Consider the following 112356-nt stretch of genomic DNA (forward strand, 5'->3'; position numbering starts at 1 on the left):
ACGGCCCCACGGGGCTCTCCGCCGGTGACGAGATTCGCGCGGTCAACGGCCAGACGGTCGCGACCGAGCGCGGCTTCTTCGACGCCGTCGGCGACGACGAACGAGTTACCCTGACGATCGAACCCGCGGACAGCGAAGAGCGGGTCGAACGGGAGGTGACGATCGGGGCTGCGGTCTCGGTCGTCGAAGACGAACCGCTCGAGGGCGAAACCGGCCCGACTGACGAGACGTTCGTCATCACCCGCTTCGACGGCGAGCGGGTGCACAGTTACGAGGATCTCGCACCCCTGCTGGCGGACACCGAGCCGGACCAGCAGGTCAACGTGACGGGCTACATCGGCGACGAACGGCAGACGCACACCGTCACCCTCGACGAGAACCCGCGGTCCGACAGCGGGTTCCTCGGGATTCAGCCGCATCCGGGGACGTCCGGCATCACCGTCAGCGACATCGGCGTCCAGCTCTATCCCGCCGACGAGTATCTGGGACTGCTCGGCGGGGACGGCGAGACGCGATTCGGCGGTATCACTGACACCTTCCTCGGAAAGATGGGGATCGCAATCATGTTGCCGGTGATCGGCGTCGGCGGCATCTTACCGTTTAACTTCGCCGGGTTCACCGGTGGAATCCAGAACTTCTACGAGGTGCAGGGCGCGCTCGGCGCGTTCGGGGACGGGTTCGTCTTCCTGCTGGCGAACCTCCTGTTCTGGACCGGCTGGATCAACATTCAGCTCGGCTTCTTCAACTGCATCCCGGCATTCCCGCTCGATGGCGGACACATCCTCCGAACGAGCACCGAGGCGATCGTTTCGCGACTGCCCGTCAATGCGACCCGGGGCATGGTTCGTCTGGTGACGACCACGGTCGGCGTGACGATGCTCGTCAGCTTCGTCATGATGCTGTTCGGACCGCAACTGTTCTCGGGCTGATCGGGACGCCTCAAATCCGCGCACCGAATCGCTCGAATCCGCTCGAGCGATGACCGAATCCCTCGAGTGCTGCGTCGAACGAGCGCGAACCGTCGTCGTCTCCTCAGTCTTCCAAATCGACGCCGTGGCGCTCGGAGAACTCTTCGGGCGTCTCCTCGAGGCGCTCGAACTCGGTCTCGAAGTAGTGTTCGTGGTGACGGACGACCTGTTCGACGACCCAGTGGCTGAACGCCTCGTCGAACCGCCACTCGCCGTCCATCTCGGGGATTTCGAACCGGTCGTCGGTCGAGAAGGCCGCGTAGACGTGGAAGAAGCCGAGAATGACGTCCGCGAAGTCTCGGGCCTTTTCCGACCCGGTTTCGCGGCGCTCCTCGAGTTCGCCGCGGCCGTCCTCGGTGAGTTCGAAGTACTTTCGATCGGGTTCGTCCTCGCGCTCGATGCGCTCGGCCCAGCCCTTCTCCTCGAACTTGTAGAGGATCGGATACACCGAGCCGTACGATGGCTCCCAGTGACCGCCGCTGATCTCGCGGATCTCCTTGAGGATCTCGTAGCCGTATCGAGGTTTCTCCTCGAGAAGCTCGAGCACGAGGTAGGCGATGAGTCCTTTCGGCGGCCCACTTTTCCGCATATACGTCGTGGATAAAACGGACGCACGTAAAGGGTTTCGGTCGCGCTCGAGACGGGCGGCTCAGGGCCTGGGACCCGAACAGCGGCGGTTCCCAGCCGATGGGTGAACGACGGGGTCAAGCCGATCGAAACCCGGTGCTTCTTAGCGCCCCCGTCCCAACCGACGGACATGGAACGACGACGACCGCCACAGACCGAAGAGGGCTGGTACGTCCTCCACGACTTCCGGTCGATCGACTGGGACGCCTGGCGAAACGCGCCCGAGCGACGGCGCTCGCAGGCGATCGAGGAAGGAATCGATTACCTCGCGTCCAGCGAGGCCGTCGACGATGCAGCCGAGGGCGAGTCGGCGACGTTCGCGGTGCTCGGCCACAAGGCCGACCTGCTCGTGCTCCACCTGCGACCGACGCTCGCCGATATCGACACGCTCGAGCGCCGGTTCGAACACACCGCGCTCGCCGAGTTCACCGAGCGGGCCGACTCCTACCTCTCGGTGACGGAGGTCTCGGGCTACATGTCCGAGGACTACTTCGACGAGGATGCGGAGGTCGAAGACACCGGTCTGGCGCGCTACATCGAGTCCCGGCTCACGCCGGAGATCCCCGACAGCGAGTTCCTGAGCTTCTATCCGATGGACAAACGTCGCGGCCCGGAGGACAACTGGTACGACCTGCCCTTCGACGAACGCGCGGAGCACCTGTCTTCGCACGGCGACATCGGTCGAGAGTACGCCGGCCGCGTCACGCAGATCATCTCCGGCAGCGTCGGTCTCGACGACTTCGAGTGGGGCGTGACGCTGTTCGCAGACGATCCGACCGACGTGAAGGAACTCCTCTACGAGATGCGCTTCGATCCCTCGAGTTCCCGCTTCGCCGAGTTCGGCCGATTTCTCTCGGCCCGGCGCTTCCCGCCCGAACACCTCGGTGCGTTCCTCGCGGGCCAGCCGGTTCCACAGGAGGGCGACACCGAGAGCGCCCACGGCGAGCACGGTCACCCACACGCCGAGAGCGACTCCGACGGCCAGCATCACGGAGACTCGAGTTCGGACGGCCACCACGACGGCTCCGGCGGTCCTCACGGCGACGATGGTGACGAGGACGAAGACGTTCGCAGCGAACTCGAGGAACTGGGCGTCTACGCGGGCCAGCCACACGGCGAGGACGTCCACGCGGTCGTGCTCTACTCCGCGGCCGATCCCGACGAACTGTTCGAGGAGGTCGACGGGCTGCGGGGGAACTTCGACCACTACGATACGCACGTGAAGACGGCCGTCTACGAGCCTCGAGATGGCGGCAATGACGCGGAGACCGCGATCGTCAGCCTCTGGGACACCGAACGCGCCGCGAACACGGCCGCCGGGTTCCTCGCAGATCTCCCCGATATCGTCCGGCAGGCCGGCGACGACGAGGGCGATTCCTGGGGCACGATGGGGATGTTCTACACGGTCAAGCCCGAGCATCGCGGTGACTTCACCGGCGCGTTCGAGGACGCCGCCGGCCTGCTCGCGGAGATGGACGGCCACCGCAAGACGGACCTGCTGATCAACCGCGAGGACGAGAACGACATGTTCATCGCCAGCCGCTGGGACTCCCGCGAGGACGCCATGCAGTTCTTCCGGAGCGACGCCTTCTCGGAGGCCGTCGAGTTCGGCCGCGACGTCCTCGTCGACCGACCGCGACACGTCTTCCTGGCCTGACGCTGCCGGCGCAGCCTCTCCGCGACGGGTCGCCAATCGCCCGTCACAGGAGCAGGTTACTCTCACCGGTAGCGACACGTGTTGGTAGGTCCCGTTCATAGATCAGTGCCATGAGCGCAACTCAGGAATCGACGGTACGATCTGCCTGGAACCGGTATCGGTCCGTCCCAATCGTCTACCGCATCGCGGTCGCGTTCGCCCTCGGGACTGCAGTCGGCGCGATCGTCGGTGAGCGAGCCGGCGTCCTCAACCCACTGGGCGACCTCTTCTTGCGCTTGCTCGAGATGCTGATCATCCCACTGATCGTCTTTACCCTGTTAGGCGGGATGCGCAAGCTGACACCGTCGAAACTCGGCAAGGTCGGTGGCCTCACCGTCGCTCTCTACGCCGCGACGACAGCGGTCGCGGCCGTGATCGGTCTCGCGGTCGCGAATCTGTTCAATCCGGGGACGGCCGTGGAGTTTACCGGTGGCGAGGCGCAGGAAGCACAGCCGCCGTCCGTCTCGGAAGTTGTCCTCGGCATCGTCCCGGAGAACCCGCTGGCGGCGATGGTCGAGGGAAATATCCTCGCGACGATCTTCGTCGTAATCGTCTTCGGACTGGCGCTAACGATGGTCCGCGAGTCGGCAACCGAGGATTCGATCGCGGGCGCAATCGACGGCTTCTTCGCATTCGTCGACGCCGGCACCGAGGCGCTGTTCAAGATCGTCTGGGGCGTCATGGAGTACGGCGTGATCGGCGTCTTCGCGCTGATGGCGGCCGCCATCGGCACTGAAGGGCTGGGCGCAATCGTCCAGCTCGGCGCGCTCGTTGCTGTCATCGCGGTCGGGGTCACGATTCACATGACGGTTACCTATCTCGGCGTAATGACCCTGGGCATCCTCGGGCAGTCACCGCTGGCGTTCCTGCGCGGCGCGAAAGACGCCATGGTGACGGCCTTTACGATCCGCTCCTCGAGTGGTACCCTACCGGTGACAATCGCTGACGCGGAGACAAATATGCGGATCGACGAGTCGGTCTATGGCTTCGGACTGCCCCTCGGCGCGACAATTAACATGGACGGGGCGGCGATCAGGCAGGCTGTGACGGTCGTCTTCGCCGCGAACATGGTCGGCGTCTCGTTGGGGCTAGCCGATCAGGTACTCGTCCTTGCGACTGTAATCCTGATCAGCATCGGCACAGCCGGCGTCCCCGGTGCCGGCCTGATCATGCTCACCGTCATCCTGAGCGCCGTCGGGCTTCCCCTCGAGATCGTCGGATTTGTCGCGGGCGTCGATCCGATCCTCGGCCGGATTGCAACGACGAACAACGTGACCGGCGATCTCGCCGTCGCATCGGTCGTCGGCAAGTGGACCGACGGAATCGATCTCTCCGGGGGCGTCTGGAGCGACGGTTCGAAGACGGATACCGACCAACCCGTCGCGGTAACCGACTGAACTTAGATCCGGTCCGACTCCGTCGGATCGTAGAAGAAGTAGGCCACGATCCCTGCCAGTCCGAACGCCAGCGTCACGAACGGCCACTTGCCGGGGTCGCGATCGGTCGCGAACGCGTGGACGGTGACGAAAATCGCGAACCCGATGTGGCCGACGAGTGTCGCGGCGAGAAACGCCTGAAATTCCATTACTGAGGGATTCGACGCGGCGATGAAAGCCGTTACGAAGCCATTCGGCGGAGCCACAACCAACAGCCGCAACAGTCGGTGCTGTGGCCGAGAAGGCGGCTCACCGTACTCGCGGTGAGTCGCCTGACCCGACGGAAGAGCAAGCTCTTCCGAGCGGCGAGGGACCAGAGGTCCCTCGAGCAGTCGGCGCGAAGCGCCGACGACCTCGCGGACGCAAAGCGTCCGCTCGACGGGGGAGGGCAGGCGGTTTACGAAACTCACCGCGAGCGAGTGAAACGAGCGAGCGGGCCGACGACCGATGTGGACGGCGCTCTCGAGCGCCGGGAACGGAGGGAGGAGTGCTTTTGATCGACCTTTTGCCGAGTGACGGCGCACCGTGCGGCAGCTACGCTGCCGTCGGTGCGAAACGAACGCAGTGCAAAAGGTCGGTGTTAGAAGTCGTGATCCGGATCGTCTTCGACCGTCCGCTTCATCGATTCGCGACGGGACTTGGCGTCGCGACCGGTCGCCTCGAGCAGGAAGCTGTTTTTGGCGTCGACAGCGTCGCCCGCGGCCTCGAGTTCGTCAGGGCCGAGTTCGGTGGGGTCGCGCTCGTAGAACTCGACGGCAAGTTTGTCCTTTTTGCCGGAGTACTCGATGGTGCCGACGACGACTTTCTCGAAGACGGGGTTGTCGGGCTCGCCGATCACGAAGAGGTCGTTGCCCTTGTACTCCTCGGTCCCCGTAATCGGGCCGAAGTAGTCAACGACGGTCGACTCCATGTCCGGGATTCGCTCCTCGAGATATTCACCGCGGCGCATCTTGTACTCCTTCATGGGTTGGGAGAAACACGGCGGACCGTTTACCTCTTTTCATAGGCAACGTTTCGGTCCGCTGACCGATTTCGGTGCTGGAACGGGCCGTTGAGACGGGTTACGGGGTGTTCAAACACGCTCGAGCGAGGACGCTGTCCGATCGACCTGTGGACGGGACCCGGTTAGCGAAGTAGCTGACGGCTCGTGGGGCGACTACTGGCGCTCGCGCTCGCTGAGATACCCCTTTCGACAGTCGGGGCAGATGTCGCCCGCACGCAGCGAACCGTGGTCGCCGGCGGCCACGTAGTCACACCGTGGACAGTAGAATTCGGTCGGCACGTCCGACGCTGGACCGCTGTCGCTTTCGGCGGGTGCCGAAACCGAGTTGGCCCGTTCGATTCCGGACCCCGGCTTCGACGCGGCGTCGGCAGCGGCGTCACCGCGGTCCGCGGCGGGGGCTTCCGCGGTCACCGATCGGGCGTCGCCCGCCGTGCCCGTCGGCGTGTCGTTCTCGAGGACGACCGCGTCGTCGTCGGGCGGGCTCAGATCGCGGCCGTCGTTCCCGGTGTTGGGGTCGACCTCGGCGTCGTTGTTCTCGGTGATGATCTCGCCGTCGCCATCATCGTCGTCGGGCCACTCCGTCGGATCTGCGTCCGCGCTGACAGGCGGGCCGACGTCGCTCGAGTCGGGCCACTCGCCGTGCCCGCGATCCCGATCCGCGGTTGGATCGTCGTCGTCCTCGAGGATCTCACCGTCGTCGGTGACGGGATCGCCGTTTTCGTCGGTTGGAAGCTCGATGTCGTCGGCTGCGTCGGCGCTGTCAGCGTCGACATCGGCGGTATCGGCCGCATCGGCGGCATCGGCGGCCGCGGCATCCGCCGGTTCGGTCGCGCTTCCGTCGGGTGAGTCGGAAGCGTCGGGCCCGGCGTCGACGAGTTCGGCGTCGTCAGACGCGGAATCGTCGGCGTCGATAAACGCGGCGTCCGAGTCGAGATCGGCGGCACTGTCGGCCACGGCGTCTCGTTCGAGGGGCGATTCAGCCGGCTGGGGGTCGTGATCGTCGGGAAGCGAGTCGGCGTCCGTCCCGGTGGAGAGGCTAGTCACTTCGGTGTTTTCGCTGATAACGTTGCGCTGCCCACAGCGGGAACACTCCTCGTACTCCTGGACGGTAACGACGACTTCACTGCCCCGTTCTTCGCGCTCGCGGTCGACATCGATGTCATCGAAGTCGTGCCCGAGCAGCGAACATCGCAGGACCATTGTCCCACCGTACCGACCCAGTCCATAAAAAACGTACTGCCTGTCAGTCATCGAACCGCGGTAATCAGTATATCCTGAGTGTCTCGTGAAATGAGAAGAGGACGACCGCTACCGGCCATCGCAGGCCGACCCTCGTAGTCGCCATCGGAACGACAAACGTCAAATCCCGGGTCGTCGAATGGGTAGACGGATGAGAGCAAAGCGGGAGTACCGGAACCGGGAGGGAACGGAGGTGGCGGTACTCGACGCGCTGGTCGATCGCACCGAGGACGGAATGACCGTCTTCGAACTCCGGGCGGCCGTCGAGGTCGATATCGACGAACTCGAGGAGGCCCTGTCGACGCTCAAGGCGGACGACCTGATCGACGTCGAATCGGGCTCCGAGACGGTGATCAAGCCCGCCGATCGGGTGGTACCCGACGAACCGACCGATGACGACGACGACCAGTCGTTCGGGGAGTGGCTGCGCGAGCGGATGCCTTTTTGAATCGAAACGCCTGATACGCTCAGGCCCGAGGGAGTACGCATGAGTATCATCGAGTCCATCCACGAGGACCACGGGGCGACGTTCGGCGAGCGCGCCGACCGCCGGATCGTCGAACACTACGGGCGGCCGGAACGAACCCACCGCGCGGTCCGCAACGGCGTCGGGCTGCTCGAGCAGGCCTACGGCGTGATCGTCGTGGAGGGCGACGACCGCGTCGAATACGTCGACAACGTCGTGTCGAATCGGGTCCCCGCGGAAGACGGGCAGGGCTGTTACGCGCTCGTGCTCGATCCCCAGGGCGGAATCGACGTGGAACTCTACATCTACAACGCGGGCGAGCGGCTGCTCCTCTTTACCCAGCCCGAGACAGCCGAACCGCTCGCCGAAGAGTGGTCCGAGAAGGTGTTCATTCAGGACGTCGAGATCAGGGTCGCAACCGATGAGTACGCTATCTTCGGAATTCACGGTCCCCATGCCACCGAGAAAATCGCGAGCGTGCTCAACGGGTCCGGCTCGCCGGACCAGCACTACTCCTTCGTCCGCGGCACGATGGGCGACGAAGGAGTCTCCGTCATCCGCACCGACGCGCTCACCGGCGAGGAGAGCTACGAGGTGATCTGCGCCGCCGCCGACGCCGAGGGCGTCCACGATACGCTGCTCAATCAGGGGCTCAATGCGGCTCCCTTCGGCTATCGGACCTTCGAGAGCCTCGCGCTCGAGGCCGGGTCGCCACTGTTCCACACCGAACTCGAGGGGACGCTGCCGAACGTGCTCGGCCTGCGCAACGCGCTGGACTTCGAGAAGGGCTGTTACGTGGGCCAGGAGGTCGTCTCCCGCGTCGAGAACCGGGGCCAGCCCAGCCGGCGACTCGTCGGACTGACGATCGGGAGCGAGGGCGGGGGCGAAGCAGTTCCCGAGTCGGGCGCAGCCGTCTTCGACGGCGACGCCTCGGTCGGCGAAGTGACTCGCGCGGGCGAGAGCCCGATGCTCGGGGACGTCATCGCGCTGGCGGTCGTCGACTACGATCTCGAGAGCGACGACCTGACGGTCCGGGTCGGCGGCGAGGAGGTAGCTGTGACTCGCACCGAACTGCCGTTCGTCGAGGGATCGGATCGGTCGGATCGGCTCCCCGAGTATCAGTAGTCCAGTAGCGGCGGTTCGTTCAGCGGTCGCTTCGTGCCCGCAGCGGCAGCAAAAACCAAGTCAGGCCCCTGGGTCTCTGATCTGGGGCAATCCAGCGGTCACCAGTCGACGGAGCAGAACGACGATCCCGTTCTCGAGACCGCGGGCGAAGATCGCCTGTTCTTTTGCGCTACCGGCGGCGCTGGGATAGTACGATCCGATCAGGAGTGTTTCGCGATCGACGAGGAGGATTCGACTGATCGCGACCTCGTCGTCGCTCTCGAGTCCGGTGAGCCAGTCGAGGCCGGTTTCGAATACGCGGGTGTTGGGGAGTTCCGCGCCGAGCGCGTCAGTAATCGCGTCCGTCTGCCCGCCCAGAATCATCGAGAGGTCCTTATCGACTGCCCGCTGTAAGCTGTCGAACATCGTCTCGGAGAGAATGTCCTCGTCGACGACGAGCAGCGCGATTTCGGACTCCGCCTCGTCGATGAGATCGATCGTTCGCGACTCGATCGCCTCGTGACCGGCGAGCGACCACACCTCCTGGACGTGTTCGTTCTCTTCGACGTCCTGAATTTCCGTGCTCTCGAGCGTTTCGATCCGGCTGTCGTACTTCTGTCGCAGGGTCTGCGTCGCCTCGGAGACGCCGACGGCGCGGTACACCTGCGGACTGGTGTGCTGTACTTCGACTAACCCCTGCGATTCCAGCACCCGGATGGCGTCGTACACCCTCGTTCGGGGCACCTGGGAAATCTCGTGTATTTCCTTTGCCGTTCCACTGGGGAGTTGGTTCAACGCCATAAAGCAGCGCGCTTCGTATTCCTGTAGCCCGAGGTCCTGCAACAGGCTAATCGCCTCTCTTGTAGTTTCGTTCTCTGTCATGGCCCAACCACGAGTCCGGATAACCGAACACGTAGGATAGCACGCGAGGATGGAAAAGGATTCGTGTCTTCCAACGCAGTCACTGGCGTCACGTTCGACTCCCTTCCTGCGAATTACAGTTTTCACTCAGATTATCACACAAGTTACTTGAGGACACGGCCGGAATGAGGAAGTGGCGAGCCCTGTTACGGCCCAACCACGACAGGGCTCGTCATTTACTACGAAATAGAACAGTACAGTCCTCGCTGGTTCCGCCAAATCGTACGGTCGGATGCGGACTAATTGTAAGTAGAAAGACAGCTATTCGCTCGTGACAATCGCGGCGATTCGATTCCTGTCAGTGAACGTGGTAGACAGAACCGACTCGAGTCGCAAGGGAGTACGAGATTACGCCGAATTCGGTGGAAGCTGTGCGTGTTCGAGCCAAAACGCTTCGAGTGCCGTGACGAGCGAGACGAACTCCTCGAGCGTTGGCGGCTTCGACACGTAGGCGTTGGCGTGGGTGCGATAACAGGTCACGATATTCTCGCTCCTGTTCGAACCCGTCAGAACGATCACCGGAAGCCGCCTGAGTTGTGGCGTGTCCTCGATCGTTTCCAGTACGTCGTGTCCGTCCCTCCCGGGGAGGTTCAAATCGAGAAGGACGAGATCCGGTCGAGGTGCTGAGTCGTACTGGCCCTGCCGCCGCAGGAAGTCCACAGTGTCGTCCCCGTCGTTGACGACATGCAGCGTCGTCTCCCGATCGGTCGCCGTAAACGCCTCTCGCGTGAGACGGATATCCCTCTCGTTATCTTCGACGTGGAGAACGTCTATCGGCTCGTCGGGGTACCGCTGGTGGGTAAAATTCGGCATGAGAGATCAGTAGGTCGTGGAAGAAACGATGGCTGTGGAAATCACACGCTATCGGCGGGCAATTCCTCCCGGTTGTCGCGTAGCAGTTCCAGTGTCGGCGCGATTTCCTCGAACCGATCGCCCGCTTCGACGGTGTTCGAACCCGGTTCCCAGTCGATCAAATCGTAGCTGTCTAACTTCGGCAGATGAACGTGATACTGCTCGATGCTGGCCGTTTCGCCGTCATCGGTCGTATCGGGTGGTGCGACGATATAGATCGGCGAGTCGTCTCGTAGATTTTGTTCCGCGAGGTCGAACAGTATTCGTCGTCGTTGCTCGTTCGCTAACGCATCAAATAATGTATCAGTAAGGTGCTGCATCAATACACGGTAATTGTCGATCTGTAGCTATGAAGCCCGCTCATTTTCACGATAATATGAGTTTTGATTAACTGAGTGACAGTCGGTCTCGGCGACGAACGACGGAGGCACGCCTGCGCAGCGAACGCGATACGCTCCCCCGGAAACCCGCTGAGAGCTACTGTTATGTATCGGGCCTCCATCGGTGTAGCCATGTCACGCGACGTCCTCGAGCGCGACCTGTTCGATCGGGCACCGGACGATCAAATCCGAGTGCTCGACGCCGACGGGACCGTCGTCGCACCCGAACTGGAACCCGACCTCGAGGCGGAGACCCTCCGCTCGATGTACCGGGATATGCGGTTCGCCCGGCGCTTCGACGAGCGAATGATCAGCCTCCAGCGGCAGGGTCGGCTGGGGACGTACTCCTCGCTGGCCGGCCAGGAAGGGTCGCAGATCGGCTCGACGTACGCGCTGGCCGACGACGACATGCTCTCCTTTCAGTACCGGGAACACGGCGCGCTGGCCGCGCGGGGGCTCCCCTGGGAATACCTACTGTACTGGATGGGCCACGAGGCCGGGAACGAAGCGCTGGCGGACATCGAGGTCTTTCCGCTGAACATCTCGATCGCCAGTCACCTCCCCCACGCGGTGGGCTGGTCGTGGGCGGCGAAACTGGGCGGCGACGAGCGCGTGGGCGTCGTCCACTTCGGCGACGGGTCGACCTCCGAGGGGGACTTCCACGAGGCGATGAACTTCGCCGGCGTGTTCGACACGCCGACGATCTTTTTCTGTAACAACAACCAGTGGGCCATTTCGGTCCCGCGCGAACGGCAGACCGCGAGCGCGACGATCGCCCAGAAGGCCCACGCCTACGGCCTCGAGGGCGTTCAGGTCGACGGCATGGACCCGCTGGCGACCTACGTCGTCACGGCGGCCGCGCGAGAAAACGCGCTCGAGGCCGACGGCGACCGGTTGCGGCCGACGCTGATCGAGGCGGTTCAGTACCGCTACGGCGCGCACACGACGGCGGACGATCCCAGCGTCTACCGGGACGACGAGGAGGTCGAGCGCTGGCGCGAGCGCGATCCGATCGACCGGTTCGAGGCGTATCTGCGGAACGAGGACGCCCTCGACGACGACCGGATTGCGACAATCGAGGCCGAGATCGAAGAGACGCTCGCGACGCTGGTCGAGCGCGCCGAAGCCGCTGATGGGGACCCCGGCGAGATGTTCGAGTACACCTACGCGGAGCCGACCCCGCGACTCGAGGACCAACGCGACTATCTGGCAGCCCTGCGGGAGACCCACGGTGACGAGGCGTTACTCGAGGACGAGTAAGTCCCATGAGAGACGTATAAAGCCGGGAGTGGGACAGGGGAACGACTATCCGGGTTTCGTGTCGAGGTGCAGTCGATATGCAACTCGAGCAGTCGTCACAGGGCGCGACAGCGGCCTGGAGCGGCACGGTGCCGAGTGCGGTCGACGTGCGCGTGCTCGGACTGGTCGTCGTGACGGCCGGCCTCGCAGCGTCAGTGAATGTCCCCTACGGCGGCCTCCCGATGGCGGCCGCCGCGTTCGTCCTGCTGGCGAGCGGCGGCGTTGCGCTTCACCTGCTCGGCGAGCGGAAACTCCGCCGAATTACCGACGGACTCGTCGAGAAGTGGGCCGCAGCGGGCGGACAGGTCGACGATGTCACCCGGTCGTCGAACGGGATGCAGACGGAGTGGCGCGTCCACACCCCCGACGGCGAGATCGTCATCGGCGGCATCGCACTCGTGCCGATCGCCCGGTTGGCCGTCGAGTGGCAGGGAATTGGAGACACGATGGCCGCCAGCGAGGCCGAAGCGGACATCGATCACCTCGCCGAGAGTCTCTACCGGGAAATCTTTGAGATCGGGGACGCGGCTCAGCAGGCGTAACACCGCGCTCTCGAAGTTCCTCCCGAGCGGTACTGGGAGCTTTTACTCGAACAGTTCCTCGTGGCGCTGGGCCAGGTTCGTGTAATCACCCGAGGCAAACTCCTCGAGGATCTCCGCCGCGTCGATCCCCGTCTCTGCGAGCGGTGTGATCTCCGCCGGAACGCCGCGGGCGAACGATTCGGGCGGGATCGAGTAGCCATCGGGGACGACGGTCCCCGCGGCGATGATACTCCCGCTGCCGATCGTGACGTCGGAATTGATCGTCGCATTGAATCCGATCAGCGCCCGTTCCTCGACGGTCGTCTCGTTGAGCACGGCGCCGTGTCCAACCATGACCTCGTCCCCGAGCCGTGACGCGTGAATCGTGGCGTTATCGCCGACGTGCGTTTCCCGACCGATGCGGACGGGACCGATGTCTCCTCGACAGACGACGCCGGGCCAGACGCTCGCGTCCGCTTCGACTCGGACGTCGCCGACGAGGGTCGCCTCGCTGCTCACCCGTGCCCCGTCGTCGATCGTCGGTCGCTCTCCCTCGAATCCGTAGCTTCTGCTGTCGACCATGGGTGAACGGACCACGATCGGACGGATAATACCGCATTCCGCCGCTCGTGACAGTTACTCTCGAGTCGAACACCTCCCGAACGAAATCGGAGGGAACGATCGCGCAGCTCGTGAGCCCAACTGATACCATTCAGAACCATTCAGTGGTTTGCAAGGCCATTGCTTATACCGTGTCGAACCGGACGGCTAGTCGAAGACAATGAGTCACTCAGAATCCCCCATCCGAGCGATGTTCGACGCGCAGCGAACCGCAGTCAAACAGAGCCAGCAGCTGTTCAAGCAGGGAATGGCCACGCAGCGAAACGTCGACACGATGGCCCTCACCGGGCTCAAAGGCCAGGAATCGCTCCAGCGCCAGCAACTCGAGCTCGCGCAGGCGGCGACCCACGGCTACCTCAGCGCGACGGCAGCGATGCTGCCGAGCGACGACGCTCCCGAAGCCCACCGGACCGTCGACGAGACCTTCGACCAGCTGAAATCGACTCACGCGGAGTTCTACGAGGCACTCGAGCGCGAACTCGAGCGAGACGTCGACTCCGCCAACGAGCTCTCCGAAGAGTTCGTCGATGCGCTCGACGAGCAGACCGACCAGTTCCTCGAGATCACGCAGTCCGTCGAGGACCAGACGGTCCAGAACGTCGACGAATTCTCGGGACAGCTCCGCGAGCAACTCGAACGAACCCAGGAGCTACAGGACCAACTCGAGGACCAGCTCGAGGAACAGACCGGCGGCGTCGAGGAACTCCTCGAGCAGCAGGCCGACCAGATCGAACAGTTCCAGCAGCAACTCGAAGCACAGACCGAGGCGGTCACTCAGCAGATCCCGGTTCAGGGGGCCGACGAGCCGCACACGAAGATCGAAACCGATCCGGAGCACACCCTCGAGGACGTCGAGGGAATCGACGCGGACGTCCGCGAACAGCTCTCGGAGGCTGGTATCTCGACGATAGACGATCTCACGCGTGCCGGTGCCGAGGCCGTCGCCGAGGCCGCCGATATCTCGGAGAACCAGGCCGAGGAGTGGATCGAGCAGGCCGAAGCCTAAACGCGGTACCACACGGACCTTCGGCCGTCCCTCACTGGTACGTGAGCGACAGTGCCGTGGATTCTTCGCAGCCTTTCTCGGACCGACAGCGGCTCCGTCCTCTGTGACGAGCAGCGGCTACGATCAGTCACGGTGCGACCGACGGAAATGGAACGTCGTTCAGGACTGGATCTTGTCGACGATCTCGCGAGCCTGCTCCTTCGCTTTGTCCTCGCCGACGTGTTTCTCGATCAGGACGCTGGTGACCTCCCAGTCGTCTTCCCCGTCGACCTTGCCGGTTCGGACTTCACTCCCTTCGGAGACCGACTCCGCCGGCTGCTCCGCCCAGTCGGGCGTCCGTATCTCGTCGTACCGATCCGGATCGCGAAACCGAACGTGGATATAGTCGTCTTCCGTCTCGACTTTGTTGATGTCAGGCGTGTCGGCCATACTCGATTCTCCGACAGCCAGACGGCTAAATCACGACCCTGAATGTGCCCCGAGTACCAGTCAGTCACCCGACACCCAGTTTCGCGATTCAGAACGTGGCGAATTGGCGGTGCTCGGCGTGGATACTATCCGAGACAACCCCCTACATGGGTCTATGCTCGTCCTCGGCGACGCCCACGCGTCCGACCCCGACCGGTGTGAGATCCTGCTCGAACTCTATCGAACCCTCGAGCCCGACCGGGTGCTCCAGCTCGGCGACCTCGAGCGATACGACCTGCCGGCTCCGACGTGGTTCATCGCGGGCAACAACGAGGACTTCGACATGATCGAAGCGCTGCGGACCGGTGAGCACCCCGCGGAAACGAACGACAACGTGCATCTCCTCGCGAGCACAGCGGCAACGGTCGACGGCCTGCGCGTGGCCGGCCTCTCGGGCAACTTCGCACCTACCAGGTACGATCTGCCGCGAGACGAACTCGTCGGCGAGCGCCGCCGCCACTTCACTCACGAGGACATTGACCGAGCCGCCGACCTCGAGGATATCGCCGTCTTCCTCACCCACGAGGCCCCGAACGGCCTGCTGTCCTACGGCTACGATCCCGGCTGCGAGTACGTCGACGAGCTGCTCGCAACGCTCTCGCCCGACCTCTGTCTGGTCGGCCACCACCACCGCCATCGCGAAGCCGAGATCGAAGGGACCAGGGTCGTGAGTCTCGCGCCCGCCTGGGAGCGATACTACACGCTCGAGCCCGAGACGCTCGCGCTCGAGAGCCACGAGCACGACCTGTCGGGAGGCGACTAAAATCAAGAGGAAAGAGAAGAACTGACGCCGACGGCGGCGACCGTCTCAGAACGTCTCGAGGTAGCGGTCGAGTTCCCAGTCGGAGACGTCGACGAGGTAGTCCTCGAATTCCTGGCGCTTGGCCTCGACGAACTTGGAACTGACGTGGTCGCCGAGCGCGTTGTAGATCGCTTCGTCCTCCTCGAGGGCGTCGACGGCCTCGCCGAGGTTCGCTGGCAGCGTCTCGATGCCGTACTCCTCGCGTTTCGCCTCGTCGAAGTCGTAGATGTTCTCGCGAACCGGGTCGGGACAATCGAGGTCCTTCTCGATGCCGTCGAGCCCGGCGTGGATCATGACGGCGAGTGCGAGGTAGGCGTTACAGGACGGATCCGGCGAGCGCAGTTCAACGCGCGAGGCCGTAGGCGTGCGCGCCGCCGGCTTGCGGATCAGTGACGAGCGGTTGCGGTCGGACCAGGCGACGTAGACGGGCGCCTCGTAGCCCGGCACCAGTCGCTTGTAGCTGTTGACCGTGGGGTTCGCGATCGCCGTGATCGCCGGCGCGTGCTCGAGGATCCCGGCGGTGAACGCGTGGGCTTCGTCGCTCAGGTTGAACTCGTCGTCGTCATCGTGGAACGCGTTCTCGCCGTCCTCGGTGAACAGGGAGAGGTGCGTGTGCATCCCCGAGCCGTTGATTCGCGGGATCGGCTTGGGCATGAACGTCGCGTGGAGGTCATGCTGGGCGGCGATCGCGCGGACGACGGTGCGGAAGGTGCCGACGTTGTCGGCCGTCGTCAGGGCGTCGTCGTAGGTGAAGTTGATCTCGTGTTGGCCTTCGGCGACCTCGTGGTGGCTCGCCTCCACCTCGAAGCCCATGTTCTCGAGGCCGTAGATGATGTCGCGGCGGACGTCGCTCGCGAGGTCTTTCGGCGCGAGATCGAAGTAGCCGCCGGCGTCGTTGGTTTTGGTCGTCGCGCGGCCGTCCTCGTCCTCCTCGAAGAGGAAGAACTCCGGTTCGGGCGCGGCGTTGACCGTGTAGCCCATCTCGTTGGCGCGCTCGAGGGCGTTCTTGAGAACGCGGCGCGGGTCGCCCTCGAAGGGCTCGCCGGTGGAGGTGTCGTAGACGTCACAGATCATTCGGGCGGCCGCACTCTCCTCCTTCTGGCGCCACGGGAGAACCGCGAAGGTGTCCGGATCGGGTTTGAGACGCATGTCCGATTCCTGAATACGTACGAAGCCTTCGATAGACGAACCGTCAAAGTAGATCCCCTCGGTAAAGGCCTTCTCGGCCTGGCGGGCCGGCACGGAGACGTTCTTGACTGTGCCCAGAATATCGGTAAACTGCAGTCGGAGAAAGTCGACGTCCTGCTCCTCGATTTCGTCCAATACCGCCTGTTCGACGTCAGTAAGGTTTCCGCTTGTCATTGTTCTCGTCGTCGTATCCTCAGATCCCACCTACTAAAACACTGCTGTTCCGTGCAAATCTTCGCTCTCTCCGGGTAAATTGTATATTCGTAAAGTTCTAAAGGCTCCAATGAGAGGGTAGATGTGATGACGTACGAAAATCTCGATGCAAAACTAGTGAATCTACTTCTCGGCGACGGCCGAGCCAGCCTGCGAAGCCTCGCCGAGGAGCTCGACGTCTCGGTGACGACCGTCTCGAATCACCTCTCCACGCTAGAGGACGACGGTGTCATCGAGGGCTATACGCCCCGCGTCGATTACGACGCGGTCGGATACGACGTGACCGCCATTATCCAGTTGCAGGTCGAAGGGAACGCGCTGCCCGACGTCACCGAGACGCTGCGCGACCACCGCCAGATGACCAGCGTCTACGAAGTCACCGGCGACTACGACGTGATCGCCATCGGCAAGTTCGAAGACACCGACGGCATGAACGACCAGATCAAGCAGTTGCTGACCGACCCCGACATCAAGGCCTCGAACACCAGCGTCGTCCTCAACGCAGTGAGCGAGAACGAGCAGTTCGATCTCGAGGTCGACGAGAACGAGTAATCGGACGGTCTTTTCGGATACTACGCGATCAAAGCAGTGGCAACACTGAATAAACGGTACCAGAGCAAACGTCGGCGAGCGAGCGGTGCGCGGTTCGGAACGAGCGGAGCGAGTGAGAACCGCGAGAACACGAACGGGAAACATAGCAACCCGTGAGCGGTTCGGAGAACCCGAACGACGCCGTTCACCGCGAGCGAACGTAGTGAGCGAGCGGGCCGACGACCGATGTGAAGAGCGCGAAGCGCTCGGAACGGAGGGAGGAGTGCTTTTATACTAAATTTTGCCGAGGGCCGCCTTCGGCGGCCCATAGAGCAAAATTTAGTTTTACATCATGCCGCCCATGCCACCGCCCATGCCGCCCATGCCGCCGGGGGCACCACCGGGGCCGCCGGCCTCGTCGTCGCCCTTGTCGGTCGACAGATCGCCAGCGGAGATGATGTCGTCGATTTTGAGCACGAGGTTGGCCGCTTCGGCGGCGGAGGTGACGGCCTGTTCCTTGGCGTGGGCCGGCTCGACGACACCGGACTCGAACGTGTCCTCGACGTCGCCCGAGAAGACGTTCAGGCCGGCCGTAATCTGGCCGTCGTCGTGGGCCGCACGCAGGTCGACCAGCGTGTCGATCGAGTCGAGGCCCGCGTTCCCGGCGAGCACGCGTGGGACGAGCTCGAGCGAGTCGGCGAAGGCCTCGACGGCCAGCTGCTCGCGGCCGGAGACGGAGTCAGCGTAGTCGCGCAGGCGCGAGGCGAGTTCGACCTCGATCGCACCGCCGCCCGCGAGGACGCGGCCGTCGGAGACGGTCTGTGCGACGACGTCGAGCGCGTCGTTGACGCCGCGCTCGAGTTCGTCGACGACGTGGTCGGTCGAGCCGCGCAGCAGGAGGGTGACGCCGTGGGCGTCGTCGCCCTCGACGTAGAACAGCTCGTCAGCGTCGTCGCGGGTGACGTCGCCGAAGCCGAGGTCCGCCTCGGTCGCGCTCTCGAGGTCGGAGACGATCGACGCGCCGACGACCTCCGAGAGGAATTCCAGATCGCTCTTCTTGGCGCGGCGGATGGCGAGGATGCCTTCCTTCGCGAGGTAGTGCTGGGCGAGGTCGTCGATGCCCTTCTGGCAGAAGACGACGTCCGCGTCGAGGTCGACGATGCGCTGGACCTTCTCCTTGAGCTGTTTCTCCTCGCGGTCGAGGAACTTCTGGAGCTGGCCGGGGTCGGTGACGGAGACCTCGGTGTCGACGTCGGCCTCTTCGACCTCGATGGCCTCGTTCAGCAGCAGGATGTCCGCGTCCGTCGCCTCGGTGGGCATGTTGTCGTGGACGGGGTCCTTGTCGATGATGCCGCCCTCGAGCAGCTCGGACTCGCCGGCGCTACGGCCGGTCTGGGTCTCGATGTTGAGGAACTCGAGGTCGACGACGTTGTCGCCGTTCTCGTCCTCGACGGTGACCTGGCGGATGGCCTCGACGATCAGCTGGGCGAGGTGCTCCTTGTTGACCTCGGTGCCCTTGCCGGTCATGGAGGTCTCGGCCGTCTTGCGGAGCAGTTCCTCGTCGTCGGTGTCGATCTCCGTTGCGATGTCGTCGATCTCCTCGCGGGCCTGCTCGCTCGCGAGGTGGAAGCCCTTGATGATCGCCGTCGGGTGGATGTCCTGCTCGAGGAGGTCCTCGGCGTTCTTGAGGAGTTCCCCGGCGATCGCGACGGCCGTCGTGGTGCCGTCGCCGGCCTCGTCTTCCTGCGTTTCAGCGACCTCGATGATCATCTCGGCCGTCGGGTTGTCGATGTCCATCTCCTTGAGGATGGTGACGCCGTCGTTGGTGATCGTTACCGATCCCATGGAGTCGACGAGCATCTTGTCCATTCCCTTCGGCCCGAGCGTCGAGCGGACCGCTTCAGCGACCGCACGGGCGGCGCTGATGTTGTAATCCTGCGCGTCCTTGTCCTTGACGCGCTGGGAGTCCTCGCTCATTACGATCATCGGCTGACCCTGCTGCATTCGCTGACTCATAGTCGAGCGGATGATTGTTTGTGATTCTATATAAGTCTTTTCCAATTCGGGTAAGCGACGACGCCGGCCAATCCAGTCATCAAACGAGAAAAAGCGCAGCAGTGCGGGACGATCCCTCCGGTTCGCTTCGACGAAATACGATCGTCACTCGTTCCCACTCGATCGGTGATACGGTGTTTTATATTAGTAGCGGGCCGGATCGACAGCGGCGATGTGCACGCTCACGATTCACTCGCTGATCTCGAGGAAGGGGACCGACGACCGAAATCGGTTTCGAGATGGGTCCGGTAATTGCTGCTTTGAACGGCTGAAACGGTCCTCGACACGGTATTGTCTGTCCATATAATCCTGACTCGGTTCCGAGTCAAGACAACAGAAGGGTTATGCCGGTAGTCACGTATTACCACTCGAGCAATGGACGAGTCCCCGTCCTTCCCCGAATCGTTCGACGACCCCCGGATCACCCCTCAGTTCTGCCGGCGGCTTACTGACTCGACCGGTGATCTCGTACTGCTGGGCGTCGTCCACGACCATCCCGCGAGCATCGCGCGCGTCGAGCGCGTCCTCCAGCGCGTCGAGCCGGAGACGCTCGCACTCGAGTTGCCAGCCGTTGCGATGCCGCTGTATCGCATCTATGCCCGCGACGGTGCCAGCGACGATCCGACGCCGCCGCGGTTCGGCGGCGAGATGAGCGCAGCGATCCGCGCCGCACCCGACGCCGACCCCGTCGGTATCGACGCGCCGAACTGGTCGTTCTGCCGACGGCTCGTCGCGCGGCTGATCGCCGACCGCGTCTCGCCCGCGACGGCCCGGCGCGTCATCTCGAGCGTCGGCGGCGCGACCCGCGAGGCGCTCGCCTGCCGGGTGGCCGCGACGCTGACCCACGCGACGTCGATGACTGTCGTCCCCGGCGAACAGGTCGAGTACGACATCGACCCCGAAGATCCGCCGGACCGACAGGCCGCCCACGAGCGATCCCACGTCGCCGGCGTTCAGGCGCTGCTGGGCAGCGTCGATACGGACGGCAGCGCGTTGTCCTATCGTGACGACACGCGCGAGGGATGTATGATCGATCGACTCGAGACCATTCGATCGGAGCCGGGCGACGCAGTCGCCGTCGTCGGCGTGGATCACCTCGATCGACTCGCGGCGGAGCTCTCGGGGTAAGCGAAGCCCAGCGGTTTTTCGTCCGCGATCTCGACGTGAGAACGGCGATAGTTCGGCAAGCGCGGTAGCGGCAGGTGGGTGTCGTGGGAGCGGCGAGCGGATATCGTGTCAGCGGCGCGCAGGCGGTTCGATCAGGATCTCGCCGTTGCCGCCGACCCGGACGTGGTAGCCGCTGACGACGAACGAGAGCGTGCCGCCGATCCGGGGCGTCCCGTCGTCGCGCGGTCGGAAGAGCGTGTTCAGAGCGTCGGGGTCGACGGTGTTGTACAGCGAGACGCGGCTGTCGGTCACGTCGACGCCCATACAGTCAGCCAGCGCGTGGATCACAGTCGTGCTCAGCGTCGCCGGACCGTCGGGATCGTGAGCGGCGCGATACAGGGGCGGAGAGCGAGTCTGCACGGCGGGGGGTGCGTATTCGTTCATTACTGTTCGTCCGCTCTAGCTCTCTGTCTGAAGATCAAAAGTGTAATAGTTATTATCGCCCGAACCAGTTGGGTCGAACGAGCACCATCGGTTAGTATCGGAGAATATCGCCCAGGCCTGAACGAACCGTACTTCGAGAGTCGCACTGATTCGGCCCGCTGTGCACCCAGAGACGGTCATCGGCCGGATCAGCGATTCGACCGTGTCGTCTCCGCCAGCAACGCTCACTTCCGGATTCCCGAGATACAGTTCCAGCAGTACGAGAACGCCGGATCGGCCTCGTTAGGCGCGCCACAGTGGGGACACCGAATCGTCTCCCCGTCGAACTCGAGGTCGTAGGAGTCGTGCTCCGGGTCGGCGTCGCCGATATCGTCGGCCGCGCGCGGGTACCGGTCGGGACCCGGTGAGGACTGGACGCGTGCACGATTCGGGTCGGCGAGCGACGGCGTTCGCTCGCCGCCGTCGTCGTCGTCGCCCCGGGCGTAAAGGTAGTACAGTAACAGGTGGAGCAGGGCAAACAGCACGATGTAGCCGATGAACCAACCCCAGAGCGCCATCGGTGTGTGATACGTTCTCGAGGCACTTGGATATTCCCCGAGTTCCGGCGCGAAGAGAGTCGCAAAAGCGGGACTGACAGGGCCGATTACAGGTCGCGCTCGAACTCGTCGAAGACCGCGAAGTCGTCAGGGAGGTCGTACTCGAGGTGGCGCTGCTCCTGTCGGTTAACGCCAGCGTCATCGACGGGCGTGGCGACGTCTTCCCAGCCGGGTTTGATCTTGACGCTCTGAGCGGGCATTCCGACGGCGATGTGGTGGGCGGGAATGTCGTGCTGGACGACGCCGCGTGCGCCCACGATGGCGTTCTCGCCGACTCTGTTCCCCGCCTGAACCATCGAGTCGTAGGTGAGTCGAACGTCGTCTTCGACGATCGTGTGATAGTTGCGGACCTCGGTCTGGTCGACGACGTCGTGATCGTGGCTGTAGATGTGGACGCCGTCGGAGATCGACACCCGATCGCCGATCGTGAGCGTCCCCCGATCGTCGAGATGGACGTCGTCGTGGACGACGGTGTTGTCGCCGATCGTGATGTTGTGCCCGTAGGTGAACGAGACACCTTTGAAGAAACGGCAGTCGTCCCCACACTCCGCGAAGAGGTGATCGGCGAGCATCCGCCGGAATCGCAACGCGAACTCGACGTTGTCCGCGATCGGCAGGCTGTCGAACTGTCGCCAGAGCCACTGGAGGTGCTTGGAGCGGCGGAACTTCTCCTCGTCCTTCTCTGCGTAGTACTCGCTCTCGAGGGTCGTGTTGCAGGGATCGTAGCTCTGGAGGCGGACGCGCTCGGCCGTGGAGACCGATTCGCCGTCCTGCCAGCGCTCGTAGGCCTCACGGTCGCCCGAGAGGTCGATCAGGACGTCTTCGACGACCGCACAGGTGTCCTCGTCGCTCGAGAGCCGCCGGTCGACCTCGTCGATGAACTCGCGCATCCCCGCTTCGGCCTCCTCGGGGAGTGACACGTACCGCTTTGTCATACTCCGAGGTTTTACCCGCAGCGTTGATAGTGGTTCGGTTGTCCGGCGGCGGTTGCCGGACCCGATGACGTGCGTGTTACCTGGATTCCCTGTCGGACTGCCAGCGGGCCAGGAGCAACGCGGGAAGCGCGAGCGCTCCGATAAACAGGAGGACGCCGACCACGACCGCACCGATCGTGACGCGGTCGCCGGGAAACTCGAACGTCCTCGCGGCGAGGAGTCCGAGGGGGACAATGACGACAAGGACCGCCAGCAGGAGCCGACTGGGGTCGCGGCCGCGAGAACGGGAATCGACCATACGGATACGTGTCAGCCGACACCCAAGAGCGATTCGACTCGCGAGCGCAGGGTCGACTCAGCGGCGCCAGTCCGACGGACGGATCCACTGTTTGATTCACGGACGCAGTCACGACCGAACGAGTTCGAACGGCGTCTCGAGCGTTCCGTTCACCCTAAGTTCCCCCGCTTCGAAGGAACGGGTATGCAACACAGCGAACTGGGCGACTCGAGCGTCGAGGTCAGCGAGGTCGGCTTCGGCGCGTGGGTCGTCGGGACCGATTGGTGGGGCGACCGCTCGGAAGAAGACGCCATCGAGATGGTCCAGTACGCCGTCGAGCAGGGAATTACCTACTTCGACACGGGCGACGTCTACGGTCACGGTAACAGCGAGGAATTACTCGGCGAGGCCCTCTCGGAGGTCCGCGACGAGGTCACGGTCGCCACCAAAGTCGGCTACGATTTCTACAACAACCCGCAGGCCGGCCACGGCGAACTCCCCAAAGAGATGGATCCGGAGTACCTGCGAGACGCCGTCCACAAGAGCCTCGAGCGCCTCGGAATGGACTCCGTCGACGTGCTCCAGCTCCACAACGCCGACGTCGACGAGATCACGCCGGACGTCCTCGAGGTGCTCGACGAACTCGAGGAGGAGGGCACGATCGACGCGACCGGCCTCGCACTCGGCCCCTCGATCGGCTGGCTCGCGGAAGGCGACCTCGCGATCGAGGAGGAGTTCGACGCCGTCCAACTGGTCTGGAACGTGCTCGAACAGGAGGTCGGCAACCACTTCCTCGAGACGATCGAACGGACGGGCTCGTCGACCAGCCTCATCCCCCGCGTTCCACACTCCTCGGGAATCCTCAACGAGCAGGTCACGCCCGATACCGAACTCGGCGAGGGCGACCACCGCGGCTTCCGGCCCGAGGAATGGTACGAGACCGGCTGGGAGAAACTCGACAAACTACGCTTTTTGCAACGAGACGGCGAGCGGACGATGGGACAGGCCTCGATCGCGTGGCTCCTGAGCCACGAGTCCGTCGCGACCGTGACGCCGACGTTCCGCACGAAAGCGGATATCGACGAGTGGGCGGCCGCCAGCGACGTGCCGAAACTCTCCGACGAGGAGATGACCCGCGTCGCGGAACTCTACGAGAACGACTTCGACATCGACCGTGACGACGGCATGGACTCGCTGCGCTCGTCCATCGGGGGCGACGATATCGAGTCGGCCGGCCTGGATAAGCTCGCGGCCGACTGATCGGACCATCCTCCGGTTCAAGCGGCATCGACGGCTGACCGATTTGCTTACTCTGATTCGGACGGAGTGTCCGTGAGCCTGAATTCGAACTCCAGTTTCCCGTCGGACTTCACGGTCACGCCGCCGAGCTCGTCCGACAGCTGCTCTCGCGCTCGAGAGCTCGGTTCGACGGTGACGGAGACGCTGTTGGTGTTCGCGTTGTACGTGATGTTTCCGACGGCGACGTCGAACTCGAAGAACTCCGGAATGTCCTCCCTGAGCTGCGTTTGCACGTCGTCGACGTCCGACCGGACGTCGGCCATCTCTTCGTTTAACGTGCTCATCCCCATTGGTAGCGGATAGCATACCTTAACGGTTCCCCCTGAACTGTCCGGAGTACCGGCGAGGCCTCGAGGCAACGGCGGCTCGCAGTCCGTATCGGCAACGACGGACGACAGCGACGGCACGCTCACGATCGGCCTCGAGCGTGCCGACGCGTTCGACCGGGATAACATCTACAGATTGATATATTCACGCGGCCGCAACGATCAGTCGAACTGCGATGCAACCCACTCGTTCCACGTCACCGTCCCGACGGTCCGGTCCGGGCAGATCGCCCCACCGGCTCGAAAAGCGGCGGCGGTCTTCCCGGGAATCGGGAGGCGGACGATCGGTCGGCGGAACCCCCTCGCGTCGCGGTAGGTCCGCGCGAGGTCACCGACGGTTCGCACCTCGGGACCGCCGATATCGGGCATGCGGCCGGCCGGCTCCGTCGTCGCGTGCTCGACAATTGCGCCCGCTGCTTCTCCCACAGCAATTGGCTGCAGTCGAATCCCCGTCGGCAGCGGCCAGATCGGGAGCCTCGACACGGCCTCGAGCAGCTCGCCGACGAACTCGTGGAACATCGTTATGCGGAGAATCGTCGACGGGACCTCGCTCGCTTCGACGGCCCGCTCGGCCGCCAGCTTGTGCTCGTAGTACGAGTACGGGATTTCGTCGATGCCGACGATGGAGACGTACACGACGTTCGACACGCCGGCGTCGGCGGCCGCCTCGAGCAGCCGTCGAGTACCGCGGACGTCGACGGCCTCGCTGTCGCCGCGGGGCGCGCTGGCCGCGTGGACGACCACGTCGATGTCCTCGACGGCCTCGCGGATCCCCGTTCCGTCGGCCAGATCCATCGCGATCCACTCCGTCTCATCATCGTCGCGGGTCGGCGGCGACCGACTCGCCGCGCGGATATCGTGTCCCGCATCAATCAGCCGAGGGGACAGCGCCGTTCCCAGCGTCCCGGTAGCCCCCGTGAGGAGCGTCCGACAGGTCATACCGTCGTGTATTCGGTCAGCGAAACTAAAGGTTCCGCGCCAGGTACCTCTGCAAGATTACGGCAACGAGGTCGAGCTCTCCCTTCGCGATCAGTGCTGGACGACTGATCGATACCGTCTATCGGCCTCTCACTTATATAGCCCCCTCTATATCTGGGTGAGTCCCATAACTCGAACGGGAGCGACAGTCTAGACGGGGACTACCGACTATACACATGAAACCGTACGAATTCACCTGTCCGGACTGTCGCCGAGAGATTCCAGTCACCGACTCGATACGCGAGGCAACGCTGGCGAACGGCTGTCCCATCTGTGGACGGTCAGTGGCCGAACGCAACTTCGCGAACTGATCGCGCCGTGATCGCCAGCGGTACGCGCGAATCGAGATTTTACGTGACGGCTCGAGCGGAGCGTCGGACAGTTTTCCCGTCCGTCGCTACTCGCATTCGTCCCTCTCGAGCGGAAACGGATCGGGCGCACATGGAAGCCGTCGTATTCATATAGCAGACGTACAGAGCCGTGACTATGTTACTCAGCGCGGTGAGGACCGAATGAGTTGGCAGCCCTCTCTGGAACGGATCGGCGAATTCACGAGCAAGTATTTCGTCCTCTGGGTTCTGATCGTCTCCCCGCTCGCGCTGTACGCGCCCGAGACGTTCACGCCGATCGCGCCCTACATCACGCCGCTCCTGGGGATCATCATGCTCGGCATGGGACTCACGTTGACGCCCGCGGATTTCCGTCGCATCCTCGAGCGGCCGCGGGACGTCTTCATCGGTGCGATGAGCCAGTGGATTCTGATGCCGACGATCGCCTACGCCCTCGTGGTCGCCCTCGGGTTACCGTGGGAGATCGGCATCGGACTGATCCTCGTCGGCGCGGCGCCGGGCGGGACCGCCTCGAACGTGATGACCTATCTCGGCCGCGGCGACGTCGCGCTCTCGGTGACGATCACGTCGGTGACGACGATCGCCGCGCCGCTGGTGATGCCGGCGTGGATCGTCCTGCTCGCGGGCGAGTCGATATCGGTCACGTTCGCCGAGATGGCGACGTCGATCGTCCAGGTCGTCTTGCTCCCGGTCATCGGCGGTCTCGTGTTGCGCCACGTGCTCGACGAGTACGCGCCGGCGGTCGCGCAGGCGGGACTATCGATCTTCCCCGCGATCAGCGTGATCGCCATCGTCGCTATCGTCGCGGCCGTCGTGGGGCTCAACGTCGAGACGATCCTCGCCGCGAGCGCCGTCGTCTTCCTCGCGGTCGTTCTGCACAACGGCCTCGGGCTGGGAGCCGGTTACGCCGTCGGCCGCGCGGCCGACATGGCCGAGGATCGGGCGCGAGCGTGCGCGTTCGAAGTCGGCCTGCAGAACAGTGGGCTGGCGGTCGCGCTCGCGACGGCTCACTTCAGCGCGAGCGCCGCGTTGATCCCGGCGCTGTTCAGCGTCTGGCACAACGTCTCCGGACCGGCGCTCGCGACGCTGTTCACATACCTCGACGGCGACGCGCCCATCGCGGACGAAGACCCAGCCGTCGCCTCCGACTGAGCCGCACGGCGTTCGTCGGGCTCCAGCGGCGACAGTATCGACCGCTAGCAATGATCCGCACAATTCCCTTATTCTCCTTTAACATCGCCGATGATAGCTTTTTACGACAGGACGATGTGCTACCTGTCATCATGACCGATACCACATACGTCCAGAAAGCGTGTGCGTACATCACTCGCGGAACCGGCGAGCTACTGGTCTTCGAGGGACCCGGACACGACGGCCTGCAGATCCCGAAGGGAACGCTCGAGGCGGGCGAATCACCGCGGGAAGCGCTGTTCAGGGAGGTCCTCGAGGAGAGCGGACTCGGGACGTTAAACGGAACACGGCACCTGACGACCGACGTCTGGACGCGCCGCGAGGAGCCACCGAAGCGCTACGTCCGGCACTTCTTCCACGCGACGGTCCACGAACCGCGCGACCGGTGGACCCACACCGTCACCGACGGCGGGGAAGAACACGGCGCCGAGTTCGAGTTCCGCTGGGTCCGGCCGCCGACCGCACGGGAGTTCGCCCTCGATCTCGACGAGTACGTCGGCCTGCTTCCGACCATCGCCGGTCCCGACACCGTCGCGAGCGCCTCCGACTGAGCTACCGACCGCTTGCTTCTGTTGCTCGAGTAGCGACCCCGACCGTGCGCGATTCCTGACTCGAGGGAGAAGAGAGGAGCCGGCAGGAACTGATCCAGCACGTGTGACTCCTCGCGGCAGCCAGAAGAGCTATACCGATTTCGTCGCGTTTCCGGGTATGACCCTCCACCGCCGAAAGTACCTCAGCGTCACCGCGGAAGCGCTCTTCCCGGGAACGTCCGTTCGCTACTCCTACCGAACCGGAAGCTCGCTGGCCACCGTCGTCGAGCGAACCGAGAGCCTCGTCACGTTCGTCGGCGAGGACTGCGACGGCCGATTCACGCGCAGTCAGATCGACCGGCTGTTCGCGGACGGCCGCCTCGAGATCGTCCTCGACGACGAAATCCATCTACCGGACGACCCGACTGAATAAGCAGCAGTCATCAGATGTCGCCACGCGAGAGAGCGGAGCGACCGAACGAATCGGCTGGGGAGGATGTGGCGATTCCCTGTTGCCACGGTAGCAGGCTGCTCTTGTCTAGTATGGCTTGTCTGAAAGCAGAGAAAGGAGAGACGCGATAGAATACCCTATTTCGAGAGTGCACGCTCGACGGCTTCGGCCACGTCCATCGCCTTTTCGGACAGTTCCTCGGAAACCAGTCCCTCGTCGACGGCGTCCTCGAGTTCGTCCGTGTCCACGATTTCGACCGTCCCGTCGCCCTGTCGGATCACGTCGACGTAGAGGTCGATATACCGAACGGTATCCGGAAACAGTTCGACGGGCGTACAGACGTTGACGTAGGTCCCCTTCGACGTCCCGTCGGCGGCCTTGTACGTCGTCGGATACCACCACCGGCCCTCGCGGAACTTCGTCACGGCGACGTCACCCGACTCCTTCGCGACGCCGAGCGCGTCGTAGCTGCCGCCGCCGCTCATGGCGCGCTTGAGGGTCACCTTCCCTTCGGGATCCCACTCGGTTACCTCGCCGCGACCCAGCGAGATGAGTCGGCCGTCGGGTTTCCCGTGGCCGATCTCGAGGCGGTCGCCCGCAGTCGGGCCGAACTGCCGGGCGACTGCGGCGAAGGGGAACTCGCCGCCGTCAGCGCCGTCGTCAGTTCCAGCGGACCCGCAGACTGCCTCCGCGAAGTCGACCGCCGCGCTGGCGGCCCGATCGGCCGCCTTCGTCCGGTGGTGGCCCGGCATTGTCGTCTCGACGCGCCGCCGAACGCCGTCCAGCGCGAACCGGGACTCGCGACCGAACCAGCACCACTCGGTCCGTCGAGGCGCGGCGAGGAGTCCCGGCTCACCGGGTTCATTCGGGGCGTCGGCGAGCGCGGCCTCGAGCGCCCGCGCTCGACCCGCGGCGTCCTCGAGGGCGGTTCCCATCGCCTCGAGGTCGGCGTCGGCCGCGGCGTGCTGCCAGCGGATGCCCCACCCGTCGGGTACGTCGACGGAGAGCAGATCGGTCATGCCGACCAGTTCCTCCGCCCGCTCGCCGCGCAGCGACGCCGAGACGCCGGTCCGGTCCCGCGAGAGGGTACAGAGCCCGCCCCCCACCTCGAGCGTCGGCCGCACGAGCGGCTGATCGTCGTCCCACGGCGGTGCGGGCTCGTGGACCTGTACCCGATACCGGTTTCCGGCGTCGACGTAGCCGTCGGCGTCATCGTACTTCAGAAAGCCGCGCCGACCGTCGCCGAGGTCGACGACCGCACCGCTGCCGCCGCCCGCCTCGAGCACTTCCGCATCGAAGACCGCACCGCGAGAGACGCCGTCCTCCCAGCGGAAGGTATCGATCGCGAGTTCCTTGAGTTCGTCTGCGACCGTCTCGACCGCATCCGGTACGCCCGACACCTCGACACCGAGTCGGTCCCGCGTCGTCTCGATCGAGACGGCGGCCGGCGCGGCGTCGAACGATCGCTCGAAGCGCTCCCGAATCGGCTCGGAGGCCTGCACGACCTCGCAGCCGGTCTCGCTCAGTAACTGGGTGACCGCCGTCGTGTAGATGCCGCGGACGCGAGCCGTCGTCATCGGCCGCCCTCCGTGACCGCTCGCCGCCCCGCCGTCGACCGTCGCCCGTCGATCCCTCGTCGCAGGTCGCGCTCGAGCGGTCCGAACCCTGCCTCGAACACGGGAATCACCGTAGCGTATCGCGGTCGGCTGCGAACCGCACCCGATCGTTGATCGTCGGCCCGAGTGAGAGTTCGACGTACCCTTCGTCCAAAATGCGCCCGTCTTCGACGTACACGCCCCACGTCTCGAACCGAAGCCAGCCGCGCATCTCGTCGGCGTGAGTCGTGAGGTCCGCGTAGTCGACGTCGTGCTCGGGGTAGTCGGAACTCGAGTGAGCCATCTCCATGTCGGAGTAGACGGTGTCGTGCTCGTCGAAGAACGCCTCGAGCGCCGCCGCGTCGTCTGCAACGGCTTCGGCGACCGCCTCCGAGGCGGCCCGGAGATCGTCGGTCTCGAGGCCGACGTCGCGAAGCGCTCGCTGAGTTCGCTGGTCGAAGTGCATAGCCGTCGGTTGGGCCGGGAGGCCTTTGATAATTCCGAGTCGGTCTTCCCGATGTCCGTAACGCGAAAGTCACGCAACGGATCTGGCTACGCAAGTACCCAAAATAAGCGGAATCTCTTCTCGACTACGATTACAGCACACCCTCACAGCCGGTAGAGGGAGAATCAGCGAACTAGTATAGAGCCACAACCGATAGCGGCGATCACATAGAAGACAGTTGCGAGCATCATATTCCCCCAGTACTGAACGAAGGCGGCAGTAACGAGTGCGATAGTGGACAGTGAAAGCGCTCGTTTCTTCGATCCACGTAGTGATACAACAGCGACGAAACAAACGAGTGATAGTACTAGTATAGTTTGTATATTCATCAATATTCGATTGGTTCTGATACTGTTCTCAATTTTGTTTCCCAGCACGGATCCATGTATTCTGTAACACAAAACAGTTCATTTATTTTAATCTGTTGAAATGACAGTGGGCGAAGCATACTTAGCGACGGACGGTGATTTGGGGATAATGAGTCAGGAGGCCGAGTACAACCCGCAGGAGGAACGGCTGGCGGGAAGTGCTGCCCGCTCCGAACCGCTGAGCGTCGAACGGGGCCTCGATGCCCTTCGCTCGAGTCCGGAGTTTCGCGGCCCCGTCGAACCGCTCGACGGTGTGGAGGCGAACGAACACATCGCGCTGTTCTACGAGTCCCGTGCCGAGCAGGTCGAAGCGATGGTCCCGTTCGTCCGGCAGGGGATAGAGCAGGACGAACGAGTCATGTACGTCATCGAGAAGCAGACAAAGGATGACGTCCTCGCGGCGTTGCGCGACGGCGGCGTCGACGTCGACGCCGCAACCGACTCCGGAGCGCTCACGTTCCATTCGGTCGACGAGACGTACCTCCGGAACGGCGCGTTCGATCCCGACGAGATGATCGACTTCTATCGGCAGACGATCGAGGAGGTGACGGCGGAGTATCCAGCGCTTCGGATCACCGCGAACACGCACTGGATCCTCGACGAGGAGACGACGGTCGAGGACTACATGGCGTACGAGAGCCGGGTGAACGAGCTCTTTCGGGGCGAGGACTGTATCGCGCTCTGTCAGTACGATCGCAAGGCGATCCCGCCCGAGATCCTCACGGATGTCGTCCGGACCCACCCCCACCTCATCTACGACGGGGCCCTCTGTCACAACTTCTACTACACGCCGCCACAGGAGTACTTCGGACCCGACGAACCGGCTCGCGACATCGATCGCATGTTGCAAACCCTCGTCGATAGAACCGAAGCGAAGGTTGAACTCAGCGACACCATCGACGAACTCGAGGAATCGAACGAACGGCTCAAGCGGTTCGCGTACATCGCATCGCACGACCTCCAGGAGCCGCTGCGGATGATCTCGAGTTTCCTGCAGTTGCTCGAGGACCAGTACGGAGACGAGCTCGACGAGGAGGCCCGGGAGTACATCGACTTCGCCGTCGACGGCTCCGATCGCATGCGCGAGATGGTCGACGGGCTGCTCACCTACTCGCGAATCGATACGAACGATGCCGAGTTTCGTCCGGTCGACTGTACCGACGTCCTCGACGATGTCGTCTCCGACCTCAAGCGACAGATCGAGGAGCGCGACGCGACGATCGTCGCCGACGAGCTCCCGACGGTCGTCGGTGACGCCACCCAGCTCGAACAGGTGTTTCACAACCTGGTCGCGAACGCAATCAAGTACACCGACGACGCGCCGCCGCACATCGAGATCGACGCGCAACGACAGGGCGACCGCTGCGTGTTCTCGGTCGCGGACGACGGGATCGGAATCGATCCGGCGTACAGGGATCAGATCTTCGAGGTCTTCAACCGACTCCACTCGAACGACGAGTACCAAGGGACGGGGATCGGGCTCGCACTGTGCCGAAAGATCGTCGACCATCACGGCGGCGATATCTGGGTCGACTCCGAACCGGGTGACGGAACGACGTTCTACTTTACCCTTCCCAGGGCCAAACAGTGACACGTTCGACGGAGAGCCCAGGGGTAGCACGTGTGACGGAGCGCGAGCGATGAGCCCCGATCACGGTGCTGATCCGTCGACTGTCCTGCTGATCGAGGATAACCCCGGTGACGTTCATTTGATGCGGGAGGGGCTCGAGAAAAGCAGCGTCGACAGCACCGTCACCGTCGTTACCGATGGGGAGGCAGCGCTCGACTACGTTAGCCAGTGTGATGTGTCCGACTCGGAGTCGATGCCCGACCTCGTGTTCCTCGACCTGAACCTCCCCAAGGCGAACGGGAGAACGGTCCTCGAAGCGATCGAGCGCGAGCCACGGCTGCGATCCGTCCCGGTGATCATTTGCTCGAGTTCGAAGTCCCCGGACGATATCCGCGAAACCGCCGAATTAGGGGCGGACGGCTATCACATCAAGCCGGTCGATCCGAACGAATACATTTCGTTGGTTCGAACGATCGCGGAGTCAGTCTCCGATACCGGGCGGATCCCGCCGGGAGAGCACTCCGCAGCCGACCCCGTCGAATGACCACACAGCTATCTAATCGCACAGCTACCCGCCCGACTACACAGTCGCTGTCCGGTCGATACGAGACTCGAGAATCGGTTTGATCGGTACCAGCGCGTCGCCGAATGCCGAACCTATACCGGGCAGGCGATCATACGCCCGCCCATGGAACGTAGGCGCGACCCGGTCGAACGGGCCGAGGAGCGGACCGGCGACGGCTCGGTCGACCTCTACGATGTGTCGACGTGGGAGCCGCGATCGATCCTCGACCTGCTCTCGTATACGCTCTACAACGCCGTTAGTTACGGTTTTCGTGCGCTCGTCTTGCTGGTCGCGATCGCGATCACCCTCGTCTTGCTCGTTTCGCCGGCCGCAATCGTCCTCGAGGATCCGTTCGTCGCCGTCTTCTTCGGGCTCTCGGTCGTCCCCGCGGGGATGCTCGCGGTGTACATCTGGCACGCGGACATCACGACGAGCGAACCGCTCTGGCTGCTCGTCGTGACCTTCCTGCTTGCGGTCCTGTTCGCGACGTTCGCGGCGCTCGTCAACTCGTACAGCCAGGCGCTACTCGGGATCAGCGGGGTTCTCTTTTTCTACCTGATCGTCGGCCCCGTCGAGGAGACGGTGAAGTTGCTCGCCGTTCAGGTGTTCGCCTACCGGAACGACAGTTTCAATGCCGTCATCGACGGCGCGGTGTACGGCGCCGTCGCCGGGTTGGGATTCGCCGCCATCGAAAACGCGCTCTACATCAGCCGCGTCATCGGCGAGGCGAACCCCGAGACCAACATTCTCGTCACCGCCAGCGGGATCGCAACGGTCCGTGCGCTCGCCGGGCCGGGCCACGTCATTTATTCGGCGATCGCTGGCTACTACCTCGGACTGGCGAAGTTCAACCGCGATTACGCCGGCCCGATCGTCCTCAAGGGGCTGCTCATCGCCGCGTTCGTCCACGGGACGTACAACGTCACGGTCGGGATCGTTCCCGGCCTCATCACCGCGGTCCTGCCGATCGGCTTCGGAATCGCGTTCGTCGGCTACGTGATCTGTTACGACCTCGCGATCGGCTACTACCTCTACCGAAAGATCGATCGCTACCGCCATACCTATCAGACCGTCACGAGCGATCGCGACGGCGACTCGCGGCCGGAACTGACCGAGTTCGAGCCGCCACAACGCTGACCGCGACTCGGCGTCGACCTCCCCGCAAGCGCCGGTTCCAGGGCTCAGCAGACGGCTACGAACGCACCGTCGAACGCGCTGGCGGGTGCAGGCAGCAGGGACTTCTCTCGAGCAGCGCAGCCCCAAGTCATGAGTGTGACGTTTACGGACGACGATATCGAGAAGACCGTCGAGAACGCCACCGGCGAGGTGATCGGGACCGTCACGGCGGTCGAGGGAGACACCGCCCGCGTCGAGCCCCGTGCCGGAATTATGGACTCGATCAAAGCCAGGCTCGGCTGGCGGCGAGGCGGCGGGGAGACCGTCGTGATCCACGAATCCGCGATCGACGAGATCTCGAGCGGGACGATTCGACTCGAGGCGGAGCGGGAGATGACAACCGAGCAGACAAGTGCCGATGGCGTTGGCTCGACGGAGCGCGATACCACTGAATCGACGGAAACCGACGCCGACGACACGGAACCGGATCGGGACACACACGTCGACGAGCCCGGTCATCCCGGCAGCATCGACGAAGCGGACGAAGCCGCTCTCGGAACGGAATCCGAACACGACACGGCCGCGGAACGAGATCGTGGAGACGAACTCGTCGAGGAGATCGGCGAGGTCGCGAAACGCGATACCGCCGACGAGACGGACGAAACGACGACGGAGAACGCAGCCGAGCGACCCGACGAATCGACCGCGGCCGATGGACTCGAGCGGACCGACACGTCCGAAATGGGAGCCGCAGCCGGAGAGGTCGAGAGAGCCAGGGAGTCCGAGACGCCCGGAGAAGCCAAAACGACCGGAGAGACCGATTCGACCGACGAATCGAGCATCGACGGCTCGGCCACGGACGAGTCGAACACCGACGAGCCGATGGACGCGTCTGGCGAGCGCCCCACGACCGCCGAGGTGAACGAACCCGAAGGACAGGATACCACCGGAACGAGCGGTGAAACCGAACCGCAGGAAACTGCCGAAGGAACGAACGGGGCTGGAACGCAACCCTCGCCCGACGCGATAAGCGGGACCGAATCGGCGGAATCGCCCGGTTCGATAGACAGAGCCGGCATCCAAGACGCGCCAGTAGGCGACACTGCGGAGCTGTCGGAAGACAGCCCTTCGGAGACAACAAAGACGGGTGAAACTGAACACACTGCGGAACCGACAGCCGAAGCCGGAACCGAGACCGAGGAGACGGATCTGGTCGACGAACTGGACACGGGGGCTGATCTCGAGTCGGCCGTCGACACCGAGTCCAACGGACCCGACGTAGATGCGGAAGCGAGCGCAACCGCGGAGACTGACGATATCGCTGACGAAATCGATCTCGGCACCGATCTCGAGTCGGCCACGGAGACGGCCGAAACCGGTGATCGCGAGACCGCTGGCGAAACGAGCGAGACCGAATCGATGGATCTGGCCGACGAACTGGACACAGGGGCCGATCTCGAGTCTGCCGCAGTGACCGATTCTCGTTCGGAGCGAGCGACGGATACGCGTCCGGAAACGGAACTCGACCCTAGCGTCGACATCAACTCGTCCGCCGCGGCGGATCCGCGTCCGGAAAACGAGCTGAATTCCGGCGCTGACGGAACGCCAGTGACCGCTGAGAGCCGCGATCCAGCCCTCGAGTTCGATCCCGGGGTCGACCTCAAGGCGGCGGTGGAGACGGATCAGCAATCGGAAGCCGGGATCGATCCCGAAACGGTCGCTGGCCCGGAAACTGACACCGAGACGGCTGCCCGCGAAATCGTCCCGGAAGACACTGCAGCGACGGAACGAGAAACTGTCGAAGCGTCGGACGAACGTCCGGCCGCCGAATCCGCTGCGGACAGTACCGACCGGACCCGAGAGCAGGGGCGGTCGAGTTCGCCACTGACCGCCATGCTCACCGCACAGCGAACGGCGATGACGCAGGGGCAGGCGATGGTCCAGCAGGGTCTCGCCGCCCAGCAACGCGCCGCTCGAGGCGCTGTCGAGTTCCCGCTAATCGTCCAGCGACAGGGGCTCGAGGCGATGCGAGTGGCCACTCAAAGCTACGTCGACGCCCTCACCGCGCTGCTGGAGACGGAAACCGGTACGTCCCGCGAGCAGCGTCAGTTGCTGGACGAAGCGGTTACCGAACTCGAGGAGACGCACACCCGGCTGGAAGACGAGGAACTCGCCGACGGGCTCGCGACCCACCTCGAGCAGCTCCGAGCGCTGCAGTCCCGGTTCGACGACCGAGCCGAAGCGGGAAGCGAGCAGGCCGCGCTCCTCCTCGAGCGACAGGTGGAACTGCTCGAGGAGTGCCAGCGGCGACTGGACGCGGCGGGCGAATAGACGACCCAGTTACTCGAAGCGGGCCTCAAGCAGCCGTTCGACGTACTTCGCGAGCACGTCGACCTCGAGGTGGATCGGGTCGCCGGGTGCTTTCTCCGAGAGCGTGGTCAGTTCGTAGGTCGTCGGAATGATCGCGACCGTCACCCGGCCGTTTGCGGTATCGAGGTCGGCGACGGTCAGACTGATTCCATCGAGCGTGATCGACCCTTTTTCGACGACGTAGCGGTCGTACCCCTCGGGGAGGTCGAACTCGAAGAACCAATCCTCTTCCACGGATTCGACGGTCGACACGGTCGCGACCGCGTCGACGTGCCCCTGGACGACGTGGCCGTCGAACCGGCCGTCGGCCGGCATCGCCCGCTCGAGGTTGACCGTTTCCCCCTCGGCAAGGTCGCCCAGGTAGGTCCGCTCGACGGTCTCAGTCGCGAGAAAGACCTCGAACCACTTTCCCTCCACAAAGCGTTCGACCGTGAGACACGCGCCGCTGACGCTGATACTCTGGCCGTGCTCGAGGCCCGTCGCGACCTCGTCGGCCCCGATCCGGAGCCGGAGGCCGTCGTCCGTTCGCTCTCGAGCGACGATTTCGCCGGTCTCCTCGACGATCCCCGTGAACATACTCGCAACTGACGGACGACGGGAGAAAGCCGTTCCGGGTCCGGTCGTCCGCTCGGCGTCCATCACGATCAGGCGCGACCGGTCGTCGCGTTTTTAGCGGTCGCCGCGCTATCTCGGTGTAATGGCCGGTATCATCGACACGATCAAACTCGCGGGCACGCTCGTTCTCGCCATCCCCGCCGCGCTCGCCGGACTCGACTTCCTGTTCCTTCAGGGGCAGACGGCGTTCGGCGTCGCCCTGATCGGACTCGCAATCGGGCTCGTCGTGATCCAGCACTGGCTGACGATGCCGACCGACATTCCCGAACTCGTGGCCAGCCGGGTCGTCGGGACGGTCACGAAAGAGCCGGAGGCCGACCCGGACGACGACCGGTAACGGAATCGATCACCTAGTTCTACGGTCCGCTCGTGTGGGTATGGATCAAGAGACAGCGGACGATAGAGAGGTGAGTGACGGCTATCGTGACAGGGTAGTGCATGGCACTTTGGACCGATGGACCACGTGCGGTGGCGCGCGCTGAGTCGCGGTGAATGCCAATGAACCGCGGCTCGAAGCTGCGCGTGGTCGTCGCGAGTAGTGCGAGACCTTCGGTCTCGCATACCATGCGAACGGGCCGCCGGCCCGTGAGCAGACGGAGCGAGTGACGGCTTGGAAGCCGCGGAGCGTCTTCCAGTGGATGAGCGAGTGCAACGAGCGAATCGGCTGGGGAGGAAGTGGCTATTCCCTGCTGCCGCCACGAGCAGGACGCTCGCCGTCGTCACGATCGATTCTCACACGTACCTGCATTCTGCCTCGAGTCGCGGTAGCAAACGTCCGCGACAGTTACTCAAGCAACGCGGTCGGCTCGAGCGACTGCGACGGAGATGCGAGCCAGTCGGGTCGCTCGCCCTCGTCGTTGATTGCCAGCACGTCGGCTATCCGAAGCCAGTTCTCGTCGTCGACGCGTGCGGCCACGTCGAGCCGAACCACGGTTCCGGACCCGACGTCCTCACCGCCGTCGATCGGCCGCTCGCGGGGCTCGAGCCCGACGCCCGAAACCCGCGTCTCGATCGCGGAGGCGTCGCCGAACCCGAACGAGCGCACCTCTGCCTCGAGGTCGGCCGCGACGGCGGTCACGGACTCCGGACCGGCGGTCAACATCGACCGAGCCGAGCGAAATGACTGGGTGACGGCGACGTGAACCCGCCGCTCCCGGCCGCCGTCGCTGTCGACGACCAGCGTCCGAACCAGCCCGCCGTAGTAGCCGGCCGGTCCGCGCGGTGCGGTCTCGATGACGATCGGTTCGCCGGGACGGAGCGGCTCCGCGTCGGCCCCGGCGCTCGAGCTGGTTGAGTTGGGATTGACTGCCGTATTACCGACCGGAAACGCACCCGCACCGACGACGGCCTCGTCGATGGCGCTCCGCAATCGAGCGGGTGTCAAAAACTCGGGCTCGGACCCTGCATCGGTGCTCGCAGCGGTTGCGAGCCGACCGTCGATCACCGTCGCGTCGGCCAGTATCGATGCCGCTCGCCGAATACCGGCACTCGCCGCCCGCTGGGCGGTCGCAATCTGCTCGCGCTCGCCGGCCGTCTTCGTCGCTCGCGCCCGCTCGAGGGCGTCGGTCGACGCCAGTTCGAAGCCCGCCTGCTCGATATAGAGCGCGGCGTCGTGTGGGACACGAGGCGGGGTCAGGATCGTCCCCGCGAGCCCGCGATCGACGAGCGCGGTAGCGAGGCGCTCGGCGGGATGACCGCCGGCCTCGTCGGCCGCCGAGCGGACGAGCCACTCCCGCTCGACGCCGTCGTACGCGACTGCGGTGACGTCAGCGGGCGGTGTCAGACAGCTATACTGGATTTCCGGATCCCGGTCGCTACCGACGTGGACGAACGCGCTCGCGTCGCGCTTCTCGAGCGCGTCGGAGAGAAGGGGCGCCGCGTGATCGCGTCGCTCGCGGGCGGACTCGACGGCGGGGTCAGATCGATGATCGCTCTCGAGGCTGCGTTCGTTCCCACCGGTCACGGCGCTTCGGCTTCAGCTTCGACCTCGGGTTCATCGGCCGCCGGTTCCTCGGCGGGTTCCTGGGCCTGCTCGATCAGTTCCTCGAGGGTCAAATCGGTCAGCTGATTCCTGAGCAGGACGTCGATCGGCAGCGTGGGCGCACCGTCGACGAGGTTCTCGAGGAGAACCAGCCGCTCGCGGGCTCGAGACATGCCGACGTAGAAGACGCGGCGTTCGTTGTCGGTCAGGACCGGAACGGGCGAGGTCGTCTTGGTGAACTCCTCGCAGTTGGGGATATCGGTCGGGTCGTCAACGGTGGCAACCATCTGCTCGACGACCTTCTCGGTGAGGTCGGTGCCGACGAAGACGTGGTCGGCCTCGCGACCCTTCGCGGAGTGGATCGTGCCGACGCGGACGCGGTCGGTGTCCATCCCCTGATACTCGCCGATCGCGAAGTACGAGCGGACGCTCTTCTTCTGGAAGTTGGTGACCTTCCGGAGCATGTCCGAGGCGGAGGCCGGACCGGGCATGAAGGGTGCGTGCTCTTCGATGACCTCGGCGGGGATCATGAGTTCCTCGAGGTCCTCGATGCCGGCTTCCTCCTGGCGCTCGTCGATCTCGTCGAAGAGGGCGTCGCGTTCGTTGGTGCCGAAGGCCGAATCCTGCAGCATGTCCGCGAGTCGGCGGGCCTGCAGCCCGGTTACGTCGTCGCCGGCGTCGATCGCTTCGACCGCGTAGACGTACTCCGTGAGTCGGTCGGTCCACATCCGCTGGTCGGTCAGCGAGGTGAAGGGGACGCCCTCGGTGATGAACTCGTCGATGAACTGGAACATCTGGTAGCGTGCCCGGAACAACACCATGATGGTGCCGTCGTCCTCGACGAGCGCCCGGCGTACCATCCGCACTACATCGAGCATCGACGCGTTTGTCCGGGCCTCGACGGCCCCGCCTTCCGTGCGCGGCTTGAGGTCCTTGTCCTGGCGCTGATCGATGTGGCGAATCTCCTTGTTGACCGCGTTGAGGACGTTCGACGGCAGCCGGTAGGAGTTCGGCAGGATGACGTCCTCGTCGACCTCCTCCTCAAGGAGGAGCGCGGGATCGGCTCCCTGCCAGGAGTAGACGACCTGGTCGTCGTCGCCGGCGATCAGGACCTGCTTCATGTGGGGTTTCCACTCCTGATAGACATCGTACTGCAGCGTGGTGATGTCCTGAAACTCGTCGATTACCAGGTAGTCGACGCTGGGCAGCAGCGAGCGTTGCTCGACTCGCTCGAGCATGTCCGCGAAGCCGATCTTTCCTTCGTCGCCCTTGTAGCTGCGCCAGGCGCGGATCGCTTCGGGAATGTCAATCCGGTCGTCGTCGCTGGGCCAGGTCGGGGTGTACTTGTTACCCTCCTGGGCGTTGTCGTCGATCTCGGGCGGGAGTCGGACTTCCTCGTCGTCCCACTGGAAGGGGACGTCGTACCAGTCCGAGACCTCGCGGCTGGTCCGCTGGAGCCACTGGCTCGTCGCGATGATCTTGTTCCCGATCGTCGTCGACCGGGCGGTCCGGCGGCCGGCACCCGAATACTCGTCCTCGTAATCGATGCCGTACTGGTCGCAAAACTCCTCTTTGTCGGATTCACCGATGACATCGGCCCGGGAGAGATCGAGCAGCTCGTAGGCCTTCGCGTGCATCGTACAGACGTTTCCCTGCAGGGCGCGCGGACTCTCGTCGAGGCGGCCGGCGAGGCGCTCTCGAATTTCCTGCGCTGCGGCTCGCGTGTACGAGACGACGAGAATGTCCCGAAAGGTGACGCCGTCCTGCTCGAGAATATCTTCGACGCGGTCGAGAAGGGCGGTCGTCTTCCCGCTTCCCGGACCGCCGAATAGGCGGGTAACCGTCGTGTCCGTCGTGGTCATTGTAGCTAAACAGGGGCGCAATACCTATAAGTGACGTGGGTTTTCTTCGACGGGACGGAGCGGTTATGGATCACGTGGCGAGCGGGCGTCTCGAACGTCAGCACCGTCGCGGATCTTATCCTGACAGTCCGGACAGACACGCGGGTCGTCGACGCCTCGCGGGGTAAACACCCGGGCGTATCGTTCGGTAACGAACCCACCGCAGTTCTGGCATTCCGGCATCGGTTTTCTCACTCTGGTATACTCAATAACAGGTCATAATTGTGTCGGATCTCGAGTGATGAAAAACGCGGGCGGGCGTGATGGTTCGTTCGAAAACGGTGACGGCGAGACCGAACGCGCGACCGAATTGAGGACGGTGGCAGGATTGAACGGCGGCGCACCGCAATCGGCTCGCTGGTAGAACGCGTGTGGCGGCGCTGAAAGTTGCGACGGTGTAAACGCGCCTTACAACGTCGGTTCCCACCCGCAGACGGTACAGGAGTTGGCGGACGTGTCGTGGAGACCGCCACACTCCGGACACTGCTTTTTGTTATACTCTTGGTCCCACCCTACTGGTTCGACCGAGTGACCGCGGTCGGACAGAAATTGATCGATGACGTCGTCACCGGCGTCATTGGGTGAGGTTGCCATAGGTGTGTGAACGCACACCACACTATTAAATCGTTGGGTCGATGCGGATCCTGCCACCTCTGCGAGACCACGCGTCGTGCCAGCGACCACAGAACGAGCGTCCCGCCAGCGGCCGCAGCTGTGAGAACCTAACCCACGACCTTTTCTCGCTCTCGGCCGAACGGTACCGTATGAGCGACCTGCGCCTCGATGCGACCCAGCTCGATCGTTACTCGAGACACGTCATCATGGACGAGATCGGCCCCGAGGGCCAACAGCGGCTCCTCGAGGGGAGCGTGCTGGTCGTCGGCGCCGGTGGACTCGGCTCGCCGGCGATCCAGTACCTCGCCGCGGCCGGCGTCGGCCGGTTGGGAATCGTCGATGACGATGTCGTCGAGCGCTCGAACCTGCAGCGCCAGATCGTCCACGGCGACGACGACGTCGGCCGCCCGAAAGTCGAGAGCGCCGCTGACTACGTCGACCAGCTGAATCCCGATATCGACGTCGAGACCCACGAAACGCGCGTCACGGCCGACACCGTCGCGGAGCTGGTCGCAGCGTACGACGTCGTCCTCGACGCCAGCGACAACTTCGCCACTCGATACCTGCTCAACGACCACTGCGTCCTCACCGAAACGCCGCTGTTCCACGGCGCGATCTACCGGTTCGAGGGGCAGATCACTTCCTTCACCAACGACCGCAGCGGGGACGACTCACCGCCGTGTTACCGCTGTGTCTTCCCCGAAGCACCCGAGCCCGGGACCGTCCCGGACTGCGCCACCACGGGCGTGCTCGGCGTCCTCCCCGGCACTGTCGGCTGCATCCAGGCGACTGAGGCCGTCAAGTATCTACTCGGGAAAGGCGACCTGCTCGAGGGCCGCCTCCTCATGTACGACGCGATGGGCATGAGCTTCGAGGAGGTTCCCGTCCAGCCGAACCCGGCGTGTCCGGTCTGTGGCGACGACCCCGAGATCGAGTCGGTCTCGGATGTGGCCTACGAGGGGACCTGCGAGATTTCGGCCGATTGAGGGGAGCGGGAACCGAACGGAGTGAGGGTCTCAGAACGAGGATAGCGCGGGGTCAAAGGTCGCGCTGACCACGCAGCGAGCTGTCTGCTCAAGCGCAGCCGGTGAGCGATGGGAGCCGTGTGCAGAGCGATACCGGCAGGCTACGGCGTGCCGACGTGCCGGCGTCGGGAGTGCAGATAGACGACCGACGAGAGCCAGAGCGCGACGACGAAGCCGTAGATACCGTCCCCCGACGGGTTCGCCGACTCCAGAACCGTCGCTACCAGAGAGACGAGCGCGTAAACGCCGAGCGGCGCGCCGACGTACACCCAGTAGTTGGGAACCCAGTCTCGTCTCGCTTCCTGAAGGATAACTGCGTCCTCGAAGAGCGCGACGACGGCGGCGACGGAGAACGGGACCAGCACGAACAGCGCCAGCACGGAAACAGCGAAACCGATGCCGCTGTCGGGTTGAACGGCGAACACGTAGAGCAACACCGCCGGAGCGAGGAGGATGTATGCGGCGACCCATCGCCACCAGCCGGAGACGTCACCGCCCGGGTCCGCGTCCGCCCGCGAACGGGCCCTGTCTCGAGTCCGATCGACTCGGGCGGCCACCCAGTCGCCGACGTACGCACCGATCGCCCCGGAGAGGGCGAAGAGGCCGACGACGATCGGAACCGCGACCGGGAGCGAGACGGCAGTGATCACGGCCCGCCATCCGGACAGGGACCGCGCGAGGTCGAGCATGTGAGCGATCGACCAGGGTACTGCAGGAAGGGATCCGACGACGCCGGCGACGACCCCAGCCCGGTGGCTCGCGGCCGGTCGCTTCCCGTATCGGTAGCCCTCGAGCGGGCCGACGTCACCGTTCTCGGCCGATCGATCGCCATAGCGGTAGCCGACGAGACACCCGGCAGCGAACACGGCCGTGCCCGAAAACGACGTCGGCGCGGACTCCCACGAGAGGGCGACGGTAAACGGAATCGTCGCGAGCCCGACGAGGACCGCCGTTCGAAACCGTTCGGCAGTCAGGTCCGCGAGGGTATTCCGAATCGGCGGCATTGTGGTTGTTGTATTGTCACTATTCGATGAGGAGTGAAAATGTTCCCGATCCGATTCGATGCTGACTTCGTGTGTTCTGGTTCGACGAGCGCGCGTGCACTCCCTCACTGACTGGGAGCGACGCGATGAACGCTCGAGCGGACGACGGCCGTCAGTTCCAGTGCGCCGGCGACGGCGAGACAGGAGAGGAAGGCGGTCGTCCCCAACTTGCCGCCCGCACCGACGAGGGCGGGTGCGACCACCACGAAGACGACCCCGCACAGAACGCCGGCACCTGCGACCTGTCCCGTGGTTTTCAATCGCTCGGCGCTCGACATCCCGACGAACGAGGCACAGAAGGCGACGGTGGCCAGCGTCGGCCCCAGTTCCGGCAGGATCGGCGTGAACGCGACGCCGGCGATCACTCCGACCGCGGCGGAGGCGACGACAGAGCTCAGCCCACCACGTGTGCGGAGCACGACGGTCACAACTGCAGCGACGACTGCAACGGCGACGGTCGCGGGAGCGAGTCGCCACTCGAGCGAGGTCCCGGCAGCGTAGTCGACGTCCGTCAGAAACACCGTCGCGATGCAGCCGAAGAGCGCGAGCGTGCCGTACTTGCCACCGAAGCCGTTGAACGATTCCGCCGTCGCGACGAACGCGAGCCCGGCGACCAGCCCCGCCAGCGCGACTCCCTCGAGTGACGGGAACACCGCCGGGGAGGCCATCCCGACGAACGAGCCACAGTACGCCGCACCGGCGACCCGACGGAGCGCGAGACCGGCGAACAGGCCGACAAGCGCGGAGGCCAGCACCGGGCCGAGGCCGGCGTGAACGCTCAGTCCGTACGTTACCACCGCTGCAGCCGCGACTGCGAGCGCGTCGACGGCGTCCGTACGATCGAATCCGGTCGCGTCGAACGCCCAGTCGGCCGTATCGAACTCCCAGAGGCGGTGGCACTCCATCGTGGCGACGAGGGTCCCCGCGAGAACGACCCCGAACTGGACGCTCAGCAGTCCGGGTGGAAGGTCGGTCGGCGCACGAACGGCACCGAAGAGCAACGCCGCGGGCGTCACTACTAACACGAGATATCCAGCGATCTGAGCCGGCCCGTACACGCCCCGACTCGCCCGGGGAGAACCGAGAGGATTTCGATTCGACAATCGGGAGTCGGCTGCCAGGTCGGCGTCGTGATACTCACGAGACGATCAGACGGCAGAGACGGCCGCGGTGGCGACTACCTCAGCTCCGCAACAGGCCGCCGTCGATCGGGATATCGGCCCCGTTGACGAAGCTCGCGTGCGGGCTCGAGAGAAAGGCCACGACATCGCCGAGCTCTCGCGGCTCGCCGAGGCGATCCATCGGAATGTCGCTCGCCAGTTCGGCTAACCCGGCCTCGTAGTCGTCGTAGGTCCCGCGCTCGATGCCGGCTTCGACGAGTTCCTCGATCCGGGCCGTCTCGATCGTCCCCGGCAGGACCGCGTTGGCCCGAATCTCGGGCGCGAACTCTCGAGAGACCGTCTTGACGAGGCCGATCACGCCCCGGCGCACCGAGTTCGAGAGCAGGAGGCCGTCCGCGACCTCACGGACCGTCCGCGAGGTGATGCAGGTGATCGTCCCGTGCTCGGACTCGAGCAAGTCCTCGTAGGCCGCCTCGATCGTCCAGACGACGCTCATCACCAGCAGATCGTAGGCCTGGTACCAGTCCTGTTCGTCGGTCTCGAGGAAGGTCGTACTCGGCGGGCCGCCCGAAGAGGTGACGAGGTGATCGAGGCCACCGAACGCGTCGACCGTCTCGCGGACCAGGTGGGAGACGTCGTCGGGATCCGTGAGGTCAGTTTGGACGGCCAGCACCTCGCCCGCTGCCGTCTCCGCGAGGTCGTCGCGGGCGTCCTCGAGTCGCGCCGCGTCGCGGCCACAGATCGCGACGTTCGCGCCTTCCTCAGCGAGCGCCTGCGCGCTCGCGAAGCCGAGGCCGCTCGAGGAGGCGGTTACCAGTGCGCTGTTTCCGTCGAGTTCGAAGTCCATACCCGAGTCGACGGCCGGGGCGTACAAATCTCTCGGGGAGTCGGCAGGCGACTGAGACCCAGCATCGCGAGAGATACTGGGTCGATCAGTACAAGCGAAAGAGCAACCGCTGCGGTCGGGTCGCATACGCTTCACCTGCAGACACCCAGTGAGAACGAGCGGCTGACCGCGGCTACGAGAGATGGGCGGTGACGTCGGTCGAGGAGACCATCCCGACGTAGTCGTCCTCGACGACCGGGAGGTGTTTGATCCCGTACGTGGTCATCATCGCAGCGATCTCCTCCATGTAGAGGTCCGGGGTGGCGGTTTCGACGTCGGTCGTCATCACGTCGGCGACCTGTGACTCCGTGATGTCCTGCCCGTCTGCGACGGCATCGAGCACGTCCGTACTGCTGATGATCGCCCGCGGTGAGGTCTGCACGACCAGTGCGTTGATATCCTTTTCACGCATCAGCTGTGCCGCTTCCATTACCGTTGCATCCTTCGAAATCGTCTCCAGCGGCGTGGACATTACGTCTTCGACGGTGACTCTATCGTCAGGACTCATACTGCTAGACACGGACACGGAGGGTATGATGTTTTCCGTCGAGTTGGCAGGTCGCGATTCGCTGAGGGGGATCCGTCCGACGAGCCGGTTCGAGGGGAGTTACATCGTGCTGACAGCCGATTCCGCTCCCTTCTGTCCGCGGATCACTGTCCCTGTCCAATTCTTCGGAGAGCCGGGTTCGTCTCCGTCCTCGAGGGGGTGAACGAGAGGTAGAAGACGCTGGAACCCATCGGTAGTGGTACATTGAAGCGGTATCCATCCATCCCGCGCATCGAGAATGCGCCCCGCGAGCTCTTCGATACGGGACATCTCTGGCTCCTCGAGAAAGTCGACGGAGCGAATTTTCGGTTTCAGCTGCAGCGGTCGGGACGCATCCAGTTCGGCGATCGGAACCGGTGGTATTCGGATCCGGACGCGATTCCCGAACCCTACCACCACGCCGTCCGCCACGTTCGAGACCAGCTCGATCGGGACGCGCTTCGACGTGCCGTCGACGACGTCGAGTCAATCGTCTTCTTCGGCGAGGCGATGCACCGGCACGCGATCGAGTACGAGTGGGACCGGACGCCGTCGGTCCTCGGATTCGATATCTGGGCGGCTGCGAAAGACGCGTTTTACCCGCCCGACACGGCCGAGCAGATCTTCGAGCGGGTCGGGCTCCAGCCCGTGAACGCCTTCGAGCGGGAGCGTCACACTCGAGATTTCGATCCCGAATCGTACACCGTCCCGCAGTCGAACTGGTACGACGGCCCCGCCGAAGGCGTCGTCATCCGGAACAAACAGGGACAGCGAGCGAAACTACTTCATCCCGACCATCGAGAAGTCGACGAGACGGTTCCGATCGACGGAACGGCTTCGGAGCTGGCCGCGACATATGTGACGCAGCGACGGATCGAAAACGTCGCAGCTAAACTCGAGGACCGCCAGCAGCCAGTGACCGTCGAGGCGGTCTACGAGCGCGTCCTCGAGGACATCGTTCGCGAGGAGCACGCGCGGCTCTCTCACGGGAACCAGACCGTCGATATGGAACCGTTTCGATCGGCGGTCGGGCGGGTAGTTCGGCAGTCTCTCGAAAAGCGGTACGAGTAGTCGCACGGGTTGCAGCGACGGGAGACGTCTCACTCCTGATGGCGGACGCGAACCATTCCCTCCGAGGTCACCCCGACGATCAGCGGCATCGCCACCTGTCGGCCGGAGACGGCCGACCCCGCGGCGTCGCTGACGACTTTCATCAGGTCCGGCGCGGTGTGATCGACTTTGACACCGGCCTCGTCGCAGGCGTCGTACACCATCTGTGGGACGTCGTAGAGGTCGGTTCCGGCGGGGACGCGAACCCGGACCGGGGCGCGAAGCGCCTCCGCGAAGGCGACCGTCTCGCGGGCTTTTTCCACGTTCTCGCGGGCGCTGGACTCGATCGAGGAGACGTTCGCCCGCGAGGTTCCCAGCGCCTCGGCTATATCGGCCTGTGAGACGTTCCGTTCGCGCAGCGCGAGCACCTGCGCCTGTCGGTGTGTTAACACGCTGGTCTCGGGATCGAACCCGATCTCCTCAAGGAGTTCCTCGACGTCGTCGATCACGGCGACTCCCCTCTCCCGAATCCGTAGCCTCGCGTGTGCATGCTACTAGCATCTAGTTTTCGGTAGGATGAAAGCTTCCCCGGTCTCGCCACCGGACTACTCCGTCTCGCCACCATACTGCGACGGTCGACACCGGACTATCACAGTCCGGTTCGGTCTCGGAAATTATCGGGTATCGGCTGCAAACGGAGCGAACCGCGGTGTCGGTCGCTAGTCGGCCGACTGGCTGGGAGCAACGTACTCGTCTTCGGTCGTCGTCTCGGTTACGGTCTGATATGCCTGTCGGACCAGCGAGCGGGCGAACCGACCGACGTTCGCGGGGCCGTCGTGCGGTCCCGGCGACCGGTAGGAGACGATCAGCGACCACATCACGGCGACGCCGAGCGAGCCGAACGCCGAGAAGCGCATTCCCATCGTCGCGTACGTGGCGGCGTAGATCGCACCGATCGTCATCGACGGTACGCTCGAGGCGAGGGGAATGTTCGCGGTCACGTCACGCACCGTCGGTGCGAGGAAGACGATCGAGAGGACGCTGCCGGCCAGGAAGATCAGATCTTGCCACATCATACTCAGTTCTAACTCGGGTACGAGTAAATACTTCTCGGTATCGGATCGGGGCTCGGTGTCTCGGTCGAACACCAGATATCGGTCGGGGACAGACGACGAGCGTGGATGGTTCCACATCCCCTGTTGCTACGGTAGGAGGACACTTCCTCTCGCTCAGTCCCATCAGAACCCACATCCATTCACGTGTCGAGCGAGGAAGCGCACGTGAAAGGCGACAGCGATCTCAGTACTCGAGGTCCCAGCGCTCTCCCTCGATCGCAGCGAGTTCATCCGAAACGCCCTCAGCGAGCCGATATTCGGCACCCTCCCGAACGACGGTTCCCTCGCGCTCTAAGTGCTCGAGGTGGGCGTACGACTCGCCGGGGCCGTGGAGGATGTGGATGCTGTCGAGTTCGCCGAACAGATCGGCGCTGACTGTCCACGTGTCACAGGGGCCGAGCCGGTCCAGCGCGTCGAGCACCCGCCAGGAGCGCTCTTCGTGGTGGTCGATAATGTACTGCGCCCGACCGGCGGGGTCGTCGATCGGATCGCGGTGGCCCGACCACGCGCGGTCGTAGTCGGCGTCGACGATCCCCTGCAGCGCGCGGAGGTACTTCTCGAGGGGCCGGTCGACGCGCACGTCCGCGCCGCCGACGTTGGGCGTGTAAACTGGCAGCAACGCGTCCCCGGAGAAGACCTGTCGTTCGCCCTCGAGCGCCGCCTCGAACATGCTCAGTCCGGCCGCGTGCCCGGAGGTGTGGACGACCTCGAGGTCGGTTCCGTTGACCGAGAACGTCTCGCCGTCCTCGAAGGGTGTGACCGTCGGCGTCTCGGTAGTCGCCTCGCTGTTGACCATGAACTCGAGGAGGGTGTCCTGCTTCGGTTCGGGTATCCCCCACTCCTCGAAGTAGCGCTTCTGGCGGTCGTACATCGCGTCCCAGGCGTCCTCGTCGCCCTCGATGAGCGCCGCGTCGGCGGCGTGTGCATACACCTCGGCACCGCTTTCGGCCTGAATCTCGCCGGCCAATCCGCAGTGGTCGTGGTGCCAGTGGGTCAGAAAGATCCGATCGACATCGGCGAACGCGAGCCCGCGCTCGGAGAGGGCAGCCTCGAGTTGCTCACGCGTCGTCGCCATCCAGTCGCCGGTGTCGATCAGCGCCGTCTCCCGGCCCGCCGCGAAGAGATAGGCGTTGTTGTCGCCCTCGAACGCCGAGTTCGACAACGAGATGCGTTCCATGGGGCCACATCTGACGCCGTCCGAGAAAACGTTGTCTGAAGCGGAACTCCGTAATCAGGGTAAAATCGCTACCAGCAGGGACCGTAGCCGCTAGCCGCGAAGCGCCCACGTCACGAGGACGACCGCAAACAACCCTGTACCGACAGTGACGGTCACCGATGGCGTGGTCGTTTCGCCGGCCGTCTGTCCCTCGGTCGCGCCCCCGAAAATCCACTTCCAGTGAGTCCGATGCGAGCGGTGCCAGTGTCCCAGCGGCGAGAACGAGTCCGCCGATCGCACGGACGGGTGCAATGACCGCAACTAATTGATGGCCACTGCGTGATTCACTCCCCATCGAGTACCGCACAGGAAACAGAACCGATAGTTGCGGCTTGTTGCCACCGGACCGAACAGCACCCGAATAGGCGTCCGAAATCAGTTGAAATCCACCGCGCTGACTGTCCACTCGAGCGCGCTGTGTTAGGAGCCCCAGAAGTTATCGCGGCTGCCGAGTCGCTCGCGCTGGGGGCCGTCATCATCGGTCGCGCCGGTTTCGTCTTCGGCGACAACCTCGCCGTCGGCGTCTTCATCCTCGTCCGCATCTGCATCCGCGTCCGTGTCCATATCCGCGTCCGTCGATTCGGATTCGTCGTCGGGATCCATCGGCAAGATTTCCAGTTCCTCCGCTCGTGCGTGATTGCTGTGGACTCGAGTAATCTCGACTCGAGCGCGGGCCTCCGGCAGGATGCCGTCGACCATAACGATGAATCCGTCCCCGGTTCGGCCGACGCCGGCACCGCTTTCGTGCATGTCGACGACGTCGATAACGACTTCTTCGCCCGGCTTGACCGGCTGTGTTTTGAGATCGTTGATCGGTTGGCCGTAGTGGTTGCACCACTCCTTGCCACCCCGGTCACCGTAGTGTTGACATCCCATTCCCGAGATCCGTTCGGAGAATTCCGGGCAGTCATCGGCGAGTGGACAGTCTGCCATGGACAGCACTACCAGCGGTGGCGTTAAACCGTTTCCGTCTTCGAGTTCGAAACGCGATTCGAACGTAACGCTGGTATCCTATATTGGCCACGTTTGTTAACAAACAAACAATTTAGTCATCGATACGCAAAATATGGTAACAGAACCCGCTCTCCATGACTAGCGGTTTCGAAAAGGTTTACGGTATGGGCGTTGCACTGACACGCGATGAAGATTCTCGTTACGGTCAAAGAGGTAGCGACCGTCGAAGACGAGTTCGAGATCGAGGGAACCGAAATCACGGACCAGTACCTCGGTGCCGATCTCAACGAGTGGGACGACTACGCGATCGAAGAGGCCGTCCAACTCCAGGAGGACGGCATCGCCGACGAAGTCGTCACCGTCACCATCGGTTCCGAAGAGTGCGAGCAGACCATCCGTCAGGCCCTCGCGAAAGGTGCCGACCGCGCCGTCCGCGTCTGGGACGACTCCCTCGAGGGCGTCGACCTGCTCGACGTCAATGCCAAGACGGAGATTCTGAGTGCCGTCATCGAGGAAGAAGATCCCGATCTCGTGCTGACCGGCGTCCAGGCCGGTGACGACAGCTTTGCAGCAACCGGCGTCTCCGTCGCCGAGAACCTCGGCTTCCAGTGGGGAGCCGTCGTCAACCACCTCGAGCACGACTTCGACGACGGCGTCGCCTCGGTGCGGCGCGAACTCGAGGGCGGCGTCGAGGAGCTCACCGATATCGAGCTGCCGGCGGTGCTGACGATCCAGACGGGGATCAACGAGCCCCGCTACGCCAGCCTGCGCGGTATTCGTCAGGCACAGCGCAAGGAGCTCGACGTCAAGGCCCTCGCCGACATCGGCGTCGACGAGAGTACCATCGAGTCCGAACTCACCTTGACCGATATGTACGAGCCCGAGAGCGAGAGCGATGCGACCGTCTGGGAGGGCAGCGCCGACGAGACCGCCGCCGAACTGGGTGAACTGCTCCGCGACAAGGGGGTGGCACAATGACGGACGTCCTCGCAGTGACGGACCACCGACGCGGCGAACTGCGCGACGTCAGCTACGAAATCATTACCGCCGGTCGCCAGCTCGCCGACGAGACGGGCGGCGACCTCCACCTCGCGGTCATCAGCGGCACCGTCGACGACTTCGCCCAGAAGTGCAACCGAGACGGCGTCGACGCGATCCACACCGTTTCCCACGGCGAGGAGTTCAACCACGACGTCTACACGCAGGCGATCACGCAGCTCTACGACGAACTCGCGCCCCAGTACGTCCTGACGCCCAACAGCGTCAACGGACTCGACTACGCGCCCGCGGTTGCTAACGAGCTCGATCTACCCATCGTCACCGATACGATCGACCTCGACAACGACGACGAGACGCTCGTCGCGACCCGCGAGATGTACGGTGGCAAAGTCGAGACGACCAATCGACTCGAGGGTGACGCTGTCATTACGATCCGCGGGGCAGAGTGGGCCGCGGCCGAGGGTACCGGCGACGCCGCGATCGAGACCTTCGACGCGGCAATCGACGAGGACGCCGTCGGCTCGACGGTCACCGGCTTCGAGGAGGTCGCCGGCGGCGACGTCGACATCAGCGAGGCCGACATGCTCGTCTCGATCGGCCGCGGGATCGAGGAGGAGGAGAACCTCGACCTGATCCGGGACCTCGCGGATGCACTCGACGCGACGCTGTCCTCCTCGCGCCCGATCGTCGACAACGGCTGGCTGCCCAAGAACCGACAGGTTGGCCAGTCCGGCAAGGTCGTCACCCCCGACGTCTACATCGCGATCGGTATCTCCGGCGCAGTCCAGCACGTCGCCGGCATGAAGGGCTCCGATACGATCGTCGCGATCAACACTGACCCCAACGCGCCGATCATGGATATCGCCGACTACGCCATCGTCGACGACCTCTTCGACGTCGTCCCCGAACTCATCGACGAGTTCCAGTAAAACGGCGTCTCCACTAGAATCCGGAAAGAGAGTATAATCGATTTTTCTATATAAGTCATATTACGAAAAGTACCATATCAGACATACCCTCGGTACGGCAGGGCGGAAAATGATCCTGCTGCCGTCCGTCACAGCCCGGCAACTGGGCGTCCGTAACCGTCACGTACTTTTCTACCCCCTCCCAATCGCAGGTGATGGAACTGCTGGAGCGCCGACGGGCGCTGATCGAGGAGCGTCTCGTCGAAGTGGTCGAGGGAGTCGAACCCGAGACGCTCTCTGAGGAAGTTCGTCACGTCGCGCTCTCCGGCGGGAAGCGCGTCCGGCCGATGGTGACGCTGCTAGCCTGTGAAACCGTCGGGGGACGTGCCGAAGACGCCGTGGAGTTCGGCGTCGGAGTCGAACTCGTCCACACGGCGTCACTTGTCATCGACGACATTATCGATCGCTCCGAACTGCGACGCGGGACGACCAGTGCGTGGGCCGAGTTCGGTCACGGGCCGGCGATCATCACCAGCGACGGACTGCTGGGCGAGGCCTTCGCGCTCTTTTCCGCCGACCCGGACGCGACTCGAGTCGTCGCCGACGCGATGGTCGAACTCGGCGTCGGCGAGGCGACCGAACTGTCGGCCGAACCCGCGAACGAGGAAGAGTACATGACCCTCGCCCGACGCAAGACCGGCGCGCTGTTTCGAGCCGCGGCCGAACTCGGCGCGATCGCCGCCGACTCGGACCCCGTCACCGTCGACGCACTCGGCGAGTACGCCGAACGAGTCGGCATCGCCTTCCAGATCAGGGACGACGTGCTAGACGCCGTCGCCGATCCCGACGAACTCGGCAAGCCGACCGGTCACGACGCCGCCCTGGAACGGCCGTCGGTCGTTCAGGTGACCAAACTCACGCCCGAGGAAGCCAACGATCGCGCCCGCAGCGAAGCCGATCGAGCGATCGACGCCCTCGATCGGGTCGAGGTCGAAGACTCTGACGCGCGCGAGTATCTTCTCGAACTGGCGGAGTTCGTCGTCGAGCGCGAACGGTGAGCGCTTAGACGCGCTCGGCTCCTCGCGTCCCGTCCTCCCGATCCGAGTCGGAAAATCGCGATTCCGCGATGGCGAACGTGAGCGTACTCACGATCCCCAGTAGCGTCCCCGCTGTCAACGCCGCCGCGAGGTAGGCGATCTCGACGTTATCGAGGAAGAACGCACTCACCGCGTGGAGGACGAGGGCGATCGAGAGCACGTAAAACGGCGCGTTGAGGTAGCGCCACTCGAGCGAGCCCGCGATGTACTCGTCGGTGATCTGTCCGAGACTGGTGGTGAGCCCCGCGGCGGCGAACCAGTGGATCGAGCCGTAGACGAGCGCGGCGAGCATGACGGGAACCTCGAGGTCGCCGGGCGTCGACTGCTGGACCGACTCGAGCGTGTCCATGCCGCTGACGCCGCCGAGAACGAACAGAGCGGCGGCGACGACGTACGCGAGGAGGGTCGTCCGTCCGGCGTACAGCGAGCGTCGGCCGCGTTCGACGGCCGCGTCCAGACGGTCACCGAGGCCGAGCCCGCGGGAGATGAGATAGAGCCCGAGTAGCGCCGACGTCGACCCCAGCACGAACCCCGGAAGGTTCAGGAAGGTCCCGATCAGCGCGAGCGGATAGATCAACAGCAAGATTCCCAGCGGAATGAGTACCGTCCCGCGCGTCTCGGGGTCGTTCAGTACCTGCTTGATCGTGTAGTACATCGACTCGAGGTTCTGTGCCTGTCGAACGACGACCCGGCGGACGCCGTCGATGGGGACCCGCGAGCGGATGATCGGGATGACGGATTCGTCCTGTGCCCCGTCGGTGACCACGAGGACGGTGACGTCTTCGCCAGTCGAGAGGCTCGCGAGAACGGTGTCGACCTCGTCCCCGACCTCGCGGTTGGCGCTGACGTCGCCCTGATCGTTCCCGGTCACGACGGCGACTTCGACGCTCTCGTCGCGGTCGGTGAGGTCGTCGTAGACGTGCAACCCCTGAAAGATGACGTTAACGTCCGAGTCCTCCGGGTCGGCGGTCGCGAGGGCGACGGCCGCCTCCTCGACGGGATCGCGGCCGATGACCGGCGTCGAGAAGCCGGTCTTCCGACCGAGGTCGTCGTCGAGGTCGACACAGAGGACCAGCAGCATCGGGTCGTGGTTGCACGCCGCGGTATTTCCCTCTTCTGGGAGCCGAGCGGGAGCCGCTTGCCATCGCCACACAGACCTCGACAGTTTCGCACAGCTTTTGAGGCTCGGGTGGGTATGTTCCCTCGAATGATCTCGAAGGGCTGTGAGCAGTGCGCGAAAGGCGGCAAGATGGTGCTGTTCGTCTACGGCTACTGCGACCAGCGCGACTGCTTTTACTGCCCGCTCGGCGAGAACCGAAAGAACGTCACCGACGTCTACGCCAACGAGCGACTCGTCGAGAGCGACGAGGACGTCCTGACCGAGGCCCACCGGATGGACGCGCTGGGCACATCGATCACCGGCGGCGAACCCCAGGAGGCCCTCGATCGGACCTGTCACTACCTCGAGCTCCTGAAAGACGAGTTCGGCGAGGACCACCATACGCACCTCTACACCGGCATCACCGGCGGTCGCGAGAACATGCGCCGCCTCTCGGAGGCCGGCCTCGACGAGATTCGCTTCCACCCGCCCTACGAACAGTGGGGCGACCTCCACGGCACCGAGTGGGAGGAAATCCTCTACATCGCCCGCGAGGAGGGACTGACCCCCGCCTTCGAAATTCCCGGTATCCGCGCCGAGGAGGAGTTCCTCGAGCTGATCGACGAGGGAGCCGCCGAGTTCTGTAACGTCAACGAGTTCGAGATGAGCGACGGCAACTACCGTCGGATGCAGGAACAGGGCTTCGAACTCAAGGAAGATCACATGAGCGCCGTCGACGGCTCCCGCGAGGAGATCCTCGAGGCCATGGGCGACCACGAGAAGGTCTACTTCTGTACCTCCGTCTTCAAGGACGCGGCCCAGCACCGCCGCCGCCTCAAACGCATGGCACGGAACATCCGCCGCGAGTTCGACGACGTCACGGACGACGGCACGCTCGTCTACGGCAAGACGCGCGCCGACCCGGCGGATTTCGATGCACTCGGCGTCCCCGAAGAGTTCTACACCGTCAAAACCGACCACGTCGAAGTCGCCTGGTGGCTCCTCGAAGAGATGATCGAGGACGGCGACCTCGAGGACGGCGAAATCGTCGAGCAGTATCCGACGTACGATGGGCAAGTCGTCGAGCGGACGCCTCTGGCGTGAGTACCGCGAGTTGAACATAGTGAGCGATCAGGGATTTTTTGGTGGGAATTTTTCGAGTTAAGTGGGACCGAAGGTCCCACTAACCGTGCGAACGGACGCGAAGCGTCCGTGAGCAGAGAGTAGTGAGCGAGCGATGCGAGCGAACCCGACGAGAAAAAGGTCCATGTGGCAGGTCGTCGAGCGGACGCCGTTAGCATAAGTCGATGTACCCCACGCTGCCAGTGTGTTTCGACGAGCGCGGTCACGAACAAACCGGACTCGCGTCGTTTTTGCATAGTTTAAGGATTGTCCCGGAACGTGCAACGCACGTAAATGGCCGTTACGAGCCCGTTCAGCCCGTCCTATCGTCGAACAGGTTATTGGCGCTTATCACTGTTGTAATAATGGCGGCTGTCCCGATATAACAGGGTACGATGCAATTTCGAACGGTTGCTGTCGTTGCGGTTGCACTGCTCGTGGCGCTTTCCGGGTGTAGCGCCCTCGGCGGATCACAGTCGGACGATCCCTCGAGCGAAAATGACACGGAACCGCTGAACGAGAACGAAACGGACGCGAACGGCTCCAACGGTGGGGACAGTTCCGATGACACAGACGATGTGAACGGTGATGACGGAGACAACACTGCGAACGCGGAGTGGACACCTCCGACGGAACCGAACCGTCCGATGGAAAACAAACGTTCAGACCGGATCAAATCGATGACGTTCGTCGATAAAGAGCCTGCAGCGAACGGTGACGGCTACTCGAACTTCAATCTCGAGGTCGTCGCCAACACGAGCATGGAGAACGTCGATCCGCCGGAACACGGTAACGTCATCGGTGAGCCGTACTTCTTCGTCAAGATCAACGAAGACGAACAGAAACTGATTGAGCGGACGGGTCAAGTCCGCATGGAAGAAAACGGCACGTACCACATCGACGTTCGCCCCGATGGAATCGAAGAGTTCGGGGCTGGCCCGCTGACCGTCGAAGTCTACCTGATGGATGAGGACAAGGACTGGGACGATATCTACGCCTCCGTGGGCAAGAACATCGAGTTCAACCCGGAGACGGAGTCCGACGACTCGGCTACTGACAACGAGTCTGACGACTCAGTTACTGACGACGAATCCGATGACTCGGCTACTGACGACGAATCCGATGACTCGGCTACTGACGACGAATCCGATGACTCGGCTACTGACAACGAGTCCGACGACTCAGTTACTGACAACGAGTCCGACGACTCAGTTACTGACAACGAGTCCGACAATTCCACCGATTCAGAAACGAACGAAAACTGACCGCTAAACCGACAACACAGCGGTTCAAGACACTCAGTTAGTCTCGGTCGGATCGACACCAGGCAGCGTGATGAGGTTCTCACGGCCGATCCGGAGCTTTTCGATTTCGCCGTTGTCGTCCATTTTCGATAGCAACTGCGATACCTTGGCGTTCGACCAGCCAGTCTCCGAGACGATGGTGGCCTGCTTCATCCGGCCGCCGTTTTGCGTGAGCATTCGCAGGACGCGCTCTTCGTCGCTCAACAGCTCGGGATCGATCTCCTCGCCGGCGTCTTCCGTGTACTCAAGGCGAGTGCCAGTACCGGCATTGCTATCATCGATATCAGTCCGGCCAGGCGCAGGCGCTTCGGCCGTGGAACTGGCTGCGCCGGCTGCAGGCCCGGTCCCGTCACCCGACTCGCTATCGCTCCGGCTACCGATGCCGATCGACTCGAGCGCTGGGAACCGCTCGAGCGGAATCGGAAGCTCATTCAGCTCGTCCCGCCGGAACAGGAGATACCCACCGATTCCGGCGGCAACGATAGCGCCACCGATGACGAGAAGCCACCACCACGACAGGTCCAAGAGACTCCCGCCCCCACCGCTCCCAGTCTGGACGAACACGATCTCGAGTTCGTCAGTGGTGAACTCGTACGGACCATCCCACGTAAGCTGGGTCGGAGTTTCGAGTGCGTAATTTGACTGCGTCTCGACGACAAACCGTTGGCCGTCTTGTATCTTCATCCACGTCCCAGCGTCGGTTCGAAACGCATCACCGAAATAGATCCGGTCGTCCTCAACGGTGGCGAAGTTCGTCCACGTAACCGAGTAAGAGATGATGCCGATCCGGGCGTCCTCGTCGGTGGTCGTGTCGCCACCGGTTACGTCCGATGAATCGACGATCCGTGGCTCATCCCAGCCGGCGTCTTCGATCGACATCTCACGGCCCGTCGTCTGTTCGGCGGTCTGTCGGAACTCCTCGAAGTTGTACGTTACACCGTCCCGACCGGCTGCAACTTCCGCAGCGTAGTCACGGAACACGGCGGCGTCTTCGTCGGAAGTCACGCGAAAATGGCTCTCGATCGTCCATCGGACGTCACCGTTGTCCTGCACGGTGAGCCGGATGACCTGCCTCGGATCGGTTTGATTGAGCGGCGGGTCCGATTGTGCGGCGGCCGCGGACGACAACGACGGAGCGAACGAGTCGGAGCGGTGAGCGGTCGTGGAGTCAACGGGTGATGCGATGGCGGACGTGGAGTGGGACCGATCGGCGGCTACAGCCGTCTGACTGCTATCGGACGGCGGGCTGGCTGCAGCCGGCGCGACGGCCACCGCCCCAAGAAGGGACATCGTGAGGAGGGCTGTGAGGGCGAGTGTGATGGCGGTGGATACCCGCATGCGTACCAACGGGTGGTTTCCCGGGGGAAAAAACACTTTCCATCGGAAAATAAAATGTTACTAACGGCCGTGAAGGGTTTCCGCGGCGGAGAGCGGGTTTCCAGCGAGTGGTAAGCAGTTGGTAACCGGTCTTTTGATCGTTTTACTCGCAGCCACTGGGAGTGCGACCAGTTTTTATATCAGGAGATCATAGAGTCTGTCGATGAACCGTGCGATTCCGCTACTCCTCGCAGTACTTCTCGGTTTCTCGTTGCTCGTCTCCCCCATAGTTGCGGCCCCTGGAAACGATCTGTCTGGGCCGTCCGATTCTTCCCTCCAGCAAGTGTCGACCACTGATAGGTCCGACTCCAATCTTCGGGAGCTCGAGAACACGACGAACCGACTCTCGCTCGAGAATGCAGCACGAAGCGAGTACGCCGAACCCGGCATGAACATCGGTACGATGTTCGCAAGTACGGACGACAGACTCCGGACCGATCACATCCAGTACGCCATCGTCGATCGCCAGTTCGAGGATGCGACGGAAGCGGAGCGACGGGAACTGCTCTGGGAAGCGTACGCCCGGATCGGAGAGCGATCCGATTCGCTCGAGTCCCGCGAACAGCAGGCCGTGAGAGCACACGCAGCCGGACGGATCTCGAGTTCGCAGTTGCTGCAAACCCTGCATCGAAATCACAAGGAAGCGGCGGCCCTCTCCAGGACGCTCGCCGATCTCAGGGATCGAGCGAGTAGAACCTCGGAAATTGCGCAGTCGATGAAGGACGAGCAGGGGAAACTTGAGATGCACCAGACAGAGCTCCGCTCACAGTTGGCAGCGGCAGGTGGGACCGGTAACAGCGACACCGTGTTCACCGTCAAGACGTCCGAGAACGGCTACGTCATCTCGATGATCGACGAGAATTACGTTCGTGAGGCCGTCCGATTCGACAACCGAAACGCCTCAAAACAGACCCAGTTCGACGGTATCTCCGATGCGTACCCCTACACACTCGATATGTATCCGTGGGCGAACGAGACGAGGTCATCGCCGTCGTTCAACATGCATACAACGGTTCAACTGTCCATGCTCGACATCAGTCACGATCATGGCCATCTCGAGGCGTACCTCGACGGTGGGACCGGTAACATTCACCGAGAAGTGCAGGTTCTGAATCAGGATTCGTTACCGACGGAATCGCAACAGACTGTGAAGAAAGAGGGACTTGATCTGACGATCAATAAAACGGTGAGTGACGGACCGAGCGAACTCACCGTCTCGGATTTGAAGAGCGGTGAGCTGCTGTCGGCGACGGTCACGATCAACGGAACCGAAGTCGGCGAGACCTACGCTGACGGGAGACTGTGGTTCGTTTCACCCGAAGACGGATACGAGCTGGTCGTGGAGACGACGAGCGGGAAGCGTATCAACACGACCATTAGCGGATAGACTGATAGCAGTCGCCGGCGGCTCCCCTCGTCGGATTCGGACGACTTTTTATATCGGATCGAGCGGCCACGGGATGTGTGACCACTGGCCCGCCGACCACGCGACCCGCGTCAACGAGTGCTCCTGAATCGAACCGAGGTATCAGTCCAGTCGTCGGGGTCCTCGCGTTAGTTGCACTCACCGTCTGTCTGGCGGCCCTCGTGGTAGTCGGCGTCGGTGCGTGGTCACTCGAGTCGCCCAGCCCGACTACGGCCTTCGACCTCTCGGCTGACGGGAACAGTTCGTCGGTCGAGATCGAGCACGTCGCCGGCGATGCCGTCGACGTCGAGGAGTTGGAAGTGATGATCGCGATAAACGGGACGGAGCTCTCCACTCAGCCGCCGGTTCCCTTCGTCGGCGCGAGCGGCTTCGATGGCGCGCCCGAGGGACCGTTCAACGCGAAGGCCGATCCGAAGTGGACGACGGGAGAACGGGCCGGGGTGTCTATCGCCGGTACGAACACACCGACGCTATCGGCAGGCGACACTGTCAGCGTCACGCTCGCCGTCGATGGAGAGCGGATAGCCGAACTCGAGACGACGGCAACCTGATGAAGCGGGCGATGATACCCTCGATTATTCGGGCGCGCGACCGATCGTCGTGATCGCGACCTCGGGATCGTACGACGGGCCCATGAACGCGTGTTTCACGCCCTCGAAGCCGGCGGTTTTGAACATGTGATCGGCCTCGTACTCGTCGTAGAAGAGCATGATCGAATCGGCCAGCAGCTGGCTGACGACGTTATCGGGATAGTTCGGGCCGACGACGAGCACCTGCCCGCCGGGTTTGAGGACGCGACGAAATTCCCGCAGGGCGAGGATCGGATTCGGCCAGTACTCGATGGAGCCTGACGACCAGACGACGTCGAACGTGTCGGTCGCGAACGGCAGTCGCTCGGCGTCGCCGCGATGGAAGTGGACCGGTGGCCCGCGTTTACCGAACTTCTCGTACGCCTGTGTGAGCTGGTGTTCGCTCTGGTCGAGGGCGTGGACCTCATCGACGTGCTCGAGCAGGCCCTCGGTCGCGAAACCGGTGCCACAGCCGACGTCGAGGACGGTCATGTCGTCGTCGAACTCGAGCAGCGACAGGGCCTCGCTGCGCATCTCCGCGTTCCAGATGAAGGGGTTCACCTGATCGTAGACCCGTGAGAGGTACTTGTAGAACAGTCGGGCGCGGGCCTTGTTCTCGAGAAGTCCCATTTGTGACGAGTTTCGGTCCGATCGCCATATGTCTGCTGTTCCCGGCGCTCCGAGCGCAGTGTAAGAAGATATTACCGCCCCATTAAAGCCGGTTCGCGCTGAGGCAGTTTCGCAACTACCATATACGCGCTCTGGCAAACGTCCGACTGCTTAGAGTATGCCGAGGCCACAGGTTCTCGAACGAATTAAGTCGGCGGAAGAGGAGGCCGACGAGATCGTCGCACAGGCAGAAAACGACCGCGACGAGCGAATAGCCGAGGCCCGGGAACGAGCCGAGGAGATTCGCACGGAAGCGGAACAGGAGGCCCAAGAGTTGAAGGAGCGCCGCCTGGAGGACGCTCGCGAAGAGATCGATGCGGAGTGCGAGCGGGTCCTCGAAGAAGGCGAACGCGAGCGCGAGGCGCTGGCCGAGCGCGCCCGGGATCGGGTCGACGAAGTGACCGACCACGTCGTCGAACTGTTCCAGGAGGACGTCCATGCTCAGACCTGAACGAATGAGCAAGGTCTCGGTGACCGGATCCAGGGGCGTCATGCCCACGGTCATCGAGACGGTTCACGAACTGAATCTCGTCCACCTCTCGGACTACGACGGTTCCTGGGAGGGGTTCGACAACGGCGACCCGATGGCGGGTGCCGAGCAGTCCTCCGAGAAGCTGGTGACCGTCCGCGCCCTCGAGAGCACCCTGGAGCTGTCGGCCGACGAGGCCGAACCGGGGACGCTCGAGCCGGGCTGGGAACAGCGACTCGAGGAGGTCCGGACGCGAGTCAACGAACTCGACGACCGCCGCGGGGAGATCAACGAAGAGCTCCGGCAGATCAACGAGAAGATCGACCGCGTCGCTCCGTTCGCGGAGCTCGGTATCGACCTCGACTTGCTGTCGGAGTACGAGACGGTCAACGTCCTCGTCGGTGAGGGCTCCCTCGACGAGGTCGAGGCGGCCGTCGACGCATCCGAGGATATTCGGGCGTTCGAAACGTTCACCGGTAGCAATGTCGTGGCTATCGTGGCCGCACCCACAGAAGACGCCGACGAAGACCCGATCGACGACGCGCTGGTCGGCGTCGATTTCACCCGCTACGAGGTGCCCGACACCGAGCGGAGTCCGGACGACTACGTCGACGAACTCGAGAGTCGAAAGCAGACGCTCGAATCACAGCTCGACGAAATTGACGCGGAGCTCGAGGAGATCAAACAGGCGGAAGCCGGATTTCTCCTTCGGGCCGAAGAAGAGCTGACGATCGAGGTCCAGCAGGCGGAAGCGCCGCTGCAGTTCGCGACGACCGAACACGCGTTCGTCGCGGAGGGCTGGATCCCGACTAACGAGTACGACCGGCTCGTCGCCACGCTGAACGATGCCGTCGGCGACAGCGTCGAGGTCGAAGAACTCGAGCGGGCGGACTACGACCGCCACGGCGCACACTCCCATACGGAAGACGTCCAGAAGGGAACGCCCGCCGGGACCGACGAGGAAGACGACAGCGCTGCCGAGGCGGACGACCAGCAACAGAAGGCGGTCACCGACGGTGGCTCGACGGTCACGATGGGCGACGAGCCGCCGACGGTCCAGAAGAATCCGGGAGTGGCCAAGCCGTTCGAACTGCTCGTGCAGGCGGTCAATCGGCCCAAATACAGCGAACTGGATCCGACGATCTTCCTGTTCCTGACGTTCCCGCTGTTCTTCGGGTTCATGATCGGCGACGTCGGCTACGGGATCATGTACGTGGCCATCGGGGCCTACATGGCAACGCAGTTCGACAGCAAGGGCGTCACCAGTCTCGGTGGCGTCGCGATCTGGGCGGGCCTGTTCACGATCCTCTTCGGATTCGTGTACGGCGAGATATTCGGCCTCCACATCCTCGGAGAGGTCGTTTGGCACGACCTGCTTAACGTCGAACTCTTGCCGCTCAACAAGGGGCTCGAGCCGGCGGCAGCCGACTTCGCCCTGGGCTGGATGGTCATTAGCGTGCTGGCCGGGATCGTCCACCTCAACATCGGATACATCCTGGACTTCTACGAGAATCTCAGCCACGGCATCAAGGACGCCCTCTTCCACAGCGGCTCGTGGATCCTGATGATCAACGGGATCTGGATCTGGATCTTCTCGGCCCAAGCAGAGGGCTCGAAGCCCGACTTCCTGTTTACGACGTTCGCCAGCGACGGGCCGTTCCCGATCGGCTTCACCGGGTTCCCGGAGTGGGCGCTATTCACGTTCCCCGAGGCGATCCCGGTGCTGGGCGGGTTCCCGCTTACGGCACCGCTGCTCGTCTTCCTGATCGGGTTCGTCATGCTCGGCGTCAGCGAGCCTGTCGAACTCGTCGAATCGCTCGACGTCGTCGTCAACGTCTTCTCATATACCCGGATGGGCGCAGTGTTGCTCGCGAAGGCCGGCATGGCGTTCGTGGTCAACCTGCTGTTCTTCGGCGGCTACGAGGACCCAGACGGCGCGTTCCACTTCCTTCGAAATCACGAGCCGAGCTACGTCGCCGAACACTACGGTGAGGGTGCCGAAGTCATCTTCGGCGGTCTCATGCACTCGGGGACCGCGGCCCTGCTCGGCGGACTTGTTATTCTCGTACTCGGACACATTGTCGTGCTAGTTCTTGGCGTGACAAGTGCCGGATTACAGGCCGTACGCCTCGAGTACGTCGAATTCTTTAACAAGTTTTATGAAGGCGGTGGGGAGAACTACAAACCGTTCGGAACCGATCGAAATCACAGCGAGAAGTAATCAAACATGATGGACCTAGCACTTCAGCTCACGGACGTTGTACTGCAATCAGGAGAAGGCGCAGCACAGGGTGGACCAACCCTCAATGACGCGGGTGCCGCGGCGATCGCCGTCGGTCTCGCCGCACTCGCAGCAGGATACGCCGAGCGCGGTATCGGCGCAGCAGCCGTCGGCGCGATCGCCGAGGACGACGACATGTTCGTTCCGGGCCTGATCATGACCGTCCTTCCAGAGACGCTCGTGATCCTCGCCCTAGTCGTCGTCTTCATCGTCGGATAACCACACCCCCCTTCTCTCACCAATGAGTTTGGATACAGTCGTCAAAGACATTCGAGAAGAGGCCAACGCGCGTGCGGAGGACATCCGCGCGGAGGGCGAAACGCGCGCCGAGGAGATCGAATCGGCAGCCGAGGCCGACGCCGAGGAGATCGTTACCGACGCGGAACGGGAGGTCGAACGCGAAATCGACCAGCTCCGCGAACAGCGTCTCTCCAGTGCGAAGCTGGAGGCGAAACAGAAGCGTCTGGAGGCCCGTCGCGACGTCCTCGGCGAGGTCCGCGAGGCAGTCGAGGACGAACTCGCTTCCCTCGAGGGCGACACCCGCGAGGAGCTCACCCGCGATCTGCTCGAGGCAGCGAGCGTCGAGTTCGACGAGGGCGACGACGTCAACGTCTACGGTCGCAGCGGTGACCGGGAGCTACTCGAGTCGATCCTCACGGACGACGACTACGAGTACGCCGGCGAGGTCGATTGCCTTGGCGGCGTCATCGTCGAGAGCGACCAGTCCCGGGTCCGGGTCAATAATACGTTCGACTCGGTGCTCGAGGACGTGTGGGAAGACAACCTCCAGGAGATCAGCAACCGACTCTTCGAGCAATGAGCGCAGGTGCCTCGAATCCGGAATACGTGAACGCTCGCGTTCGGTCGCGCCGAGCCTCGCTGTTCTCGGACGAAGACTACCGAAAGCTGATCCGGATGGGGCCGAGCGAGATCGCGCGGTTCATGGAGGAGACAGAGTACGAACGCGAGATCAACGAGCTCGGTACGCGGTTTTCGGGCGTCGACCTGATCGAGTACGCGCTGAACCGCAACCTCGCGAAGCACTTTGACGACCTACTAGACTGGTCGGACGGGCGACTCTATGACCTGATCTCCCGTTACCTGCGGAAATTTGACGTCTGGAACCTGAAGACGATCATCCGCGGGATCTACACCGACACCGATTCCGACAATATTCAGGCGGACCTCATTCGCGCCGGCGAACTCGAGGACCGGACGATCGAACGGCTGCTCGAGGCCGACGAGATCGAGGACGCGATCGAAGTGCTGTACGGCACGAGCTACTACGAGCCGCTGACGGTGGCCTACGAGGAGTTCGAGGAGACCGGCGCGCTCGTCCCCCTCGAGAACGCGCTCGATCGAGAGTTCTACGAGAATCTGCTCGCCGACCTCGGCCGACCACAAGAGGGGCCGGAGGCGAAGTACGTCGAGTTCCTCGAGGCCGAGATCGACTTCCGGAACGCCCGGAACGCGTTGCGACTCGCACGCAGCGGTGCCGATCTCGATCCCGCGACCTACTACATCGACGGCGGCGTGTTGTTCGACCGATCGGATCTCAACCGACTGGTCGGCGATTACGACGCGCTCGTCGATCACATCGCCGACAGCAGGCGGTATGGCGACCGGCTCTCGAGCGCAATGGGTCGGCTGCGCGATGCTGACAGCCTTATCCAGTTCGAGCACGCACTAGACGCTGCGTTGCTCGAGTACGCGGACACGCTCTCGAGCATCTATCCGGCCTCCGTATCGGCCGTGTTGTCGTACATCCTCGCGAAGGAGCGCGAGGTCGAGAACATCCGCGCCATCGCGCGAGGCCGCGAGGTCGGACTCGACGAGAACGAGATCGAAGAAGAGCTGGTGATCCTATGAGCCAGGAAATCGCAGTCGTCGGCAGTCCGGAGTTCACGACCGGCTTCCGCCTCGCAGGCGTCCGCCGATTCGAGAACGTCCCGGACGACGAGAAGGACGAACGGTTAGATGACGCGGCGACGACTGCCCTCGAGGACGAGGGCGTCGGCATCGTCGTCATGCACGACGAGGATCTCGACTACCTGTCGCGCAACGTTCGTCAAGACGTCGAAACGAGCGTCGAGCCGGTCGTCGTCACGATCGGGAGCGGCACCGGTGGCGGCGGCCTGCGCGACCAGATCAAACGCGCGATCGGTATCGACCTGATGGACGAGGACGAAGACAGCTAAACTATGAGCCAGGCAGAAGAAATCGAATCCGTCGACGAAGACGGTGTAATCGAAAGCGTGAGTGGTCCCGTCGTGACCGCCACGGACCTCGACGCCCGGATGAACGACGTCGTCTACGTCGGCGACGAAGGACTGATGGGCGAGGTCATCGAGATCGAAGGGAACCTGACCACAATTCAGGTGTACGAGGAAACCTCCGGCGTCGGCCCGGGCGAACCCGTCCAGAACACGGGCGAGCCTCTGAGCGTCGACCTCGGACCCGGCATGCTGGACTCCATCTACGACGGTGTCCAGCGCCCGCTGGACGTCCTCGAGGAGAAGATGGGGACTGCGTTCCTCGACCGCGGGGTCGACGCCCCCGGGATCGACCTCGAGAAGGAGTGGGAGTTCACTCCCGAAGTCGAAACGGGCGACACCGTCGAACCCGGCGACATCGTCGGAACGGTCGAGGAGACCGTCACCATCGACCACAAGGTCATGGTGCCGCCGGACTACGAAGGCGGCGAGGTCACCACCATCGGGAGCGGCGAGTTCAACGTCGAGGAGACCATCGTCGAACTCTCGAGCGGCGAGGAGATTCAGATGCACCAGGAGTGGCCGGTTCGCGAAGCCCGGCCCGCCGGTGACAAGGAGACGCCGACCGAACCGCTGGTGACGGGCCAGCGCGTTCAGGACGGCCTCTTCCCGCTCGCAAAGGGCGGGACGGCGGCGATTCCCGGGCCGTTCGGCTCCGGGAAGACCGTCACGCAGCAGCAACTCGCCAAGTGGTCCGACGCGGACATCGTCGTCTACATCGGCTGTGGCGAGCGCGGCAACGAGATGACGGAGGTCATCGAGGACTTCCCGGAACTGCCGGACCCGCAGACCGGGAACCCGCTGATGGCCCGGACCTGCCTCATCGCAAACACGTCGAACATGCCCGTCGCAGCGCGTGAGTCCTGTATCTACACGGGGATCACGATCGCGGAGTACTACCGCGACATGGGCTACGACGTCGCGCTGATGGCCGACTCCACCTCGCGGTGGGCAGAGGCCATGCGGGAGATCTCGAGTCGACTCGAGGAGATGCCCGGCGAAGAGGGCTACCCCGCATATCTGGCCGCTGCGCTCTCGGAGTTCTACGAGCGCGCCGGCAAGTTCCAGCTGATGAACGGCGGCGAAGGATCGATTTCGGTCGTCGGGGCAGTCTCCCCGCCGGGCGGCGACTTCTCCGAGCCGGTCACCCAGAACACGCTGCGTATCGTCAAGACGTTCTGGGCGCTGGACGCCGACCTCGCGGAACGTCGGCACTTCCCCTCGATCAACTGGAACGAGTCCTACTCGCTGTACAAGGACCAGCTCGACCCGTGGTGGGAGAGCAACGTCGCCGGCGACTGGTCGGACACCCGTCAGTGGGCGGTCGACGTACTAGACGAGGAGGACGAACTCCAGGAGATCGTCCAGCTCGTCGGCAAGGACGCGCTGCCGGAGGACCAGCAGCTCACCATGGAGGTCGCACGCTACATCCGTGAGGCCTGGCTCCAGCAGAACGCGCTCCACGACGTCGACACCTACTGCGAACCCGAGAAGACCTACCGGATGCTCGAGGCCATCAAGACGTTCAACGACGAGGCCTTCGAGGCGCTCGAAGCGGGCGTCCCGGTCGAGGAGATTCAGGACGTCGACGCTGCGCCGCAGCTCAACCGGATGGGCACGGCCGAGGAGTGGAACGAGTTCATCGACGACATCGAGAGCGACCTCGCAGACCAACTGCGCGCACTGTACTAACAATGAAAGAGTACCAGACTATCACGGAAATCAGTGGTCCGCTGGTGTTCGCCGAGGTCGACGAACCGGTCGGCTACGACGAGATCGTCGAGATCGAGACCGAAGACGGGCGAACGCTGCGCGGTCAGGTGCTGGAATCGAGTCAGGGACTCGTCTCGATCCAGGTGTTCGAAGGCACGGGCGGAATCGACCGCAACGCCTCCGTTCGCTTCCTGGGCGAGACGATGAAGATGCCCGTCACCGAGGATCTGCTCGGACGGGTGCTCGACGGCTCCGGTAACCCGATCGACGGCGGTCCGGAGATTGTCCCCGAGGACCGACACGACATCGTCGGCGAAGCGATCAACCCCTACTCCCGGGAGTACCCCGAGGAGTTCATCCAGACCGGCGTCTCCGCCATCGACGGCATGAACACGCTGGTTCGCGGCCAGAAGCTGCCGATCTTCTCGGCGTCGGGACTGCCCCACAACGAACTGGCGCTGCAGATTGCCCGTCAGGCGACGGTACCGGAGGAAGACGAAGAGGGCGAGGGCTCCGAGTTCGCCGTCGTCTTCGGTGCGATGGGAATCACCGCCGAAGAGGCCAACGAGTTCATGGACGACTTCGAGCGCACCGGTGCGCTCGAGCGCTCGGTCGTCTTCATGAACCTCGCGGACGACCCCGCAGTCGAGCGGCAGGTCACGCCGCGGCTCGCGCTCACCACGGCCGAGTACCTGGCCTTCGAGAAGGACTACCACGTGCTCGTCATCCTGACGGACATGACCAACTACTGTGAGGCACTGCGAGAGATCGGTGCCGCACGTGAGGAGGTCCCGGGCCGACGTGGCTACCCCGGATACATGTACACCGACCTGGCGCAGCTCTACGAGCGCGCGGGTCGAATCGAGGGCAAGGAGGGGTCGGTCACGCAGATTCCGATCCTGACGATGCCCGGCGACGACGACACGCACCCGATTCCGGACCTGACCGGCTACATCACCGAGGGCCAGATCATGATGGATCGGGACCTCAACAGTCAGGGGATCGAGCCGCCGGTCAACGTCCTGCCCAGCCTGTCGCGGCTGATGGACGACGGGATCGGCGAGGGCCTGACCCGCGAAGACCACGGCGACGTCTCCGACCAGATGTACGCCGCCTACGCGGAGGGTGAGGACCTGCGCGACCTCGTGAACATCGTCGGTCGCGAAGCGCTCTCCGAGCGGGACAACAAGTTCCTCGACTTCGCCGACCGCTTCGAGACGGAGTTCGTCCAGCAGGGGTACGACACCAACCGCTCGATCGACGAAACGCTCGAGGTCGGCTGGGACCTGCTATCGGACCTGCCGAAAGAGGCGCTCAACCGGATCGACGAGGACCTCATCGCGGAGCACTACCGCGAAGACGAAACGGCCGAAGCCGTGCAGGCCGACTGATCGTCACGGATCACCTGCATCCAGTTTTTGCTGTTTCGGTCGTCCACTTTTGACTCAGCGACACCTCGAGCGCCAGCTAGTTCGGAACGGCGAACCGAGAAATGAGTCAGAAAAAGGGATGCTGAGGAGATTTAGTTCCTGTTGGAATAGAAAAATAAATCAGTCTGAATGTATTATCTATCAGTGATGTCTAATTCAGTAGTCGCCCTTTGTATCGGTGTTATAATTGGATTTGCGTTACTCATCTATGAGTTCGTTTTGACATCATATATCGAGGATCGCATCGATGAACGTGGTACAACCGTTCTACATATATTAGGTGTCGGTAGTGGATCAGGAGTGCTGATCTGGCTCACGGACACCTATCTCTCGTCGTTCGTGTACGGGCTCGTCGGACTCGTACTCGTGGTTGTTGCGGTTGCTATCGGTAGCCGATGGGGAACAGTTTGGCTGGCTTCGGAGTGAAGGCGCTCGACTCGAGTTTTCGCCTTGTTCAGTATTCGATAACTCAGCGCCGGTCAGCGTTCGCTGTCAGCAGTAGCTGATGCCGTTTCGGTCCAAACCACCCGCATGACGGATTGAACACCGAGGACGGCGCTGATCACCAACAGGAAGATGAGAGCATCGCTTTCGATGCCGACGAACCGTACGGTAGCGATGTGTATCGAGATCGTCACCAGGACTGCCACGACGACTTCGATCAGCCAGTCGGGGACGTGACCCGTGTAGCGATTCCGTTCCATCAATTTTGGATTGGGTAGTACACGAACACTATACTCTAAATAATTTCCGGTAGTATATCCGAAAAGAGGGTTGGACAGCGGTCACACCACAGTATCAGACTACTCATTCGTTAGTCAGAGTGTCACTGTAAGCGATAAATAGAAACAACCGTATGCCTCTCCATTGAATCGTGGTATGTATGCACAAACCATTGCTCGTCCCGGAGTTCCTCGACCGGGCGCGGACGCACTACGGCGACGACGAGGCGGTCGTCGCTACCACGGGCGAACGGTTCACGTACGACGAACTCGGTGAACGGGCTGACCGGTTCGCCGCGGCGCTACAGGAGCGCGGGATCGAGAAGGGCGACCGCGTCGCCGTGCTCGACCCGAACACGCACTACCACCTCGAGGCCGCCTACGGAATCATGCAGATCGGGGCAGTCCACACGCCGCTGAACTATCGGCTCACGCCCGACGATTTCGAGTACATCCTCTCGGACGCAGGGGTTGACGCGATCTACGCTGACTACGACTTCGCCCAGCGGATCGAGGCGGTTCGCGACGAGGTGCCGACGGAGACCTTTATTACGAACGATCCGACCGAAGTGGAAGGTGACTGGGAGAGTTTCGACGGCGTGCTCGAGGAGGCGGACACCGAATACCACCGCCCCGAGATGGCCGAGGACGAGATCATCACGATCAACTACACCTCGGGGACGACGGGCGATCCGAAGGGGGTCTGCCGGACCCATCGCTGCGAGACGATTCACGCCTACCTACTGGTGGCCCATCAGGAGATCACCGACGACGACACCTACCTGTGGACGCTGCCGATGTTCCACGCGAACGGCTGGGGCCACATCTTCGCGGTGACGGGAATCGGTGCGACCCACGTCTGTACGCGCGGAATCGACGCCGGAGAAATCTTCGAAACCGTCCGATCGGAGAACGTCTCCTACATGTGCGGCGCGCCGACGGTGCTGAACATGCTGGTCGACTACTACGAGGAGAACGACCCCGAGACGGTCGGTGACGAGGATGTCCGACTTGCGACCGCCGGCAGCGCGCCGCCGGAGGCGACCATCCGGACCGTCGAGGACGAGTTCGGCTGGTACCTGAAACACGTCTACGGGGCGACCGAGACCGGGCCGCTGATCACCACCTCCGACGCCCGCCGGCACTTCGACGACGACAGCGACGACCGGTTCCGGATCAAAAAACGACAGGGGCTGGCCTATCTGGGAACCGAGATTCGGGTGGTCGATGAGGACGGAAACGACATCCCACGCGACGACGAGACGCTCGGCGAGGTCGTCGTTCGGGGTAATCAGATCATGGATAAGTACTGGGGGAAGCCCGAGGCGACCGAGGAGGCCTTCACCGACCGCGTCGAGGGCTACTATCACACGGGCGACCTCGCGACGATCGACGAGAACGGGATGATCGCGATTCAGGACCGCAAGAAGGACATCATCATCTCCGGCGGGGAGAACATCTCGAGCATCGAACTCGAGGACGCGCTGTTCGATCACCCCGAGGTGTCGGACGTGGCCGTGATTCCGGCACCGAGCGACGAGTGGGGCGAGACGCCGAAGGCGTTCGTCGTCCCCGCGAGCGGCGACCCGGACGATCCGGGCGTAATGGAGGGCGACCTCGAGGCCTTCACTCGCGAGAACCTCGCGGGCTACAAGGTCGTCCATCGGGTCGAGTTCGTCGCGGAACTGCCGACGACCGCGACGGGCAAGATCCAGAAGTACGAACTCCGGCAGGAGGAGTGGGAGGACGAAGAGCGAATGGTCGGACAGGGATAAGGGTCGGAGAACACACGATCGCCGACCGATTCCGTCGGGCCCGATCGAGGCGATAGCGACTGATGGGCGGTGAACAGCCGCCTCTCGAGGGACCGATCGAGCCCGTAACGGACCGGGAAAATCGAATAACTTGATCCACACTAGTGGCACAAGAGAAAAGCTTACTATCCGGAATTATGTTCTAGGTGTTGTTGTTAGCGGCTCGGCGACATAATTAAAATCCCGATCAAAACATGGACTCAAGACGCCAACACACTGACTCGGAATCGCTGGCGAAATATTTGTCGCGGATCGGAACGGGCACACAAGTACTCGCACTTGCCATCATCCTCATCGGAGGAGTGGTGGCCGCTGACGGCATTTATCCGATGATCTCGGCGTCGTACACGATGATCCTCGCCGCAGGGGCGCTCGTCTTCGCCGCGAGTTCCTACTTCGAGGTGAAGGCGCTCGAGGCGCGCTTCGACGCGCGGGATCCGTAAGGATGCAAAGTATGGAACGTGCACTGGTACCATGGTTGGTGGCGTCATCGGTGCTGGAGTTGGAGCAGCTGTTGGCGCTGGTGCTATCTAAAAACCATTTTCGTAGTAGCGTTAGTTTCCGTAGCGATTGTAGCGGTGAGTCTATCAGTTATTGAGAAAGGGTTCTTAGATCACTCCTATATCATAAAGGTCTGATCAGTTCGAACCGATCGACGAGCAGCGGGTCTACATCCTCGAATCGGAGGACCGGTGACGAACAGCGATGGTCGCGGTGAGGATCAAGCGCTACGTGTGTCGATTGTCCCACTCGTCGTGCTCATCTCGTTCGATCCCCGTCACCCGGTCGTCCTGTTCGTCGGTCCCGTCGCGGTCGTCCCACTCGGTCTCCGTACGCTCGTCACCAGCAACGGGGCGGATCAAACCGGTAGCCGAGCGCGACGGATTTCGGCCGCCGTGCTCTTTCGCGATCCGTTCCGCTTCCGCGCGATCGACCACAGTCGGGTTCGACGTTTCCCGACTGATCGCCAGCCAGAGTACGAGCGGGATCGCGAAAGAGACCAGCAGAACGATCGCGAAAGCGACGGACATGGCTCGTCCGGTACTCAAGGATCCGAGCACAAATGTTTTGTGCAATGACAGGAAGTTTCGACTATGAAAGACGACGACCGCGGCTGTCCGAAGTGCGATCACACGGAGACGGAGATTGACGAAATTTCGACGACCGGGAGCGGACTCTCGAAACTGTTCGATATCCAGAACAGGAGATTCATGGTCGTCAGCTGTACGAACTGTGGCTACTCGGAACTCTACAAAGGCCAATCCTCGGGCGATATGGTCGATCTCTTCCTCGGATAGAAACCGACACCCGAACGGGACCGCTGGCGTCGATTTCCAGCGCCTCGAGCGCGAACGGTGCGCGGAAACTGTAAACAGTTATCCGACTGGGGGCGTTAGCCCCCCACAAGATGGCCAACGACGTCAAGCCCACCCGCAAGAACTTGATGGCGATCGAGGATCGCATCGAGCTTTCCGAGCGGGGACACGGCACGCTCGAGAAGAAACGCGACGGGCTGATCATGGAGTTCATGGACATTCTGGACAAGGCCCAGGACGTCCGCGGCGACCTCGCCGACGACTACGAGGCCGCCCAGAAGAAGATCAACATGGCCCGGGCGATGGAAGGCGACGTTGCGGTCCGCGGTGCCGCGGCGGCGCTACAGGAACACCCCGAAATCACCACCGAATCCAAGAACATCATGGGCGTCGTCGTCCCGCAGATCGAGTCCTCCAAAGTCACCAAGAGCCTCGACCAGCGGGGCTACGGGATCATGGGCACCTCCGCCCGCATCGACGAGGCCGCCGAAGCCTACGAGGACCTGCTGCAGAGCATCATCCTCGCCGCCGAGGTCGAGACGGCGATGAAGAAGATGCTCCGCGAGATCGAGACCACCAAGCGCCGCGTCAACGCACTCGAGTTCAAGCTCCTGCCGGAACTGTACGACAATCAGGAGTACATCGAGCAGAAACTCGAGGAGCAAGAGCGCGAGGAGACGTTCCGCCTGAAGAAGATCAAGGAGAAGAAGGAAGCCGAAGAGAAGGCGGAACGAGAGGCCGAGGAGGCTGCCGACGCCGAGGAGGCCGAGGAAAAACAGGAAGAACTCGAGGAGATACAGCCGGATACCGCCGCGCAGTCCCCGACGAGCACTCAGTAAGGCGCGCTCGTTGTCTCGATTCGATAATTGAGCTGACTTATTCCCGTGAGATCGAACTCGAGTGCCGACACCACCAGCTCGAGCAGTTGCGCTATTGATCGAGCCGACGCGTCGAAAAGCGGGGTGTGCTCCGTCCCAGTGGGTCGAGTCGATCGAACGCGGACCCTCGATGACGGAACCAGCTACTTGCCGGTCGGCCGCACGTTATTCTTGATGGCCTGTTTCACCTGCAGAGCCGCACTCGCGGCCAGTCCGCGGGCAACTTCATCGCGTTCGTCCGCGGTGATGACCTCCTCGGCGGCCGCCTCCTCGAGGTCGGGCGTGAAACCGGCACTGACCGCGTGGCCGACTGGCGGTCGGACGGCGACGGTGACCTGCGGGCCGGTCATCCCGCTCGAGACGTCGGCATCGACGACGTATTCGTTGGGAAGGAACTCGCGCGTCCGGGCGGCGATCCGCGAGACGTCGCGGTGGAGCAGTCGTTTCTGTGTACTCGAGAGGTCAGGAACGTCCGCCGCTGCACGCTGCCCAGCCCCAGTCTCGCCCGGTAGCCCTGCGTACGGCGTATTTCCGTTCATGAGAAGTGTGTACCCGTAGCAATGCGCCGCCGGGTCAAAAGGGTTCGCTTTGGGTCAATCCGAGAGGATCGGCTCGCTGTCGCCGTAGACGGCGAGGACGACGGCCGTCGTGTACCGACCCGAATCGGCCTGCCGACTCTCGACGGCCGCCCGCGGGTCTGCGAACTGCCAGTCGCGAAGCTCCTGTCCCGCAGCCAGTCCCTCGCGGACCCGGCGTTCGACGTCGTCGCGATCCATCTCGCCCGCGGTCTCGTAGAACAGGCCCGGACCGTCGTCGACCGATTGCGACCACGCGAGCGCGGCGCTCACGCGCCCGGGGCCGGCGGTGGTGGCTCGAGCCTCGACGACGGTCAGACGCTCGCCCGCGGGGCCGAGGTCGGGGGCGGTGCCGACGGCCTCGACGTGAGTCTCAGCGGGAATTACGGACGAGACCGAGACGAGATTGTAGTTCTCGACGCCGGCCTCGGCGAGGGCCGCGTCGTAGGACGCCATCGCCGTGGGTGCAGACGCGGACCCCCAGACGACTCGAATCGTGCTCATACTCGCTTTCGGGGACGAGCAGCGTAAGGCGTTGCGATCCGAAACGGATACGCAAACGTGACCGCGCAGTGGCCGTGAGCGGAGCCCGAAGAAACGAGGGCTCCGCGAACCGGGGGAGGGCAGGCTATTTTCAGGTCCGACCGCGAGCGAACGCAGTGAGCGAGCGGGCCGACGACCGATGTGAGTGACTGAAAGGAACGAACGGAGGGAGGTGTGCTTTTAATCGAATCTGAGCGGAGCGAAGCTCCGCGAGGTCCAAAAGAGCGCGAAGCGCTCTTTTGAAGATTTTGCCGAGGGCGCGGCTCCGCCGCGCCCACAGAGCAAAACTTCGGTCGTTATTGGTAGAAGTAACCCGCCGACGAGATCACGTCGCTCGAGTCGTCCTTTTCGATCTTCTCGAGGGCGTCGGCGAAGTCCGCATGGGTGACCTGATCGCGGTCGTTGCGGATGGCGAACATGCCGGCCTCGGTGGCGAGGCTCTCGATGTCCGCACCGGAGTAGCCGCCGGTGTCGGCGGCCAGGTCGGCGAAGTCGATGTCGTCGGCGACGTTCATCCCGCGGGTGTGGATCGCGAGGATCTGCTCGCGTCCTTCCTCACTGGGTTCGGGGACTTCGATGAGGCGGTCGAACCGGCCGGGGCGCAGGATGGCGCGGTCGAGCATGTCGAAGCGGTTCGTGGCGGCGATGATGCGGATCTCGCCGCGGGCCTCGAAGCCGTCCATCTCCGAGAGCAGTTGCATCATGGTCCGCTGGACCTCGGCGTCGCCGGAGGTCTTGGACTCCGTGCGACGAGTCGCGATGGCGTCGATCTCGTCGATGAAGATGATGGCGGGTTCGCGCTCGCGGGCCATCTCGAAGAGGTCACGGACGAGCCGAGAGCCCTCGCCGATGAACTTGCGAACGAGTTCCGAGCCGGCCATCTTGATGAAGGTGGCGTCGGTCTCGTTGGCAACGGCCTTTGCGAGCATCGTCTTCCCCGTCCCCGGCGGGCCGTAGAGCAGGACGCCGCTGGGCGGGTCGATCCCGACCTCGTCGAACAGTTCGGGCTCGGCCAGGGGCTGCTCGACGGCTTCGCGGACTTCGCGGACCTGCTCGTCGATACCGCCGATATCCGCGTAGGTGACGGTCGGCTTCTCGGTGATCTCCATCGACTGCGCGCGCGCGTCGGTCTCAGCGTTCAACAGCGATTGGATCGCGAAGGAGTCGTTGACTGCGACGCGGTCGCCTGGCTCAACGCGATCGACCATCCGGGAGGAGACGTCAGTGAGCACCTCCTGATTGTTGCCATGTTGTTTGACGATGACCTGCTCGTCGTCGAGGACGTCCTCGACGGTGGCGATGTACAGCGACGAGCTCTTCAGCGTCTCGTTTTCGCGTTCGACGCGATCGACTTTCTCCCGGAGGCGCTCGCGACGATCCTCGGCGTCGTCGAGCTGGGCCGCCAGCTTGTCGTTGACGTCGACGAGCTCTTCGTAATGCCCGCGGAGCGCCTCGAGCCGCTCGTCGTCGGGGAGTTCGGAGTCGATATCGCGGTGAGGTCGGTCGGGAATAGACGGGCTTCGAGACATCTTGATATACGCCGTTAAGATATCGACAGTAAATGTGCCTTTGGGTCCCGGAGGGTTTTCTGTCGAATGACAGTCGCTTTACCCCGGCTAGTGCAGGGTGGCGACGGCGAGATGCGAGGGCGGCATCGATCACTCGAGCAGCGACTCGAACTCCTCGAGGCGCTGGCCGTAGGTCTCGAGCGCGCGGTCGATCGGCTCGGAGGAACTCATGTCGACGCCGGCGATCCGCAGGAGTTCGAGCGGGTACTCTCGGGAGCCCCGGCGGAGGAACTCGAGGTAGTCCTCGGCGGCGGGTTGGCCGCGCTCGAGGACGTCGTCGACGATCGCGAGCGCGGCGGAGATACCCGTCGAGTACTGGTAGACGTAAAATGCGCGGTAGAAGTGCGGGATGCGCATCCACTCGGTGGCGATGCGGTCGTCGATCACGGCGGGTTCGTAGTAGTCCTCCTTCAGCCCGCGATAGACTTCGTCCAGTCGATCGGCGGTCAGCGGCTCGCCCGCTTCCTCGAGGCGGTGGGTCTCGTGTTCGAACTCCGCGAACAGCGTCTGCCGGTAGAGCGTCGAGCGCACGCGCTCGAGGAACTCGTTGAGGACGTGTTTCCGGAACTCGGGATCGTCGACGGTCTCGAGCAGGTGGTTGGTCAGCAGGGCCTCGTTGACCGTGCTAGCGACCTCGGCGACGAAGATTTCGTAGTTCGAGTAGATGAAGGGCTGTTCGTCCTTCGTCAGTTCGGAGTGCATCGAGTGGCCGAGTTCGTGGGCCAGCGTGTACATCGAGGAGATGTCGCGCTGATAGTTCAGCAGGATGAATGGCTGGGTGTCGTAGGTGCCTCCCGAATACGCGCCGGATTGCTTCCCCTCGTTCTCGTAGACGTCGACCCACTGGGAGTCGAGCCCCTCTTCGACTCGAGACTGGTACTCCTCGCCCAGCGGCGCGAGCGCGTCGACGACGTACTCGGTCGCCTGATCGTACTCGAGGTCCGGTCCCTCGTCGCCCGTCAGGGGCATGTAGAGGTCCCACATCTGCAGGTCGTCGACGCCCAGCGCCCGCTCTTTGAGTTCGGCGTGGTGGTGGAGTTTGTCGAGGTTGTCGTGGACGGTGTCGACGAGCGTGTCGTAGACCTCGACGGGGACGTTCGGGCCGTCGAGGGCGGCTTCGCGCGCCGTGTCGTAGTTGCGCGCTCGCGCGGTCTTGACATCGGCTTTGACGCTGTTCTTGTAGCTGGCCGCGACCGCGTTTCGGACCGACTCCCACTCGTCGAAGTAGCCCTCGTAGACCCGCTGTCGGAACTCGCGGTCGGGTCGCTTGAGCAGGTTCGTGAAGTTGCTCTGGGTGATCTCGACCGCCTCGCCCTCGGGATCCTCCACTGTCGGGAATTCCATGTCGGCGTTCGAGAGCATGGTGTACACCTCGCCCGTCGCACCCATCACCTCGCCGAGATCGGCCAACAGCGCCTCGACCTCGGCCGAGCGCGTGTGGGGTTTCATCCGGAGGACGTCGTCGACGTAGTGGTCGTAGGTCTCGAGGTCGGGTTCGGCCTCGACCATCGACTCGAACTCCTCGCGAGTCAGCTCCTGGATTTCGGGATCGATGAAAGAGGCCGCGGACTGGGCATTGGAGGCCAGCGACTGCGAACGGGCCGTCAACGCCTGGTACTCCTGATTCGTCGTGTCCTCGTCGCGGCGCATGCGTGCGTAGGCCGCGACCGTCGACACCTCGCGCATGATCTCGTCGCGCAACTCGAGGACTGCGAGGAGGGTTTCGGCGTCGTCGGTGACCCGCCCCTCGTAGGTCTCGAGGTCGTCGACGCGTTCGGCGACTGCCTCGTAGGCGGACTCCCAGTCATCGTCGGTCGCGTAGATGCTCTCGAGGTCCCAGGTGTATTCCTCGTCGACCTCGGAGCGCTCGGGGACGGAACTCATACCCCGAGTTTTGAAACGGAGGTGGTAAAGGGTATCGACCGTTTTTCGGACGGCTACGTTTCCGCGTCGACCGCAGTCCGGACGACTCGAGCGACGCCGAGCATCGCGACGTACGTTCCGGCGAGGACGAGCAAAACGAGCAAGACGACGCCCAGGACGGACGCACCCGCTTCGGGATGGGTCCGCAACGGTGCCGTGAAACGGAGGCCGAAGAAGCACACGAGCACGCCCGCGGCGACGCGGATCGACGCGCGCCAGTAGGCACCGTACTCCTCGGGCGAGAGTTCCATGCGCCGACGTGTGTCCGCGGTCGTGAAAAACGCTCGTACACAGCCCACCAGCGGCCGGTGATCCGAATGCTCACTGCTAGACTACCGCCCCGTCACCGCATCCCGTCTGCCACCTGCCCCGCCACTCGAGCCCCGGTCCGTCGGTCGATCCGGCGACGCTCGAATACCGCTCGAGCGCTCTCGGCCGCCGCGTCGTCGATCTCGAACTCGAGGTCGGGGTAGTCCACGTCGGTCAGCACAAGCGGCTCCGGCGGCGCGGGTGCGATTCCCTCGTGGCCGGGCAACGGGTCGGGCTCGAGGACGCGGTCGATTTTCTCGAGCGGGGCATCGCCGGCACCGACGTCGCGAGCCAGCGACACGAGTCGGCGGACGAGTTCACGGGCGAAGCCGCCCGCGCTGACGGTGACGACGAGATACTCGCCGTCCCGGACTGCCTCGAGCGACGGCGAGCGCTCGGTGTTGCGGTCGTCCGGCGTCAGGTTGTGGAAGTCGTGGGCACCTGAGAGCGCTTCGCAGGCCGCTCGGAACCGCTCGTCGTCGAGAGAGCGATCGGGCGTATCGGCGTTCGACGGCGGGTCCGGCGGTGCGTACAGGTGATAGGTGTACGCTCGACGGTTCGCGTGGTGTGTTGCGTGGAACCCCTTCGGCGCGTCGGCGGCCGCCCACGCGCGAACGTCCGCGGGGAGTTCGGCGTTCAGCGCCCGCGGCGCGAGCCAGTCAGGAACCTCGAGCGCGATCGTCTGAGCGAGCGCGGAGACGCCCGCATCCGTGCGGCCGGCAGCGGCGTAGCCCGCGGGTTTGTCGGCCCCGGGGTCGAGGACCTCGAGCGCGCGGAGCGCGTCGAAGATCGCGTCCTCGATGGTCGGGACGTCGGGCTGGCGCTGGAAGCCGTGATAGCCCGTGCCGTCGTAGGCGACTCTGAACGCTCGAAGAGGCATTTGGTCTCGAGTCGACCCAGCGGGGCCAGCGAGTTATACGGTTCGCTCGTCCACGGACGCGTTGACGATCGCACAGCTCCGGGAAGACGCGTTTCACTCCGAATCGGTCAACCGGCATGCGGTGGCGCGCGCTGTCGGCCGACCGAACGACAGTGAGAGCGGCCGATGACATTGTGCGAGGGATGAGCGAGTGAGCAGTGCGAACGAGCGAATCGGTTGGGGAGGGCGTGGCGATTCCCTGTTGCCACGATAGAAGGACGCTTTGTCTCACTCAATTCCATCAGAAACGCTGTTCCATTCACACGGCTATTGGACGGCCAAGTTGTCCCTCAGCGTCCCTGCTAGCGACTCACAGCTCGTCGTCCGGATCGAACCGGTCGTGATTGGGGTCGTGGACGTCAAACTCGTCAGTGCCGGATTCGTCGATATCGGAGTCGTCGATATCGAACTCGTCGGTCTCGAGTGCCGAGCCGTCGGCGCTAACGGACCCCTCCTGAACCTCGATGGTGACGCCGTCGTCGTCCGAGGACATCCCCAGTAACTGCCCCGTCGCCGACTCCACTTCCTGATTGACCGACCAGACGAACCGGAGCACCGACTCGAGTTCGGTTCCGACCTCGCGGACGCCGTTCTGACGGGAGAGCTCGCCCAGACTCCGCGCGCCCTCCGGATGGAGGTACTGGATCGGATGGTCCGTCGGCACCTCCTGAAGGTCGACATCGAACGACCAGAGGTACGGCAGGAACTGGAGCGCGTACCCCTGCGGTTTCGGTGCTCGCCGACCGGCGGCGGTCAGCGCAACGTTGATCGCCAGCGGTTCCGCGTCGGTGTCAAAATACACGCCCGGAACGCGTGGAATGGATACTCGCATACTCGAGGCAGGGCGGTGGGACGGGTGAGTCTACACCCGGCAGTCCCAACCTCGTTTTATGCGGATCGACCGAGACCGGCGACCCATCCGCAACGGGTTCAGACGGACGACTGGCAGTCAGTTCCGGCGCCACCCGCAACCCGCTGTGCGGGTACGCCGGGACACAGTGACAGCCGGGACACAGTTACCGCAGCCCGCCTCAGTGGAACGTATCGGCGAACTTGTCTCGCCGATTGATATCAAGTTCGCTCACGCTCGAGCCCTCTCGGCTTGCGGCGAAGCGAATCGCTTCGGCGACCTCCTCGGGTTCGGTGACCTCGCCTTCATCGAACCGCTCGGAGAAACTCTCGCCGTAGGCCGCCCCGAACTCGGAACGGACCTCGGCAGGATTGACGATCGTGATCCCGACATCGTCGTCACCGATCTGGGCTGCGAGGCTCTTGGCGAAGCCCCGGACCCACCACTTCGTCGCAGCGTACACGGGATTGCCCGGCCGCGGGTGTTTGCCGGCGAAACTGGCGACGAAGATCAGGCGGCCCTCGCGCTCGCGGATGTGAGGAACCGCCGCTCGCGACGCGTAGAAGACGCCGTCGACGTTGGTCTCCTGCATCGTCTCGTAGTCGTCTGTCGACAGCGATTCGACTTCGCCTCCGCGGGCCAGTCCGGCGTTGTTCACGAGGACGTCGATCCCGCCGAACTCCTCGACGGTCGCCTCGATGAGCGCGTCGACGTCGTCTTCCTCGCGCACGTTCGTCGGGACGACCAGCGTCTCGATATCGTGGGTCGCCTCGAGGTCCGCTGCGAGATCAGTCAATCGGTCCTCGCTGCGGGCCGCGAGGACGACGTTCGCTCCCGCGGCGGCGAGTTCGCGACAGGTCGCCGCGCCGATTCCCGAACTCGCGCCCGTGACGATCGCGACGTCCCGCTCGAGTGTGTCGGACATCGCCCGATACTAGGTGCACATCGGTCAAAAAACGAGGGTCGCGGATCGATCAAGATCGACGAGCGATCGACGACGGCGGTCCGCGACGGCGCGATCAGTCGTCCTCGAGGTCGTACAGTTCGCCGTACTTCGACTCGACGTACTCGAGGAAGTGGTCCGCGGTCAGCCCCTCGCCGGTGGCCCGCTCGATCAGCTCCGGCGTGACGTAGCGCTTGCCGTGCTGGTGAACGTGCTCGCGGAGCCAGCCGTTGAGTTCGTCGAACTCGCCCTCGCGGATCTGGCCGTCGAACTCGCCGCGATCGTCTTCCGCCGCGGCGTACAACTGCGCCGCGAGCACCGATCCCAGCGAGTACGTGGAGAAGTAACCGAAGTCGCCGTGGGACCAATGGATGTCCTGCAGGCAGCCCTCCGCGTCGGTTTCGGGACGGACGCCGAGGTACTCCTCGTACTTGTCGTTCCAGACCGCCGGGACCTCCGAGACCTCGAGATCGCCGCGGATCAGGTCGCGTTCGATCTCGAACCGGATGACGATGTGGAGGTGGTAGGTGAGTTCGTCGGCTTCGACCCGGATGAGATTGTCGTCGTGGACCTGATTCGCGGCCTCGTAGGCCTCTTCCGGGGAAACGTCCTCGAGTTCCGGGAACCGCTCGCGGGCGATCGGCAGGAAGTGCTCCCAGAAGGGGCGGGAGCGGCCGACGTGGTTCTCCCAGAGTCGTGACTGGGACTCGTGGACCGAGAGGTCGCGAGCCTCGCCCAGCGGCGTGCCGTACCCCTCGTCCGGGAGGCCCTGCGTGTAGTTCGCGTGACCGAACTCGTGGATGGTCGACGTGATCGATCCGAGCAAGTCGTCCTCCTCGAAGCGGGTCGTCACGCGCGCGTCGAACTGCGTGCCCGAGGAGAAGGGATGCGGTGCCGTGTCGAGTCGGCCGCGATCCCAGTCGTAGCCCAGCGAATCGAGGACGTCCCGCGCGAGCGCCTCCTGATCGTCGTCGTCGAACTGGCCCGCGAACGCGTCGGTCGCGAGTTGCGCCTCGCTCTCCTGGACCGCGTCGATCAGCGGCACGAGATTCTCACGCAGGCGCTCGAGGACCCGTTCGGCGGTCTCGAGGTCGATGTACGGCTCGTAATCCGCGAAGAGCACGGCGTAGGGATCGGCGTCCGGGTCGATGTGCTTGGCGTACTCGCGCTTGAGGTCGACCAGTTTCTCGAGCGTCGGCGCGAACTGCTCGAAGTCGTCTTCCTCACGGGCCTGCTTCCACGTGGGATGGGCGTTCGACGCCGTCGCAGAAATCTCTTCGACCAGCTCCCCTGGGACGCTCGTCTCGCGGTCGTACGTGCGACGAACCTCGCGGACGACTGCGGTCTGCTCGTCCTCGAGGTCGGTGCTCGCGGTTTCACTGCTCGCTTCTCGAGACGACTGCATCGTCTCGCCTTCGAGCGCCTCGAGTAGTTCGCCGGTTTCGTCGGCGGTCAGGAGTTCGTGACTGATCGAGGACAGCGTCGAGAGCTGCTGGGCGCGGGCCGGCGTCCCCTCGTCGGGCATCACGACCTCCTGATCCCATCGAAGGATGCCGGCGGCGTTGCCTACGTTCGAGATGCGCCGCACGCGGTCCTCGAACTGTTCGTACGTCTCGGCCTCGCTCGCGTCGCTCCGAGCCTGATCGGTCGCCATAGACGTATCGTTCGCTCGGAATCGGTATCAACGTCCGGGTTCCGGTCATCTCGAGAGTAGTGAAGGTGAACGGTGGTCACACGGGACACTCGGAAAGATGTCAGCCCTCGAGACGATCGAGACGCCGTCGCGAAGGCATCGAACGCCGCTGTCGCGTCACACTCGTGAATCGATGAGAGCCGTGTAGAACTTGCAAGCAACGAACTGTTCCATCGAACTGACGTAAGTCGGTTCGCTATGGTCGTTGCTTCACCAATCGCGTCGGCGATCGTGTTCGTTGTGAGCCTTCTGATCGGCGCAGCCGGGATCTACGCGGGTGCGCAAATCATCGTCGGACGAGGGGACTACGATCACGCCATTGTCACCGCGTTGATCGGAGCCGTCATCTGGGCAATCGTCGGCTTCGTCGTCGGTTGGATTCCCCTCCTCGGACCGTTGCTGGCCCTGATCGCGTACGTCGGGGTCATCAACTGGCGGTACCCCGGCGACTGGACCGCCGCGGCGATGATCGGACTGGTCGCCTGGGTCACCGTCCTGATCGCGCTCTACGCCCTCGCCGCGCTCGGCATCACCGGCTTCGAAGCGATCGGCGTCCCGGGCGCCTGACGAATCGACAACAGAGTATCGCCGATCGAATAGTCGGCTGCCGTTACCGAGACAGCGTCACCGCGCAGGCCACCGCTTCGCGACCCGTCGGTAGGTCTCGAGGCAGCGCTCGAGAACGTCGATCGAGACGCTCTCGTCGTCAGTGTGGGCTTCGCCGGGTTCGGACGGCCCGTAGATGACACACTCCGTGCCGGCCTGCGAGAGCCAGCCCGCGTCGGTCGCGTGCGGTTTCGTCACGAGTTGCGGGTCGGAGTCTTGGGCGCTGTTAGCGGCCTCGAGCACTCGCTCGGCGAATGCCTCGTCCCCGCAGCGCATCGGCGGCAAGTTCTGATCGACCGTCCACTCGACTCCCTCTATATCTGCGACCCGCTCGAGCGCCGCACGGTCGCCCGGCACCGTCCGCTCGTCGACGGTGAACGCACAGCGGGCCGGAACGACGTTCATCGCCGAGCCGCCCTCGATCTCCGTGACGGTGAGCCGGCCCTCGAGCGTCTCGCCCGCCACGTCGACCAACGGGGGCTCGAGGTCGCGGACGCGGTCGACGGCTGCCGTGGCGCGGTAGATGGCGTTCTCGCCGGCGTCGGCCTCGCTGGCGTGGGCTGCGGTGCCGCGGGCGGTGATCGTACTCCCGCGGCGGCCCTTGTGTGCGACGGCCACGTCGGTGACGTCCGGTCCGGAGTAGTTCGTCGATCCCTCGCCGACGATGGCGTACTTCGGCGCGAATCCATCGTCAATCGCGTGCCGTGCGCCGACGCCGCCGACCTCCTCGCCGACGAAACTCGCGAAGACGAGTTCGCCGGCGGGGTCGACATCGCGGAACGCGACCAGGGCGGCCGCGAGCGCCCCTTTCATGTCCGCCGTTCCGCGGCCGTAGAGCCGGCCGTCGCGCTCCTCGACGGCGTACTCGTCGCCGATACCGACTCCCGCTTCCGCTCCCCGCACCTGTGAGTCGGCCGGCTCGACGACGTCGTGGTGGCCCACCAGTGCGAGCGCCTCATCGCCCGTTCCCTTTCGTGCGATCACGTTGCCGATCTCGTCTCGAGTCACGTCGGCATCGGTCTCGCGGCGCAGCCACGCCTCGAGGAAATCGCCGGCGGCGGTTTCGTCCTCGTGGCTCGGGATCGACACCAACTCGCGGGTCAGATCGACGAGGGTCATGGCTCACACGTCGGCGGCTGCGGTGTTCAGTGCACCGGAAGCCGTCACCGAACGGTATTGATGGGCGCATCCGGAAGCGCGCTCGATCGGCGGCGCGGTGCGCTTCGAGGGCATCGACGCTGTACAGGCCACCCGGCGTCGTCTCAGCTCTCGTGTGAGACGCGAAACTAGTAGCCGTGGACTCGCTGTGAACACCCTTATAGGCGTACGTCGACCAGTTTACGTATGAACGTCGTGCCGGATACGAGCGTGGTTATCGACGGCCGCGTCTCGGCGACTATCGAAGACGGGCAGTTCGAGGGAGCGACGATCTGCGTCCCCGAGGCGGTCGTTGCGGAACTCGAGGCGCAGGCAAACGACGGGATCGACAGCGGCTGGGACGGCCTCGAGGAACTCCAGCGGCTGGCCGATCTGGCCGACGACGGCGTCGTCGACCTCGAGTACGTCGGTGAACGGCCCAACGCCATCGAGCGGGGCCACGCCTCCGAGGGCGAGATCGACGCACTCATTCGCGATCTCGCGGAGGAACTCGACGCGACCTTCGTCACGAGCGACGTCGTCCAGGCCGAGGTCGCCGAGGCGAAGGGCCTCGATGTCGAACACGTCGCCCCCGAAGTACGGGAGATCGGGACGCTGGCCGTCGAGGAGTTCTTCGACGACCAGACGATGAGCGTCCACCTCAAGACCGACGCCGTACCGAAGGCCAAACGCGGCGAACTCGGCGCGATGAGCTACGAGGAGATCGCCGACGAACCCCTCGACGAGGCGACGATGGACGAGTACGCCCGCGAGGTCGTCGACGGCGCGAAGGAGGCCCCCGACGGCTTCCTCGAGCTCTCGGAGCCGGGGATGAACATCGTCCAGTTCCGAGACTACCGGATCGCGATCGGCCGTCCGCCGTTCTCGGACGGCATCGAGATCACCGCCGTCCGGCCGATCGCCCAGACCGACATCGACGACTACGAGCACGCCGACGAACTGAAAGAACGGCTGCTCGAGCGCCAGCGCGGCGTCCTCATTTCGGGTGCGCCCGGAGCCGGGAAGTCGACGTTCGCGCAGGCGGTCGCCCGCTACATTTCGGACCACGACTACTCGGTCAAGACGATGGAGAAACCGCGGGACCTGCAGGTCGGTCCGGACATCACCCAGTACACGGAACTGGACGGCGAGATGGCCAAGACCGCCGACGCCCTACTGATGGTCCGGCCGGATTACACCATCTACGACGAGGTCCGCAAGACGAACGACTTCGAGGTCTTCGCGGACATGCGACTGGCCGGCGTCGGGATGATCGGCGTCGTCCACGCAACGCGAGCGATCGACGCGCTCCAGCGACTCGTGGGCCGCGTCGAACTCGGGATGATTCCACAGGTCGTCGACACCGTCGTCTACATCGAAGCCGGTGAGGTCGATACCGTCTACGACGTCAAGACCGAGGTCAAGGTTCCCGCGGGACTCACCGAGGAGGACCTCGCTCGCCCCGTGATTCAGATCACGAACTTCCAGACCGGCGAGCCCGAGTACGAGATATACACCTTCAACCGCCAGGTCGTCACCGTGCCGCTGAAAGACGAGGACGGCGGCCCCGCGAACGAGTCGGGCGTCGACCGCATCGCCAAACAGGAGATCGAACGGGAGATCCGCTCGATCGCCCACGGCTACGTCGACGTCGAACTCAAGGGCCAGGACAAGGCCGTCGTCTACGTCGAAGAGGACGACATCTCGAGCGTCATCGGCAAAGGTGGCGGGCGCATCACAGACGTCGAGAACCGGCTCGGGATCGATATCGACGTCCGGACGCACGACGAGAACCCCAACTATGGTGCGGGCGGTGGTGCCGGCGGCGCCAGCGCGAACGGCGGCGGTAGCGGTGGCGGCAGTAGCGGCGGTTCCCAGGCCGGTCAGATGGTCCAGCCCGAAATCACCTCGCGACACATCGTCATCCCCGTCGACGGCAACCACGGCGAAACGGTCGAGGTTCAGGCCGCCGGCGACTACCTCTTTACTGCGACGGTGAGCCGCGGCGGCGAGATTCAGGTCTCACGCGGGAGCGCAATTGCGGAGGAACTCGAGCGCGCGATCGACCGAAAGGATTCGGTGACGATCGTTCCGTCGTAAGGAGTTGAACCGCGAGCGGTGCGCGGTTCGGAGCGAACGCAGTGAGTGAGAACCGCGAAAACGCGAACAGGTGTTAGCCCGTGAGCGAACGGAGTGAGCGGCCTTTTTAGTGTGAATTCGAGCGGAAACGCGAGTGACCGCGAGCAGACAAGACCGTGTACCGAGCACCGGGTTCCCTGTGGAACCCGTATAGTTCGCCACCGACCCGGAGGACGAGTCGGTCGCCGACCGGGAAAAGGTCGCCGTAACAGCCCACCTCCTCGAGCATCGGAACCTGCCACCACGGCTTGCCCGACGCCGTGACGCCGAAGAGTCCGCAGCCGTCCATTTCGGGTGCGGTTCCGACGGCGTAGACGCCGTCGGCGTCGGCGGTGACGGCCTCGAAGGAGTACCCGTCGCGACGCCACACGCTCTCGCTCGAGTCGAGATCGACGGCGACGATCGATCCGGCGGCGGTATCGACGCAGTACAGACGGTCCCCGACGAGAAGCGGTGTCCCGCTGCCGTCTAGCTGGACCGTGAACTGCCGGTCACCGGCAGCGTCGAACGCCCGTAGTTCGTCCTCGAGGGCAAGTAACGCTGTCGAATCCGTCGTCTCGAGCCAGTTGAGCGACGACCGGAGCGAGACCACAGTGCGGACGGTTCCGTCGGTATCGATAGTCAGGGCGACCGTCTCGTCGTCGGTTCCCGTCGCGACGAACCACGCCCGATCGCCGGCGACGGCACCGTCGTCGATCGCGGTCACCTCGAGGTCGTCTCCCTCGAACGCGAACTGCTCGTCACCCGTTGCGGCGTCAAAGGCGACGACACCCGCACCGTGGAAGCCGACCACGAGTTCGGAGCCGGCGGTCACCGTGAGCGCCGGTGCGGCCTCACTGTCGTCAGCGGAACTCGTTTCGCTCGTGTTCGTTTCGCTCGTGTTCGCCTCGCTTCCGTCGGCGGATCCGTCCGCCGAACCGGAATCGACCGCGGTCCATTCGGTCGTCCACACGGTCGCGTCGTCGTTCGAGCGATAGTCGGCCGTCTCCTCGTCGGTTTCGGTGCGCTCGAGCGCCGCCACGGACCCGTTCGCGAGCGGCAGATAGACGCGACCGTCGACGACGGCCGGGTCGCCCGCGTACTGCGCGTCCGTACTGCCGCCCCAGACGTGCTGTCCCCGCGAATCGTACGCCGTGACTCGGGCGTCGTCGAGCGTGGTGAATCCGAAATCGTCTCCGTAGCTGATCCCCGTCCCGCTCCGGTTGCGGACCCGATAGAGGAAGTCACCGTCGTCGACCCATCGCTCGTCGCCTGATCGTGCGGAGCCGACCGACTCCGTCCAGGCGAGTTCACCGCCGGCCGGCTGATAGCCACAGCCGGCGAGCGACGCCGTACCGACGACGATCGACGTGAGTAGTCCGCGCCGCGTCGTGCGTTCGCGCATCATCCGTCACCTCGCTCGAGGGCCCGCAGTCGGTCGATCCGCTCCGCGGTCGGCGGATGCGTGTCGGGGAAGATATCGGTGCTGACGAGTTCCTTCGAGCCGAACGCGCGCTCCTCTAACGGGGCGAGATAGAGCGCTTCGGCACCGCCGTCGAGTTTTCGGAGGTCTCGATCGGGCAACTCGGGCATCGTCCCGTCGATCTTCTCGAGCGCGGTCGCGAGCGACGCCGGCGAACCGGTGATCGTCGCCGCAGCGCGGTCGGCGGCGTACTCCCGATGGCGAGAGAGCACCCGGTACAGGAGGATGCTCGCCGCCCAGAACATCGCCGAGACGGTCAACGTCAGGACCGCACAGACCGTGATGACGACGATGGCGACGAGTAGCCCGCGCGCGTCATCGCCGTCGCCGCTCGATCCGCCGGCACCGAACCCGGAGCCGAGAACCCGGTAGAGCCCGTAGAGAACGTAAAACGCGGCGATCGCCAGATAGTACGTGATCGTCGGCAGGAGCCACGCGACGGTCATCAGGTTCGCGTCGCGGTTCGTGAGGTGGGCGAGTTCGTGGGCGACCGTCGCCTCGAGTTCCGCATCGTCGAGCAACTCGAGGAGCCCGGTCGTGACGACGACGGTCCCGGCACCGTCGTTCCCGTTCCCGCGACCCGTTGATCCGCCGGCGACGGCGAAGGCGTTCGGAACGTCGGTATCGATAACGGCCACGGACGGGCGCGGGTGATCGAGCTGCACCGAGACCCGCGTGACGGCGGCGTGTAACTCCGGGTAGTCGTCCGCCGAGACGGACCGCGCACCGACCGAGCCGAGGACTGCCCGCGGGCCGTACCAGTACTGGACGACGAGGCCGCCGAGCACGACCAGCGTCAGGAGGACGGGATCGACGTAGAACTCGCCGTGGTACGGCCGCCCGTTCGCCCACTCGAGCAGGGCGATTCCGACGGTGTTCGAGAGAAAGAGGAAGGTGTAGACGAACGCGAACGGGAGGACGACCAGCAGTCCGATTGCGACGAGCATCCGTACGTGCAGTTCGCGGTCCGTGTCGAGGTCGACGTGGAGAGACATGGTCAAGCGGGGCCTCAGTTGATGAACTGAAATGGCAGATAGTAAAGGTGTCTATCGGAGAGAGACGACTCGAGGGCAGGCTCGTCTCCGGCAGACACCACAATTCGCGCTCTCGTCGGATCAAGACCGTCCGAATCAGGGACCGACACCGCCGCACCATCCGTGCGACCGACTACCAATACAAAACTACTAGCTGTTTAAGCAGTAGCTTCATATATGATACGATCGTTGGAGTAAATAGCGAGATACGAAGTGATCCACACATATGAGAGTAGATAGTAAGACATTCGTCTACCAGAGCATCGAACACACGAACGGGCCCTTTTTCACGGATCGCCGATCGCTCGAGGCGGTTCGCGATCGGATCGTCGCCGATATCCGGGCGACCGTCGCCGACGCCGACGCGGACGGCGTCGTCGTCGCGATGAGCGGCGGCATCGACTCGACGTTAACGACGGCGCTGGCGGTCGAAGCCGTCGGCAGCGACAACGTCCTCGGGCTGGGACTGCCCTGCCACATGACCGAGCAGGCCCACGTCAGCGACGCACACACGATCGCCGAGGGGATGGGGATCGACTTCGAGGAGATCCAGTTGCGGCCGCTGCTCGAGGTCTTCGACGAGACGGTCGCGAGCGACCTCGAACCGGAGATCGAGGCCGACGACCGGCCGAACGAGCGGAACCACGAGATCGGGAACGCGACCGCGCGGCTCCGCATGCTCACCGCCTACTACGCGGCGAACCGCCAGTCGCGGATCGTCCTCGGCACGGCGAACCGCTCGGAGTGGTTGCTCGGCTACTTCACCAAATACGGGGACGGCGCGGCCGACGCCTATCCGCTCGGCGACTGCTACAAGACGGAGGTTCGGGCGCTCGCGAAACACATCGGGCTCCCCCGTCGGATCGTCAGCAAGGAACCGACGGCCGGCTTTTGGGCCACCCAGACCGACGCCGACGAACTCGGGGCGCGCTACGACGTCATCGACCCGCTGTTGTACCGGCTCGTCGAGGAGGGGCGCTCGCTCGAGGACGTTGTCGCAGAACTCCAGATCGACCGCGACACGGCCGAGGAGATCGCCTCGCTGCACGCGGACACCGAACACAAACGCGCCACCCCGCCGACACCGGGGATCGCTGGCCGTGGCGGTGACGAACGACTCGAGGGTTCGGACGCGCTCGAGTAATTGCAACGGCACGCAGCCGCGCAGATCAGTGACCGTTCATCGAGCACGGATTCAGCGGTCGAGTTCGTCGGCGTACAGGCCCTGGTTGCGCCACCAGAACAGCCCCCACGACAGGAGGAATCCGACGCCCATCGCGAGGATATCCGTCAGAAAGGTGGGCAGCCCGAACCCGACGATCGCCACGAGCGTGATCGCTGATCCCAGCGCTGCCCCCGTCACGACGAACAGGACGTCACCGGCGATTTTCGCCCGCGAGTTCGCCCAGTACGATTGTCGCTCCTCGTCGTACCAGACCCCGACGTAGATCAGCACCGGCGACATGATCGTGATGACCGTAATCGATCGGTACGCCACCGGGAGAACGGTCGGCCCTAGCACGAACAGGTTCAGCAGATTCGCGACCATCGCCGCGAGAAACAAGCCGATCAGCAGCCAGCCCCATCGCGGGAGCCGCTCTTTGTCCATATCGATGACGGTCACCGCTGGAAAATAATACTGCCGTTCTCGCCGTTATTCTGCGCAGCAAGCGTCCTTTTTCGGGGATTCATCGACGCCATTTCCGTCGGCTGCGACCGGTTCCTCGAGACGATAGAGGCTCTGTCGGGCATCCGCAAAGTAGATATCCTCGTCGACGATTCCAATCTCTTCGAGCCGCTCGAGCGCGTACCGCACGGTCCGAGCCGAGAGCATCGATTCCTCGACGATCTGTTTCTGCGTCAGTGGCCCATCGTACTCGAGAACCTTGAAAACGAGTTTTGCACTCGGTGGCAAGTCTTCGATTTCCTCCCCGTCGGTCTCTGCCATATTACGAATCGAAAGGCCCCAGCAGTATAAAAGTTGAGCCTTACCGGATGGAGTTCCGCAATACATTTCGAAATATATTGAGCCGTAAAGTGTTACCTGAGTCTTCAAACCGTCCGATATGGCTGTTGTGTCCGATCAGGTAGAACTCATCAATAATGATTCGTATCGCTACTTCTTATATATTCGTTCCGAGGATGGCAAAACGAGACGGCAGCTCGGTCAGCGAGCGATTCGTCGATGCTTGTCGGTCAGCAATACCCTGTTACCGATCACCCCTCGCCGATCATCCGATCTTCGTCTTCCCACTCCTGCTCGCGCAGTTCGTACTTCTGGGTCTTTCCGGTCGCCGTTTTCGGGAGCTCTTTGACGTATTCGATCCGGCGGACGACCTTGTAACTCGCCAGCTGGTCACGGGTAAACTCGGTCAGTTCGTCGGCCGACACCGGCGGATCGGTCGGATCCCCGTTCGAGGGGACGACGAACGCTTTCGGCGTTTCGCCCCACTTGTCGCTCGGTGCCGGGATCACGGCCGCATCCGCGACCGCGTCGTGATCGAACAGCGTGTCCTCGAGTTCGAGGCTCGAGATGTTCTCCCCGCCGGAGATGATGATGTCCTTTTTGCGGTCGCGGATCGCGATCAGGCCGTTCTCGTCGACCGACGCGAGATCGCCAGTGTGGTAGTAGCCCTCGACGCGGTCGTTGAACGCTTCCTCGGTCTCGTCGGGCTTGTTCCAGTAGTGATCCATCACCTGGTTGCCCCGGACGACGATCTCGCCGAGCGTTGCGTCATCGCGTGGAACGTCGTCTCCGTCCTCGTCGACGACGCGAACGTCGGTACCGAGAACGCCCATCCCCTGGCGCTTCTTGATCTCGAAGCGGTTCTCGTCGGTCATGAGCCGCTTCGCATCGGAGATCGTGATCAGCGGCCCCGTCTCGGTCGCCCCGTAGAGGTGTTTCAGGTACCAGCCGAAGCGGTCCTCGACGGCTCGGATGGTCGCCTCCGGCGGCGCGCTACCGGCGGTCGTCACCCGCACCTGCTTGTCGCCCATCATCTCGGGTTCGCCCTCGTTTTCGTAGTAGTCGATCAGCTGGTTGAGTACCGCCGGAGCCGCACAGAGGATCGAAACGTCCTCCTCCCGGACTGTGGTGACGATCTCGTCGGGGTTGACCCCGCGCGTACAGACGTGGGTCGCGCCCATCCCGGTCACCGCGTAGATGTGGCCCCAGCCGTTGACGTGGAACATCGGTAGCGTCCACAGGTAGGTGTCGTCGTCGGTGAGCTCATGGTAGATCGAGATCAGATATGCGTGGATCGTCTCGGTCCGATGGGTGCGACAGACCCCCTTCGGATCGCCCGTCGTCCCCGAGGTGTAGTTAATCGTGATGATCTCGTCTTCCGCCATCTCGGGCTGGTCGAACTCGGTGCCAGCCTGCTCGAGCACGCCATCAAAACTTTCCCAGTCACCGTCGACAGCAGCCGCGTCGTTCGTGATGAACGTCTCCGTCGGCACCTCCTCGCGGATCGCCTCGATGTTCTCCGCGAACGCGTAGTCGGCGTAGATCGCGTCCACGCCCGCGTCCGACAGGATATACTCGTAATCGTCGGGATCGAGGCGATAGTTCAGCGGCGTATGGACCGCACCGATCTGCATCGCGCCGAAGGCCGCCTCGAGGTGGTAGTGGGTGTTCGGATCGAGCACGGCGACGCGGTCGCCCTTCTCGATGCCCCGTTCCTGTAGCGCCGCCGAAAACCGGTCGGCCCGTTCGCCGAACTCGGCGTACGTGAATCGATTGCCGTCGACCCCCACGATCGCTTCTTCGTCCCCATAGTAGTCCCGCGCCTGCTCGAGGAAATCAGTGACAATGAGTGGCGTATCCATACGCAGCAACGTTTGCGAATCGAACCTATACGTATTTCGTTACCCTACGGGCGAGCGGTATTTTCTACTGAACGATCGTTCGCGGTCACCCGACAGCAGTTGCGGCGCGATCAGAGCCGCTCCCATACGTCCCGGTCGTCCTCGAACCCGTCCGGATCGTCCGGTGACGCGAACTCGTCGCTCGGGTCGAGTTCCGCGAGCTCCTCGGGCGACAACTCCCCGTTGCCGTCGATGACGGCCGGCTGTTCCTCGAGGTCCATCTCCGGCCAGGCCGTTTCCTCCCAGAGGCCACGGTCGCTGTAGTAGTAGACGACGCCGTCGTTGACGACGGCGAACAGCCCCCGCTGCGTGTCGTGGACGACACGTTCGTTCGTGTCAATCGCGACGTCGACGACGTCCTCGAGCGTGTCGAGCGAGACGTGATAGTCGCCGATCCACATCGGAATCGATCCCCGCGAGATCCACTCGGCGTAGCGCCGTTCGTGGACCGCTCGGCGGGCCGCTTCGAGATCAGTGGGGGACCGGCGGGCGACGAGTGCCGCGCCAGCCAGCGACAGCGTTCCGAGCACCGAGAGCCCGCCGATGAGCGCCGTACTTCGGGACTCGGTCGTCCGCGCCGTCCCGCTCCGGTAGCTGTGAGTCGCCGAATCCGACAGCGAGTTCCCGAGCCAGTAGGCGTCGTCCGTTATCTCCACCGGCGTCGTCGCCGTCAAGGTCCCCTGCTGGCGACCCGTATCGTACTCGACGCGAAGCTCCATCGACAACTCGATCGAGCCGACGCCGGAGACCTCGCGCTCGAGTTGGCGCTGTCGTTCCCGGTACGATTCCACGTCGATCGTCGCGGTCGACGTCGCGACGCCGTTCTCGACCGACGCCGACTCGGCCAAGATCTCGTGGCTTTCGTTCCAGAACGTGGAGCCGTCGCGGGTCGCCTCGTACCGAAGCCGCAGTTCGTGGGTCACGTCCCCGTCCTCGACGGCGGCTCCGCCGGCCTCGTCCCGGAGGGTCGTCTCGGGCTGGACCGTCAACTCCGGTGTCGCGTTCAGGAAGTAGACGGAACTGTCCTCGAGGCGGTCACCCTCGGCCCAGAGCGTGCCGCTCTCGGTGACGACGGCGCTCGTCCCTGCACCGGTCGTGACGCGTTCCTCGCTGAACTGGGGTGTCGTCGTCGTCATCGGGTTTGCGACGGCCCAGCCGGTCGCGATGATCGCGAGGACGCCGACAACGAGTAGCGCGATTGTGATCGCACGACCGTGACTGGCGAGGACCAACTTGAGCCGCGGATTGTCGATCACCCGTTACTCGCCTCGATTCGGTCTCGCCGGTCGCGTCCACCCGGTGGCCGACCAGGCCTGGCCGCTGGCCGAACTGTTCGTTTCCGAACTGGTCGGTCATCGGGACAATTCATGCGTAAGTGAAAGAAAGCGACCATTATAAGGGTAGTGGCCTCAACCGGCTACTCTCGATCGCGGAGCCACTTTCGCAGTCGTCGCTCGAGGCGGGTCGGGAGCGGGACGTGATCGCCCGCGGATCGGACCCGGAGATTGTCGCTGCCGAAGAGCAGGAGGACGATCGCGACAGTGATTCCGACGATGACGCCGTTTACCGCGGCGATCGCGACGAAGGGGTGGATCCCGTGGAGCCAGACCAGCACCGACGGCGGGAGGACGGCGAGATACCGGTATTCGCCGAGGTGGCGCGTGTACTCTCCCGTCTCGTCGGGTGCGGACAGCGTCACCGTCGTCTCCCCGCTGCCGCGTATCCCGATCGTCTGCCACTCGGGATTTGCCCTGATCCCGCCGCTCTCGGCGTCGTGAATCACAACTACTGGCAGATAGCCCGCGTTATCGACCGAGCGGGTAAGTTCGGTCGTTGCGCCCGGCGCGACGATCTGGGGGTCGTCGGTCGGCGATTCGGTACTCATGAGTTCATACTCAGACGTTCCGGACGGGACGACCATCGCAGCGGTTGCCAGGGTGACGAACAGGAGCAGGATGAGGCCAAGCGTGGTCCAGAACGCGATCACGTTCTCGCGCGAGCGTCGTCTGGTCGTCTCGCGCCGTGTGGGACCGAGTCGTTCGAACACCGTCCCGAAGCCGAGCATGGCGACGCCGATCGCAACCAGCATCGCGCCGAGCCCGTTGCTGGATGCAGTTGCCGTCAGTCCGAGGACCGACGCGACGGTTTCGTAGGCCCCCGTTGCCACGCCCTGGATGCCCATAACGGCCGTTCCGAGGTGGGGTATCGTCACGACCTCACCGTTCACCTGCCAGGCCTTCGCGACGATCTGGCCGTCCGTGACGTGGGGCTCGCCGCCGTCCTGATCGGTAAACGGATTCGCGTCACCCTTTGTGACGTACCCTTCCTCAGTCTCGCCGACCACGCGGTGGGTCGTCAGCCCGCCACCGTGGAGCTCTCTGGCCTGGAAGACGACGACGTCGCCCTCTTCGATGTCGCCGGTGACGGCGCTGGGAAGGGACATGAACCCGTCACCGGCGCCCATCGTCGGCTCCATGCTGCCGGTCGCGACGTAGCCGAGCAGAATCGGCTGACCCAGTAGCTGGCCGACGATCAGCAGAACCACGACTAGTGCGAGGCCGAACCCGAGTCCTCGCTTTGCGAACTCGACAGCAGTCATCGAGGGGTGACGGATATAGTCATGGTTTGCTGATTGTTCGATTTGACTATGCGTCTGCGTCAGTATAAAGCTCGCGAGAGTTCCGATGGGATCGTCGTGAATGGGGGTGCGCTCGAGGGCCCTCCAATTCGGCTTCACTGACTGGCACTACTGCAGTGGCACGCGCTGGCGACGCGCTCGGGTTTTCTCGAGAGTGCGTCGTTGATATTGCGCGAGGTTGTCGCGAGTGAAACGAGTGACAACTTGGAAGACGCAAAGCGTCTTTCAGTGGATGAGCGAACGAACGCAGTGAGTAAGCGTTAGCGCGGGACCTTTGATCCCGCGAACCATCCGAAGGACGCTTCGCGTCCGTGAGGAGAAATCAGCTGGGGAGGATGAGGAAATTCCTGTTGCCAGCCTGAGCAGGACACTCGTCTATACTGGCTCTATTCATTCTCAACCAGAGTAACTCCACTTCTGCGGCCCCATTGGATAGAGACGCGACTATCGAAAAACGGTCCACCGCCGGTTCGCGACGACCGCCAGCGCCAACAGCCCAGCCGTCGCCGGCGGCGCGAGCGCCGCCATCGTTGCCGCCGAGAGTTCGCGGTTCTGAATCGAAAACGGCCCCGGCTCCTCGACGGTCACCGTGCCTGCCGACACGCCGCTGACTGCGACATCGTAGGTCCCCGCCGTCGCGAATCGCCGCTCGAAGGTCACCGTCCGCTCGCCGTTGGCCGGGATCGAGACGGTCCGGCTGTCGACGACGATACCGTCGATTGATAGCTCGAGCGTGCGTTCGACCCGCACATCGGTCGGGTTGCTGACCGTCGCCCGGACGGTGGCGGTCTCACCGGCGGTGATCGTGGCGTCGTCGATGGAAGCGCTGACGACGTTGATCGGCGGCCCCTCAACGGTCACCGACTCGGTTCCGACCCCCTCGAGCCCGACGTCGTACGTTCCAGGCCAGTACATCGTCCGCTCGAAGCTGACCGCCCGTTCCTCGCCCGACCTGAGTTCGATCGAGCTCTGGTCAACGACGGTCCCATCAACAGTCAGTTGGACTGTCTCCGTCCCCCGTTTGTTCCCGTTGTTCCGGTAGGTCGCGTTGACCGTTACTGGTTCACCGCTCTCGAGGGTCGCCGGGGAAACGTTCAGACTCGAGCCCTCGATATCGGGCTCGTGGTCGTCTTCGTCCTCGTACTCCGCGACGATCGTAAACGTCTCCGTCCCGCTGACCGCCTCGTGGGTGTCGACCGCGACGCCGATGCTGGTGATTTGGTGAGTGGACGACTCGAGAGGGTTCGATCGGCTGATCGTATTGGACGGATCGTTGCCCCTGTAGAACGTGAGGCCGGGTACGTCGTTCTCGATCCAGATTCGTTCGACGTCGTTGTCGGTGACCGAGATCGTAAAGATATCGTCTGCGCGCGTTATTGCGCGATCGTTGAGTTTCTCGAGGTCAAGTTTGATCTTGCCGTTCTCTATTGCTACATATTTATCGTTAATTGGATTAAAGTCTATATCATCCTTCAATGTATCTTCGCCTAAGGTAACCGCCGCTGAAGGCACTATAATAATAAATAAAAAGCACAGAGATATAACAAAAATAACTATTTTAGAATATGACATCCGAATTGAACCCTAAAATACGACAAAGTCTTACGTGCTGCTTGTATCTACAGTAGTTTCTGCTGTTATCTGTATCTGATCTATATCATTTATAACGTTTTCTGCGTCTCGACTTCCATCACTATTTTCCCAAGTTGTGTCAAACTCAAAACCAACTTCAGCGGTTGCACCTGATGACAAGGGGGAGATCGATTCCGTGTCTTCATAAATACTAAGTACACTATCTATATCGGTGACTCCGGAGCCAGTATCGTCAATAGCCGTCACTGATATATTGACAGAAAGTTCACCATTATTTGATACTTCAAGGACATTATCGAACTTAGAGACGGCATCATTGTTTAGTCCACTGGCGTCTCCGCCCACACCATTAAAATAAAATTCAATAATTCCATCGCTATTCTCGGAAACATATGGATTAGAGCTATTTCTGTCACCAGTAGTGACTGGTGCAAGCCCTAAGAAAGCATTCGAGTCATTGGCAACATTAATAGTTGCATCTCTCTCTGCTTCCACATTACTGAATGCGCCCGTTCCGAGTGCGGCTCCGCCACCCGCGACAATCGTACCAAGTCCGACTAACACATTACGTCGATTCATTCTCATGATTATGGTCACCGGTCCACGCTCTAACATCGACCTCCGAGAGATGCCAGAACGCAGTTCCTATTCGCTCCTATGAACGTCACCCTCTTTGTATTGAGTATCCAGAAGGTCCGAAAGACCGGCCATACACCCGTTCAAGGCGACCCTGAACGGCTACCCGGGGCCGCCGGCCGGCGCAAGCACCCCCTGAACACCGTCGGATGAGTTGCGAGTGCTCGAGCCTTGAGCACAGGTTGACCGACCAGTGGCGAATTCATTTCGCGATCCCATTCCGCTTGCGATCCGCAGGGAAGAGCGATACGCGCGGGCTATTCACGGACTGCGCCAGTAGCAGCGCAAGCACTACGCAAGAGGTACTTGACTGCCCAGTAATCATACTTGATAATTAAAATATCATATATGCTTTTATGAAGTACTCGCTATTAAACGTGAAATGGCCGACAAGGAAAGGGGTAGTTGGGGAGATACCCGCGAGCGGGACACGCGTGCCGCGAGTCCGCTCATCGGGATCATACTGTTGTTCGCGCTCGTGATGATGGGCGCGATGTTAGTGTTTGTCGCCGGTTCGGCGATGTTCGATGCGCTCGAGTCACAAACGCATGCAGAACAAACCGAACAAACGCTGAGGCAGTTCGATTCGGATCTAGCGACACTCGGAATACAAGAAGATACACCGAAATCTGTGTATTTGGATGAAGGGACTGAAAGCAAGCTCGTAACCGATGGCGAACTCACAGTGGCCGTATCAGACGGCTACGTGAGGGACGAAAGCGACCCCATCGAACTGCGCACGCTAGTTACGACAGACGAGGGAGGGAACAAGTTCGCGTATCAAGGGGGAGGCCTCTGGCGTCTCGACGGTGATCGGGCGACGGTCGTCACGGAACCGAATCTCAGATACTACACCGAAACCGTCGACGGTGAACACGTCGGGCGAGTCGATATTTCGCCGACGACGATTGACGGATCTATCGGGAGCGGAGAACACAGGGCACAGCAAACCAGCTTGAACACGTTTGAATCGTTCGGTAACGACATCGAGTACGTGAACTACGTGACGGTCGAGGTTACTGGTACCTCGTACCATCACGGATGGTACGACTTTCTGAAAGAAGAATTCGACGCCACTGACGAGAGTAACGTCCCGGCAAGCTGTACCAATCCCGGTAACGTGGGTGAGAACATTATCTGTCACGACGAAGCGGGAGAGACTGTTACTGTCGTCGCAACCGTTGACGGAGAGACCCCGCTCGCGAACCTTGTGAATATCGAGCCGACAGTGTACGGTGGACTGTATATAGAAGGGACATCAGACCGGTTCAAAAACCGTCTCGAGGTGAACGGATACGACGATCACACGACCGGAACAAACGAGAGCGAGGACCTTTTCTTGGTGAATTACGATTCGTACGACCTCCACAAGCACGCAAATATATCGGGAATACCGGTCGTCAATGGCCAACTCGGTTCCGAGGGCAACCCTAATATTTCCGCAATCGGATACGGTGTTACCGTCAATCCGGGACCGAAAGGAAAGAAATTCGATGAGGACAATGACGCCTATTGGCTAGACGCACACAAAAATGCACTCGCAACCGAGCTCTCGAGTTCGTACAGCGACATCGATGAAATCGACGACGAGATCGACGATGTACAGACAAACTACCTCAACGGGAACCCGACTGCCGACGGGACCGTCACCGCAGGATTATACGAGGGTACCGGATCAATCAATACGCTCGATTCGTCGGACGGGAACGTTCACATTGACGCCGACAGTGACGTCGAACTCAGAAACGTCGAGGTCAAAGGGGACAACCGGACGAGTATCTATGTTGACGGCGACGTCGATCTCTCGAACGTCGATATCAAACCCGACGACCGAGCGAACGCCCTTTGGATTTACGCCTCGAGCGACTCGGAGATAACGATCAATGGCGACTTCCAGGGTGTGATCTATGCGCCGGGTGCCGATATCGAAATCGCAGACGGGACGACGATTGATGGCGCGGTCGTCGCCGGCAACGACGCGGGGATCGGCGACAACGTCGAGATCAACTTCGATCGGTCGTTACGGACGGACACACCGCTTTCGGACGCCGATGAAAACAAGCTGTTCGAGTACGGCGATACGAGAGCGCCGATCGACGCGACGTTCGTGCTCGATCGGTCCGGTTCGATGGGACCGCACAATCCCAGTGATGATGTAGCGACGTACTCACCAACAGAGATAAAAGAAATCGAAGGCGAGGTCTGGCGGCCGATTTCCGTCGATGAGCCGTTTCGGAACATGGAGAGCGGCGAACTGTTAACAGATGGAAACGACATCATACTCAGAAATACAACCACCAATAAGACAAAGCGACTGGACTACCGAGATTCCGCTGATCCGGACAACTGGCAGGAAATTCGCGTGGACTCGTGTGGATTTTTTTGTTCAGACAAGGCAGATATTGGTAAGTTCAACCATCCGGGGAATGATCCATCGGGGGTCCGAGTCGAGGCGACAAAGGACTTCATCGAGTTGATGAATGAGAGTAACGGTGATCGTGTAGGAATATACGAGTTCGAAGAGAATGCCAACGTTCTGTACGAGCTGGATGGTGACCTCGAGGCAGCGAAACAAAGTGTCGAAGGAAATGCATATCTTGGCACAAACATGGCTGCCGGACTGGATGAGGCCCTCGACGACTATCGGCGAAACGGAGAGGAGGGCCAAGAACGCATCACGGTGTTGCTGAGCGACGGGAAAAACAGCGACGACGACTATAACGACGATATGGACGATCTAGTCGACGAAGCAAACACCCTCAACACGACCATCTACACCGTCGGGCTAACCGGGCCGGAGGATACGCCGATCCCCGAGTCTCAACTCGAGACCTGGGCACAGGACACCGGCGGAGAATTCTACAAAGCCGATAACGCCGACGCCCTCCGAGAAATCTTCGAGACAATCGCCAAGGACGAGGTCGAAGTTGATGCAGACATGCAGATTGGAATCTCCGTCACGAACGAGCGGGAGACCACGAGCGGCTACGCGATCAGTGTGTCCGAGCAGACAGTAACGATCAACAAATAGTTGGGAGACTCCGGGTTCGAGTTTCGGAGTTAGATTTGGACGACCCACGGACCCGCCCGAACCTATCACGGTTCACTTGATAATTTTCGAGAGGAAAGTTCCCTTCTTTGAGTCCGGTGTCAGGTCGATATGGCTAGCGAAGAACTCGCCATCGTTTTCAAGGACCACCAACCATTTACAGTTCCTTTTGAACCGAGAGTTGAGCGGTCTGGCCTGATACTGTTTTTCACCCATACGATAGCAGGTCGGCAACAAGGATTATGTATCAGTAGTCCTATCATTCCACTGATCAGGGGAATGGCCACGACCAGCGAGAGCCAGCCGGCTAAAACGGGGTCTGCAGGAAACGATACCCAATCGCAGGAAGGCGAGATTTTCGACTTGCTGAGCAACCAGCGCCGCCGGTACGCCATCCACTACTGCAAGCGCGAGGGCGAACCCGTCACCCTAGGCGACCTCGCCGAACACGTCGCAGCTTGGGAACTCGAGAAGAACGTCGAAGCAATCACATCCGCTGAGAGAAAGCGGGTTTATACATCACTCCAACAGACGCATTTACCGACGCTCGAGCGCTCGGATATGATAGAGTTCGACGACCGAACGATCGAACTCACGGACGAAGCGGCCGAGTTGGACGTCTACCTTGACGTCGTGCCGGCGGATTCGGTTCCGTGGGCGACCTACTATTTGGGACTCGCTGCAGTCGGTTCCGTCGTGATGGCGGGGCTCTGGCTCGAGGTCGTTCCGACGGAGACGGTTCCGGAACTCGGCTGGTCGACACTGGTATTCGCGTTGTTCACCGTATCGGCGATCGTTCACGTGGTACAGAACCGGCGAATGCGACTCGGTGAGATGGAACGGCCACCGTAACGGCCACGCCGGCCTCGACGACGCCAGACGACATCTAAAACGCGATACATTTACACGGGAACACGATACATGAGACACGCATGCGACTGATCACGTCCCTTGGCCTCACACTGATTCTCATCGGGGCAGTCGTGATTGTCGCTCCGAGCGGTACGTTCGACTCGTTGAACGCCGATCGCAACATCGGTGTCGAAACCGCAGCCGACGAGGGGAACGCGTTCCTCGGACTCAAGGCCAACTATAGCGGCCAAGAAATCGTCTACGAGGAAGGCGGGTTCTTCTCACCGGGCACCGATACCAGCGCAACGGTCGCGACCGTGACCAATAACGTGAATGACGATTGGACGGCCGTCAGTGTCGCTGTCGACTCAGTAATATGGGAATCTGGCGCCGACGGTCGGGTTCTCGAGGTCGCCGCCTCTCCGGAATCGCTCTCGCCCGGAGAGATAGGCACGATCGAGCTGGAGTGTAGCGGGGACGTGTCCGGCAATGCGAACGACGCCACCGTCGCCCTGGACGTCAGCGCTGAAGGAGATGGAAACGTCTCCGTGGAACGAAACGCGTTCCCTGTCAGCGGTGTCGAATTCAACTGTGAAGGCGCGGACGATCCCGGTACCGAGCCACCGAGCAATCCGGTCCCGATCGGGAGCATCGACGAGTTGGCAGTCGTCGGGACACCGACGGCAGAGGAGGGGGAGCCGTTCTTCGGCAGCGCCCCGAATAGTCGTGTCTCGTTTACTGTCGAGTACACCGGTACCGGGTCTGCAACGGTGACTGCAGTCCAGCTCAGAAGCACGTCATCGAGCGCGACTCGGGTCGAATCTATCCTCGGAAATAATCGCGAGATCGAGATCGAGACGACCGATGATGGAGGCTTCGACGCCGCCGAGGGAATGAGTATCGGCGACACCTCGTATCCTCTCGATCAGAACGCGGCGATCGGCACAGGGTCGACCGCAGCGATCACCGTCCAAGAGTTCCGCGAGGGGGGAGAGTTCACTCGAGTAGATATGGCCGGCGAAGACGTGACTGTGGTACTCTTGGTCGAGGGACTCGATTCGGACGCACCCGACACAGCGGTACCGGTCGAGATCGAACTGGAGAATCTCTAGTCCGCTCCGGCGGTTCAGTTCTACGGGACATGCGGTCTCAACCCCGCATTGGGTGACGAGGTCGGGCGAAGAACTGCCTCGAACGTCCGACTTTCCGCGACAGTCGCGTCCATGCCGTCGGTTATCTCGGGTCATCCGACTTACAGTCGCTTCGAACTGATCTGAATGAACGGTTCTGGAACGAATGAACGTTCTGAAGTGTGAGGTGATGTTTTATACGGAAAGTCGGTATCGAGAGAGACGAAAGGGGCGACACTCGGGTCGTTTCCGTCACAGCGAACATGCTTCGGAACCCGATTAGCAAAGTCGCGGTCGTGTCGATTCTCGTGGGGGCACTGTTACTGGCTGGACCGTCGTTTGGGTTCAGTTCGTTCGCTGCCGATCGCACACTCGGAGTGACGACCGCGGCCGACTCGAGCACTTATCTCGGTATCGAGAGCGAAGGAGACGTCACCGGGACCGAACTGAAAGGGAACAGCGATCCGTTGAGGGTCGGGACGCTCTCAAACAACGTCAACGAGCCGCTCGAGATCCAAGACGTATCCGTCGCTTCTATCGGTGACGGCACCGTTGACGATACGATCCTCGCCGTCTCATCGCCGATCCCCGGCGACACGATCGAGACCGACAATTTGATGAGTATCACCGTTGAATGCGCGGAACCACAGAGTGTCGGTGAACGAGAAGTCACCCTTCTCGTCGACCGAGTCGAGGGGGAAACTGTGAGCATCGCCGGTCCGACGTTCAACGCGACCGTCGACATTCAGTGCGGAAAAGGCAAGTTCAGTGGATCGGCATCGGTCAACGCGAGCGACATCGGAACCGGCGACACGACGCAGACGGTCTCGTTCGATCCCACCGGTGTCGGGAGCAACGGCGAGGTGACGATCGACTTCTCCGATCCGCAGGACAACGGCGGCGTCAACTACACCAACGTGACGGACGTTGATCTCACGGTCCAGAGCGGGAAGGGAACCACATCGTTCGACGCAGAGTCGTCACAGCTCACGTATACCACTCAGGGGAATGAGAAAGACCCCGTCACGATCGAACTCTCCGATATCGTGGTCGTCGGTGCCATCGGGGAGTCCTACCAGATCACCTACACCGATACCGACGGTCGCCAAGATGGGGATACGTTCGAAATTACGTGACTCTCGGTGGCCGTAGCGATAAACGGTTGATCGAGCCTCGTCCGCTCGATAGCACCGTACACAATGCGAACGCCTTTTTAGCCCTGCCCACGGATTTCCGCCCATGTCGACCGAATCGATCAGCGACCGACGCGAACACATTCGCTCGGTCAGCGTAACCGCCCTCTCAGCGCTGCTGGGCGTCGGCGCGGCGCTGGCCTCTGCGTCCTGGGTCGGAGTATCCGACGCCGCGGCGCAGAACACGCAGGCGCTCGCGTTCGTCCTGGGGGCGATCCTCGTTCAGTACGTCTTCATCAACCTGTCGGGGATCTACAGCGAGGACGAGTTCGGGGCGAAACACTACCTGTTCATCGCGTTCATGACCTTCTCGCTGTGGTTCGTGACGTGGGGCATCCTGCTGACCGCGGAGCACACGGGCTAACCATGGCGGACGACAGCATCGCCGTCGTAGACTTAGATCGGTGTCAGCCCGATCGGTGCAGCTACGAGTGCAAGAACTACTGCCCGCCGAACCGCACCGGGAAGGAGTGTATCACTCTCCGCGGCGAGGAGGCCGCCGAAGGCCAGCCCGAACAGATCCATATCTCCGAAGAGATCTGTCTGGGCGAGACCTGCGGTATCTGCGTCGAGAAGTGTCCCTTCGACGCGATCGAGATCATCAACCTCCCGCAGGAACTTCAGGACGAACCGATCCACCGCTACGGGGAGAACGCCTTCTCGCTGTACGGACTCCCCGCACCACAGGAGGGCCAGGTCATCGGGATCCTCGGTCCCAACGGGATCGGGAAGACGACCGCCGTCCGTATTCTGGCCGGCGAACTCGAGCCGAACCTCGGCCGGCACGAGGAGGAACCGGGCTGGGACGAGGTGCTCGAGGCCTATCGTGGAACCGAACTGCAAGACTACATCGCGGATGTGCGCGACGGCGACATCACCATCGCGCGAAAGCCCCAGTACGTCGACCAGATCCCGAACAGTTTCGACGGGAACACTCGACAGCTCCTCGAGCGAACCGACGAGCGCGGTGCCCTCGACGAACTGGTCGAGCGGCTCTCCATCGGGCCGGTCATGGAGCAGTCGATCGACGACCTCTCGGGCGGGGAGCTCCAGCGAGTGGCCATCGCGGCTACACTCGCCCGCGATACGGACTTCTACTTCCTCGACGAGGTCACGCCGTATCTGGACATCGGCCAGCGCGTGACGGCGGCGCGGTTGATCCGCGAACTCGCCGAGGAGGAAGACAAGTCGGTGCTCGTCGTCGAGCACGACCTCGCGATCCTGGACCTGCTCGCGGACACGCTCCACGTCGCCTACGGTGAGCCGGGCGCGTACGGCGTCATCACGCCACCAAAATCGGTCCGCAACGGGATCAACGAGTACCTCTCGGGCTACCTCGACAACGAAAATATGCGGATCCGACCGGATCCCATCGAGTTCGAGGAGCACGCGCCGCGAACCGAAACCTACGGCGAGACGCTCGTGGAGTACCCCGACCTCACCAAGAGCTATGGCGAGGGCGAGTTCTCCCTCGAGGTCGAGGGCGGCGCGATTCGCGAGAACGAGGTGCTGGGAATCGTCGGTCCGAACGGGATCGGGAAGTCGACGTTCGCGAAGCTGCTTACCGGGAACCTCACGCCCGACGACGGCGACACCGATCTCGATCTCGATATCTCCTACAAGCCCCAGTACGTCACTATCGACCAGCACATGCGAGTCGACGCGTTCCTCTCGTCGATCACGGATCAGTTCGGCTCCTCGTACTGGAACACCGAGATCGCCCAGCCGCTCCAGTTAGAGCGGATCATGGAGCAGAACCTTTCGGACCTCTCCGGCGGTGAGCGCCAGCGGGTCGCCATCGCGGCCTGTCTCTCCGACTCAGCGGATCTCTACCTGCTCGACGAACCCTCCGCGCACCTCGACGTCGAACAGCGGGTCCAGGCCTCCAAGGCGATCCGGCGCTACGCCGAACAGCAGGACGCCACCGTGATGGTCATCGACCACGACATCTACATGATGGATCTGCTCGCGGATCGCCTGATGGTCTTCGACGGCGAACCCGCCGTTCAGGGTCACGCCGGCCGACCCCAGCCGATGCGCGACGGCATGAACGAGTTCCTCGCGAACCTCGAGGTAACCTTCCGCCGGGACGAGCGCACCTCGAGGCCGCGGATCAACAAGCCCGAGTCGCAGCTGGATAGCCAGCAGAAAAGCGAGGGCGAGTACTACTACTCGCCGTAGACCATCAGGGAATTCGACAATCGTCACCGCGTCAATAAGAAACAGTTTGAATCAGCTGATCAGCCGCTGACAGCTCCCACAGAGGTTCTCTTCTTTGATGTCGACCTCGCGGACCGTCGGCGAGAAGTTCATCACGCAGCGGTTGTTGTCGCAGTGCTCGAGGCCGTAGGTGTGGCCGATCTCGTGGACAATCTCCTTCCGGACGCGGTCCTCGAAGATGTCGGCGGCGCTCTGGTTCGAGAAGCCGCCGTCGCTCGAGGTCTGGAGCCGGTAGGTGGAGACGACGCTCCCGCTGCCGTCGAGGTAGGCCAGTCCGAAGACGTAGTTGCGCCGTCGGTAGAAGAGGTCGTGAGGGGTGATCGCGATGTTTTTCGTGCCGCGGCCGACCCGCTCGGCGAGTTGAATGAACGTCTCGGCGGAGTACTGGTTTCGATCGGCGTCGTAGGCTCCGTTGGGGATCGACTGCGAGTCGTTAACCGTCACGTCGCAGTCGTAGACCGACCGCAACGCAGTGGAGGCCGCCCGCTTGACCGCTGCGGGCACGTTGCCGACCGGCACGATATCGACGAGCATAGCAAGTGCTATGGCCGCGGGTGGCATAAACGTCCCGCCGTGGCCCACTCTCGCCGGAATCTCGAGACGATGAACGATCACCTCGCCGGCTACGAGCGCGCCGTCGAAATCGGGATCGGTCACCGGAGCGACCCCGCTCGAGCGCTCGCGGAGCGCGGAGTATCGGTCACTGCGACCGATATCTACGATCGCGACGTCCCGGAGGGGGTACGGTTCGTCCGCGACGATATCGTCGACCCCGATCCCGCGGTCTACGCGAGCACAGACGTGGTATACGCGCGGAACCTGCCGCCGGAACTCCACCGGCCGACACTCGAGGCGGCCCGCAGCGCCGACGCCGATTTCCTGTTTACGACGCTGGGCGGTGACCAGCCCGCAGTGCCGGTCGAACGGAAGACGATCGCGAAAGGGACGCTGTACGTCGCTCGAGCATTGCCGGAGTGACCGCGAATTCCGGTACGTCTGTGAGCCAGACACGCGTGGGAGCCAGGCACGTGTGAGCTCGGCACAACTGTGAGATCGGCACGAATGAATTATTTGGATGGAGTTCATTTCAACTATCGTGAACGCCGAGTACGTCACCTACGCCGTCGCGATCGCGGTCGCCGTTGCGGTGCTAGTGGCGGTACTCGTCGGCATCACCGTCCTCGCTCGGTTCCTGTTCCGGCTCTTTACCGTCCCGGGCGTCGTCGTCCACGAGTTCGCCCACAAACAGGCCTGCGATCTCGTCGGTGTCCCCGTCCTCGAGGTCGCGTACTTCCGCTTTGGCGATCCGCCGGGGTACGTCCAACACGTCACGCCCGACCGGTATCGAGCGTCGTTCGTCGTCAGCGTCGCACCGTTTCTCGTCAATACGATCGTCGCGTTCGCTGCGTTCCTGGGCCTCGCAACGCTCGTCTCGACGACCGGTGATATTCGGGCCGCCTCGAGCGAGACGATCGCCGCCGCGGCCGTCCTCGGCTGGCTCGGGCTTTCGATCGGGATGCACGCGTTCCCGAGCAGGGGGGACGCGAACGTCCTCTGGAATCGGTCGCGAACCGAGTGGCGGGGATCGCCGAGGGTGTTACTCGGCGTGCCGATCGTCGTCGTGATCTACATCGCGAATCTGCTCTCGTGGCTCTGGGCGGACGTCCTCTACGCGATCGGCCTGTTCGTCCTGGCAGCGTGGATCGTCGGGTTCGGCGTCGCCTGAAATCGGGCTCTTTTATCCCCGTCGAGCCGTTCGGACGGGTATGAACGCAGATGCCGTCGTTCTCGATATCGACGGGGTACTCGTCGACGTCGCCGATTCCTACCGACGGGCGATCGTCGAGTCCGTCGACGCGGTCTACGATCGGACGATCCGCAAGGACGACATTCAGCTGTTCAAGGACGCGGGCGGGTTCAACAACGACTGGGAGCTGACGGACGCCGCCGCGCTCTACATCCTCGCGACCGAGGAAGGCTATCGTGAGTCGCTTGAGGGATTCACCGACGCGATCGCCGCGGCGGGCGGCGGCCTCGAGGCGGCCGAGACCGTCGTTCGCGAGGCGATCGGTGCTCGAGCGACGCAGCGCGTGACGAATCGCTGGGACCGCGAGCGACTCCGAGACGTCTTTCAGCAACTGTATCTCGGCGACGAACTCTATCGCGGCCTCGAGGGTGGCGAACCGGACCTCGAGCGCGAACCGCGCGGATTCATCCACGACGAGCCGGTGTTGCTCGACGCCAACGCGAGAGATTGGCTCCTCGCGGGGTACGACGTCGGGGTCCTGACCGGGCGACCGGAAGCCGAAGCCGAGATCGCGCTCGACCGAGTCGGACTCGACGACGCGATTCCGGTCGAGCACCGCTTTACGATGGACGATTGGGAGGAGGGGAAACCGCATCCGCGAGCCTTGACGACGCTCGCCGAGCGATTCGACGCCGAGTCGGTCGTCTTCGTTGGCGACACGCTGGACGATATCCGGACGGCGGTCAACGCCGGCGACGCCGATTCGGACCGAGACTACTACGGCATCGGCGTTCTGACCGGCGGATTGACGGGCGAGGAGGGACGGCGGAAGTACGAGCGCGAAGGCGCGGCGGCGGTCCTCGAGTCGATCAACGCGGTACCGGACTTGCTCGAGTCGTAACGGCCTCGAGCGGATTGCCCCGACGCCCCTCTATGAGGACTGTTCGTCGGGGAAACGGACGAAGGTGAGCCAGAAGTCTTCGAACGAGCGGCCGAGATCGATGAATTCGTCCGGTTGGACCGGTTTCTGGACGTACGCGTTCGCGTGGAGGTCGTACGAACGGGCGATATCCTCCTCCGACGCCGAACTCGTCAGGACGATCACGGGGATCGATCGAAGCGCCCGTTCAGACTTGAGTTCGGAGAGGATATCAGCGCCGTCGACGTCGGGGAGCTGGAAGTCCAGTAGAATCATATCCGGACGCGGGCTCTCCGCGTGGTCGTTGCGCTGGTGGACGAAATCGAGCGCCGCTCCGCCGTCGGTGACCGTGTGAATGTCACTTGCGATATTCGCGTCCGCAAACGACTCGGAGAACAGACGCGCGTCACCGGGATTGGGTTCGACCAGTAGAATGGTGATCGCGTCTTCGATCGGTGGAGACATACTACTGGTTAGCGGGAGGAATAAATGAAGTATGCGGTTATTGAGACTGAATGTAACCAGTCGTGCACTGTTATCGTCTTACGGAGGTGATGTGATCGAATATATCGGACGGGACTATCCCATGGTTAGTTCGACCGTCAGGGACTCGAGTCGGATTCACACGGGTGGTCCGTCTCATGCGTCTAGTTCGTCCAATCGATGGCACGAATCGAATCGGTCATCGGTGAGGTAGACGGTCTCGTCGCGGACGGCAACGGCGACCGAATCGAGCTCGGCACCGCGACACGGCCCTGCTGTACAGACGCCGTCATCGCACTCGAAGCGCGCGCCGTGTTTATGACACACCAGTCGGTCGTCGCGGACGATCGCACCGGGACCGGGGTCGAGTCGAATCGCTGGCTCGTGTGGACACGAGTTCCGCCACGCGGATACCTCGTCGCCCGTCCGCCGGAGGATCAGTTCCGTCCCGCGATTCTCGGTGCGAGCCTCACACCGAAGCGTCCCGTTCGTCGGAACGGCCGCGAGCGGCGCGATGCGTCGGGGATCATCGATCGCGGTCGCCGACCGTCCGGCAGCGGTCTCATCGCCGCTCGAGTTCTCCTCGCTTCCTCCGTCGACGCTGAATCGAAACGTCGCGTCGTCGGTCGAGACATCGCCCTCGTCGTCGTAGACGCGAACGGATGCAGATTCGTCGCTTCCCTCGAGCGTTACTCGGACGGGATCGGCCATACCACCTCCTTTCGGCCAGCCTAAAAATGTGTTCCGGATCGGTCGGGCGACCACCGGGAGAGTCATCGAACGACCGGGTTCGCGGCTCGAAAAGACGCGATATTTCTTTAGGGACGCCGGATGAAGGACGCGTATGGACGACGCTGAAGTCACCGTCGACGTGGAGGTCGAAGTCGAAGTGGACTCCAACGAACTCGAGATCGAAGTCGGCGACGAACGCGAGTTCGAAGGGGAACTCGAGGCCGACGGACTGACGATCGAGGTCGAAGCCGAAATCGAGGTCGAAGGCGAGGGTGAGACGGACGAGGAATCGACCAGCGGAGCCGACGAGAGCGAGGCAGACGCCGAGGAGGAAGCGGACGCCGAGGAAACCGAAGAAGACTGATCGGCCCCACAATCGCTGGCGCACGGCCCGACAGCCCCGTAAGTCCGTGTGGGCTCTAGATTTATGGTCTAGCCGTGGTAACATCTGTCTATGTACCGCGTGCTGATGCCTGTCGATACCAACGAGGACCGTGCGCTGGCACAGGCCGAGTACGTCGCGTCACTCCCTGATGCGGCGGAGTCGGTCGAGGCGTCCGTCCTGTTCGTCTTCACCGAGGACAGCGACGACCTTCCCAAGGGGTTCGAGACGTTCAAGTCCGCCTCGCGGATCGGCTCCGTCCGTCGCGCACAGGAGGCCCTCGAGGAGGCTGGGGTCGAAGTGACGATCCTCGAGGACAGCGGCGATACCGAAGCCGACATTCTCGCGGAGGCCGAGGCCTCCGACGTCGACTCGATCGTCCTCGGCGGCCGAAAGCGCTCGCCGGTGGGGAAAGCGATCTTCGGCAGCACTACGCAGGGTGTCATTCTCGGTTCTGACCGCCCGGTAGTGGTCACCGGCGGTGGCGAGGAATAGCTCCGCATGTTCCCGCCGGCAGCCATCTTATCCGGACCGAGACCGTTCATCCAGTATGGAAATTCGGGAACCCGAACCCGACGAGTCCGAGCGGATTCGCGAGGTCGTAGACAGTTCGATGACGACCTCGTTCAGACTCAGTCCGCAACAGATCGACGGGATCACTGACGAGCAGTTCGGCGATGACACCGTCGCTGCGAAGATCGATGACGAGGAGACGCTGCTTCACGTCGTCGAAACCGACGAGGAGGTCGACGGCACGGTCACCGCCGGCTTCGTCGAGGGGCGCCTCGAGGACGACTGGGGCGAGGTGAACTGGCTGTTCGTCGACCCCGAGCACCGAGGCAAGGGTATCGGAACCGAGCTGTACGAGACTGCAACCGAGACGCTCCGCGACCGCGGTGCCGACCACGTCTGCGTGACCGTCCTCGAGGCCAACACCGAAGGCCACCAGTTCGTCGAACAGTTCGGCCTCGAGCACGACGGCGACCGGCGGATCGACGTCGCCGGGGAGTCCGTGGTAAAGTACGTGTACACGGATTCGGATATCGACGTGGAGCTCCCGACGGAGTCGCGGGCAGATGAGTCGGACGAGGAAGACGCGGAGACGGACGAATTCCCTGAAACGGAGACGACGGACGGTCACCTGACGGCGACGAGCGACGACGGGAAGATGGTGTACATCGCTCGCGACGAGGAGGAGTCCGGTACTGCGGCACCGTTTTTCATCACCTACGAGGACGAGGCCCACGAGGAACAGTACGGCTACTACTGTGCGAACTGCGGCTCGCTCGACGTCTCGATGGACAACATGGACCGACTCGAATGCGGTGATTGCGGAAACTCCCACGCGGAGCGATCCGGGGAGTCGTACGACGACTCCTACCTCTGACGTTGAGGGCGGCCGAGAACCGTTACTTCGCGAAGATGCTATCAGCCGTCGCCGCACCGACGACGCTGAACACCGAACCGACGGTCACGGCCTTGAACGTGATCAGGGCGAGCGCACTGGTCGTCTCGGTCTCGTCCGCGAGGAACGTCTCGGGGGCACCGAACAGGAGCGCGAGGACGGTTACCGAGCCGAACGTGACGCACATCAGCGAGATGAATCGGATCGGAATCCCGGCAACTTCTTGCTCGTCGTCCGGCTCTCTGGTCGTATCCGCCTTATACAGCGCCGCGTATCCGATGGCGAAGACGATAGCAACGAGCGTCAACGACTGGAGAATGTGCATG

118 protein-coding genes and 1 pseudogene (2 of these 119 only partly in view) are annotated in these 112356 nt (G+C 63.1%); 57 read left to right on the forward strand and 62 right to left on the reverse strand.

Going from position 1 to position 112356, the window contains the following annotated elements; genetic code table 11:
* Positions 1-929: the 3' portion of a site-2 protease family protein gene (locus HYG81_RS27275; protein ID WP_180842791.1), read on the forward strand. Its footprint begins 913 nt before the window's first position; the window shows 929 of its 1842 coding nt (coding positions 914-1842); its start codon lies off the left edge, out of view; it ends in the stop codon at positions 927-929.
* Positions 930-1032: 103 nt separating this feature from the next.
* On the opposite strand, the gene HYG81_RS27280 is transcribed toward HYG81_RS27275, so the two are convergent.
* Positions 1033-1557 carry a PadR family transcriptional regulator gene (locus tag HYG81_RS27280; RefSeq protein ID WP_180842792.1) on the reverse strand — a complete coding sequence of 175 codons (525 nt, stop codon included), beginning with the start codon at positions 1555-1557 and terminating at the stop codon, positions 1033-1035.
* Positions 1558-1725: 168 nt separating this feature from the next.
* Between HYG81_RS27280 and HYG81_RS27285 the strand changes: the two genes are divergently transcribed.
* Both HYG81_RS27285 and HYG81_RS27290 read left to right on the forward strand, forming a co-directional pair.
* The gene (locus tag HYG81_RS27285) at positions 1726-3252 is read left to right on the forward strand and encodes a heme-binding protein (RefSeq protein ID WP_180842793.1); all 1527 of its coding nucleotides are present in this window, start codon (positions 1726-1728) and stop codon (positions 3250-3252) included.
* Between the two features lie 110 nt (positions 3253-3362).
* The gene (locus HYG81_RS27290; protein WP_180842794.1) at positions 3363-4688 is read left to right on the forward strand and encodes a dicarboxylate/amino acid:cation symporter; all 1326 of its coding nucleotides are present in this window, start codon (positions 3363-3365) and stop codon (positions 4686-4688) included.
* A gap of 2 nt (positions 4689-4690) precedes the next feature.
* Here the strand turns inward: HYG81_RS27290 and HYG81_RS27295 are convergent, their stop codons facing one another.
* From HYG81_RS27295 to HYG81_RS27305, 3 genes are all read right to left on the reverse strand, one after another.
* Positions 4691-4876: a hypothetical protein gene (locus HYG81_RS27295; protein WP_180842795.1), complete on the reverse strand. Its 186-nt coding sequence runs from the start codon at positions 4874-4876 to the stop codon at positions 4691-4693.
* A 431-nt stretch (positions 4877-5307) separates the two neighbouring features.
* Positions 5308-5691: a DUF5611 family protein gene (locus HYG81_RS27300; protein ID WP_180842796.1), complete on the reverse strand. Its 384-nt coding sequence runs from the start codon at positions 5689-5691 to the stop codon at positions 5308-5310.
* A gap of 192 nt (positions 5692-5883) precedes the next feature.
* Positions 5884-6930, reverse strand: coding sequence for a DUF7093 family protein (locus HYG81_RS27305; RefSeq protein ID WP_180842797.1), 1047 nt, complete (start codon positions 6928-6930; stop codon positions 5884-5886).
* Positions 6931-7120: 190 nt separating this feature from the next.
* On the opposite strand from HYG81_RS27305, the gene HYG81_RS27310 reads away from it, so the two are divergent.
* On the forward strand, positions 7121-7417 hold the full coding sequence (locus HYG81_RS27310) for a DUF6432 family protein (RefSeq protein WP_180842798.1): 297 nt from the start codon (positions 7121-7123) through the stop codon (positions 7415-7417).
* Positions 7418-7456: 39 nt separating this feature from the next.
* Positions 7457-8560 (forward strand): CAF17-like 4Fe-4S cluster assembly/insertion protein YgfZ, encoded by a 1104-nt coding sequence (ygfZ, locus tag HYG81_RS27315; protein ID WP_180842799.1) that lies wholly within the window; start codon positions 7457-7459, stop codon positions 8558-8560.
* A 60-nt stretch (positions 8561-8620) separates the two neighbouring features.
* Here the strand turns inward: ygfZ and HYG81_RS27320 are convergent, their stop codons facing one another.
* From HYG81_RS27320 to HYG81_RS27330, 3 genes are all read right to left on the reverse strand, one after another.
* Positions 8621-9421 carry a TrmB family transcriptional regulator gene (locus HYG81_RS27320; RefSeq protein WP_180842800.1) on the reverse strand — a complete coding sequence of 267 codons (801 nt, stop codon included), beginning with the start codon at positions 9419-9421 and terminating at the stop codon, positions 8621-8623.
* A gap of 387 nt (positions 9422-9808) precedes the next feature.
* Complete coding sequence (locus HYG81_RS27325; protein ID WP_180842801.1) at positions 9809-10273, reverse strand: response regulator; 465 nt, start codon at positions 10271-10273, stop codon at positions 9809-9811.
* A gap of 41 nt (positions 10274-10314) precedes the next feature.
* Complete coding sequence (locus HYG81_RS27330) at positions 10315-10632, reverse strand: hypothetical protein (protein WP_226376047.1); 318 nt, start codon at positions 10630-10632, stop codon at positions 10315-10317.
* Between the two features lie 192 nt (positions 10633-10824).
* Between HYG81_RS27330 and pdhA the strand changes: the two genes are divergently transcribed.
* On the forward strand, positions 10825-11952 hold the full coding sequence (pdhA, locus tag HYG81_RS27335) for a pyruvate dehydrogenase (acetyl-transferring) E1 component subunit alpha (protein ID WP_180842802.1): 1128 nt from the start codon (positions 10825-10827) through the stop codon (positions 11950-11952).
* A gap of 77 nt (positions 11953-12029) precedes the next feature.
* Entirely contained in the window at positions 12030-12533 is a 504-nt protein-coding gene (locus HYG81_RS27340) for a hypothetical protein (protein WP_180842803.1), read from the forward strand.
* A gap of 42 nt (positions 12534-12575) precedes the next feature.
* Here the strand turns inward: HYG81_RS27340 and HYG81_RS27345 are convergent, their stop codons facing one another.
* On the reverse strand, positions 12576-13094 hold the full coding sequence (locus HYG81_RS27345; RefSeq protein ID WP_180842804.1) for a gamma carbonic anhydrase family protein: 519 nt from the start codon (positions 13092-13094) through the stop codon (positions 12576-12578).
* 199 nt (positions 13095-13293) lie between these two features.
* Between HYG81_RS27345 and HYG81_RS27350 the strand changes: the two genes are divergently transcribed.
* Positions 13294-14139: a helix-hairpin-helix domain-containing protein gene (locus HYG81_RS27350; protein ID WP_226376048.1), complete on the forward strand. Its 846-nt coding sequence runs from the start codon at positions 13294-13296 to the stop codon at positions 14137-14139.
* A gap of 159 nt (positions 14140-14298) precedes the next feature.
* Here HYG81_RS27350 and HYG81_RS27355 read toward each other — a convergent pair whose 3' ends face one another.
* Positions 14299-14568 (reverse strand): hypothetical protein, encoded by a 270-nt coding sequence (locus tag HYG81_RS27355; protein WP_180842805.1) that lies wholly within the window; start codon positions 14566-14568, stop codon positions 14299-14301.
* A 154-nt stretch (positions 14569-14722) separates the two neighbouring features.
* On the opposite strand from HYG81_RS27355, the gene HYG81_RS27360 reads away from it, so the two are divergent.
* Positions 14723-15370 carry a metallophosphoesterase family protein gene (locus HYG81_RS27360; RefSeq protein WP_180842806.1) on the forward strand — a complete coding sequence of 216 codons (648 nt, stop codon included), beginning with the start codon at positions 14723-14725 and terminating at the stop codon, positions 15368-15370.
* Positions 15371-15415: 45 nt separating this feature from the next.
* Here the strand turns inward: HYG81_RS27360 and glnA are convergent, their stop codons facing one another.
* Positions 15416-16771 carry a type I glutamate--ammonia ligase gene (gene glnA / locus HYG81_RS27365; RefSeq protein WP_180842807.1) on the reverse strand — a complete coding sequence of 452 codons (1356 nt, stop codon included), beginning with the start codon at positions 16769-16771 and terminating at the stop codon, positions 15416-15418.
* Between the two features lie 126 nt (positions 16772-16897).
* Here glnA and lrp point away from each other — a divergent pair, with 126 nt between their 5' ends.
* Positions 16898-17362: an HTH-type transcriptional regulator Lrp gene (gene lrp / locus HYG81_RS27370; protein ID WP_180842808.1), complete on the forward strand. Its 465-nt coding sequence runs from the start codon at positions 16898-16900 to the stop codon at positions 17360-17362.
* 324 nt (positions 17363-17686) lie between these two features.
* Here the strand turns inward: lrp and thsB are convergent, their stop codons facing one another.
* Positions 17687-19357 (reverse strand): thermosome subunit beta, encoded by a 1671-nt coding sequence (gene thsB / locus HYG81_RS27375; RefSeq protein ID WP_180842809.1) that lies wholly within the window; start codon positions 19355-19357, stop codon positions 17687-17689.
* A gap of 414 nt (positions 19358-19771) precedes the next feature.
* On the opposite strand from thsB, the gene HYG81_RS27380 reads away from it, so the two are divergent.
* On the forward strand, positions 19772-20524 hold the full coding sequence (locus tag HYG81_RS27380; protein WP_180842810.1) for a hypothetical protein: 753 nt from the start codon (positions 19772-19774) through the stop codon (positions 20522-20524).
* A gap of 108 nt (positions 20525-20632) precedes the next feature.
* Here the strand turns inward: HYG81_RS27380 and HYG81_RS27385 are convergent, their stop codons facing one another.
* From HYG81_RS27385 to HYG81_RS27400, 4 genes are all read right to left on the reverse strand, one after another.
* Entirely contained in the window at positions 20633-20947 is a 315-nt protein-coding gene (locus HYG81_RS27385; protein ID WP_180842811.1) for a HalOD1 output domain-containing protein, read from the reverse strand.
* 224 nt (positions 20948-21171) lie between these two features.
* The gene (locus HYG81_RS27390; protein WP_180842812.1) at positions 21172-21504 is read right to left on the reverse strand and encodes a DUF7577 domain-containing protein; all 333 of its coding nucleotides are present in this window, start codon (positions 21502-21504) and stop codon (positions 21172-21174) included.
* An 86-nt stretch (positions 21505-21590) separates the two neighbouring features.
* Complete coding sequence (locus tag HYG81_RS27395; protein ID WP_180842813.1) at positions 21591-22478, reverse strand: acyltransferase; 888 nt, start codon at positions 22476-22478, stop codon at positions 21591-21593.
* 76 nt (positions 22479-22554) lie between these two features.
* Positions 22555-22776: a hypothetical protein gene (locus tag HYG81_RS27400; protein WP_180842814.1), complete on the reverse strand. Its 222-nt coding sequence runs from the start codon at positions 22774-22776 to the stop codon at positions 22555-22557.
* 183 nt (positions 22777-22959) lie between these two features.
* Here HYG81_RS27400 and HYG81_RS27405 point away from each other — a divergent pair, with 183 nt between their 5' ends.
* Entirely contained in the window at positions 22960-24015 is a 1056-nt protein-coding gene (locus HYG81_RS27405) for an aldo/keto reductase (RefSeq protein ID WP_180842815.1), read from the forward strand.
* 47 nt (positions 24016-24062) lie between these two features.
* On the opposite strand, the gene HYG81_RS27410 is transcribed toward HYG81_RS27405, so the two are convergent.
* Both HYG81_RS27410 and HYG81_RS27415 read right to left on the reverse strand, forming a co-directional pair.
* Positions 24063-24338 (reverse strand): hypothetical protein, encoded by a 276-nt coding sequence (locus HYG81_RS27410; RefSeq protein WP_180842816.1) that lies wholly within the window; start codon positions 24336-24338, stop codon positions 24063-24065.
* Positions 24339-24542: 204 nt separating this feature from the next.
* Positions 24543-25319, reverse strand: coding sequence for an SDR family oxidoreductase (locus HYG81_RS27415; RefSeq protein WP_180842817.1), 777 nt, complete (start codon positions 25317-25319; stop codon positions 24543-24545).
* Positions 25320-25534: 215 nt separating this feature from the next.
* Here HYG81_RS27415 and HYG81_RS27420 point away from each other — a divergent pair, with 215 nt between their 5' ends.
* The 4 genes from HYG81_RS27420 to HYG81_RS27435 all read left to right on the forward strand — a co-directional run bounded on the left by HYG81_RS27420 (position 25535) and on the right by HYG81_RS27435 (position 27862).
* On the forward strand, positions 25535-25669 hold the full coding sequence (locus HYG81_RS27420) for a DUF7560 family zinc ribbon protein (protein WP_226376049.1): 135 nt from the start codon (positions 25535-25537) through the stop codon (positions 25667-25669).
* Between the two features lie 201 nt (positions 25670-25870).
* Complete coding sequence (locus tag HYG81_RS27425; protein ID WP_180842818.1) at positions 25871-26860, forward strand: bile acid:sodium symporter family protein; 990 nt, start codon at positions 25871-25873, stop codon at positions 26858-26860.
* A gap of 131 nt (positions 26861-26991) precedes the next feature.
* Positions 26992-27450, forward strand: coding sequence for an NUDIX hydrolase (locus tag HYG81_RS27430; protein WP_180842819.1), 459 nt, complete (start codon positions 26992-26994; stop codon positions 27448-27450).
* A gap of 157 nt (positions 27451-27607) precedes the next feature.
* Entirely contained in the window at positions 27608-27862 is a 255-nt protein-coding gene (locus tag HYG81_RS27435; protein ID WP_180842820.1) for a hypothetical protein, read from the forward strand.
* Positions 27863-28017: 155 nt separating this feature from the next.
* On the opposite strand, the gene HYG81_RS27440 is transcribed toward HYG81_RS27435, so the two are convergent.
* The gene (locus HYG81_RS27440) at positions 28018-29457 is read right to left on the reverse strand and encodes a ribonuclease FAU-1 family protein (protein ID WP_180842821.1); all 1440 of its coding nucleotides are present in this window, start codon (positions 29455-29457) and stop codon (positions 28018-28020) included.
* 106 nt (positions 29458-29563) lie between these two features.
* Positions 29564-29941 (reverse strand): DUF7532 family protein, encoded by a 378-nt coding sequence (locus tag HYG81_RS27445; RefSeq protein WP_180842822.1) that lies wholly within the window; start codon positions 29939-29941, stop codon positions 29564-29566.
* Positions 29942-30457: 516 nt separating this feature from the next.
* Here HYG81_RS27445 and HYG81_RS27450 point away from each other — a divergent pair.
* From HYG81_RS27450 to HYG81_RS27465, 4 genes are all read left to right on the forward strand, one after another.
* Positions 30458-31939, forward strand: coding sequence for a sensor histidine kinase (locus HYG81_RS27450; RefSeq protein WP_180842823.1), 1482 nt, complete (start codon positions 30458-30460; stop codon positions 31937-31939).
* A gap of 49 nt (positions 31940-31988) precedes the next feature.
* Positions 31989-32462 carry a response regulator gene (locus HYG81_RS27455; protein WP_180842824.1) on the forward strand — a complete coding sequence of 158 codons (474 nt, stop codon included), beginning with the start codon at positions 31989-31991 and terminating at the stop codon, positions 32460-32462.
* Between the two features lie 144 nt (positions 32463-32606).
* The gene (locus tag HYG81_RS27460) at positions 32607-33620 is read left to right on the forward strand and encodes a PrsW family intramembrane metalloprotease (RefSeq protein ID WP_180842825.1); all 1014 of its coding nucleotides are present in this window, start codon (positions 32607-32609) and stop codon (positions 33618-33620) included.
* Positions 33621-33749: 129 nt separating this feature from the next.
* Positions 33750-35930: an AAA family ATPase gene (locus tag HYG81_RS27465; protein ID WP_180842826.1), complete on the forward strand. Its 2181-nt coding sequence runs from the start codon at positions 33750-33752 to the stop codon at positions 35928-35930.
* A gap of 9 nt (positions 35931-35939) precedes the next feature.
* Here HYG81_RS27465 and HYG81_RS27470 read toward each other — a convergent pair whose 3' ends face one another.
* Positions 35940-36545: a riboflavin synthase gene (locus tag HYG81_RS27470; RefSeq protein ID WP_180842827.1), complete on the reverse strand. Its 606-nt coding sequence runs from the start codon at positions 36543-36545 to the stop codon at positions 35940-35942.
* 121 nt (positions 36546-36666) lie between these two features.
* On the opposite strand from HYG81_RS27470, the gene HYG81_RS27475 reads away from it, so the two are divergent.
* Complete coding sequence (locus HYG81_RS27475) at positions 36667-36921, forward strand: DUF7533 family protein (protein ID WP_180842828.1); 255 nt, start codon at positions 36667-36669, stop codon at positions 36919-36921.
* A 447-nt stretch (positions 36922-37368) separates the two neighbouring features.
* Here HYG81_RS27475 and HYG81_RS27480 read toward each other — a convergent pair whose 3' ends face one another.
* The 4 genes from HYG81_RS27480 to HYG81_RS27490 all read right to left on the reverse strand — a co-directional run bounded on the left by HYG81_RS27480 (position 37369) and on the right by HYG81_RS27490 (position 41060).
* Complete coding sequence (locus HYG81_RS27480) at positions 37369-38547, reverse strand: M24 family metallopeptidase (RefSeq protein ID WP_180842829.1); 1179 nt, start codon at positions 38545-38547, stop codon at positions 37369-37371.
* The gene (locus HYG81_RS27485) at positions 38544-40427 is read right to left on the reverse strand and encodes a UvrD-helicase domain-containing protein (RefSeq protein ID WP_180842830.1); all 1884 of its coding nucleotides are present in this window, start codon (positions 40425-40427) and stop codon (positions 38544-38546) included. The genes HYG81_RS27480 and HYG81_RS27485 overlap by 4 nt, the downstream gene beginning before the upstream one ends.
* 63 nt (positions 40428-40490) lie before the next feature.
* Positions 40491-40649, reverse strand: a complete 159-nt coding sequence (locus HYG81_RS45750; protein ID WP_425607541.1) for a DUF7563 family protein — start codon at positions 40647-40649, stop codon at positions 40491-40493.
* A 225-nt stretch (positions 40650-40874) separates the two neighbouring features.
* Positions 40875-41060: an HVO_0416 family zinc finger protein gene (locus tag HYG81_RS27490; RefSeq protein ID WP_180842831.1), complete on the reverse strand. Its 186-nt coding sequence runs from the start codon at positions 41058-41060 to the stop codon at positions 40875-40877.
* A gap of 170 nt (positions 41061-41230) precedes the next feature.
* On the opposite strand from HYG81_RS27490, the gene ubaA reads away from it, so the two are divergent.
* Positions 41231-42067 (forward strand): SAMP-activating enzyme E1, encoded by an 837-nt coding sequence (gene ubaA / locus HYG81_RS27495; RefSeq protein WP_180842832.1) that lies wholly within the window; start codon positions 41231-41233, stop codon positions 42065-42067.
* A 140-nt stretch (positions 42068-42207) separates the two neighbouring features.
* Here ubaA and HYG81_RS27500 read toward each other — a convergent pair whose 3' ends face one another.
* The 4 genes from HYG81_RS27500 to HYG81_RS27515 all read right to left on the reverse strand — a co-directional run bounded on the left by HYG81_RS27500 (position 42208) and on the right by HYG81_RS27515 (position 45664).
* The gene (locus HYG81_RS27500) at positions 42208-43110 is read right to left on the reverse strand and encodes a DUF5518 domain-containing protein (protein WP_180842833.1); all 903 of its coding nucleotides are present in this window, start codon (positions 43108-43110) and stop codon (positions 42208-42210) included.
* Between the two features lie 104 nt (positions 43111-43214).
* Complete coding sequence (locus HYG81_RS27505; protein WP_180842834.1) at positions 43215-44207, reverse strand: hypothetical protein; 993 nt, start codon at positions 44205-44207, stop codon at positions 43215-43217.
* 124 nt (positions 44208-44331) lie between these two features.
* Entirely contained in the window at positions 44332-45117 is a 786-nt protein-coding gene (locus HYG81_RS27510; protein ID WP_180842835.1) for an SDR family oxidoreductase, read from the reverse strand.
* A gap of 172 nt (positions 45118-45289) precedes the next feature.
* The gene (locus HYG81_RS27515; RefSeq protein WP_180842836.1) at positions 45290-45664 is read right to left on the reverse strand and encodes a CBS domain-containing protein; all 375 of its coding nucleotides are present in this window, start codon (positions 45662-45664) and stop codon (positions 45290-45292) included.
* 243 nt (positions 45665-45907) lie between these two features.
* Between HYG81_RS27515 and HYG81_RS27520 the strand changes: the two genes are divergently transcribed.
* Complete coding sequence (locus HYG81_RS27520; RefSeq protein WP_180842837.1) at positions 45908-46753, forward strand: RNA ligase family protein; 846 nt, start codon at positions 45908-45910, stop codon at positions 46751-46753.
* Positions 46754-46782: 29 nt separating this feature from the next.
* On the opposite strand, the gene HYG81_RS27525 is transcribed toward HYG81_RS27520, so the two are convergent.
* From HYG81_RS27525 to HYG81_RS27545, 5 genes are all read right to left on the reverse strand, one after another.
* Positions 46783-47241 carry a Tfx family DNA-binding protein gene (locus tag HYG81_RS27525; protein ID WP_180842838.1) on the reverse strand — a complete coding sequence of 153 codons (459 nt, stop codon included), beginning with the start codon at positions 47239-47241 and terminating at the stop codon, positions 46783-46785.
* 210 nt (positions 47242-47451) lie between these two features.
* A complete protein-coding gene (locus HYG81_RS27530; RefSeq protein ID WP_180842994.1) occupies positions 47452-47805 on the reverse strand; it encodes a hypothetical protein in 354 nt (117 codons plus the stop codon).
* A 226-nt stretch (positions 47806-48031) separates the two neighbouring features.
* Positions 48032-49024, reverse strand: coding sequence for an MBL fold metallo-hydrolase (locus HYG81_RS27535; protein WP_180842839.1), 993 nt, complete (start codon positions 49022-49024; stop codon positions 48032-48034).
* A 90-nt stretch (positions 49025-49114) separates the two neighbouring features.
* Positions 49115-49303 carry a hypothetical protein gene (locus HYG81_RS27540; protein WP_180842840.1) on the reverse strand — a complete coding sequence of 63 codons (189 nt, stop codon included), beginning with the start codon at positions 49301-49303 and terminating at the stop codon, positions 49115-49117.
* A 180-nt stretch (positions 49304-49483) separates the two neighbouring features.
* Positions 49484-49996 carry a TRAM domain-containing protein gene (locus tag HYG81_RS27545; protein WP_180842841.1) on the reverse strand — a complete coding sequence of 171 codons (513 nt, stop codon included), beginning with the start codon at positions 49994-49996 and terminating at the stop codon, positions 49484-49486.
* A 207-nt stretch (positions 49997-50203) separates the two neighbouring features.
* Here HYG81_RS27545 and HYG81_RS27550 point away from each other — a divergent pair, with 207 nt between their 5' ends.
* From HYG81_RS27550 to HYG81_RS27560, 3 genes are all read left to right on the forward strand, one after another.
* A complete protein-coding gene (locus HYG81_RS27550; protein WP_180842842.1) occupies positions 50204-50995 on the forward strand; it encodes an electron transfer flavoprotein subunit beta/FixA family protein in 792 nt (263 codons plus the stop codon).
* Positions 50992-51945, forward strand: coding sequence for an electron transfer flavoprotein subunit alpha/FixB family protein (locus HYG81_RS27555; protein ID WP_180842843.1), 954 nt, complete (start codon positions 50992-50994; stop codon positions 51943-51945). The genes HYG81_RS27550 and HYG81_RS27555 overlap by 4 nt, the downstream gene beginning before the upstream one ends.
* A gap of 194 nt (positions 51946-52139) precedes the next feature.
* A complete protein-coding gene (locus tag HYG81_RS27560; protein WP_180842844.1) occupies positions 52140-52982 on the forward strand; it encodes a polyprenyl synthetase family protein in 843 nt (280 codons plus the stop codon).
* A gap of 4 nt (positions 52983-52986) precedes the next feature.
* On the opposite strand, the gene HYG81_RS27565 is transcribed toward HYG81_RS27560, so the two are convergent.
* The gene (locus HYG81_RS27565; protein ID WP_180842845.1) at positions 52987-54102 is read right to left on the reverse strand and encodes a DUF373 family protein; all 1116 of its coding nucleotides are present in this window, start codon (positions 54100-54102) and stop codon (positions 52987-52989) included.
* Positions 54103-54228: 126 nt separating this feature from the next.
* On the opposite strand from HYG81_RS27565, the gene HYG81_RS27570 reads away from it, so the two are divergent.
* Both HYG81_RS27570 and HYG81_RS27575 read left to right on the forward strand, forming a co-directional pair.
* Positions 54229-55224, forward strand: a complete 996-nt coding sequence (locus HYG81_RS27570; RefSeq protein ID WP_180842995.1) for a radical SAM protein — start codon at positions 54229-54231, stop codon at positions 55222-55224.
* 413 nt (positions 55225-55637) lie between these two features.
* Positions 55638-56318: pseudogene (locus HYG81_RS27575) on the forward strand (hypothetical protein); the annotation flags it as partial.
* 222 nt (positions 56319-56540) lie between these two features.
* On the opposite strand, the gene HYG81_RS27580 reads toward HYG81_RS27575, so the two are convergent.
* Entirely contained in the window at positions 56541-57884 is a 1344-nt protein-coding gene (locus HYG81_RS27580) for a helix-turn-helix transcriptional regulator (protein WP_180842846.1), read from the reverse strand.
* A 202-nt stretch (positions 57885-58086) separates the two neighbouring features.
* Between HYG81_RS27580 and HYG81_RS27585 the strand changes: the two genes are divergently transcribed.
* Positions 58087-59310, forward strand: coding sequence for a DUF7096 domain-containing protein (locus HYG81_RS27585; protein ID WP_180842847.1), 1224 nt, complete (start codon positions 58087-58089; stop codon positions 59308-59310).
* A 77-nt stretch (positions 59311-59387) separates the two neighbouring features.
* Entirely contained in the window at positions 59388-59900 is a 513-nt protein-coding gene (locus tag HYG81_RS27590) for a type IV pilin domain-containing protein (protein ID WP_226376050.1), read from the forward strand.
* A 24-nt stretch (positions 59901-59924) separates the two neighbouring features.
* On the opposite strand, the gene HYG81_RS27595 is transcribed toward HYG81_RS27590, so the two are convergent.
* Positions 59925-60548 (reverse strand): methyltransferase domain-containing protein, encoded by a 624-nt coding sequence (locus HYG81_RS27595; RefSeq protein WP_180842848.1) that lies wholly within the window; start codon positions 60546-60548, stop codon positions 59925-59927.
* Between the two features lie 157 nt (positions 60549-60705).
* Between HYG81_RS27595 and ahaH the strand changes: the two genes are divergently transcribed.
* Genes ahaH through HYG81_RS27635 form a run of 8 tightly spaced genes read left to right on the forward strand, consistent with a single transcriptional unit; the run spans position 60706 to position 68714 of the window.
* Positions 60706-61038, forward strand: coding sequence for an ATP synthase archaeal subunit H (ahaH, locus tag HYG81_RS27600; RefSeq protein ID WP_180842849.1), 333 nt, complete (start codon positions 60706-60708; stop codon positions 61036-61038).
* Positions 61025-63277: a V-type ATP synthase subunit I gene (locus HYG81_RS27605; protein ID WP_226376051.1), complete on the forward strand. Its 2253-nt coding sequence runs from the start codon at positions 61025-61027 to the stop codon at positions 63275-63277. The genes ahaH and HYG81_RS27605 overlap by 14 nt, the downstream gene beginning before the upstream one ends.
* Before the next feature lie 9 nt (positions 63278-63286).
* Positions 63287-63556, forward strand: a complete 270-nt coding sequence (locus HYG81_RS27610; RefSeq protein WP_425492911.1) for a hypothetical protein — start codon at positions 63287-63289, stop codon at positions 63554-63556.
* Between the two features lie 22 nt (positions 63557-63578).
* Positions 63579-64157, forward strand: coding sequence for a V-type ATP synthase subunit E (locus HYG81_RS27615; RefSeq protein WP_180842851.1), 579 nt, complete (start codon positions 63579-63581; stop codon positions 64155-64157).
* Complete coding sequence (locus HYG81_RS27620; RefSeq protein ID WP_180842852.1) at positions 64154-65206, forward strand: V-type ATP synthase subunit C; 1053 nt, start codon at positions 64154-64156, stop codon at positions 65204-65206. Before HYG81_RS27615 ends, HYG81_RS27620 begins: the two co-directional genes overlap by 4 nt.
* Positions 65203-65535, forward strand: coding sequence for a V-type ATP synthase subunit F (locus tag HYG81_RS27625; RefSeq protein WP_180842853.1), 333 nt, complete (start codon positions 65203-65205; stop codon positions 65533-65535). The genes HYG81_RS27620 and HYG81_RS27625 overlap by 4 nt, the downstream gene beginning before the upstream one ends.
* Before the next feature lie 3 nt (positions 65536-65538).
* Positions 65539-67302, forward strand: a complete 1764-nt coding sequence (locus HYG81_RS27630; protein WP_180842854.1) for an ATP synthase subunit A — start codon at positions 65539-65541, stop codon at positions 67300-67302.
* A 2-nt stretch (positions 67303-67304) separates the two neighbouring features.
* Complete coding sequence (locus HYG81_RS27635) at positions 67305-68714, forward strand: ATP synthase subunit B (protein WP_180842855.1); 1410 nt, start codon at positions 67305-67307, stop codon at positions 68712-68714.
* A gap of 518 nt (positions 68715-69232) precedes the next feature.
* Here HYG81_RS27635 and HYG81_RS27640 read toward each other — a convergent pair.
* Complete coding sequence (locus HYG81_RS27640; RefSeq protein ID WP_180842856.1) at positions 69233-69457, reverse strand: hypothetical protein; 225 nt, start codon at positions 69455-69457, stop codon at positions 69233-69235.
* A 179-nt stretch (positions 69458-69636) separates the two neighbouring features.
* Here HYG81_RS27640 and HYG81_RS27645 point away from each other — a divergent pair, with 179 nt between their 5' ends.
* Together HYG81_RS27645 and HYG81_RS27650 are read left to right on the forward strand one after the other, a co-directional pair.
* Positions 69637-71250, forward strand: coding sequence for a long-chain-fatty-acid--CoA ligase (locus HYG81_RS27645; RefSeq protein ID WP_180842857.1), 1614 nt, complete (start codon positions 69637-69639; stop codon positions 71248-71250).
* Positions 71251-71594: 344 nt separating this feature from the next.
* Entirely contained in the window at positions 71595-71732 is a 138-nt protein-coding gene (locus tag HYG81_RS27650) for a hypothetical protein (protein WP_180842858.1), read from the forward strand.
* A gap of 285 nt (positions 71733-72017) precedes the next feature.
* Here HYG81_RS27650 and HYG81_RS27655 read toward each other — a convergent pair whose 3' ends face one another.
* The gene (locus HYG81_RS27655; RefSeq protein WP_180842859.1) at positions 72018-72320 is read right to left on the reverse strand and encodes a DUF8143 family protein; all 303 of its coding nucleotides are present in this window, start codon (positions 72318-72320) and stop codon (positions 72018-72020) included.
* A 63-nt stretch (positions 72321-72383) separates the two neighbouring features.
* Here HYG81_RS27655 and HYG81_RS27660 point away from each other — a divergent pair, with 63 nt between their 5' ends.
* Both HYG81_RS27660 and HYG81_RS27665 read left to right on the forward strand, forming a co-directional pair.
* Positions 72384-72587: a zinc ribbon domain-containing protein gene (locus HYG81_RS27660; RefSeq protein ID WP_180842860.1), complete on the forward strand. Its 204-nt coding sequence runs from the start codon at positions 72384-72386 to the stop codon at positions 72585-72587.
* 110 nt (positions 72588-72697) lie between these two features.
* Positions 72698-73444, forward strand: a complete 747-nt coding sequence (locus HYG81_RS27665) for a V-type ATP synthase subunit D (protein ID WP_180842861.1) — start codon at positions 72698-72700, stop codon at positions 73442-73444.
* Positions 73445-73626: 182 nt separating this feature from the next.
* On the opposite strand, the gene HYG81_RS27670 is transcribed toward HYG81_RS27665, so the two are convergent.
* The 9 genes from HYG81_RS27670 to HYG81_RS27710 form a co-directional block, all read right to left on the reverse strand.
* Positions 73627-74022 carry a DUF5811 family protein gene (locus HYG81_RS27670; protein WP_180842862.1) on the reverse strand — a complete coding sequence of 132 codons (396 nt, stop codon included), beginning with the start codon at positions 74020-74022 and terminating at the stop codon, positions 73627-73629.
* A gap of 54 nt (positions 74023-74076) precedes the next feature.
* Complete coding sequence (locus HYG81_RS27675; RefSeq protein WP_180842863.1) at positions 74077-74562, reverse strand: pyruvoyl-dependent arginine decarboxylase; 486 nt, start codon at positions 74560-74562, stop codon at positions 74077-74079.
* A gap of 335 nt (positions 74563-74897) precedes the next feature.
* Positions 74898-76130, reverse strand: coding sequence for a proteasome-activating nucleotidase Pan2 (gene pan2 / locus HYG81_RS27680; RefSeq protein WP_180842864.1), 1233 nt, complete (start codon positions 76128-76130; stop codon positions 74898-74900).
* 129 nt (positions 76131-76259) lie between these two features.
* Positions 76260-78053 carry an oligoendopeptidase F gene (pepF, locus tag HYG81_RS27685; RefSeq protein ID WP_180842865.1) on the reverse strand — a complete coding sequence of 598 codons (1794 nt, stop codon included), beginning with the start codon at positions 78051-78053 and terminating at the stop codon, positions 76260-76262.
* Positions 78054-78106: 53 nt separating this feature from the next.
* Positions 78107-78343 carry a hypothetical protein gene (locus tag HYG81_RS27690; protein ID WP_180842866.1) on the reverse strand — a complete coding sequence of 79 codons (237 nt, stop codon included), beginning with the start codon at positions 78341-78343 and terminating at the stop codon, positions 78107-78109.
* Positions 78344-78435: 92 nt separating this feature from the next.
* Complete coding sequence (gene truA, locus HYG81_RS27695) at positions 78436-79281, reverse strand: tRNA pseudouridine(38-40) synthase TruA (protein ID WP_180842867.1); 846 nt, start codon at positions 79279-79281, stop codon at positions 78436-78438.
* Between the two features lie 349 nt (positions 79282-79630).
* Complete coding sequence (locus tag HYG81_RS27700) at positions 79631-80152, reverse strand: hypothetical protein (RefSeq protein WP_180842868.1); 522 nt, start codon at positions 80150-80152, stop codon at positions 79631-79633.
* A 199-nt stretch (positions 80153-80351) separates the two neighbouring features.
* Positions 80352-81095, reverse strand: coding sequence for an SDR family oxidoreductase (locus tag HYG81_RS27705; protein ID WP_180842869.1), 744 nt, complete (start codon positions 81093-81095; stop codon positions 80352-80354).
* Positions 81096-81189: 94 nt separating this feature from the next.
* Positions 81190-82767 (reverse strand): carboxypeptidase M32, encoded by a 1578-nt coding sequence (locus HYG81_RS27710; RefSeq protein WP_180842870.1) that lies wholly within the window; start codon positions 82765-82767, stop codon positions 81190-81192.
* Positions 82768-83004: 237 nt separating this feature from the next.
* On the opposite strand from HYG81_RS27710, the gene HYG81_RS27715 reads away from it, so the two are divergent.
* A complete protein-coding gene (locus HYG81_RS27715; RefSeq protein ID WP_180842871.1) occupies positions 83005-83373 on the forward strand; it encodes a hypothetical protein in 369 nt (122 codons plus the stop codon).
* Positions 83374-83430: 57 nt separating this feature from the next.
* Here HYG81_RS27715 and HYG81_RS27720 read toward each other — a convergent pair whose 3' ends face one another.
* Complete coding sequence (locus HYG81_RS27720) at positions 83431-84531, reverse strand: M20 family metallopeptidase (RefSeq protein ID WP_180842872.1); 1101 nt, start codon at positions 84529-84531, stop codon at positions 83431-83433.
* A 225-nt stretch (positions 84532-84756) separates the two neighbouring features.
* On the opposite strand from HYG81_RS27720, the gene HYG81_RS27725 reads away from it, so the two are divergent.
* On the forward strand, positions 84757-86649 hold the full coding sequence (locus tag HYG81_RS27725; RefSeq protein WP_180842873.1) for a PINc/VapC family ATPase: 1893 nt from the start codon (positions 84757-84759) through the stop codon (positions 86647-86649).
* A 106-nt stretch (positions 86650-86755) separates the two neighbouring features.
* Here HYG81_RS27725 and HYG81_RS27730 read toward each other — a convergent pair whose 3' ends face one another.
* Both HYG81_RS27730 and HYG81_RS27735 read right to left on the reverse strand, forming a co-directional pair.
* Positions 86756-88072 (reverse strand): outer membrane protein assembly factor BamB family protein, encoded by a 1317-nt coding sequence (locus HYG81_RS27730; protein ID WP_180842874.1) that lies wholly within the window; start codon positions 88070-88072, stop codon positions 86756-86758.
* Complete coding sequence (locus HYG81_RS27735; RefSeq protein ID WP_226376052.1) at positions 88072-89145, reverse strand: M48 family metalloprotease; 1074 nt, start codon at positions 89143-89145, stop codon at positions 88072-88074. The genes HYG81_RS27730 and HYG81_RS27735 overlap by 1 nt, the downstream gene beginning before the upstream one ends.
* 265 nt (positions 89146-89410) lie before the next feature.
* Between HYG81_RS27735 and HYG81_RS27740 the strand changes: the two genes are divergently transcribed.
* Positions 89411-90328 carry an NAD+ synthase gene (locus HYG81_RS27740; protein ID WP_180842875.1) on the forward strand — a complete coding sequence of 306 codons (918 nt, stop codon included), beginning with the start codon at positions 89411-89413 and terminating at the stop codon, positions 90326-90328.
* A 51-nt stretch (positions 90329-90379) separates the two neighbouring features.
* On the opposite strand, the gene HYG81_RS27745 is transcribed toward HYG81_RS27740, so the two are convergent.
* From HYG81_RS27745 to HYG81_RS27775, 7 genes are all read right to left on the reverse strand, one after another.
* Positions 90380-90793 (reverse strand): hypothetical protein, encoded by a 414-nt coding sequence (locus tag HYG81_RS27745; protein WP_180842876.1) that lies wholly within the window; start codon positions 90791-90793, stop codon positions 90380-90382.
* 45 nt (positions 90794-90838) lie between these two features.
* Positions 90839-91132 (reverse strand): MarR family transcriptional regulator, encoded by a 294-nt coding sequence (locus HYG81_RS27750; RefSeq protein WP_007140198.1) that lies wholly within the window; start codon positions 91130-91132, stop codon positions 90839-90841.
* A gap of 269 nt (positions 91133-91401) precedes the next feature.
* Positions 91402-93012, reverse strand: coding sequence for a long-chain-fatty-acid--CoA ligase (locus HYG81_RS27755; RefSeq protein ID WP_180842877.1), 1611 nt, complete (start codon positions 93010-93012; stop codon positions 91402-91404).
* A gap of 110 nt (positions 93013-93122) precedes the next feature.
* Entirely contained in the window at positions 93123-94307 is a 1185-nt protein-coding gene (locus HYG81_RS27760; RefSeq protein WP_180842878.1) for a DUF5305 domain-containing protein, read from the reverse strand.
* A gap of 161 nt (positions 94308-94468) precedes the next feature.
* Positions 94469-95650 (reverse strand): signal peptidase I, encoded by a 1182-nt coding sequence (locus HYG81_RS27765; RefSeq protein WP_180842879.1) that lies wholly within the window; start codon positions 95648-95650, stop codon positions 94469-94471.
* 483 nt (positions 95651-96133) lie between these two features.
* Positions 96134-97261: a CARDB domain-containing protein gene (locus tag HYG81_RS27770; RefSeq protein WP_180842880.1), complete on the reverse strand. Its 1128-nt coding sequence runs from the start codon at positions 97259-97261 to the stop codon at positions 96134-96136.
* Between the two features lie 30 nt (positions 97262-97291).
* Positions 97292-97897, reverse strand: a complete 606-nt coding sequence (locus HYG81_RS27775; RefSeq protein WP_180843075.1) for a hypothetical protein — start codon at positions 97895-97897, stop codon at positions 97292-97294.
* Positions 97898-98411: 514 nt separating this feature from the next.
* On the opposite strand from HYG81_RS27775, the gene HYG81_RS27780 reads away from it, so the two are divergent.
* On the forward strand, positions 98412-100949 hold the full coding sequence (locus tag HYG81_RS27780; protein WP_180842999.1) for a vWA domain-containing protein: 2538 nt from the start codon (positions 98412-98414) through the stop codon (positions 100947-100949).
* 72 nt (positions 100950-101021) lie between these two features.
* Here the strand turns inward: HYG81_RS27780 and HYG81_RS27785 are convergent, their stop codons facing one another.
* Positions 101022-101183 carry a hypothetical protein gene (locus HYG81_RS27785; protein ID WP_180842881.1) on the reverse strand — a complete coding sequence of 54 codons (162 nt, stop codon included), beginning with the start codon at positions 101181-101183 and terminating at the stop codon, positions 101022-101024.
* Positions 101184-101246: 63 nt separating this feature from the next.
* On the opposite strand from HYG81_RS27785, the gene HYG81_RS27790 reads away from it, so the two are divergent.
* From HYG81_RS27790 to HYG81_RS27810, 5 genes are all read left to right on the forward strand, one after another.
* Entirely contained in the window at positions 101247-101819 is a 573-nt protein-coding gene (locus tag HYG81_RS27790) for a DUF7344 domain-containing protein (RefSeq protein ID WP_180842882.1), read from the forward strand.
* An 80-nt stretch (positions 101820-101899) separates the two neighbouring features.
* A complete protein-coding gene (locus tag HYG81_RS27795; protein ID WP_180842883.1) occupies positions 101900-102931 on the forward strand; it encodes a hypothetical protein in 1032 nt (343 codons plus the stop codon).
* A 314-nt stretch (positions 102932-103245) separates the two neighbouring features.
* The gene (locus HYG81_RS27800) at positions 103246-104085 is read left to right on the forward strand and encodes a hypothetical protein (RefSeq protein ID WP_226777536.1); all 840 of its coding nucleotides are present in this window, start codon (positions 103246-103248) and stop codon (positions 104083-104085) included.
* Between the two features lie 103 nt (positions 104086-104188).
* Positions 104189-104506, forward strand: coding sequence for an EMC6-like membrane protein (locus tag HYG81_RS27805; RefSeq protein ID WP_180842885.1), 318 nt, complete (start codon positions 104189-104191; stop codon positions 104504-104506).
* Between the two features lie 2 nt (positions 104507-104508).
* Positions 104509-106323 (forward strand): ribosome biogenesis/translation initiation ATPase RLI, encoded by a 1815-nt coding sequence (locus HYG81_RS27810; RefSeq protein WP_180842886.1) that lies wholly within the window; start codon positions 104509-104511, stop codon positions 106321-106323.
* 51 nt (positions 106324-106374) lie between these two features.
* Here the strand turns inward: HYG81_RS27810 and HYG81_RS27815 are convergent, their stop codons facing one another.
* Complete coding sequence (locus HYG81_RS27815; RefSeq protein ID WP_180842887.1) at positions 106375-106896, reverse strand: archaemetzincin family Zn-dependent metalloprotease; 522 nt, start codon at positions 106894-106896, stop codon at positions 106375-106377.
* Positions 106897-106935: 39 nt separating this feature from the next.
* On the opposite strand from HYG81_RS27815, the gene HYG81_RS27820 reads away from it, so the two are divergent.
* The 3 genes from HYG81_RS27820 to HYG81_RS27830 all read left to right on the forward strand — a co-directional run bounded on the left by HYG81_RS27820 (position 106936) and on the right by HYG81_RS27830 (position 109010).
* Positions 106936-107340, forward strand: coding sequence for a UPF0146 family protein (locus tag HYG81_RS27820; RefSeq protein ID WP_226376054.1), 405 nt, complete (start codon positions 106936-106938; stop codon positions 107338-107340).
* 118 nt (positions 107341-107458) lie between these two features.
* On the forward strand, positions 107459-108088 hold the full coding sequence (locus HYG81_RS27825) for a metalloprotease family protein (RefSeq protein ID WP_226376055.1): 630 nt from the start codon (positions 107459-107461) through the stop codon (positions 108086-108088).
* Between the two features lie 40 nt (positions 108089-108128).
* Positions 108129-109010 carry a TIGR01548 family HAD-type hydrolase gene (locus tag HYG81_RS27830; protein ID WP_180842889.1) on the forward strand — a complete coding sequence of 294 codons (882 nt, stop codon included), beginning with the start codon at positions 108129-108131 and terminating at the stop codon, positions 109008-109010.
* Positions 109011-109040: 30 nt separating this feature from the next.
* On the opposite strand, the gene HYG81_RS27835 is transcribed toward HYG81_RS27830, so the two are convergent.
* Together HYG81_RS27835 and HYG81_RS27840 are read right to left on the reverse strand one after the other, a co-directional pair.
* Complete coding sequence (locus HYG81_RS27835) at positions 109041-109493, reverse strand: response regulator (RefSeq protein ID WP_180842890.1); 453 nt, start codon at positions 109491-109493, stop codon at positions 109041-109043.
* A 174-nt stretch (positions 109494-109667) separates the two neighbouring features.
* Positions 109668-110222, reverse strand: coding sequence for a Rieske (2Fe-2S) protein (locus HYG81_RS27840; RefSeq protein WP_180842891.1), 555 nt, complete (start codon positions 110220-110222; stop codon positions 109668-109670).
* A gap of 133 nt (positions 110223-110355) precedes the next feature.
* Here HYG81_RS27840 and HYG81_RS27845 point away from each other — a divergent pair, with 133 nt between their 5' ends.
* From HYG81_RS27845 to HYG81_RS27855, 3 genes are all read left to right on the forward strand, one after another.
* Complete coding sequence (locus HYG81_RS27845) at positions 110356-110607, forward strand: hypothetical protein (RefSeq protein WP_180842892.1); 252 nt, start codon at positions 110356-110358, stop codon at positions 110605-110607.
* Between the two features lie 90 nt (positions 110608-110697).
* Positions 110698-111120, forward strand: a complete 423-nt coding sequence (locus HYG81_RS27850) for a universal stress protein (RefSeq protein ID WP_180842893.1) — start codon at positions 110698-110700, stop codon at positions 111118-111120.
* A 55-nt stretch (positions 111121-111175) separates the two neighbouring features.
* The gene (locus tag HYG81_RS27855; RefSeq protein ID WP_180842894.1) at positions 111176-112012 is read left to right on the forward strand and encodes a GNAT family N-acetyltransferase; all 837 of its coding nucleotides are present in this window, start codon (positions 111176-111178) and stop codon (positions 112010-112012) included.
* A 22-nt stretch (positions 112013-112034) separates the two neighbouring features.
* Here the strand turns inward: HYG81_RS27855 and HYG81_RS27860 are convergent, their stop codons facing one another.
* A protein-coding gene (locus HYG81_RS27860; protein ID WP_180842895.1) for a DUF2391 family protein crosses the window boundary here: on the reverse strand, positions 112035-112356 show its 3' portion. 128 nt of this gene lie beyond the right edge of the window; 322 of the gene's 450 nt are visible here — the last part of the coding sequence; its start codon lies beyond the right edge, outside the window; the stop codon is at positions 112035-112037.

This window comes from Natrinema zhouii (assembly GCF_013456555.2).
Taxonomy (GTDB): Archaea; Halobacteriota; Halobacteria; order Halobacteriales; family Natrialbaceae; genus Natrinema; species Natrinema zhouii.

Coding starts and splice junctions, on each gene's coding strand:
- HYG81_RS27420 (WP_226376049.1), top strand. CDS start 25,535: ATGAAACCGTACGAATTCACCTGTCCGGACTGTCGCCGAGAGATTCCA.
- HYG81_RS27620 (WP_180842852.1), top strand. CDS start 64,154: ATGAGCGCAGGTGCCTCGAATCCGGAATACGTGAACGCTCGCGTTCGG.
- HYG81_RS27730 (WP_180842874.1), bottom strand. CDS start 88,072: ATGCGCGAACGCACGACGCGGCGCGGACTACTCACGTCGATCGTCGTC.
- HYG81_RS27295 (WP_180842795.1), bottom strand. CDS start 4,876: ATGGAATTTCAGGCGTTTCTCGCCGCGACACTCGTCGGCCACATCGGG.
- ygfZ (WP_180842799.1), top strand. CDS start 7,457: ATGAGTATCATCGAGTCCATCCACGAGGACCACGGGGCGACGTTCGGC.
- pepF (WP_180842865.1), bottom strand. CDS start 78,053: ATGAGTTCCGTCCCCGAGCGCTCCGAGGTCGACGAGGAATACACCTGG.
- HYG81_RS27290 (WP_180842794.1), top strand. CDS start 3,363: ATGAGCGCAACTCAGGAATCGACGGTACGATCTGCCTGGAACCGGTAT.
- HYG81_RS27815 (WP_180842887.1), bottom strand. CDS start 106,896: ATGCTCGTCGATATCGTGCCGGTCGGCAACGTGCCCGCAGCGGTCAAG.
- HYG81_RS27810 (WP_180842886.1), top strand. CDS start 104,509: ATGGCGGACGACAGCATCGCCGTCGTAGACTTAGATCGGTGTCAGCCC.
- HYG81_RS27615 (WP_180842851.1), top strand. CDS start 63,579: ATGAGTTTGGATACAGTCGTCAAAGACATTCGAGAAGAGGCCAACGCG.
- HYG81_RS27780 (WP_180842999.1), top strand. CDS start 98,412: ATGTTAGTGTTTGTCGCCGGTTCGGCGATGTTCGATGCGCTCGAGTCA.
- HYG81_RS27430 (WP_180842819.1), top strand. CDS start 26,992: ATGACCGATACCACATACGTCCAGAAAGCGTGTGCGTACATCACTCGC.
- pdhA (WP_180842802.1), top strand. CDS start 10,825: ATGTCACGCGACGTCCTCGAGCGCGACCTGTTCGATCGGGCACCGGAC.
- lrp (WP_180842808.1), top strand. CDS start 16,898: ATGACGTACGAAAATCTCGATGCAAAACTAGTGAATCTACTTCTCGGC.
- HYG81_RS27450 (WP_180842823.1), top strand. CDS start 30,458: ATGAGTCAGGAGGCCGAGTACAACCCGCAGGAGGAACGGCTGGCGGGA.
- HYG81_RS27645 (WP_180842857.1), top strand. CDS start 69,637: ATGCACAAACCATTGCTCGTCCCGGAGTTCCTCGACCGGGCGCGGACG.
- HYG81_RS27515 (WP_180842836.1), bottom strand. CDS start 45,664: ATGAGTCCTGACGATAGAGTCACCGTCGAAGACGTAATGTCCACGCCG.
- HYG81_RS27510 (WP_180842835.1), bottom strand. CDS start 45,117: ATGGACTTCGAACTCGACGGAAACAGCGCACTGGTAACCGCCTCCTCG.
- HYG81_RS27490 (WP_180842831.1), bottom strand. CDS start 41,060: ATGGCAACCTCACCCAATGACGCCGGTGACGACGTCATCGATCAATTT.
- HYG81_RS27350 (WP_226376048.1), top strand. CDS start 13,294: ATGAGTCACTCAGAATCCCCCATCCGAGCGATGTTCGACGCGCAGCGA.
- HYG81_RS27395 (WP_180842813.1), bottom strand. CDS start 22,478: ATGACAAAGCGGTACGTGTCACTCCCCGAGGAGGCCGAAGCGGGGATG.
- HYG81_RS27320 (WP_180842800.1), bottom strand. CDS start 9,421: ATGACAGAGAACGAAACTACAAGAGAGGCGATTAGCCTGTTGCAGGAC.
- HYG81_RS27465 (WP_180842826.1), top strand. CDS start 33,750: ATGAGTGTGACGTTTACGGACGACGATATCGAGAAGACCGTCGAGAAC.
- HYG81_RS27455 (WP_180842824.1), top strand. CDS start 31,989: ATGAGCCCCGATCACGGTGCTGATCCGTCGACTGTCCTGCTGATCGAG.
- HYG81_RS27560 (WP_180842844.1), top strand. CDS start 52,140: ATGGAACTGCTGGAGCGCCGACGGGCGCTGATCGAGGAGCGTCTCGTC.
- glnA (WP_180842807.1), bottom strand. CDS start 16,771: ATGACAAGCGGAAACCTTACTGACGTCGAACAGGCGGTATTGGACGAA.
- HYG81_RS27755 (WP_180842877.1), bottom strand. CDS start 93,012: ATGGATACGCCACTCATTGTCACTGATTTCCTCGAGCAGGCGCGGGAC.
- HYG81_RS27390 (WP_180842812.1), bottom strand. CDS start 21,504: ATGGCGCTCTGGGGTTGGTTCATCGGCTACATCGTGCTGTTTGCCCTG.
- HYG81_RS27360 (WP_180842806.1), top strand. CDS start 14,723: ATGCTCGTCCTCGGCGACGCCCACGCGTCCGACCCCGACCGGTGTGAG.
- HYG81_RS27840 (WP_180842891.1), bottom strand. CDS start 110,222: ATGGCCGATCCCGTCCGAGTAACGCTCGAGGGAAGCGACGAATCTGCA.
- HYG81_RS27830 (WP_180842889.1), top strand. CDS start 108,129: ATGAACGCAGATGCCGTCGTTCTCGATATCGACGGGGTACTCGTCGAC.
- HYG81_RS27400 (WP_180842814.1), bottom strand. CDS start 22,776: ATGGTCGATTCCCGTTCTCGCGGCCGCGACCCCAGTCGGCTCCTGCTG.
- HYG81_RS27595 (WP_180842848.1), bottom strand. CDS start 60,548: ATGGGACTTCTCGAGAACAAGGCCCGCGCCCGACTGTTCTACAAGTAC.
- HYG81_RS27775 (WP_180843075.1), bottom strand. CDS start 97,897: ATGTTAGAGCGTGGACCGGTGACCATAATCATGAGAATGAATCGACGT.
- HYG81_RS27340 (WP_180842803.1), top strand. CDS start 12,030: ATGCAACTCGAGCAGTCGTCACAGGGCGCGACAGCGGCCTGGAGCGGC.
- HYG81_RS27555 (WP_180842843.1), top strand. CDS start 50,992: ATGACGGACGTCCTCGCAGTGACGGACCACCGACGCGGCGAACTGCGC.
- HYG81_RS27630 (WP_180842854.1), top strand. CDS start 65,539: ATGAGCCAGGCAGAAGAAATCGAATCCGTCGACGAAGACGGTGTAATC.
- HYG81_RS45750 (WP_425607541.1), bottom strand. CDS start 40,649: ATGCCGGAATGCCAGAACTGCGGTGGGTTCGTTACCGAACGATACGCC.
- HYG81_RS27805 (WP_180842885.1), top strand. CDS start 104,189: ATGTCGACCGAATCGATCAGCGACCGACGCGAACACATTCGCTCGGTC.
- HYG81_RS27380 (WP_180842810.1), top strand. CDS start 19,772: ATGGACGAGTCCCCGTCCTTCCCCGAATCGTTCGACGACCCCCGGATC.
- ubaA (WP_180842832.1), top strand. CDS start 41,231: ATGAGCGACCTGCGCCTCGATGCGACCCAGCTCGATCGTTACTCGAGA.
- HYG81_RS27305 (WP_180842797.1), bottom strand. CDS start 6,930: ATGGTCCTGCGATGTTCGCTGCTCGGGCACGACTTCGATGACATCGAT.
- HYG81_RS27330 (WP_226376047.1), bottom strand. CDS start 10,632: ATGCAGCACCTTACTGATACATTATTTGATGCGTTAGCGAACGAGCAA.
- HYG81_RS27655 (WP_180842859.1), bottom strand. CDS start 72,320: ATGTCCGTCGCTTTCGCGATCGTTCTGCTGGTCTCTTTCGCGATCCCG.
- HYG81_RS27530 (WP_180842994.1), bottom strand. CDS start 47,805: ATGTGGCAAGATCTGATCTTCCTGGCCGGCAGCGTCCTCTCGATCGTC.
- HYG81_RS27720 (WP_180842872.1), bottom strand. CDS start 84,531: ATGACCCTCGTCGATCTGACCCGCGAGTTGGTGTCGATCCCGAGCCAC.
- HYG81_RS27585 (WP_180842847.1), top strand. CDS start 58,087: ATGAACCGTGCGATTCCGCTACTCCTCGCAGTACTTCTCGGTTTCTCG.
- HYG81_RS27280 (WP_180842792.1), bottom strand. CDS start 1,557: ATGCGGAAAAGTGGGCCGCCGAAAGGACTCATCGCCTACCTCGTGCTC.
- truA (WP_180842867.1), bottom strand. CDS start 79,281: ATGCCTCTTCGAGCGTTCAGAGTCGCCTACGACGGCACGGGCTATCAC.
- HYG81_RS27470 (WP_180842827.1), bottom strand. CDS start 36,545: ATGTTCACGGGGATCGTCGAGGAGACCGGCGAAATCGTCGCTCGAGAG.
- HYG81_RS27310 (WP_180842798.1), top strand. CDS start 7,121: ATGAGAGCAAAGCGGGAGTACCGGAACCGGGAGGGAACGGAGGTGGCG.
- HYG81_RS27710 (WP_180842870.1), bottom strand. CDS start 82,767: ATGGCGACCGATCAGGCTCGGAGCGACGCGAGCGAGGCCGAGACGTAC.
- HYG81_RS27665 (WP_180842861.1), top strand. CDS start 72,698: ATGGCCAACGACGTCAAGCCCACCCGCAAGAACTTGATGGCGATCGAG.
- HYG81_RS27690 (WP_180842866.1), bottom strand. CDS start 78,343: ATGGAACTCTCGCCCGAGGAGTACGGTGCCTACTGGCGCGCGTCGATC.
- ahaH (WP_180842849.1), top strand. CDS start 60,706: ATGCCGAGGCCACAGGTTCTCGAACGAATTAAGTCGGCGGAAGAGGAG.
- HYG81_RS27765 (WP_180842879.1), bottom strand. CDS start 95,650: ATGACTGCTGTCGAGTTCGCAAAGCGAGGACTCGGGTTCGGCCTCGCA.
- HYG81_RS27850 (WP_180842893.1), top strand. CDS start 110,698: ATGTACCGCGTGCTGATGCCTGTCGATACCAACGAGGACCGTGCGCTG.
- HYG81_RS27705 (WP_180842869.1), bottom strand. CDS start 81,095: ATGTCCGACACACTCGAGCGGGACGTCGCGATCGTCACGGGCGCGAGT.
- HYG81_RS27725 (WP_180842873.1), top strand. CDS start 84,757: ATGAACGTCGTGCCGGATACGAGCGTGGTTATCGACGGCCGCGTCTCG.
- HYG81_RS27385 (WP_180842811.1), bottom strand. CDS start 20,947: ATGAACGAATACGCACCCCCCGCCGTGCAGACTCGCTCTCCGCCCCTG.
- HYG81_RS27425 (WP_180842818.1), top strand. CDS start 25,871: ATGAGTTGGCAGCCCTCTCTGGAACGGATCGGCGAATTCACGAGCAAG.
- HYG81_RS27445 (WP_180842822.1), bottom strand. CDS start 29,941: ATGCACTTCGACCAGCGAACTCAGCGAGCGCTTCGCGACGTCGGCCTC.
- thsB (WP_180842809.1), bottom strand. CDS start 19,357: ATGAGTCAGCGAATGCAGCAGGGTCAGCCGATGATCGTAATGAGCGAG.
- HYG81_RS27835 (WP_180842890.1), bottom strand. CDS start 109,493: ATGTCTCCACCGATCGAAGACGCGATCACCATTCTACTGGTCGAACCC.
- HYG81_RS27625 (WP_180842853.1), top strand. CDS start 65,203: ATGAGCCAGGAAATCGCAGTCGTCGGCAGTCCGGAGTTCACGACCGGC.
- HYG81_RS27640 (WP_180842856.1), bottom strand. CDS start 69,457: ATGGAACGGAATCGCTACACGGGTCACGTCCCCGACTGGCTGATCGAA.
- HYG81_RS27500 (WP_180842833.1), bottom strand. CDS start 43,110: ATGCCGCCGATTCGGAATACCCTCGCGGACCTGACTGCCGAACGGTTT.
- HYG81_RS27745 (WP_180842876.1), bottom strand. CDS start 90,793: ATGGACAAAGAGCGGCTCCCGCGATGGGGCTGGCTGCTGATCGGCTTG.
- HYG81_RS27435 (WP_180842820.1), top strand. CDS start 27,608: ATGACCCTCCACCGCCGAAAGTACCTCAGCGTCACCGCGGAAGCGCTC.
- HYG81_RS27325 (WP_180842801.1), bottom strand. CDS start 10,273: ATGCCGAATTTTACCCACCAGCGGTACCCCGACGAGCCGATAGACGTT.
- HYG81_RS27605 (WP_226376051.1), top strand. CDS start 61,025: ATGCTCAGACCTGAACGAATGAGCAAGGTCTCGGTGACCGGATCCAGG.
- HYG81_RS27570 (WP_180842995.1), top strand. CDS start 54,229: ATGATCTCGAAGGGCTGTGAGCAGTGCGCGAAAGGCGGCAAGATGGTG.
- pan2 (WP_180842864.1), bottom strand. CDS start 76,130: ATGTCTCGAAGCCCGTCTATTCCCGACCGACCTCACCGCGATATCGAC.
- HYG81_RS27770 (WP_180842880.1), bottom strand. CDS start 97,261: ATGTCATATTCTAAAATAGTTATTTTTGTTATATCTCTGTGCTTTTTA.
- HYG81_RS27740 (WP_180842875.1), top strand. CDS start 89,411: ATGAGAGTAGATAGTAAGACATTCGTCTACCAGAGCATCGAACACACG.
- HYG81_RS27550 (WP_180842842.1), top strand. CDS start 50,204: ATGAAGATTCTCGTTACGGTCAAAGAGGTAGCGACCGTCGAAGACGAG.
- HYG81_RS27565 (WP_180842845.1), bottom strand. CDS start 54,102: ATGCTGCTGGTCCTCTGTGTCGACCTCGACGACGACCTCGGTCGGAAG.
- HYG81_RS27355 (WP_180842805.1), bottom strand. CDS start 14,568: ATGGCCGACACGCCTGACATCAACAAAGTCGAGACGGAAGACGACTAT.
- HYG81_RS27300 (WP_180842796.1), bottom strand. CDS start 5,691: ATGAAGGAGTACAAGATGCGCCGCGGTGAATATCTCGAGGAGCGAATC.
- HYG81_RS27460 (WP_180842825.1), top strand. CDS start 32,607: ATGGAACGTAGGCGCGACCCGGTCGAACGGGCCGAGGAGCGGACCGGC.
- HYG81_RS27405 (WP_180842815.1), top strand. CDS start 22,960: ATGCAACACAGCGAACTGGGCGACTCGAGCGTCGAGGTCAGCGAGGTC.
- HYG81_RS27845 (WP_180842892.1), top strand. CDS start 110,356: ATGGACGACGCTGAAGTCACCGTCGACGTGGAGGTCGAAGTCGAAGTG.
- HYG81_RS27670 (WP_180842862.1), bottom strand. CDS start 74,022: ATGAACGGAAATACGCCGTACGCAGGGCTACCGGGCGAGACTGGGGCT.
- HYG81_RS27700 (WP_180842868.1), bottom strand. CDS start 80,152: ATGCGAGTATCCATTCCACGCGTTCCGGGCGTGTATTTTGACACCGAC.
- HYG81_RS27345 (WP_180842804.1), bottom strand. CDS start 13,094: ATGGTCGACAGCAGAAGCTACGGATTCGAGGGAGAGCGACCGACGATC.
- HYG81_RS27795 (WP_180842883.1), top strand. CDS start 101,900: ATGCGACTGATCACGTCCCTTGGCCTCACACTGATTCTCATCGGGGCA.
- HYG81_RS27410 (WP_180842816.1), bottom strand. CDS start 24,338: ATGAGCACGTTAAACGAAGAGATGGCCGACGTCCGGTCGGACGTCGAC.
- HYG81_RS27610 (WP_425492911.1), top strand. CDS start 63,287: ATGGACCTAGCACTTCAGCTCACGGACGTTGTACTGCAATCAGGAGAA.
- HYG81_RS27735 (WP_226376052.1), bottom strand. CDS start 89,145: ATGTCTCTCCACGTCGACCTCGACACGGACCGCGAACTGCACGTACGG.
- HYG81_RS27545 (WP_180842841.1), bottom strand. CDS start 49,996: ATGGCAGACTGTCCACTCGCCGATGACTGCCCGGAATTCTCCGAACGG.
- HYG81_RS27580 (WP_180842846.1), bottom strand. CDS start 57,884: ATGCGGGTATCCACCGCCATCACACTCGCCCTCACAGCCCTCCTCACG.
- HYG81_RS27660 (WP_180842860.1), top strand. CDS start 72,384: ATGAAAGACGACGACCGCGGCTGTCCGAAGTGCGATCACACGGAGACG.
- HYG81_RS27750 (WP_007140198.1), bottom strand. CDS start 91,132: ATGGCAGAGACCGACGGGGAGGAAATCGAAGACTTGCCACCGAGTGCA.
- HYG81_RS27785 (WP_180842881.1), bottom strand. CDS start 101,183: ATGGGTGAAAAACAGTATCAGGCCAGACCGCTCAACTCTCGGTTCAAA.
- HYG81_RS27415 (WP_180842817.1), bottom strand. CDS start 25,319: ATGACCTGTCGGACGCTCCTCACGGGGGCTACCGGGACGCTGGGAACG.
- HYG81_RS27535 (WP_180842839.1), bottom strand. CDS start 49,024: ATGGAACGCATCTCGTTGTCGAACTCGGCGTTCGAGGGCGACAACAAC.
- HYG81_RS27485 (WP_180842830.1), bottom strand. CDS start 40,427: ATGACCACGACGGACACGACGGTTACCCGCCTATTCGGCGGTCCGGGA.
- HYG81_RS27790 (WP_180842882.1), top strand. CDS start 101,247: ATGGCCACGACCAGCGAGAGCCAGCCGGCTAAAACGGGGTCTGCAGGA.
- HYG81_RS27475 (WP_180842828.1), top strand. CDS start 36,667: ATGGCCGGTATCATCGACACGATCAAACTCGCGGGCACGCTCGTTCTC.
- HYG81_RS27715 (WP_180842871.1), top strand. CDS start 83,005: ATGGTCGTTGCTTCACCAATCGCGTCGGCGATCGTGTTCGTTGTGAGC.
- HYG81_RS27285 (WP_180842793.1), top strand. CDS start 1,726: ATGGAACGACGACGACCGCCACAGACCGAAGAGGGCTGGTACGTCCTC.
- HYG81_RS27635 (WP_180842855.1), top strand. CDS start 67,305: ATGAAAGAGTACCAGACTATCACGGAAATCAGTGGTCCGCTGGTGTTC.
- HYG81_RS27440 (WP_180842821.1), bottom strand. CDS start 29,457: ATGACGACGGCTCGCGTCCGCGGCATCTACACGACGGCGGTCACCCAG.
- HYG81_RS27675 (WP_180842863.1), bottom strand. CDS start 74,562: ATGAGCACGATTCGAGTCGTCTGGGGGTCCGCGTCTGCACCCACGGCG.
- HYG81_RS27855 (WP_180842894.1), top strand. CDS start 111,176: ATGGAAATTCGGGAACCCGAACCCGACGAGTCCGAGCGGATTCGCGAG.